General features: G+C 44.9%; 104 protein-coding genes and 2 pseudogenes. 56 read left to right on the top strand and 50 right to left on the bottom strand.

All coding sequences use genetic code 11. The features are described 5' to 3' along the window. Positions 1 to 259 precede the first annotated feature (259 nt). The 3 genes from rcnR to D8S93_RS10300 all read left to right on the top strand — a co-directional run bounded on the left by rcnR (position 260) and on the right by D8S93_RS10300 (position 2,080). Positions 260 to 532, top strand: a complete 273-nt coding sequence (gene rcnR / locus D8S93_RS10290) for a Ni(II)/Co(II)-binding transcriptional repressor RcnR (protein ID WP_041853119.1) — start codon at positions 260 to 262, stop codon at positions 530 to 532. Positions 533 to 728: 196 nt separating this feature from the next. Next, positions 729 to 1,655 (top strand): zinc dependent phospholipase C family protein, encoded by a 927-nt coding sequence (locus D8S93_RS10295; RefSeq protein WP_104970193.1) that lies wholly within the window; start codon positions 729 to 731, stop codon positions 1,653 to 1,655. After that, positions 1,652 to 2,080: a hypothetical protein gene (locus D8S93_RS10300; RefSeq protein WP_152813058.1), complete on the top strand. Its 429-nt coding sequence runs from the start codon at positions 1,652 to 1,654 to the stop codon at positions 2,078 to 2,080. The genes D8S93_RS10295 and D8S93_RS10300 overlap by 4 nt, the downstream gene beginning before the upstream one ends. Positions 2,081 to 2,203: 123 nt before the next feature. Here D8S93_RS10300 and ppiC read toward each other — a convergent pair whose 3' ends face one another. Beyond that, entirely contained in the window at positions 2,204 to 2,545 is a 342-nt protein-coding gene (gene ppiC / locus D8S93_RS10305) for a peptidylprolyl isomerase PpiC (protein ID WP_074189873.1), read from the bottom strand. 214 nt (positions 2,546 to 2,759) lie between these two features. Here ppiC and D8S93_RS10310 point away from each other — a divergent pair, with 214 nt between their 5' ends. Further along, entirely contained in the window at positions 2,760 to 3,674 is a 915-nt protein-coding gene (locus tag D8S93_RS10310; RefSeq protein ID WP_005392519.1) for a chemotaxis protein, read from the top strand. A gap of 100 nt (positions 3,675 to 3,774) precedes the next feature. Here D8S93_RS10310 and D8S93_RS10315 read toward each other — a convergent pair whose 3' ends face one another. The 4 genes from D8S93_RS10315 to hutW all read right to left on the bottom strand — a co-directional run bounded on the left by D8S93_RS10315 (position 3,775) and on the right by hutW (position 6,898). After that, entirely contained in the window at positions 3,775 to 4,311 is a 537-nt protein-coding gene (locus D8S93_RS10315; RefSeq protein ID WP_104972829.1) for an ATP:cob(I)alamin adenosyltransferase, read from the bottom strand. Positions 4,312 to 4,407: 96 nt separating this feature from the next. Beyond that, a complete protein-coding gene (gene hutZ / locus D8S93_RS10320; protein WP_046873758.1) occupies positions 4,408 to 4,938 on the bottom strand; it encodes a heme utilization protein HutZ in 531 nt (176 codons plus the stop codon). A gap of 56 nt (positions 4,939 to 4,994) precedes the next feature. Continuing rightward, the gene (gene hutX, locus D8S93_RS10325) at positions 4,995 to 5,498 is read right to left on the bottom strand and encodes a heme utilization cystosolic carrier protein HutX (RefSeq protein WP_152813060.1); all 504 of its coding nucleotides are present in this window, start codon (positions 5,496 to 5,498) and stop codon (positions 4,995 to 4,997) included. A gap of 29 nt (positions 5,499 to 5,527) precedes the next feature. Continuing rightward, on the bottom strand, positions 5,528 to 6,898 hold the full coding sequence (gene hutW / locus D8S93_RS10330) for a heme anaerobic degradation radical SAM methyltransferase ChuW/HutW (RefSeq protein ID WP_152813062.1): 1,371 nt from the start codon (positions 6,896 to 6,898) through the stop codon (positions 5,528 to 5,530). A 160-nt stretch (positions 6,899 to 7,058) separates the two neighbouring features. Here hutW and D8S93_RS10335 point away from each other — a divergent pair, with 160 nt between their 5' ends. From D8S93_RS10335 to D8S93_RS10360, 6 genes are read left to right on the top strand one after another with little or no spacing between them, the layout of a single operon-like run. Beyond that, positions 7,059 to 7,808 (top strand): energy transducer TonB, encoded by a 750-nt coding sequence (locus D8S93_RS10335; RefSeq protein WP_319802980.1) that lies wholly within the window; start codon positions 7,059 to 7,061, stop codon positions 7,806 to 7,808. Next, positions 7,808 to 8,506: a MotA/TolQ/ExbB proton channel family protein gene (locus D8S93_RS10340; RefSeq protein WP_005392513.1), complete on the top strand. Its 699-nt coding sequence runs from the start codon at positions 7,808 to 7,810 to the stop codon at positions 8,504 to 8,506. Before D8S93_RS10335 ends, D8S93_RS10340 begins: the two co-directional genes overlap by 1 nt. Beyond that, a complete protein-coding gene (locus D8S93_RS10345) occupies positions 8,503 to 8,916 on the top strand; it encodes an ExbD/TolR family protein (RefSeq protein ID WP_152813064.1) in 414 nt (137 codons plus the stop codon). Before D8S93_RS10340 ends, D8S93_RS10345 begins: the two co-directional genes overlap by 4 nt. Before the next feature lie 28 nt (positions 8,917 to 8,944). Then, a complete protein-coding gene (locus D8S93_RS10350) occupies positions 8,945 to 9,814 on the top strand; it encodes a heme/hemin ABC transporter substrate-binding protein (protein ID WP_104972833.1) in 870 nt (289 codons plus the stop codon). A gap of 9 nt (positions 9,815 to 9,823) precedes the next feature. Next, positions 9,824 to 10,861 carry a FecCD family ABC transporter permease gene (locus tag D8S93_RS10355; RefSeq protein ID WP_152813066.1) on the top strand — a complete coding sequence of 346 codons (1,038 nt, stop codon included), beginning with the start codon at positions 9,824 to 9,826 and terminating at the stop codon, positions 10,859 to 10,861. Beyond that, positions 10,861 to 11,643 (top strand): heme ABC transporter ATP-binding protein, encoded by a 783-nt coding sequence (locus tag D8S93_RS10360; RefSeq protein WP_152813068.1) that lies wholly within the window; start codon positions 10,861 to 10,863, stop codon positions 11,641 to 11,643. Before D8S93_RS10355 ends, D8S93_RS10360 begins: the two co-directional genes overlap by 1 nt. A gap of 191 nt (positions 11,644 to 11,834) precedes the next feature. Here the strand turns inward: D8S93_RS10360 and D8S93_RS10365 are convergent, their stop codons facing one another. After that, positions 11,835 to 12,296, bottom strand: a complete 462-nt coding sequence (locus D8S93_RS10365) for a TetR/AcrR family transcriptional regulator (RefSeq protein ID WP_005392508.1) — start codon at positions 12,294 to 12,296, stop codon at positions 11,835 to 11,837. Positions 12,297 to 12,903: 607 nt separating this feature from the next. Between D8S93_RS10365 and D8S93_RS10370 the strand changes: the two genes are divergently transcribed. Continuing rightward, a complete protein-coding gene (locus tag D8S93_RS10370; protein ID WP_074189865.1) occupies positions 12,904 to 13,203 on the top strand; it encodes a YfcZ/YiiS family protein in 300 nt (99 codons plus the stop codon). A 74-nt stretch (positions 13,204 to 13,277) separates the two neighbouring features. Here D8S93_RS10370 and D8S93_RS10375 read toward each other — a convergent pair whose 3' ends face one another. Next, entirely contained in the window at positions 13,278 to 13,550 is a 273-nt protein-coding gene (locus D8S93_RS10375) for a YnjH family protein (protein ID WP_152813070.1), read from the bottom strand. A gap of 316 nt (positions 13,551 to 13,866) precedes the next feature. Here D8S93_RS10375 and D8S93_RS10380 point away from each other — a divergent pair, with 316 nt between their 5' ends. Then, entirely contained in the window at positions 13,867 to 14,466 is a 600-nt protein-coding gene (locus D8S93_RS10380) for a hypothetical protein (RefSeq protein WP_152813072.1), read from the top strand. Between the two features lie 74 nt (positions 14,467 to 14,540). Here D8S93_RS10380 and D8S93_RS10385 read toward each other — a convergent pair whose 3' ends face one another. Next, positions 14,541 to 15,650 (bottom strand): 1-acyl-sn-glycerol-3-phosphate acyltransferase, encoded by a 1,110-nt coding sequence (locus D8S93_RS10385; RefSeq protein ID WP_006742201.1) that lies wholly within the window; start codon positions 15,648 to 15,650, stop codon positions 14,541 to 14,543. A 191-nt stretch (positions 15,651 to 15,841) separates the two neighbouring features. Here D8S93_RS10385 and D8S93_RS10390 point away from each other — a divergent pair, with 191 nt between their 5' ends. After that, a complete protein-coding gene (locus D8S93_RS10390; RefSeq protein WP_047008435.1) occupies positions 15,842 to 16,450 on the top strand; it encodes a hypothetical protein in 609 nt (202 codons plus the stop codon). A 127-nt stretch (positions 16,451 to 16,577) separates the two neighbouring features. Here D8S93_RS10390 and D8S93_RS10395 read toward each other — a convergent pair whose 3' ends face one another. After that, positions 16,578 to 17,060: a hypothetical protein gene (locus D8S93_RS10395; protein ID WP_152813074.1), complete on the bottom strand. Its 483-nt coding sequence runs from the start codon at positions 17,058 to 17,060 to the stop codon at positions 16,578 to 16,580. Between the two features lie 14 nt (positions 17,061 to 17,074). After that, positions 17,075 to 17,608 carry a nicotinate-nicotinamide nucleotide adenylyltransferase gene (locus D8S93_RS10400; protein ID WP_048625315.1) on the bottom strand — a complete coding sequence of 178 codons (534 nt, stop codon included), beginning with the start codon at positions 17,606 to 17,608 and terminating at the stop codon, positions 17,075 to 17,077. Positions 17,609 to 17,785: 177 nt separating this feature from the next. Here D8S93_RS10400 and nadE point away from each other — a divergent pair, with 177 nt between their 5' ends. Continuing rightward, positions 17,786 to 18,616, top strand: a complete 831-nt coding sequence (gene nadE / locus D8S93_RS10405) for an ammonia-dependent NAD(+) synthetase (RefSeq protein ID WP_006742205.1) — start codon at positions 17,786 to 17,788, stop codon at positions 18,614 to 18,616. An 82-nt stretch (positions 18,617 to 18,698) separates the two neighbouring features. Here nadE and D8S93_RS10410 read toward each other — a convergent pair whose 3' ends face one another. After that, positions 18,699 to 20,516, bottom strand: coding sequence for a hybrid-cluster NAD(P)-dependent oxidoreductase (locus D8S93_RS10410; RefSeq protein ID WP_152813076.1), 1,818 nt, complete (start codon positions 20,514 to 20,516; stop codon positions 18,699 to 18,701). A 268-nt stretch (positions 20,517 to 20,784) separates the two neighbouring features. On the opposite strand from D8S93_RS10410, the gene D8S93_RS10415 reads away from it, so the two are divergent. Both D8S93_RS10415 and pyrC read left to right on the top strand, forming a co-directional pair. Next, entirely contained in the window at positions 20,785 to 20,949 is a 165-nt protein-coding gene (locus tag D8S93_RS10415) for a YqaE/Pmp3 family membrane protein (RefSeq protein WP_005375297.1), read from the top strand. 155 nt (positions 20,950 to 21,104) lie between these two features. Next, the gene (gene pyrC, locus D8S93_RS10425) at positions 21,105 to 22,133 is read left to right on the top strand and encodes a dihydroorotase (protein ID WP_005392496.1); all 1,029 of its coding nucleotides are present in this window, start codon (positions 21,105 to 21,107) and stop codon (positions 22,131 to 22,133) included. 98 nt (positions 22,134 to 22,231) lie between these two features. Here pyrC and D8S93_RS10430 read toward each other — a convergent pair whose 3' ends face one another. After that, the gene (locus D8S93_RS10430) at positions 22,232 to 23,137 is read right to left on the bottom strand and encodes a DUF808 domain-containing protein (RefSeq protein WP_046873771.1); all 906 of its coding nucleotides are present in this window, start codon (positions 23,135 to 23,137) and stop codon (positions 22,232 to 22,234) included. 172 nt (positions 23,138 to 23,309) lie between these two features. Here D8S93_RS10430 and D8S93_RS10435 point away from each other — a divergent pair, with 172 nt between their 5' ends. Next, entirely contained in the window at positions 23,310 to 24,227 is a 918-nt protein-coding gene (locus D8S93_RS10435) for a M14 family metallocarboxypeptidase (protein ID WP_104972838.1), read from the top strand. Here D8S93_RS10435 and D8S93_RS10440 read toward each other — a convergent pair. After that, positions 24,222 to 25,010 (bottom strand): AraC family transcriptional regulator, encoded by a 789-nt coding sequence (locus D8S93_RS10440; protein WP_048625321.1) that lies wholly within the window; start codon positions 25,008 to 25,010, stop codon positions 24,222 to 24,224. The genes D8S93_RS10435 and D8S93_RS10440 overlap by 6 nt on opposite strands. Before the next feature lie 98 nt (positions 25,011 to 25,108). Between D8S93_RS10440 and D8S93_RS10445 the strand changes: the two genes are divergently transcribed. From D8S93_RS10445 to D8S93_RS10455, 3 genes are all read left to right on the top strand, one after another. Then, entirely contained in the window at positions 25,109 to 26,014 is a 906-nt protein-coding gene (locus D8S93_RS10445; RefSeq protein WP_074189861.1) for a DMT family transporter, read from the top strand. 145 nt (positions 26,015 to 26,159) lie between these two features. After that, a complete protein-coding gene (locus tag D8S93_RS10450) occupies positions 26,160 to 26,645 on the top strand; it encodes an acyl-CoA thioesterase (RefSeq protein ID WP_005392490.1) in 486 nt (161 codons plus the stop codon). Between the two features lie 171 nt (positions 26,646 to 26,816). Next, entirely contained in the window at positions 26,817 to 27,062 is a 246-nt protein-coding gene (locus D8S93_RS10455) for a hypothetical protein (protein ID WP_005375277.1), read from the top strand. Positions 27,063 to 27,424: 362 nt separating this feature from the next. On the opposite strand, the gene malG is transcribed toward D8S93_RS10455, so the two are convergent. The 3 genes from malG to malE form a co-directional block, all read right to left on the bottom strand. Beyond that, on the bottom strand, positions 27,425 to 28,315 hold the full coding sequence (gene malG / locus D8S93_RS10460; protein WP_005375275.1) for a maltose ABC transporter permease MalG: 891 nt from the start codon (positions 28,313 to 28,315) through the stop codon (positions 27,425 to 27,427). 12 nt (positions 28,316 to 28,327) lie between these two features. Then, positions 28,328 to 29,902 (bottom strand): maltose ABC transporter permease MalF, encoded by a 1,575-nt coding sequence (gene malF / locus D8S93_RS10465; protein ID WP_031780258.1) that lies wholly within the window; start codon positions 29,900 to 29,902, stop codon positions 28,328 to 28,330. Positions 29,903 to 29,981: 79 nt separating this feature from the next. Further along, entirely contained in the window at positions 29,982 to 31,160 is a 1,179-nt protein-coding gene (gene malE, locus D8S93_RS10470; protein ID WP_053809629.1) for a maltose/maltodextrin ABC transporter substrate-binding protein MalE, read from the bottom strand. 672 nt (positions 31,161 to 31,832) lie between these two features. On the opposite strand from malE, the gene malK reads away from it, so the two are divergent. From malK to D8S93_RS10555, 17 genes are all read left to right on the top strand, one after another. Next, complete coding sequence (malK, locus tag D8S93_RS10475; RefSeq protein ID WP_005375271.1) at positions 31,833 to 32,951, top strand: maltose/maltodextrin ABC transporter ATP-binding protein MalK; 1,119 nt, start codon at positions 31,833 to 31,835, stop codon at positions 32,949 to 32,951. 423 nt (positions 32,952 to 33,374) lie between these two features. Beyond that, complete coding sequence (locus tag D8S93_RS10480; RefSeq protein ID WP_005392488.1) at positions 33,375 to 34,775, top strand: undecaprenyl-phosphate glucose phosphotransferase; 1,401 nt, start codon at positions 33,375 to 33,377, stop codon at positions 34,773 to 34,775. A 10-nt stretch (positions 34,776 to 34,785) separates the two neighbouring features. Next, positions 34,786 to 35,991 (top strand): outer membrane beta-barrel protein, encoded by a 1,206-nt coding sequence (locus D8S93_RS10485; protein WP_152813078.1) that lies wholly within the window; start codon positions 34,786 to 34,788, stop codon positions 35,989 to 35,991. Positions 35,992 to 36,003: 12 nt separating this feature from the next. Further along, complete coding sequence (locus tag D8S93_RS10490; protein ID WP_005392485.1) at positions 36,004 to 36,537, top strand: polysaccharide biosynthesis/export family protein; 534 nt, start codon at positions 36,004 to 36,006, stop codon at positions 36,535 to 36,537. Positions 36,538 to 36,552: 15 nt separating this feature from the next. Then, on the top strand, positions 36,553 to 38,733 hold the full coding sequence (locus tag D8S93_RS10495; protein ID WP_152813080.1) for a GumC family protein: 2,181 nt from the start codon (positions 36,553 to 36,555) through the stop codon (positions 38,731 to 38,733). Beyond that, entirely contained in the window at positions 38,711 to 39,520 is an 810-nt protein-coding gene (locus D8S93_RS10500; protein WP_152813083.1) for a putative capsular polysaccharide synthesis family protein, read from the top strand. Before D8S93_RS10495 ends, D8S93_RS10500 begins: the two co-directional genes overlap by 23 nt. Positions 39,521 to 39,522: 2 nt before the next feature. Continuing rightward, complete coding sequence (locus tag D8S93_RS10505) at positions 39,523 to 40,575, top strand: glycosyltransferase (RefSeq protein ID WP_152813085.1); 1,053 nt, start codon at positions 39,523 to 39,525, stop codon at positions 40,573 to 40,575. Further along, on the top strand, positions 40,541 to 41,794 hold the full coding sequence (locus D8S93_RS10510; protein WP_152813087.1) for an O-antigen ligase family protein: 1,254 nt from the start codon (positions 40,541 to 40,543) through the stop codon (positions 41,792 to 41,794). Before D8S93_RS10505 ends, D8S93_RS10510 begins: the two co-directional genes overlap by 35 nt. Positions 41,795 to 41,809: 15 nt before the next feature. Continuing rightward, positions 41,810 to 42,643, top strand: a complete 834-nt coding sequence (locus tag D8S93_RS10515) for a putative capsular polysaccharide synthesis family protein (protein WP_104972863.1) — start codon at positions 41,810 to 41,812, stop codon at positions 42,641 to 42,643. Beyond that, positions 42,640 to 43,671: a glycosyltransferase family 4 protein gene (locus tag D8S93_RS10520; protein WP_152813089.1), complete on the top strand. Its 1,032-nt coding sequence runs from the start codon at positions 42,640 to 42,642 to the stop codon at positions 43,669 to 43,671. The genes D8S93_RS10515 and D8S93_RS10520 overlap by 4 nt, the downstream gene beginning before the upstream one ends. Before the next feature lie 8 nt (positions 43,672 to 43,679). Beyond that, positions 43,680 to 44,987, top strand: coding sequence for an oligosaccharide flippase family protein (locus D8S93_RS10525; protein WP_152813091.1), 1,308 nt, complete (start codon positions 43,680 to 43,682; stop codon positions 44,985 to 44,987). 2 nt (positions 44,988 to 44,989) lie between these two features. Further along, on the top strand, positions 44,990 to 45,388 hold the full coding sequence (locus tag D8S93_RS10530; RefSeq protein WP_074189855.1) for a VanZ family protein: 399 nt from the start codon (positions 44,990 to 44,992) through the stop codon (positions 45,386 to 45,388). 64 nt (positions 45,389 to 45,452) lie between these two features. After that, the gene (gene yqfB / locus D8S93_RS10535) at positions 45,453 to 45,773 is read left to right on the top strand and encodes a N(4)-acetylcytidine aminohydrolase (protein ID WP_005392475.1); all 321 of its coding nucleotides are present in this window, start codon (positions 45,453 to 45,455) and stop codon (positions 45,771 to 45,773) included. A gap of 50 nt (positions 45,774 to 45,823) precedes the next feature. Further along, complete coding sequence (locus tag D8S93_RS10540; protein WP_006742221.1) at positions 45,824 to 46,423, top strand: TetR/AcrR family transcriptional regulator; 600 nt, start codon at positions 45,824 to 45,826, stop codon at positions 46,421 to 46,423. Between the two features lie 149 nt (positions 46,424 to 46,572). Beyond that, entirely contained in the window at positions 46,573 to 47,607 is a 1,035-nt protein-coding gene (locus D8S93_RS10545; RefSeq protein ID WP_006742222.1) for an NADP-dependent oxidoreductase, read from the top strand. Between the two features lie 15 nt (positions 47,608 to 47,622). Beyond that, positions 47,623 to 48,240 carry a glutathione S-transferase family protein gene (locus D8S93_RS10550; RefSeq protein WP_006742223.1) on the top strand — a complete coding sequence of 206 codons (618 nt, stop codon included), beginning with the start codon at positions 47,623 to 47,625 and terminating at the stop codon, positions 48,238 to 48,240. A 289-nt stretch (positions 48,241 to 48,529) separates the two neighbouring features. Continuing rightward, on the top strand, positions 48,530 to 49,969 hold the full coding sequence (locus D8S93_RS10555; protein ID WP_152813093.1) for a catalase: 1,440 nt from the start codon (positions 48,530 to 48,532) through the stop codon (positions 49,967 to 49,969). Between the two features lie 166 nt (positions 49,970 to 50,135). On the opposite strand, the gene D8S93_RS10560 is transcribed toward D8S93_RS10555, so the two are convergent. Beyond that, entirely contained in the window at positions 50,136 to 51,014 is an 879-nt protein-coding gene (locus tag D8S93_RS10560; protein WP_152813095.1) for an NAD(P)-dependent oxidoreductase, read from the bottom strand. Positions 51,015 to 51,194: 180 nt separating this feature from the next. Continuing rightward, positions 51,195 to 53,066, bottom strand: a complete 1,872-nt coding sequence (locus D8S93_RS10565) for a fructose-specific PTS transporter subunit EIIC (RefSeq protein ID WP_152813096.1) — start codon at positions 53,064 to 53,066, stop codon at positions 51,195 to 51,197. 268 nt (positions 53,067 to 53,334) lie between these two features. Here D8S93_RS10565 and D8S93_RS10570 point away from each other — a divergent pair, with 268 nt between their 5' ends. Together D8S93_RS10570 and D8S93_RS10575 are read left to right on the top strand one after the other, a co-directional pair. Then, the gene (locus tag D8S93_RS10570; protein ID WP_104970216.1) at positions 53,335 to 53,637 is read left to right on the top strand and encodes a PTS fructose transporter subunit IIB; all 303 of its coding nucleotides are present in this window, start codon (positions 53,335 to 53,337) and stop codon (positions 53,635 to 53,637) included. Positions 53,638 to 53,645: 8 nt separating this feature from the next. Next, on the top strand, positions 53,646 to 54,422 hold the full coding sequence (locus D8S93_RS10575) for a PTS sugar transporter subunit IIA (protein WP_152813098.1): 777 nt from the start codon (positions 53,646 to 53,648) through the stop codon (positions 54,420 to 54,422). Positions 54,423 to 54,456: 34 nt separating this feature from the next. Here D8S93_RS10575 and D8S93_RS10580 read toward each other — a convergent pair whose 3' ends face one another. Beyond that, complete coding sequence (locus D8S93_RS10580; RefSeq protein ID WP_006742228.1) at positions 54,457 to 55,299, bottom strand: helix-turn-helix transcriptional regulator; 843 nt, start codon at positions 55,297 to 55,299, stop codon at positions 54,457 to 54,459. Between the two features lie 385 nt (positions 55,300 to 55,684). Here D8S93_RS10580 and D8S93_RS10585 point away from each other — a divergent pair, with 385 nt between their 5' ends. Continuing rightward, positions 55,685 to 57,592: a fructose-specific PTS transporter subunit EIIC gene (locus tag D8S93_RS10585; protein WP_152813100.1), complete on the top strand. Its 1,908-nt coding sequence runs from the start codon at positions 55,685 to 55,687 to the stop codon at positions 57,590 to 57,592. Positions 57,593 to 57,670: 78 nt separating this feature from the next. Beyond that, positions 57,671 to 58,903 (top strand): mannose-6-phosphate isomerase, class I, encoded by a 1,233-nt coding sequence (gene manA, locus D8S93_RS10590; RefSeq protein ID WP_152813102.1) that lies wholly within the window; start codon positions 57,671 to 57,673, stop codon positions 58,901 to 58,903. A 129-nt stretch (positions 58,904 to 59,032) separates the two neighbouring features. Here manA and D8S93_RS10595 read toward each other — a convergent pair whose 3' ends face one another. The 3 genes from D8S93_RS10595 to norV are packed head-to-tail and all read right to left on the bottom strand — an operon-like array spanning position 59,033 to position 62,076. Beyond that, positions 59,033 to 59,371 carry a DUF1971 domain-containing protein gene (locus D8S93_RS10595; protein WP_006742231.1) on the bottom strand — a complete coding sequence of 113 codons (339 nt, stop codon included), beginning with the start codon at positions 59,369 to 59,371 and terminating at the stop codon, positions 59,033 to 59,035. 44 nt (positions 59,372 to 59,415) lie between these two features. Continuing rightward, positions 59,416 to 60,564: an NADH:flavorubredoxin reductase NorW gene (gene norW / locus D8S93_RS10600; RefSeq protein ID WP_152813104.1), complete on the bottom strand. Its 1,149-nt coding sequence runs from the start codon at positions 60,562 to 60,564 to the stop codon at positions 59,416 to 59,418. Between the two features lie 9 nt (positions 60,565 to 60,573). After that, entirely contained in the window at positions 60,574 to 62,076 is a 1,503-nt protein-coding gene (gene norV / locus D8S93_RS10605) for an anaerobic nitric oxide reductase flavorubredoxin (protein WP_152813106.1), read from the bottom strand. A gap of 190 nt (positions 62,077 to 62,266) precedes the next feature. Between norV and norR the strand changes: the two genes are divergently transcribed. The 3 genes from norR (at position 62,267) to azu (ending at position 65,352) form a co-directional block, all read left to right on the top strand. After that, positions 62,267 to 63,799, top strand: a complete 1,533-nt coding sequence (gene norR, locus D8S93_RS10610; RefSeq protein ID WP_152813108.1) for a nitric oxide reductase transcriptional regulator NorR — start codon at positions 62,267 to 62,269, stop codon at positions 63,797 to 63,799. A gap of 88 nt (positions 63,800 to 63,887) precedes the next feature. Beyond that, on the top strand, positions 63,888 to 64,538 hold the full coding sequence (locus D8S93_RS10615; protein WP_005392456.1) for an HAD family hydrolase: 651 nt from the start codon (positions 63,888 to 63,890) through the stop codon (positions 64,536 to 64,538). A 361-nt stretch (positions 64,539 to 64,899) separates the two neighbouring features. Continuing rightward, positions 64,900 to 65,352 (top strand): azurin, encoded by a 453-nt coding sequence (gene azu / locus D8S93_RS10620; RefSeq protein WP_005392455.1) that lies wholly within the window; start codon positions 64,900 to 64,902, stop codon positions 65,350 to 65,352. Between the two features lie 67 nt (positions 65,353 to 65,419). Here the strand turns inward: azu and D8S93_RS10625 are convergent, their stop codons facing one another. From D8S93_RS10625 to D8S93_RS10650, 7 genes and pseudogenes are all read right to left on the bottom strand, one after another. Continuing rightward, positions 65,420 to 67,465, bottom strand: a complete 2,046-nt coding sequence (locus tag D8S93_RS10625; RefSeq protein WP_152813110.1) for an EAL domain-containing protein — start codon at positions 67,463 to 67,465, stop codon at positions 65,420 to 65,422. Between the two features lie 402 nt (positions 67,466 to 67,867). Further along, complete coding sequence (locus D8S93_RS10630; protein WP_025768531.1) at positions 67,868 to 68,218, bottom strand: ethanolamine utilization protein EutQ; 351 nt, start codon at positions 68,216 to 68,218, stop codon at positions 67,868 to 67,870. Then, positions 68,215 to 69,531, bottom strand: coding sequence for an NAD(P)/FAD-dependent oxidoreductase (locus tag D8S93_RS10635; protein WP_074189840.1), 1,317 nt, complete (start codon positions 69,529 to 69,531; stop codon positions 68,215 to 68,217). Before D8S93_RS10635 ends, D8S93_RS10630 begins: the two co-directional genes overlap by 4 nt. A gap of 12 nt (positions 69,532 to 69,543) precedes the next feature. Then, positions 69,544 to 70,827, bottom strand: coding sequence for an NAD(P)/FAD-dependent oxidoreductase (locus tag D8S93_RS10640; RefSeq protein WP_227483974.1), 1,284 nt, complete (start codon positions 70,825 to 70,827; stop codon positions 69,544 to 69,546). Further along, positions 70,816 to 70,977 (bottom strand): annotated as a pseudogene (locus D8S93_RS25020) (rubredoxin); the annotation flags it as partial. The gene D8S93_RS10640 and the pseudogene D8S93_RS25020, both read right to left, overlap by 12 nt. A 142-nt stretch (positions 70,978 to 71,119) precedes the next feature. After that, the gene (locus D8S93_RS10645; RefSeq protein WP_046873799.1) at positions 71,120 to 72,556 is read right to left on the bottom strand and encodes an aldehyde dehydrogenase family protein; all 1,437 of its coding nucleotides are present in this window, start codon (positions 72,554 to 72,556) and stop codon (positions 71,120 to 71,122) included. Between the two features lies 1 nt (position 72,557). Then, positions 72,558 to 73,745 carry an aromatic ring-hydroxylating oxygenase subunit alpha gene (locus tag D8S93_RS10650; RefSeq protein ID WP_005392447.1) on the bottom strand — a complete coding sequence of 396 codons (1,188 nt, stop codon included), beginning with the start codon at positions 73,743 to 73,745 and terminating at the stop codon, positions 72,558 to 72,560. Positions 73,746 to 74,064: 319 nt separating this feature from the next. On the opposite strand from D8S93_RS10650, the gene D8S93_RS10655 reads away from it, so the two are divergent. Then, positions 74,065 to 75,801 carry a BCCT family transporter gene (locus D8S93_RS10655; protein WP_152813114.1) on the top strand — a complete coding sequence of 579 codons (1,737 nt, stop codon included), beginning with the start codon at positions 74,065 to 74,067 and terminating at the stop codon, positions 75,799 to 75,801. 92 nt (positions 75,802 to 75,893) lie between these two features. On the opposite strand, the gene gcvA is transcribed toward D8S93_RS10655, so the two are convergent. The 6 genes from gcvA to D8S93_RS10685 all read right to left on the bottom strand — a co-directional run bounded on the left by gcvA (position 75,894) and on the right by D8S93_RS10685 (position 83,059). After that, on the bottom strand, positions 75,894 to 76,820 hold the full coding sequence (gcvA, locus tag D8S93_RS10660; RefSeq protein ID WP_047103923.1) for a transcriptional regulator GcvA: 927 nt from the start codon (positions 76,818 to 76,820) through the stop codon (positions 75,894 to 75,896). 248 nt (positions 76,821 to 77,068) lie between these two features. Beyond that, entirely contained in the window at positions 77,069 to 78,433 is a 1,365-nt protein-coding gene (locus D8S93_RS10665; protein ID WP_152813116.1) for a TrkH family potassium uptake protein, read from the bottom strand. A gap of 1 nt (position 78,434) precedes the next feature. Beyond that, a complete protein-coding gene (locus tag D8S93_RS10670) occupies positions 78,435 to 79,088 on the bottom strand; it encodes a potassium channel family protein (protein WP_152813118.1) in 654 nt (217 codons plus the stop codon). A gap of 151 nt (positions 79,089 to 79,239) precedes the next feature. Further along, complete coding sequence (locus D8S93_RS10675) at positions 79,240 to 79,938, bottom strand: response regulator transcription factor (RefSeq protein WP_065645694.1); 699 nt, start codon at positions 79,936 to 79,938, stop codon at positions 79,240 to 79,242. Beyond that, entirely contained in the window at positions 79,935 to 80,978 is a 1,044-nt protein-coding gene (locus D8S93_RS10680) for a DUF4118 domain-containing protein (protein WP_227483975.1), read from the bottom strand. The genes D8S93_RS10675 and D8S93_RS10680 overlap by 4 nt, the downstream gene beginning before the upstream one ends. A 227-nt stretch (positions 80,979 to 81,205) precedes the next feature. Continuing rightward, a complete protein-coding gene (locus tag D8S93_RS10685) occupies positions 81,206 to 83,059 on the bottom strand; it encodes an ABC transporter ATP-binding protein (RefSeq protein ID WP_145535643.1) in 1,854 nt (617 codons plus the stop codon). 145 nt (positions 83,060 to 83,204) lie between these two features. On the opposite strand from D8S93_RS10685, the gene D8S93_RS10690 reads away from it, so the two are divergent. The 4 genes from D8S93_RS10690 to fhuB are packed head-to-tail and all read left to right on the top strand — an operon-like array spanning position 83,205 to position 89,032. Next, positions 83,205 to 85,310: a TonB-dependent siderophore receptor gene (locus D8S93_RS10690; RefSeq protein WP_152813122.1), complete on the top strand. Its 2,106-nt coding sequence runs from the start codon at positions 83,205 to 83,207 to the stop codon at positions 85,308 to 85,310. 52 nt (positions 85,311 to 85,362) lie between these two features. Beyond that, positions 85,363 to 86,148, top strand: a complete 786-nt coding sequence (locus D8S93_RS10695; RefSeq protein WP_152813124.1) for an ABC transporter ATP-binding protein — start codon at positions 85,363 to 85,365, stop codon at positions 86,146 to 86,148. Then, on the top strand, positions 86,139 to 87,068 hold the full coding sequence (locus D8S93_RS10700) for an iron-siderophore ABC transporter substrate-binding protein (protein ID WP_152813126.1): 930 nt from the start codon (positions 86,139 to 86,141) through the stop codon (positions 87,066 to 87,068). The genes D8S93_RS10695 and D8S93_RS10700 overlap by 10 nt, the downstream gene beginning before the upstream one ends. After that, on the top strand, positions 87,065 to 89,032 hold the full coding sequence (gene fhuB / locus D8S93_RS10705) for a Fe(3+)-hydroxamate ABC transporter permease FhuB (RefSeq protein WP_152813128.1): 1,968 nt from the start codon (positions 87,065 to 87,067) through the stop codon (positions 89,030 to 89,032). Before D8S93_RS10700 ends, fhuB begins: the two co-directional genes overlap by 4 nt. A 99-nt stretch (positions 89,033 to 89,131) precedes the next feature. Here fhuB and D8S93_RS10710 read toward each other — a convergent pair whose 3' ends face one another. From D8S93_RS10710 to D8S93_RS10745, 8 genes and pseudogenes are all read right to left on the bottom strand, one after another. Beyond that, on the bottom strand, positions 89,132 to 89,980 hold the full coding sequence (locus tag D8S93_RS10710) for a mechanosensitive ion channel family protein (protein ID WP_005392418.1): 849 nt from the start codon (positions 89,978 to 89,980) through the stop codon (positions 89,132 to 89,134). Positions 89,981 to 90,076: 96 nt separating this feature from the next. Then, complete coding sequence (locus tag D8S93_RS10715) at positions 90,077 to 91,417, bottom strand: HlyD family type I secretion periplasmic adaptor subunit (RefSeq protein WP_005392416.1); 1,341 nt, start codon at positions 91,415 to 91,417, stop codon at positions 90,077 to 90,079. Continuing rightward, positions 91,392 to 93,110: a type I secretion system permease/ATPase gene (locus D8S93_RS10720; RefSeq protein ID WP_319802981.1), complete on the bottom strand. Its 1,719-nt coding sequence runs from the start codon at positions 93,108 to 93,110 to the stop codon at positions 91,392 to 91,394. Before D8S93_RS10720 ends, D8S93_RS10715 begins: the two co-directional genes overlap by 26 nt. A 152-nt stretch (positions 93,111 to 93,262) precedes the next feature. After that, positions 93,263 to 93,853, bottom strand: a complete 591-nt coding sequence (locus tag D8S93_RS10725; RefSeq protein ID WP_005392412.1) for a calcium-binding protein — start codon at positions 93,851 to 93,853, stop codon at positions 93,263 to 93,265. Between the two features lie 207 nt (positions 93,854 to 94,060). Beyond that, positions 94,061 to 94,679 (bottom strand): annotated as a pseudogene (locus tag D8S93_RS10730) (LuxR C-terminal-related transcriptional regulator). A gap of 228 nt (positions 94,680 to 94,907) precedes the next feature. Further along, the gene (locus D8S93_RS10735; RefSeq protein WP_152813130.1) at positions 94,908 to 95,576 is read right to left on the bottom strand and encodes a LuxR C-terminal-related transcriptional regulator; all 669 of its coding nucleotides are present in this window, start codon (positions 95,574 to 95,576) and stop codon (positions 94,908 to 94,910) included. Positions 95,577 to 95,824: 248 nt separating this feature from the next. After that, positions 95,825 to 96,025, bottom strand: coding sequence for a restriction endonuclease subunit S (locus D8S93_RS10740; RefSeq protein ID WP_005392406.1), 201 nt, complete (start codon positions 96,023 to 96,025; stop codon positions 95,825 to 95,827). Between the two features lie 56 nt (positions 96,026 to 96,081). Next, positions 96,082 to 97,998, bottom strand: coding sequence for a methyl-accepting chemotaxis protein (locus D8S93_RS10745; protein ID WP_005392399.1), 1,917 nt, complete (start codon positions 97,996 to 97,998; stop codon positions 96,082 to 96,084). A gap of 310 nt (positions 97,999 to 98,308) precedes the next feature. Here D8S93_RS10745 and D8S93_RS10755 point away from each other — a divergent pair, with 310 nt between their 5' ends. Genes D8S93_RS10755 through D8S93_RS10780 form a run of 6 tightly spaced genes read left to right on the top strand, consistent with a single transcriptional unit; the run spans position 98,309 to position 105,131 of the window. Then, positions 98,309 to 99,265 carry an AAA family ATPase gene (locus D8S93_RS10755; protein WP_005392397.1) on the top strand — a complete coding sequence of 319 codons (957 nt, stop codon included), beginning with the start codon at positions 98,309 to 98,311 and terminating at the stop codon, positions 99,263 to 99,265. A 14-nt stretch (positions 99,266 to 99,279) separates the two neighbouring features. Beyond that, positions 99,280 to 100,206: a DUF58 domain-containing protein gene (locus D8S93_RS10760; protein WP_152813132.1), complete on the top strand. Its 927-nt coding sequence runs from the start codon at positions 99,280 to 99,282 to the stop codon at positions 100,204 to 100,206. A gap of 38 nt (positions 100,207 to 100,244) precedes the next feature. Beyond that, positions 100,245 to 100,721 (top strand): DUF4381 domain-containing protein, encoded by a 477-nt coding sequence (locus D8S93_RS10765; RefSeq protein WP_047008481.1) that lies wholly within the window; start codon positions 100,245 to 100,247, stop codon positions 100,719 to 100,721. After that, positions 100,714 to 101,718, top strand: coding sequence for a VWA domain-containing protein (locus tag D8S93_RS10770; RefSeq protein ID WP_319802982.1), 1,005 nt, complete (start codon positions 100,714 to 100,716; stop codon positions 101,716 to 101,718). The genes D8S93_RS10765 and D8S93_RS10770 overlap by 8 nt, the downstream gene beginning before the upstream one ends. After that, entirely contained in the window at positions 101,711 to 103,480 is a 1,770-nt protein-coding gene (locus tag D8S93_RS10775) for a VWA domain-containing protein (protein ID WP_152813134.1), read from the top strand. Before D8S93_RS10770 ends, D8S93_RS10775 begins: the two co-directional genes overlap by 8 nt. Before the next feature lie 4 nt (positions 103,481 to 103,484). Beyond that, the gene (locus D8S93_RS10780) at positions 103,485 to 105,131 is read left to right on the top strand and encodes a BatD family protein (protein WP_193621598.1); all 1,647 of its coding nucleotides are present in this window, start codon (positions 103,485 to 103,487) and stop codon (positions 105,129 to 105,131) included. A gap of 116 nt (positions 105,132 to 105,247) precedes the next feature. Here D8S93_RS10780 and D8S93_RS10785 read toward each other — a convergent pair whose 3' ends face one another. The 5 genes from D8S93_RS10785 to D8S93_RS10805 form a co-directional block, all read right to left on the bottom strand. After that, on the bottom strand, positions 105,248 to 107,371 hold the full coding sequence (locus D8S93_RS10785; protein WP_006741920.1) for a GGDEF domain-containing protein: 2,124 nt from the start codon (positions 107,369 to 107,371) through the stop codon (positions 105,248 to 105,250). Positions 107,372 to 107,698: 327 nt separating this feature from the next. Beyond that, positions 107,699 to 108,448 (bottom strand): phosphate ABC transporter ATP-binding protein PstB, encoded by a 750-nt coding sequence (gene pstB / locus D8S93_RS10790; protein ID WP_005397884.1) that lies wholly within the window; start codon positions 108,446 to 108,448, stop codon positions 107,699 to 107,701. 60 nt (positions 108,449 to 108,508) lie between these two features. Beyond that, positions 108,509 to 109,372, bottom strand: a complete 864-nt coding sequence (gene pstA / locus D8S93_RS10795) for a phosphate ABC transporter permease PstA (RefSeq protein ID WP_005397882.1) — start codon at positions 109,370 to 109,372, stop codon at positions 108,509 to 108,511. A gap of 22 nt (positions 109,373 to 109,394) precedes the next feature. After that, positions 109,395 to 110,327 (bottom strand): phosphate ABC transporter permease subunit PstC, encoded by a 933-nt coding sequence (gene pstC / locus D8S93_RS10800; protein ID WP_005397881.1) that lies wholly within the window; start codon positions 110,325 to 110,327, stop codon positions 109,395 to 109,397. 103 nt (positions 110,328 to 110,430) lie between these two features. Then, positions 110,431 to 111,252, bottom strand: a complete 822-nt coding sequence (locus D8S93_RS10805; protein ID WP_005397879.1) for a phosphate ABC transporter substrate-binding protein — start codon at positions 111,250 to 111,252, stop codon at positions 110,431 to 110,433. A gap of 328 nt (positions 111,253 to 111,580) precedes the next feature. Here D8S93_RS10805 and D8S93_RS10810 point away from each other — a divergent pair, with 328 nt between their 5' ends. Then, a complete protein-coding gene (locus D8S93_RS10810; protein ID WP_152813136.1) occupies positions 111,581 to 113,224 on the top strand; it encodes a methyl-accepting chemotaxis protein in 1,644 nt (547 codons plus the stop codon). Positions 113,225 to 113,326: 102 nt separating this feature from the next. On the opposite strand, the gene D8S93_RS10815 is transcribed toward D8S93_RS10810, so the two are convergent. After that, positions 113,327 to 113,899, bottom strand: coding sequence for a DUF1566 domain-containing protein (locus D8S93_RS10815; protein WP_152813138.1), 573 nt, complete (start codon positions 113,897 to 113,899; stop codon positions 113,327 to 113,329). Between the two features lies 1 nt (position 113,900). Continuing rightward, positions 113,901 to 115,334: a DUF1566 domain-containing protein gene (locus D8S93_RS10820; RefSeq protein WP_152813140.1), complete on the bottom strand. Its 1,434-nt coding sequence runs from the start codon at positions 115,332 to 115,334 to the stop codon at positions 113,901 to 113,903. Positions 115,335 to 115,343: the final 9 nt, after the last annotated feature.

The following is a 115,343-nucleotide window of genomic DNA, read 5'->3' on the forward strand; positions in this document are numbered from 1 at the left end:
CCCCCATCAACGTTTCTGAATGGCCGGGCCCTAATCCCTACAACATCCCCAATTAAATGGCGCTCGGTAAAAAAAACCACTCAAGACCCGTTTGTCATAAAGACACAAAATCCCTTGTTATTCCCCATATTCACTTCGAAAGGCGCCTTAAACCCTCCCCCCCCCCCCCCCCCCAGTATTTAATACTACCCCCCAGTATAAGATGAGTGCTACATTATCAGTTAGAATCTCGCAGTCAGTAACTTAAAGAAGATAAGTCATGTCCCATACAACCAGAGATCAAAAGAAGCTCAGTACCCGTGTCAGCAAAATACAGGGTCAGGTGAATGGTCTTAAAAAAATGCTGGAAGAAGAACATGAGTGCCAAGATGTGTTGCAACAAATCGCTGCAATTCGAGGGGCTGTAAATGGCTTAATGAAAGAGGTGATCAAAGGCCATCTCATCGAACACGTCGTATTGGAGGAAGAATTAGAAAAGCGTGAAGCTGATATGGAAGTTGTACTGAAAGTGTTGGACTCCTATATCAAATAACACGATTTCATTAATTTTTTGAAGTGCCATTATCGATTTTCATTAAAATAGATAACGCAAGTCCTAAGGCGATAATTTGCAAATGCCTCGCTCGATATCCAATACATAAACATTTATTTTTATAAGACTCGAGTCGCAACGAACATATTGTCTGCATAGTAAACTCCATGCATTTAAACTGTACATGGAGGTTACTATGCCTGGTGCTTTCGCACATATCACAGCGGTAAATGAAGCTTCTGCTAATAATGCATTGATGAAGTTAAACATACCTCAAGAAGCAAAAAAGGCTTTAGCTCAAAATAAACGGTATTTAGAGCTCGGTTGTGTGAGCCCCGACTATCCTTACCTTGCTCTAATGAATTCTGCGCAAAATAAATGGGCAGATAAAATGCATTACAACCACGTTGGTAAGCTAATTGATGCTCTTATTCAGCAGGTAAAAGCCGCAGATAACGAACACTTTGAAAAAACCTTCTCATGGTTATGTGGCTTTGTAGCACATGTAGCAACCGATATTACTCTTCATCCTGTTGTTGAATTAAAAGTGGGCCCTTACGCAGAAAACGCCCAGCAACACAGAATTTGTGAAATGCACCAAGATGCTTATATTTGGCCGTCCAGGATGCAACTCGGAAGTATTGGCCTTGCAGATAGAGTCAGAGAAAACATCGGCAGTTGTGTGGACCAGAATAACAACAACCTAATAGATCCTGTTATTCGTATTATTTGGTCTAATGCTCTTTCAGCTACTTATCCCGAATATGCTAAAGAATGCAAACCTGACGTAAACGTCTGGCACGAAGGATTTCAATCCGTTGTGGACAATGCTGAGGAGTCGCATCGCTTATTTCCTTGGGCGAGGCATGTGGCTTCTAAACTAGGGTTAACTTACCCGCTTCCAAACGAAGTTGATTCTACTTATATTCAGGATTTAGAAACGCCAGATGGTATTAAGCACTACGATGAAATTTTTGATAAGGCGATTAAGACAATCCAAATATTTTGGGAAAAGCTGGCAGCTACCATTTATGAAAACCAAGATACTGGCTTTTTTGAAAATTGGAATTTAGACACTGGCCGAAATGAAAACGGACAGCTTAGTGCTTGGGGAAATCTATGAAGCTAATCATCGTTATCACCCTTCTTCTCTCATTGACTTCTTGCGTTAACAGCTCTAAATATTCTGAAGAGGTCATGTTTGATATGGCCTCGATTTTAAAAGATGTAGCCCAAGCTGTTGACGGTGAGCTCAAGTTTGGAGACACAGCAGGACAAACAGAGAAAGAAATCTTCGAAAATGCGATATCAGCTAATCCAGCTCAAATCACCAAACTCTCACAGTTAGCTATCGATGGAAACATTTCTAACTATCGAATTCTTTCAGAGTTTCAAGGTAATAATGCAGTTATGTTGATATGTGACGGAGATATAGCATTAATGGAAGATGCAGGTTGCAACTCAGAATTTGATAAGATCTATTGGGACTCCCCAAAACCTTACTCATGCCAAATCAAACTTGATGCGGCAGCTCTTTGTACTGATTAACAGTAGGGAAAATAGAGAAAATTTATGAGTAATACATGGTTTAACTTATGCCTGTCATGTATTACTCACAATATGCAGAAACAGGTAGTATTTAAAAAGCTCAAGCTTACCTGTAAGAAATCACTACGTTCTGTAAAGCACCTTTACAACATGCCAACCGAACTTGGTTTTAACTAAATGTGGCGTCAGAACCTCGCCAGAAAAGCACACTTTGTCGAACTGAGGTACCATTTGACCACGGCGAAACTCACCAAGATCACCACCGCGCTTACCTGACGGGCAAGTGGAATACTTTTTCGCTAGTGTCTGAAACTTTGCGCCTTTTTTCAGTTGCTTGATAATGTCTTCTGCTTGTTCTTTGTGCTTCACAAGAATATGTAATGCGGCTGCTGTATTTGCCATTGATCTATCTCTCACTATTCTGGTCGCGCAAGTGTACCCAATCCCTTTTAACACGCCAAACATTTCTTGTTTATACCTAGGCGGCTTCAAGGCTCAAATACATGGGGCTATCAAACTTTCGGCATGACAAGATTAAAATACAACCAAGTTTTGCTCAGTTAATCACTATTCTTTAAGAGATTGTCTAAAAAGCTCACATTTGTCTCTCCGATGGTTGAAGCCTTCGTCTGATAAGATTAGATTAGACACAATTCGGTGGTATTTATAAGGTTATTTCATGGCAAAAGTCGTTAGTAAAGCGAATCAATCTCAGGGCATGTTGATGTTCAAACTCACCCTGCAACAGAGTTTCGCGATAGGCACGCTAAAAGTCCGTGAAATCGTTCCGTATATGCCAACCACGAAGATCCCTTACTCGCATCATCACGTTATTGGCACCGTCACAATACGTAACTTAACAGTGCCTGTGATCGACATGTCAGCGGCTGTCGGCTTTCGTCCTATCAGTGAAGAAGAATACAAAAATTGCTACTTGATCGTGACAGACTGTTTGCGAACCGTGGTCGCCTTTATGGTTCGTAGTATTGAGAAGATCATTGAATGCGATTGGAAAGCCATTGAAACCCCACCAGCGAGCGCTGGGAAAAATATTTTCGTAACAGGTATTACTCGCTACGAAGACAAAACGGTTCAGATGCTGGATGTAGAACTGCTGCTTTCCAAAATTTATCCGCAATACGAAAACTCAAAGATCCCGATGCTGACAGATGTTGAACGTGAGCGCCTAAAAGCATTAAGCATTCTTTTGGTGGATGACTCTTCCATCGCTCGTAAACAGCTGTGCGATGCTCTTGATAGTATCAATATCGGATACCAAATTTGTAAAAATGGTTTAGACGCATTAGAGCTGATGAAAAGCGAGGCTGAGGCTCATCGACCAATCGATATTTTGGTCAGTGATATTGAGATGCCAGGGCTTGACGGCTACGAGCTAGCATTCGAAGTACAAAATGACTCCGCTCTTAATCACTCGTACCGCATTTTGCATACGTCGTTATCGAGCGAAATCTGTGTAGACAGAGCTCACCAAGTTGGCGCACACGAGGCGCTTGAGAAGTTCAATGCTGGTGAGCTGATTGAAGCCATGCTGCGCGGTGCAAAAGAACTAGAAGCCAAAGCTATGGCTTCTTAACTCTTAACTAAACAGCTAAGAAGCAAATTGTCGAATATGGTGTTTTGCGGCCATTTTTTCGCGCAGAAGCTTTGATGTTCGCAGCTGCTAGTTTCTCAGGTCACTTCTTTGGCATCGAGTAACTACGAGATACAAACTCTGTCTCTTCGACTTGATTGATGTGATTAATATAAGAAGCCAAGCTATAAAGTACATTCGCCAATAAGTTCGCGTAACGAAATAGAATAGGGGCAGGTTGTTTCTTACCTGCATGTTCGATGGCAACTAATGCTCGTACCGTTTTTTTAGCTTGGCAACGGCACAAATGCAATTGACTGGATGCAGGGTGCCCTCCGGGTAGAACGAAACCTTTGAATCCACCATCAATGCGTTGCTTAAGCGAATCATAATCTGCCTTTAGCTCTTCAACTTCCGCTTCTGTAATCGCTAGCTTTCCGCGAACCGAACCATTTAGGTGATAAACATTAGGCTGCATTCTTGTCAGTATGTCGCGGCTAAACTCGTCCAGGTCCATCGCGAGAACTAAACCAATACGACTACAAAGTTCATCTGCCGTAATTTCAAAGTCACAAACCGGACTGTCCTCGTAAATAAAGGGATAGCAAATCTCGCTCAATTCCTTGCTCACAGGCTTCATGCTTTTGTTCCAATATAAAAAAGGAGCCAGTATAACCTAACTCCCCTTATGCGTTCATTATTCCGAATATTCGATATTTACATGGCCGGTTTACAATCAAGCACTTTCGATTTTCTTGTGACCTTCTTGAAGGTGAACAAAGTCCACTAAATCGTCGCCAGAGACTTGATACGCTTGACCAAAGCCTTTAACAAACAGTCCCGACTCTGGCTTTAAGTTAAACAACACGAAATCCTCTAGTTGGCTGAGACCATCAATAATCTCACCAAAACGCTCTTTCATTTGTCCAACAACTTGTTGCCACATCTCTGTGTCTCGCTCAACCACATTTGCTACCGCATCAAAAGTTAAGCGCTTACGAGCAAACAACTGCTTTGAAGATTCTTCATCTTCGATCATCATCAAAGAAACGTTTGGATTTTCTAGAAGGTTACGAGCATGACGAGCGATTTTAGAAATGAGTACGAAGTAGCCTTCCTGATTTTGGACATAAGGCGCGTAGCTTACATTAGGGCGACCTTCTGCATCGACAGTTGCAAGCTGAAGCGTACGACGCTCCTGACGAAACTCTTTGATCTCTGGCCCTAAACGACCTTGCAAACGCTCTTGTTTAACTTGTTGATCCATATTGATACCTGACTTTACTAATTAGTATTCGAGTTGAGCCTCGATTATGTTTGTGATTACTTTTTCAATTCGGCTTGTAGGGCGCGGAATGCGGTGACTTGCTCTTCAAGTAGCTCGCGCTTTTCGTTACGGCCTAAATAAACTTTGAAAATATTGCTTCCGCACTCAGAGAAAAAGCCAAAATAGTGACTCTCTCTACCCATAAACGGTTTGCTGACCAACGCTACATTTTTAACATTATCTAGCTTCAAGTGACCGTGTAGCTCACCTTCTCTGCCCATTAAATTGTAATAGCCACGCGCCACTTTTCCTTTTGGGAATGGTGCTTTGACTTCAAAAATAGAGCCAAAAGAGTGAACAATAGTCGTCACCGGGCCGAAACCAACCAAACCTTCTAGAATGTTTTGTGCTTGCGCTCCTGGAGCGATGGCCACCATTTCCTGCGGCAAAGCCGCAACAACCTCAAATTCAGAAATGCCGAGACGTTCTGCCATCGCTGCTGGCAATAATTGCGGTTCTTGCTCTAGTAATGCTTCAACTTGTTGTTTGATTGATTCCATATGTTTTCCGTCTTTGTTCAACTTTTTCATTAATTATTGGATACTTTCGGTACGGTTTCATTCGTCTCTGACGTAAGTACCTGAATACAACCTTGAGCCAACGAAACGGCCCAGAAACTACCAGCAAGAGTAAGAACTAGGCTGCGTTCATGCAGTTCCACTAAACCTTTTTGCTGCCACACTTTAAATAGAGGCATTAAAAATCCGAACGTGTCCTCCCCCATAAACGATGGCAGTTGGTTTGCCTGAACGATACCGCGATCAAACCCGGATTTGAGTGCAGCAAATAGTGGCTCTAGAGGGCTTTGCTTCATCATCATAGCGATGGTGCTTTGCCCTTCTTTGATGGCTTTAATATAGGTCGCCAATGTGCGATGTTGCATCATTCCGTAACCACCGATATTACCTCCAGCGCCACAGCCAATTGGCAGTACCTCTGCATATGTCTTGGCTAAACTGTTGTATAAACTACGTTCACGGTTATCGATTGCCCAATGGTTCACACTCAGTTGCTTCATATGGTGTTTGGCCATAAAGTTCACACCGAGCTCATACATGCCTGCTTTTTCTGGCGTGGTAGCTGGTGGGGGGATTTTTCCTTTTTCTACAAGGTTAAGCATGGGTGCTGAACCACCGACGACCAACTGATATAAGTCCACCCCGTGTGCGCCAGTCGAGAGAAAATCATTTAAATCTTGCTCTAACACTTCTTTGGTTTGATAAGGCAAGCCGTAGAGTAAATCGATAATGACAGGAATTTTGTCTTCGTTGGCAATCTCGCTAACTCGCTTGAGCACATCTTCTCTATCATCTAATCGTTTCGCGCTGCGACGCACTTGTGTATTAAAACTTTGCACACCAAAAGAGAAACGATTAAATCCACCGTCGAGAGCGCCCTGGTATAGCTCATCAGAAAAACGGTTGATGCGACCTTCTAAGGTGATTTCACAATCCGCAGCCAAAGGAAAGTGCTCATGAATCGCCTGACCTAACACGCGAACCTGTGCTGGAGACAGATCCGTTGGCGTTCCACCACCGATATACACAGCATGGAAAATACCGTTTTGTGTCCAAGGCAATGCAGCTTTCTCCTTGAGCTCCTGCATCAGTGCGTCAAAGTACTCATCAACCAGTGCGCGGCTCGCAGCATTTTGAAAGAAGTTACAAAAGGTGCAACGTACGCGACAAAATGGAACGTGAATATAAAGACAACGTTTATTGGTCGCTTTAACCGAGTTAGCGGTAACGCTTGAAAAAATTGCCTGTTGCTGAGGTGGAGGTACAGGCACGCTCGCTCCGCCAGCGTGTGCCGAATGTTTCTTAACAAAGGCAAATCGCAATGGGTCAGGGCTATTGCTTCCCAACACTGATTCGTCAAATTTATCGATATCGACGCTCATATATACTCGCTTAGCTCCCACCATATAAGGGGTAGAGGCTGGTCTTTAAAAATCTGCAAGAATCATAATTTGAGCGTAATGATAATGCAATTGATAATTGATCTTATTTCGGTTGTGAGTAATAATCTGCTCAAGTTTTCATAGTTTCCCGAGATATTCCGTGAACGTACAAAGATATGTCATTGCAGGAGGTGCTTCCCTTGCCATCCATGCCGCACTTCTTTTTGTTTCTCAAGAAACGAAAGTGTTCGCGATGCCTGCTGGAAATCCAGCAAGTTCGGTAAGTTTAAACCTTGTATCGGCACCACCACCTACCGTCGAAACATCCACGCCAGAAAATGTGGCGCCACCAAAAGAACCGCAGCCTCAGGAGCAGCCTGAGCCAGAAAAGAAGATCGTAAAGAAACAGGTCGTCAAGAAAGACGCTGTTAAGAAAAAGGTAGTGGAGAAAAAAACAGAGCCAGTTAAACAATCTAAGCCTAAGACGGTTAAACCAACCAAAGCCGTAACAAAACAAGAGAATCAGCCCGAAGCCAAACCGAAGAAAAAAACGGAACCGGCGAAGAAAGAGATGGTCGCTCAGCAAACCGCGCCAGCGAGCCAATCCAAAGGGGCAACGTCTCAACCTATTTTGGTCGACAAACCAACGTTTGTGAATCAACCAACTCAGCCTCGCTACCCAAGATCTGCACAAAGACGCGGTATCGAAGGCGTAGCCTTATATGAAATATGGCTCGATGAAAATGGCAATCAAATTAAACAGGTTTTGATTGAGTCTTCCGGCACAGAATCGCTGGACGCCTCAGCGCTTCGTGCCATCAAACAGTGGCAATTTACACCACATATTTCGGGCGGGCTAAAAGTGGCTCACCGAGTACAAGTACCTGTTCGTTTTAAGTTGGATGGATAATGGAACAACTACAAGAATTACAAACTCAACTTGGCCTAATGACATGGCCTTTGATCATTTGCTCAGCCCTCACCGTCATGATCATTACCGAGCGGTTATTCCACGTTTTGATTAGCCTTGGCGTAGGGAAACGAGCCATTCGCCAAAAACTCATTGGGTTAGACCCAACGAATGGAAACGATCTTGAGACGCTTGCAGAAGAATTGTCGCATAAGCGACCGCTCCTTTATCGTGGCGTTGCCATGTTGCTTGCCCATCACTCTTTCTCAAAGTCTCTAAGAGAAGATGCCGCAGGCATTTGGCTGCAAGAAAAACGTCATCAGCTGCATTCTGGCCTGCGCTTACTGACGTTGATTGGCGTAATTAGCCCTTTGATTGGTTTGCTTGGTACAGTACTTGGCTTAATTGAGATGTTCAAAGGCATCGCTGTCTCAACGGGGAATATCACCCCGAATGATTTGGCAGACGGTCTAGGCTTGGCCATGCGCACTACTGCAGCAGGCCTTATTATCGCCCTTCCTGCGATTTCAGGAGCACAAATCATTGGTTTGTGGGCGGATCGTGTGATCGCCAAACTCGAACACACATTAAACTATGTCAACTTATGGCTTGAAGGTATCTCTCTGCAACACGTGTCGCCAGACAATTCAACATTAGCAGTGCGCTCTTCTGCAAAGGTCGAGGCAGAAGCACAATGATTAAAACGCCACAAGACAACACTCGTCACGACTTAACTCCTGATTTAACACCGCTGTTGGACATCATTTTTATCGTAATGGTTTTCCTGATGTTAACTGCAGCGGTCAAGCTCGATTCATTAGATGTCAATTTACCGAGTACAGAATCTCAGGCCGTTGCAGATGTCGATAAGCAATCCATCACGGTAAACATTCTTAAAGACGAGCCTTACTGGGCCATTAACGGCAAGACATACATCGATTGGGACAACTTTACCCTCGCGCTGCTAGAAGAGAGTAAATCAAGCGATAAACCGATTGTGATTGGAGCAGAAAAAACCGCGAACATTCAGTCGCTAGTTCAACTTCTCGGCTTTTTACAAGAAAACGGAATTCAGGCAACTCAGTTACTCACTGAAGAGCCATCATAAAAATAAGTAAGATAGAGATCCTTTCAAAATGAAGAATACACGTGCCACCATTCATGCTGTTGTTACGGCAGTCATTTCCCTACTTGCGAGTAGCCAACTTTTTGCCAATGAAACACCATCATCAGAGCGTGTTGTTAGTGCAGGCAGTGCCGTCACTGAACTGTTGCTTGAACTCGACGCCAAAGATAGCTTGGTTGCTATCGACGTAACCAGTCAGTTACCAAAAGGCATAGAGCTGCCTAAAGTAGGCTACCATCGCCGCCTTTCAGCAGAAGGGTTGCTCGCCTTACGTCCGACAAAAGTCATTGGCTCTGATGAGATGGGACCGAAAACAGCATTGAACCAATTAAAATCGGCGGGGGTAGATGTAGAAATCGTCAATACTGATGCCAACGTTGAGGGCCTTTACCAACGTATCGATCAAATTGCGAACCTTATGAATCGCCAGGCTAAAGCGGAAGATTTAAAGCAAGATGTGAAAGCGCAAGTTCAAGCACTCAATGCAAATCAACCTGCTCAAGCTCAGAAAAAGAAAGTACTGTTTCTACTCATCCATGAAGGTCGACCTGCAAACGTTGCAGGATCAGAAACCACACCCGATGCAATTATCCAGCTAGCAGGCGGACGAAACCCAGCTGCTGACCAGCTGTCTTCTTACAAGCCTTTATCCACAGAAGCCATGGTAGAGATGCAGCCTGACGTTATTCTCGTTAGCGGTCGCAGCTATGAAACGCTGGGCGGTGCCGATGCGATTTTAAAAGCAATGCCACTTCTCGCCGCAACACCTGCGGGAATGAATAAAAATATCATCACGATTGACGGTCACGCACTTGTTGGTGGTTTGGGTCTTAAAAGCCTTGCAGAAGCCGAGCGTTTGAATGCGCTGCTTTACCCATAGAGACATGGCATGTTGTTAAGACGTATCTCCCTTTCAACGACGTTATCCGTACTTAGTGGCTTTTTAGCATTTGTTGCTATCGCCTCTATTACCGTTGGTCCAATGAGCATTAGTTTCACTGACAGTTTGCGTAGCCTAACAGGAAGCAGTTCTGATCTCGCTCCTCACATTCAGTTGGTGATTAATGAGATCCGATTACCTCGCACCATTTTATGTATGTTCATCGGGGCTATTTTGGCGATTTGTGGCGTGGTTATGCAGGGCTTATTCCGCAACCCGTTGGCCGAACCCGGCATCATTGGCGTGTCTGCTGGCGCTGCTCTTGGTGGTGCATTCGCTATTGTTGTATTTGCTGAGTTTAGCCAAAACTATCCGCAGCTAATGAACTTAGCTGCACTGCCTCTTTTTGCTTTCCTAGGTGGTGCGTTGACGACCATTCTCGTTTATAAACTCGGCACAAGTAAATTTGGTACCTCAGTTACGATTATGTTGTTAGCTGGTGTCGCCATCAGCGCGCTTTCAGGAGCGGCGATCGGTTATATGAACTTTATCGCTGATGATCAGATGCTACGAGATCTGACACTTTGGTCCATGGGCTCATTAGCTGGCGCAAATTGGTCGGGGATAGGCCTATCCGCTGTCACGCTGGTCGTCCTATTATTCTGGTTCCAGAAAAAATCGATGGCGCTGAATGCTCTTCTGCTAGGGGAATCAGAAGCAAGACACTTGGGAGTTCCGGTCCAAAAACTCAAACGAAAGCTTATTTTGCTCTCTGCATTGGGGGTTGGTATTACGGTGAGTATTAGTGGTGCAATTGGTTTTATCGGGCTCGTGATTCCTCACTTAGGACGCATACTAGCAGGCCCCGACCATCGAACGCTACTGCCAATCTCTGCACTCATGGGAGCGCTGCTTCTTACCGCTGCTGATATGTTTGCTCGTATTGCCGTGGCACCAGCAGAATTACCCGTCGGTATCGTGACCGCCTTGATCGGTGCACCCTTCTTCATCTACTTATTGTTCCAGCAGAAAGGGAAGATTTTGTAATGAACCAGATCGTTTTATCGGGTAAAAACATTTCGATGAAATTTGGCAAGCGCGTTGTTCTCGATGACATCAATATTGATATCCGAGCTGGTGAAGTGACCGCCCTACTCGGCCCCAACGGTGCGGGCAAAAGTACTTTGCTCAAGCTTCTGTGTGGTGAAATCTCTTCAAATCATGACATCGCCTACTTCGGTAAACCAAAGCATGATTGGGAGCCTGAAAAAAGCGCAAAACACATTGCGATGCTTCCACAGCACAGTACGTTGACCTTCCCATTTCTAGCCAGAGAAGTGGTCGAATTAGGCGCGATTCCGCTATCGCTGTCCAATAAAGAAACCACTAAGTTAGCTTTACATTACATGAAACAAACCGATGTAATGCATTTGGCAGAAAGCCTCTATCCATCTTTATCTGGTGGCGAAAAGCAACGATTACATCTAGCACGCGTGATGACACAGCTACACCAATCTGGCGAGGAACGAATCTTGATGCTTGATGAGCCAACCTCTGCGTTAGATCTCGCCCACCAACACAACACGTTAAAGATTGCTCGTGAGGCCGCGAAAATACAGAACGCCGCAGTCGTTGTCGTGTTGCATGACTTGAATTTAGCCTCCCAGTACGCAGACCGACTTGTACTTTTGCATAAGGGAAAACTGGTTTGTGATGACACACCATGGAATGCACTGACGCCAGAGCGCATTGAGCACGTTTATGGCTACCGCTCCATCGTGACAAAACATCCAACTTTAGACTTTCCTCAAGTTCACGCCGCCGCTTAGCGTGTATCTCTTCTGAGCCGTCTCTTCTGCTTTCCAAACGACAAAGGCCCGCAATAATCATATTGCGGGCCTTTGCTTTGATATTTAATCGAATCTTGGGCTCAAAAGAGCGGCGAGAAAATTACTGTGTTCTGCCTTGGCTTTACAACCAAAGCAGCAAACAAGTGTTCATCTATCGCTCTCAATTGCGATTACTTACTCATTTGGATCAATGAACGACCAATCAACCACTCGAGCTCTTTGTCACCACCTGCGCCAAACTGGCTTTCAACCATTTTGTATAAACGGTCAATTCCGTTAGCAGCAAATTCTTGCGCATTTTCGGCCGTGACAATGTGATGGAATAGCAGTCGTAAAATCGCGAGGAACTCAGCATCTTCCAGTGCTTTAATCCAACTTTGTGAAAATGCACTTAGCCCTTTATCAAACTCTAGGTGTTCAATAAACATTTTAAAGATACGGCCATCCAGTGCGGCGGTGAAGTCCGTTTTCTTAGGGAAGTGATGGCTAATACCGGTACGAGATATACCTGTCTGCTGACTTAGAGTCGTGTACGACATTTTGTCGTAACCTAGTCTTAATAGCTGATCAACAACGGCATCCATGATCTTTTGGATAGTGATTTCGGTATCTTCTTTACTACGCTTTGGCATATTTTAAGCTCTTCTCTTTGTAAATCCATCTAACTCACTATTAAATGAGGCCAGAATGAAATCATTCTTAGCATTATACCCAAGTTGCCCAAGGCACTTCGTTAAGCGAAACCTAAAAATTGAACCGCTAACACCTGCGCATTAAGGCCATTTGGATATATGTACTGCGACTACTTAATATAAAGTTAAGTTCCAAATCATAACGTCTTTACACTGCGTAATGTGCAATTTGCAGTTATGTTTTTGTCAATACATGCTACTCAAAATAAGGCGAAAAGTTAGTCTCATCAAAACCTTGCGCCAATTATTCATCGAAACTATTCAAAGACCAAGAATGATAATTATTAAAAATAATCAATCAAGAAATAGTCTTATAAATTGTCCATTAGTTCAACTGGGCTGAGCGAAATCTCGTCACTATGTTCGTTAATTGATTTTAAATGTTGATATATATCACATTAACGTTCTTGATGATTTAGTAATCCAATCTTTAACCCTTACTTAACAAGCGCCTATTCTGTTCTTTTTTTATTCAAAACTCGTCATTTTTGTAGATACAGATCAAATACCTGATAGAATACCCTTAGTATTTACAAGAGGATTCGTTATGAGTGTCGAATTAGAAAAAAACCAAGTATGTGAAGCTTGCGGCTGCGCAGGCGAGATTGGCTTCATCATCAAAGAAGGTGACGAAGTTGCCGACGTAACGGTTTTCGCACAGACAAAAACAGAGCTAGAGTCTGAACTACAAAAATACATTGAGCTCGCTAAATCAGTATGTGCTGATGTTGAATACAATGTTTCTGAAATAACAGAAGAGTCAAACCAAGCGACGGCTCGATTCAAATTTGAAGTAAGTGCTGAAAAGCTTATCTTTGAATTAAAAACTCGCTCAATCGCGCGTTAATGGAAAAAGCGAGCTCTGTGCTCGCTTTTTTATTTTTCCGTTATCCTAATATTAAACAGACCGTTTTTTGGCGTTTATTTATCTTTTTTGAATACCACCCACTTTAACGAACCATTCGTTTCAAAATCGTTCTCAGCTGTACACATCAGTAATACACCCTCAACATTAATCACGGCTCCGGTGGTGTAGGCTTTATCATCGTAGTAACAGATACGCTGACCTACCTTGCCGTCAGCGACCACCAGCGCTTTGCTTTCTGGCGTACTGTGTGATTTAGCAAAAGCGGCCCCAGATAGTAGTACTGCTACAACACCAGCGGCAAAAATAGACACTCTTTTTAACTTCATGAAAATCTCCCTCAGACGCTCATGATACTAACAAGGACGCTTGTTCAGTTCTTGGCAGAACCTCATATTCTTCATATCTCTACTGATATTTTTCTCACATTTACTTTTAAATAAACTATATAATCAATCACTTAATCATTCCCTAACTTGCACACTGAAGCAACTCGGCATCGTGAGCGCGTGTATGCTTTCAGATAAAGCCCTAATTTGAAGTTCTTGGGCTAAAATCAAAAACTGTTAACAAAGTATGCATAATGAGTCTATTTAAGTATAAGATGAGTACTTAAGATCTTTATGTTTAACTAAGTCTCTGGCTATGCGTTTTGTTTCCCTTTTCCTTACCTTGATGCTGCTCTGCTTCCCATCTTTCGCATATGAGCTAGATTACTACTCTAAGTTTGGTCACACCGATAATTACGGTAATCTTGATCTACGAAACAAACCATACACCCAATTACCTTCTGGGTTAGTGGTCAAAGGCAACTTAAATATCTCGCAAACCCCGATCAAAAAGCTGCCTAAGGGGCTTGATGTTGGAGGCAGTTTGGAAGCAACCAACAGCGCACTCAGAACCATTCGCTCAGGTACAAAGATAAAAGGTTATGCGAATCTACTGGGCAGTAAGATCGAAAGCTGGCCTAGGGGCATCAAACTCGGCGGTTATCTGAACTTGACGGATACACCATTAAAAACGCTCCCAGCTAAACTTCGAGTCAAAGGCGATTTGAGTGTTATTCGGACTCCTATCTCTGCTCTTCCTGAAGGATTGGTGGTTGATGGTAACCTTTATATAGGAGGATCGGCACTACAAGTATTTCCAGACACGATGACGGTGAAAGGGAATATCTTTTTAGGTGGTAACAAGATCACCAAGTGGCCTAGCAATTTAACCCTTGGCGGGGCCGTTGCTCCTTAAAAAGCAAACAAGAAAAAGCCCCGGGAAACCGAGGCTTTAAGGCGTTCATAATCCATCAAGTTCAGCGATGAATACTACTCTTGATTGTTAACTGGGTTGGCATAGCTCGCCACCAAATAAGGTCTTGCCCCTTCAGGTAACTGCTCCAATTTATCCGCAAGATGACGTTTCACCGCCTCTGTGATGATGCTCGAATCTTCACGTCCAGCAGCTAACAAGTTGATTGGGTACAACTTGTAGTTATTGTGAATTTGGCGGTCGATTTCACCGGCAAGAGATTCTGGCGTTTCAAACTCTTGATCAATCACATCACCAAACGCGACATGCACACGGCCTTTATAACCAATGATGCCCTGAATGATGCTTTCGATATCTTCAAATTCACCTTTTTCATAACGGCCATTTTCTGCTTTTTCGTACAGCTCTTTTGCTTTGGCAATGTCACATGGATCATTTTCATAGGCAATCGAGACAGGAACGATTTTCAAAGAACGCGTGTATTCACCAAAGCTGATCTTCTGCTTGCGGCCTTCAACATGGAACATTTTTAAAATCGCAGGATCAGTAAAGTCGTTTCCATCTTTAGCTCGACCTTCCTTTTGGGCAATCCAAATTGAATTACCGGTATCAAGCGAGTGTTTAATGTAGCTCGACAGTTGTCCTAATGCTTTCATCATTTCTCTAGGCGCCTTAGCAGAGCGCTTAACGATGAAGCTTTTATTGAGTCGCATCAATTCGGTCGCACATGGCTTCTTCAGCAGGTTATCACCAATCGCAATACGAACTGTACGGTGCCCACTTTGGTACAAGCCATAGTTTACTAGCGCAGGGTCCATCGCAATATCACGGTGGTTAGAAACGAATAAGTACGACGTGTTTTTATCCAGCTTATCCAAACCAGAAAAAGTGACGCCATCCGTTGTCTTATTCAATGTATCTTTCAGATACTTCTTCACTTCAATCTGAATCGCTTCTACAGAATCAAGCTTGCTCCATTTAGCTTTCAGGTAGATGCGCAGGATCGGGCTCATTAGCGTTTTAAACCACGCTGCTTTATTAGCAAAGCGATGATCGAGAATAGCAGTGATAAATTCATCATCTTGGATTAGACGATCCAGCGCTGCTGGAATTTCTTCGTCATTGTAAGGACGAATTTCAATATAAGGATCGGTATTGGCAGTCATTGTTCATTACATATCAAAAAAAGCTGGCACATTTTACGCATAGTTTTGCTGACAAGCAGCATTTCAACCCATACTTTTAACATGGTCATACCAGTTAGGCTACAATTTCTCATGCTAAAAAATTCTCTCAGCTGGTTGGAATCGTATAGGTTTAACGTTACCCTTAGCGCCAAAAAACACTGGTACTCATAATGAACTACGCAATTGAATTTCACGACGCTAAATACCCCTTTCTTGAAGTAGCTGCGCGCAAAAAAGCACTGAAGCACAGTCTGCTGTCTGTCGTCGAAGGGTTAGCCGTCATTAAATTGGGTAAGCAGGAGTATGCCATTGAACCAGGCCAATATTTTTGGATTCCTCAAGGATGTTTGAGCTCCCTCACCTTTTTACCTAATTCTCGTGTATATCGTTGTGATTTTTCTGTGCGTTTAAATGATGACTTCTCACAACAAGCAGGTTTTGTGAAACCTTCACCGCTGCTAAAAGCCCTCGTCGAGAAACTAGCAACAACAGCCGAGCGCTCAGATCTGCAAACCGATCTGCTGACGGTAGTAAGACATGAAGTATTGACTCTCTCTCCTAAACTAGCGCACTCAACGTTAACAAAAACCATCAATCAGTGGACGCCTGGTTGTGACATGGACATATCTAAAGAGCTGTGCTTGGTACTCACACTCCGTGAAGCAAGAAAAATGAAGCTGTCGGGAAAGAAAGAAGAGCAGATTGTCGATACGCTTTTTGCGGGTAACACAGAAGAATATGAGCAACTTTGCTTTTTGGTCTTTGGAGAAGCGCTATAAGTCGCACTCTAACGAGCCATCTTTTCAGTATTACGCAGAGTGATGAGCGCAGAGAATAGAGACTCAAATAAAAATAAAAAGGGCGTACATGGATGATGTACGCCCTTTTTATGTACGCTCAAGGTGACTAGAAGGGAACTTCAATCTGCATCATCCAGTCAGCGTCGTAATATTCGTGCCAACGATAATCAAATCGCATTCTTGGCTGTCCGTCGGATTTATCACCAAAACCCACGCTGAACATCAGGCCATGACTACGGAGCCACTCTTCTGTGTCCATTTTGCTCTCTTCGTCTCGGAGCTCTTCCGGCATCCAAAAACCAAGCCCAAAATAATTCTTTTCTAGACTTTGGGTTAGGAGTGGTGTGTCTTCCGGCTTAATCGCCCACTCTTCCCAATAGTTTTCTGTTGGCCCTTCGAATTTCGCTTCCGCAGCATACCAAATCAACGCATCCGTACTTAATACGCCAATGGAATCTAAAATTTCTTCACAGATAGGAAGGGTGTTATCTTCAAACACAACAGAACGATCAGAAAAATAATTACACGCAGAATGAGCTTGTGTGACCACAAGCAGCGCACATGCACTAAATACGGCTAATCTGACCATGAAAATCTGACCTCTCAGTTCCCAGATAATGTTTCTTTGTATAAGCCTTCGTTAAGCAACAACTCACAGACTGACGGGGTTGTGTAGGCGTTTATGTCTTCCCCCGTAACCAATGCGTTACGTATATCCGTGCTTCTGACTTTTACTTTTTCAGGGCACGCCATAACAGTCCAACGTTCCATAATCTCTTCTGCTCTACTAAATTTAGCAAATTTGAAGAAATTATCAGGACCTATGACAAAAGTTATATCGGCTGTTGGGTAGATTTCTTGAATTTTTTCTAACAACGCATAGGTTGTCACACTTTGTCCGGGTTGGTACAAAGCTTGCTCTGCATCAGAACGCCGAACATTAGAAAGCCCCATATCTTTGATGAATGCATCAACCATTTTGCACCGAGTTGGGTAATCGAGCATATTCTTGCCCCAAGCGTGTGCAATGCTAGGTTCAAGTAGCACAAGGTCAAAGTGGCTCAATGACTCAATAACACTTTTATGCCCTAAACTAGGTGGGTTAAATGCACTACCAAAAATGGCGATTTTTTTCATATCCGGTGATTACCTGGTTGAAGAGAGTTTTCTAATCTGATGATTTCGGTATGATACTACTAATCTTTACAGCTTTTGACCCTAAAGTCGTGTTTATCAGTCTCAATTGCATGGTTTATCACCATTTGAGCAAGCGGGCTTTGGTGTCTGAAATATTTGCAGGAAAAGGAACCCTAAATGGAACAATCCATCCGTGATGAAATGCGTGTACTCCCTTCAATTGATCCGCATTTTGAAATTGAACGCCGTATTGCTTTTATTAAGCGTAAGCTACAAGAAGCAGGTTGTAAGTCACTCGTGCTTGGCATTAGTGGCGGTGTTGACTCAACCACGTTAGGTCGCCTTGCCCAGCTTGCAGTAGAACAATTGAATGCGGAATCTGGTACTGACAAATATCAGTTTATCGCAGTACGTCTGCCTTACGGTGAGCAAAAAGATGAAGATGAAGCGCAACTGGCACTCTCTTTCATCAAGCCAACACACTCTGTGTCTGTGAACATTAAAGATGGTGTTGACGGTTTGCATGCGGCGACTGATACCGCGTTGCAAGGGACGGGCCTGCTTCCGACTGAAGCCGACAAAATTGATTTCGTAAAAGGTAACGTAAAAGCGCGAGCTCGTATGATTGCACAATATGAAATCGCTGGTTACGTTGGCGGCTTAGTATTGGGAACAGACCACTCAGCAGAGAACATCACTGGTTTTTACACTAAGTTTGGTGACGGCGCGTGCGACCTTGCCCCTCTATTTGGTTTAAGCAAGCGTCAAGTCCGCGAGTTGGCTGCAACATTAGGCGCACCAGAGCTACTTGTTAAGAAAGTACCAACGGCAGATCTAGAAGAACTAGAGCCGCAAAAAGCAGATGAAGATGCTCTGAACTTAACTTATGAACAGATCGATGACTTCTTAGAAGGCAAACCCGTTCCACAGCAAGTGAGTGATCGTCTGGTAGCGATTTACAAAGCAACGCAGCACAAACGTCAGCCAATCCCAACGATTTACGACTAAGCGATATTTTCCGTTCACTTTTAAACTCAAAACGCTGCTAAAGTTAGCAGCGTTTTTATTGAGAACCGGGGAGCCTTCTCGCTTAGTTTGTTACCGTCACGTCCGTCTCTGGAACAGCACAACACGCCAATACGGTTCCCATCGCACGTTCCTCATCTGTCAACGCAGGCACGTCCGGATGATGTACTTGACCCGACGTAAGCTGAACCTTACACGCGCCGCATAAGCCAGCACGACAGCTATTGCTAACAACCTTCCCTGCGTCTTCAAGCTGACCTAACAACGTTTTCTGATTATTCCCTACAACTTTCGTCCCATTAAAATCGATCGCTATGCTCTTCTCTGGTCTTGAAGTGACTGAAGATACGCCAAACGCTTCTTGATGGTAGTTTTCTTCTGGCAGCCCTTTTCTTAGTAGGAGATTTTTCGCTTTCTCCATAAAACCATCAGGACCACACACAAACACTTGGCGCTGTTCAACATCTTTGATTTGCTTAATGTGTGACAAACTTAAACGCCCTTTCAAACCAAACCAATCAACAGCAGGTTGCGTTAAACAGACTTTTACTTCTAGCCCTGGGTGCTCACGCTTTAACTGCTCCAACTCTGAGCGACAAGGAATATCATTCTCGGTGCGACATTGATGGTAGAAAACTACGTTATCCAACTGATTGTGATCCGCTAAGTAACGCACCATTGATAACATTGGTGTTACTCCGCTACCCGCAGAGAGTAACAGCAGAGGCTGCGCTTCATGCGTTTTAAGGTGGAACTGACCGTCAGGTTGTTCTGCCTCTAAAACATCACCAACTTGTAAGTTGTCTAAGAGTGAATTAGAGACTCTTCCGCCCGCGATACGCTTTACAGAAATAGCATAACGACCCGGACGAGACGGACTGGATGATAGCGTATAGCGTCGCCCAACTTTCTTACCGTCAATATTCACCTCTATTGGCAGGTGTTGTCCTGGCAAGTAATTAGGCAAAGAACCTTTGTTTGGTTCTAACCATAAGGTCACGAAGTCTTGGGCGATTTCTTCACGCTCAACACATGTTAACGTCATGCGCACTGGCGAGTTATCCGCGTAAAACTCCGGCTTTTTGTATTCCAGCACCTCAACTTTATCGCCTTGACGAATAATGCCTTCATTCCGCGCGACAAGATTTTGCCCGAAGAACACACCACCGACATCGTTTGCACGGAACTGTTGTAAGGTTTTGAGCGGCTCTTTGCTCTCTCGGAACGTGCCTCTTTGGGTATTAACCGTAGTGAGGATACAGCGCTCGCAAGGTTTGAGAGACTCAAACTCTACCTCACCGATTCGTATGCGCTTCCATGAATCTTCTTCAAACGGCTTGGTATCTGAGACCACTAAGTTAGTACGGAACTGATCCATAGAGTGTTGCTCAGAGCTTCTTCGGTTCAGTTCATCAAGGGAAGCCTGGCTAATCACTAACACCGGATAACCATCGGCAAAGCTAACGTTTTGTCCTAGCTTTTCGCGAACACGATTCGATTGCTCACCACTAAACAACAACTCAACACGTTGACCCAATACACGACTAAACCAATCATCTGCATCATCTGTGGTGGTATATGCAGTAAAGGTGTCTTTCCAAACTGTTGCTGGCGTTTCCTGCATTTTAAAGTCTTGATAACGGATTTTAAGCGGCTCCATCCCCAAACTGCTAAACACAACCCCATCGGATAATAAGGCGGACTTAATGGTTACCATTTGCGGATACTTTCTCGCGGTAATCATAGCGCCATCAGCTTTCGCAATCATAAAACGACGATCGAAGCTCAATCCTTGCTTCTCAACCCATACTGACGACAGCGATAATCCGCCAACTGACTTAACCGGAAAAACATTAATTTGGGACAAAATGGGTTGCGACATAGCCTTCTTCCTACAGGGTGTTTTTTATTTGTTGCAGTATTGTATACCCAAATCACATTAAGGTGCAGAGTCTATTGCCGCTTCATCCAACTCAATTTTTTCTGAATGCTATTCTTATAAATTTGGTTTGAGCGACAAGTATTTACTACACTCAACATTCGCGTTTTTTAACATCGTTCTGACCAAATACCGTTTGATAAAGTGTGATACGACACACATAATTCATCTGAGTTATCACTGCCCCCATTTATTGATTTGGAGCTTAATTATGGATACAAGAAAACTGGTTCTGATTTTGTTATGTATCTTTCTTCCGCCTGTCGCGGTGTTTATGGAGAAAGGTCTAAATAAAGACTTTTTGATTAACCTAATATTGACGTGTTTCTTCTTTCTGCCGGGTACGATCCACGCGCTTTGGTTAACAATGAAGTAATCACTTACACTCTCACTCTGTAGAAAAGTGAAAAATGGGATGAAATGTGAGGGCAATTCCTCTATCATCCTGTCGCCTAAGCGCAAGCGTTTGCTCAAAAGCAAATACGGCGCTTGGGCTCCAATCAGACAACTTTTCAATGGTGGGAGCAATTAATGACAACACTGACAATCACTCGTCCTGACGACTGGCACGTTCACTTACGCGATGGGGAAGTTCTTAAAGACACCGTTCGCGACATCAGCCGCTACAATGGCCGTGCGCTGATCATGCCAAATACCGTCCCACCAGTTACTACAACTGAGCTCGCCCTAGCCTACCGTGACCGAATTCTAAAAGAGCAACATGGCGAACAGTTTGAACCTTTGATGGCGCTTTACCTCACAGACAACACCACACCAGATGAAATACGTAAGGCTAAAGCCACCGGAAACATTGTTGCTGCCAAGCTTTATCCTGCTGGAGCTACCACAAACTCAGATTCCGGTGTGACCAATGCGAAGAACATTTACCACGTTCTCGAAGCGATGGAAGAAGTCGGAATGTTACTTTTGGTTCATGGCGAAGTAACACATCACGATGTTGATATCTTCGACCGAGAGAAAGAATTCCTTGATACTGTCCTCGCTCCTATCGTCAATGACTTCCCTAATCTTAAAATCGTTCTAGAACACATCACTACCGCCGACGCAGCAAACTTCGTTAATAACGCCTCAGATAACGTAGCTGCTACCATCACTGCTCACCATCTTCTTTTCAACCGTAACCATATGCTTGTGGGTGGTATTAAGCCTCATTTCTACTGTTTGCCAATTCTTAAGCGCAGCACCCACCAGCAAGCGCTGATCGAAGCTGCAACCAGTGGTAGCAAGAAGTTCTTCCTAGGTACCGACTCTGCGCCACATGCGAAAGGGGCAAAAGAGTCCGCTTGCGGTTGTGCTGGTTCTTACACTGCACACGCAGCGCTAGAGCTTTATGCAGAAGTATTCGAGAATGAAGGCAAGCTGGAAAACTTGGAAGCGTTTTCAAGCTTCAATGGTCCTGATTTTTACGGCATTGCGCGCAACACAGATACGGTAACGTTAGAAAAATCCGCTTGGGATGTGCCGGAAACGATGCCATTTGGCAATGATATCGTTGTGCCTATTCGAGCAAATGAACAAATTGAGTGGAAAGTGAAGTAACCACTTTACTGATGTTCCATCCATAAAAGAGGGTCATGCCTTTCTGTGAAAAGAAGTCATGACCCTTGTTGTTCTTGTCTTGCTTTGGGCTGTGATTACTAGTGGCCGCGAATTTTTTCTACAGCAGTCCACACAGCAACCACAATCAACCCCGCCACAAAGCCGATAATGCCGTTAAGCAAAATAGGCAGAATCGCTGTGGCAACCGAATGACCACTAAAGTTCATAATAATCGGCTCTACAAAGTGATGAATGGCAGGCACGTTGTGCACTACAATCCCCCCACCGACTAAAAACATCGCGGCAGTTCCCACAATCGTTAACAACTTCATCAGCTTTGGTGCAAAAGCAACTAAAGCACTGCCGACTTTCGCCATCCAGCCCTTACCTTTTGAGCGAATTTCAAGGTAGAAGCCCAAGTCATCCAATTTCACGATGCCTGCTACTAAGCCATAAACACCAATGGTCATGATGACTGCAATTAAGCTCACCACTAAGATTTGCGTCACAAGGCTCGCCCCAGTCACGGTACCCAACGCAATCACAATGATTTCCGCTGAAAGAATAAAGTCCGTTCGAATCGCACCAGCAACTTTGCGTTTTTCATACTCTTCTATCGACTCGCCAGTATTAACTAACTCTTCTTTTTCTTCGTGCGGATGGGAGTGAGGGAATACTTTCTCAAGCACCTTTTCTGCCCCTTCAAAGCAGAGAAACAAGCCGCCAATTAGCAATAGTGGCATGATAAGCCATGGAATAATCGCGCTAATTAGCAATGCTGAAGGAACTAAAATCAATTTGTTTTTGAACGAGCCTTTCGCAACCGCCCAAACCACTGGAATTTCTCGCTCAGATGCAACACCAGACACTTGTTGAGCGTTTAACGCTAGGTCATCACCCAACACACCTGCGGTTTTCTTTGCCGCCATTTTCGACATTAAGGCGACATCGTCGAGTACCGTGGCAATATCATCCAACAGTGTGAGTAAACTTGCTCCAGCCATTTTTTTTCTCTTATATGAAATTGAGTAAGTAACAAAATGTAACACCAATAAATCACTCATCAAAGTGATGATTTTGCAAAGAATACTATGCCAAATGGTGTTTTATATTGCCGTTAAGATAAGACAGGTCTAGTCTTGTGGTACCTTTCAGCAGTCAAAAGAAAAAGTATAGATGAAAAGTGGATACATTTACCCAATCGGAACCCCTGGCCAACCTTGGAGCGAAGAAGAACGTAAAGCTTGGTTAGCAACGCAAGAAGTAAAACGTAGCTACCAAGATGAAGTCGTCAGTAAAATCGATGCCCTACGCGAGCGTTTTGATGTTGAACAATACGGTGCGCTCTCATACAACGAGGCACGTTTCCCTCTGTTTTGTATCAAAACTCGCAACTGGGATTCAACGAAGCCTGTTGTTTTGGTCACAGGCGGCGTGCACGGTTATGAAACCAGCGGTGTACATGGCGCTTTAAAGTTTGTAGAAACAGAAGCAGAGCGCTACGCAGAGCATTTCAATATTGTCGTTGCACCTTGCGTGAGCCCTTGGGGTTACGAGGTGATCAACCGCTGGAATCCAAACGCGATTGATCCAAACCGCTCTTTCTATAAGGATAGCCCTGCCGAAGAATCTGCCAACCTCATGAAGCTCGTTGCGACATTAGGCGATGTATTAATGCACATTGATTTGCACGAGACGACAGACTCCGATGAAACAGAGTTCCGTCCTGCGCTTGCCGCTCGTGATGGCATTGAGTACATCGAGGGCATGATCCCAGACGGTTTTTACACAGTTGGAGATAGTGAAAACCCTCAACCCGAGTTTCAAAAAGCGGTGATTGAATCGGTTGCGAAAGTGACTCACATTGCACCTGCAGATGAAAATGGCGAAATCATTGGTTCACCAGTCGTACAGTTTGGCGTTATCAACTACCCAATGGTGAAGCTGGGTCTGTGTGGCGGCGTAACAAATTGCGTTTACGGCACGACAACGGAAGTGTACCCAGACAGCCCAACGGTGACCGACGAAGAGTGCAACGATGCGCAAGTTGCAGCCGTGGTCGGTGGTCTGAATTACGTTCTGGCTCAGTTATAATAAGCGGTTCTTATATTGCTCCGGTGTCATGCCGGAGTATTTCTTGAACATCGCGATAAAAGGGCTGGCTTGGTTATAACCTAACGTTAGCGCGACTTCTTTCACGGTCTGCCCTTTACGCAGCAACTCCATAGAATGCAAATAGCGTACACGTAAACGCCACTCAGTAAAGCTCATGCCCAACTCACTCTGGCAGTGTCTCGCTAACGTGCGTTCAGTGGTATGCACTTTTTCTGCCCATTCTGCCAAACTGATCTCATCCGTCGGCGATTCTTCTACTGCTTTTAAAATCGGTTCAAGATACTTGTTATCGGTCGTTGGTAAAAAGTGGTGTTCCACTTCTTGCTTTGCGAGCTGGTCCAATAACACCTGTACCAAGCGCTTGTCTTCATCACTTTGCGCCACGTTAATATCTCGTTGACGAAAGTCCTCAATAATGGACGACACGATTGGAGTCACTTTGATCAGACTCGTTTTGGTAGGAAAGTGCGCCGTCAATTCAGGGGCAATGTTCAAAGAACAATATTCGATAGGTTTACGGTTGTAACTAGTATGACGGATACCAGCAGGAACCCAAATTGCAAGATGCGGAGGCGCTAGAAATCTTGTATCTTCTGCATCCATCTCTAGGATCCCACCGCTGATCAGCTGCACTTGCCCCCAAGGATGGCTATGAATTCGCGTTTCTGTATTAGAGAGAAAGGCTTCAAAATTCATAAATACATCCGATGGTGCGCGGTCGATTGATAATGAGGGATGAAGATTTCTGGCGCTCTTTTTCAAAATTGTCTTCCTATCGCTTACGATGTCTTTTAAGAGATACTTTTTATTATAAAGACCTGCCAGACTAGCGCCATCAATAATTGTGCTATAGGGTTCTCATGATTTATTTACTTCCGTTTTTCACCGTTATGATTTGGGGTGGTAACTCAATTGTGAATAAGATGGCAGCAAGCGCCATTGAACCAAGTGCGATGAGTTTCTATCGTTGGTTTGTCGCAATGGTACTTCTAACTCCATTTTGTCTGCCTGCGATCATCAAACAACGACACATTATTCGACCTTACTTAACTAAGCTGGCATTTCTTGCGTTACTTGGCATGGTGCTCAACCAATCACTTGGCTACTACGCTGGTTTAACGACAACGGCTTCCAACATGGCACTGATTACCTCTTTGGTTCCTTTGATCAGTGTGTTTTTAAGTGTTCCTCTGTTAGGCAAGTCTGTATCAATGTTAAGTATCGTCGGTGGTGTGATTTCGCTCGGCGGCTTGGCGTTTATGCTTGGTCATGGTGATATCACCTACTTTTTACATCAAGACATGACCCAAGGTGATAGCCTTATGCTGATTGCAGCCATGGTATACGCGGCTTATTGCGTGCTGCTAAAACGCTGGAAGATGCCTTTCAGTAGTTTGACTCTGGTTTACATGCAAGGCTTCTTCTCGGTTGTGATGCTTACACCACTTTGGCTCTCTAGTGAGCAACTGTTACCAAGCCAAGACGCGCTACCATTAATCGCCTATGCTGGCATTGCGGCTTCCATTTTTGCGCCGTTAATGTGGGTGAAAGCGATTGATTCAATTGGCGCTGATTCAAGTGCCATGTTCATGAACTTAATGCCTGTGGTTTCTGTCGTACTTGCTTCAACGTTGATTGGTGAGAAAATTTACGCTTACCACATTATTGGTGGGCTGTTAGTCATCTCTGGCGTTATCCTGTCGCAAATAAAAATACGACACAGAAAGCCACTGCCCAATTCTGAGATTGCCTCCACCGCCAATTAATCCCAGCTCCCCAAGCCACAGAACTACGCTGTGGCTTTTTGTTTTCATCGTTCGAATAAAAGTTAATATTTTGTTTCATTCGCTATTCCCGAAAATTCATCTTGCTGCTAAATTGGGAAAACAATAACCCATCAAGGAAAGACAGATGAGCAGTGGTCAAAGAGACATTACCCTTCGCTTTTTAGCAGAACCCAGTGACGTCAATTTCGGCGGAAAAGTGCACGGCGGCGCCGTAATGAAATGGATTGACTTAGCAGCCTACGCCTGCTCTGCAGCGTGGAGTGGCAAATATTGCATTACTGCATACGCAGGTGGTATTCGTTTTGTTGCGCCGATTCATGTCGGCAACTTAGTCGAAGTTAGCGCGAAAGTCATTTATACCGGACGAAGCTCAATGCACATCGCGATTGACGTGCAAGCCAGTGACCCAAAGCAAATGAAAAACAGACTCACCACCCACTGTATCGTTATTATGGTTGCTGTAGATGAGAACGGGAAACCAACCGACGTGCCGAAATGGGTTCCAGAATCTGATGAAGATAAAGCCTTGGAACAATCCGCTATCCGCCTTATGAACATGCGCAAAGAAATCGGGGAAGAGATGGAAGCGCACGTAAAGTATCTCAAGTAACCTACATCCGTTAAGAACGCTATTGACTACCTCAACGTTACTTATATCCAGAGTGTGGAGCAACATCATGGTTTTGCCATTTGCTTCACACTCGGCCTCCTCTGTCATAAATCCTTCACCTAGCTTTGCTTAAATCCATCCACTATTTTGGAGTTGGATAGAGTTTGGATCTTGAGACTAAAAGAAACGACCTTAAGTGAAGAGACGTTGACCAATTTAAAAGCGGTCGAGTACCAGTGGGTAAGAACCATGTACGTCGAGGGGTATAACGAAACAGAAATTAACCATTACATTCAAACCTGCTTTGGCGGTGATGTCACCTTTGCAAATTTATTTCGTCGCGTCGCACTACAGCAAGAAAGCTTATACACGCTGCTTCAATACGTTGGATGTGCACCCTCCAGTCGAGAGTTTTAATCCTTACCTACCTCAATTTTACTGATACCTGAACTCAGGTTATTTATGTGAAGTGCTACGCAGGGCATTCTCCTAGCCCTGTGTAATCCATTGCAAAGCCGCTAATCTTTACCTGCTTATTGAACAACTGTATTTAACAGGTATAAAAAAACCTGAGTCAAAACTCAGGTTATGGTTACAAAAACTGTTAGTGATTGAATCGTAAGGAACTAAGCTAACAGCCAGCTATGCGTAACGCCAATAAAAGCCAAGATATTACTGATCGGCGGCCAAACCAAAATTGTAATATCCGTGCTACGTATAAGGGCGACCATGTGGTCGCCCTTTTCTAGTTATTCTTATCAATCTCAGACCACAAGAGATTATCCTTTCACACCACCAGCGGTTAGACCACCAACCAACCAGCGTTGAGCAAGTAAGAATACGGCAGTGATTGGCACTGCTGAAAGTACAGCAGCTGCAGCAAAGTCACCCCACAAGTAGTTTTGTGGATATAGGTATTGCTGCATACCCACTGCAAGTGTGTACGAGTCTACATCAGAAAGTAGTAGTGATGCTACAGGAACTTCACCAATTACCATGATGAACGACAAGATGAATACTACCGCTAGGATTGGCACAGACAATGGAAGCAATACCAAACGGAATGCTTGCCATGGTGTCGCACCATCCAGTGCCGCCGCTTCTTCTAACGAAGAGTCAATACTTTCGAAGTAGCCTTTAATCGTCCAAACGTGCAGGGCGATACCACCTAAATAAGCGAAGATCAGGCCGCCGTGCGTGTTCAAACCAAGGAAAGGAATGTACTGACCCAATTTGTCGAACAACGCGTATAGAGCAACCAATGCCAATACCGCAGGGAACATTTGGAAGATCATCATCGCTTTTAGGATAGTGTTCTTACCTTTGAACTTCATACGAGCAAACGCATAAGCTGATGTGGTTGATAGCGCCACGATTAGGATTGCAGAAATACCACCCACTTTTACTGAGTTCCACAGCCATGTCATGACTGGGAATGGTGGCGGTGTAACTGTACCGTCTGGGTTAGTCACCGAGAAACCTAATGCCAATTTCCAGTGATCAAGCGTTGGGTTGTCTGGGATCAGACTACCCGTTGCAAAGTTACCTTCACGGAATGAAATCGCGATGATCATCAGTAAAGGGAAAATAATCAGTGCCAAGAATGCCCACATCGCAATATGAGTAGCCCAAACACGATACTTTAATGACTTACCTTGTACCATTGCCATTGTAATCTCTCCTTAGTCCTGAGCTACTTTAGTTACGCGTAGGTTGATAAGTGCCAATGCGCCAACCAATAGGAAGATAAGTGTTGCTACTGCACTTGCTAGACCGAAGTCTTGACCGCCCGCACCTTCGAATGCGATTCGGTAGGTGTAACTTACCAATAGGTCTGTGTAACCCGCAGGTTCTGACGTACCAATCATGTTTGGACCACCGCCAGTCAACAACTGGATAAGCACGAAGTTGTTGAAGTTGAAGGCAAAGCTCGCAATCAACAGTGGTGTTAACGGCTTCAACATCATTGGTAGCGTGATACGAGTAAAGTTAGTAATAAAGTTCGCACCATCAATTGCTGACGCTTCATATAAATCATCAGGAATCGCTTTGAGTAGACCCATACATAGAATCATCATGTAAGGGAAACCAAGCCACGTGTTCACAATCAGAATCATGGTTTTCGCCATGAATGGGTCTGAGAACCAAGCTGGGCTAATACCGAACAAACCTTCCAGAAGCATGTTGATCTCACCAAAGCTTTGGTTAAACAAACCTTTAAAGATCAAGATAGAAATAAACGCCGGTACCGCATAAGGCAGAATCAGTAAGAGTCGGTAAACCGAACGGCCTTTTAATGCTTCCCACTGAACAACACTTGCTAGAACAAGACCAATTACAAGCGTAAATAGTACGGTGAGTGCCGAGAACACAATCGTCCAGATAAAGATACTGATAAACGGCTCTTTGATGCCATCATCTTTCCACACACGCTCAAAGTTGTGGGTGCCAATGTTCACCACAAAGCCAGGAGACACTGTGCTACCAACAAACTGACCGTTTTCATCGACAGGTTGGTAGTAACCTACTTCCATATTTGGACGTAACGTCTCTTCAGTACGATTGTTGTAAAGCGTTTCGCCGTCTTCTTGCAGCGTGTACAAAGGCACAACTGCCGCAAACTTACGTAACCCGCTCATGCGGATGTCTTCACCGCTCGGCAGATGCAAATCAACACTGCTCAACGTATTACGGCTCTTAACAATCGTCTTGATTGATTCTTTCTCGCCCGTAGCTTCTTCAATTGGCGACAGGTCAAGATCCGATGCTGAAAGGCTATCTAGTTGAAAAGTGGGCGTAGCAAGTAGCTCACCATCTTTTTCAACCACAAGCTGATGTCCTTGATCCGTTTTATATAAAGTGAACGGGTAGCTATCACCACTTTGATAAGTTCTGTCCAAAAGTACGCTCTGCGCACGATCAAAAGAGAGTTGGTTTTTCGCGCTGTAGTTGGTAAACGCCAAACCTATGGTGTACGCCAGAGGGAAAAGAATGAAAAGGATCATCCCTGCGATACCAGGGTAGATGTAACGGTGTGCGTACGTCTTTTTACTACCAAAGATGAACAACGCTAAAGCGGTAAGAATGATCGTAAGTAGTGCAAACGCAATCTCACCGCGTGAATACATAAGGATTGTTGCGTAGCCATTGATAATGCCGACTGTGCCTAAAAGTGACCATTTCATGAACACTTTTTTGCTGCTCGGAAGGCTGGCTTCTGGTGCTGTCATAGCATTTGTACCTTGAACTGACTGCATAGGGAACCTGCTAGCGAATATAGAATAAATATAGAAAAGTAAGGAGGAGTTGCCCCCTCCTTAAAAAGGTCTTACTTAATTATTTAGTCATTTGTTTTTCTGCGTCTGCCAATGCTGCATCGACAGTTTGACGACCATCAACTACGTTGATGATTGCGTTCTTAGCCGCGCCCCAGAATGCGTTCATTTGAGGAATGTTTGGCATAATTTCGCCGTTCATCGCGTTATCCATAGTCGCAGCGATACGAGTATCTGAATCTAGTTCACGTTGGAACGAGTTAAGCGCTACCGCACCTAGAGGCTTATCGTTGTTAACCATACGTAGGCCGTCGTTTGTTAGTAGGTAGTTCTCAATGAACTCAACCGCTAGGTCTTTGTTTGGAGACGCAGTGCTGATACCAGCCGTTAGAACACCAACGAATGGCTTAGAAGATTGACCTTGGAACTTAGGTAGCGTAGTCACGCCGTAGTTAACGCCAGACTTCTCGATGTTGCCCCAAGACCATGGACCGTTGATCGTCATCGCTGTCTTACCTTGGTTGAATGCAGACTCAGATACTGAGTAGTCCATATCTGCAGAGATCACGCCTTTGTCTACCAAGCCTTTTACGAAGCTCATTGCGTCTTTAACGCCTTCTTTCGCGATACCAGCGTCTTTAATATCGTAACCTTCAGAAGTGTATTTGAACGCGTAGCCGCCATCAGCAGCCATTAGTGGCCAAGTGAAGTACGGTTCTTTTAGGTTCCACATGATTGCAGACTTGCCGTCTTTTTTAAGTTTTGCATCTAGCGCTGCAACTTCTTCCCAAGACTTCGGTGGGTTTGGAACTAGGTCTTTGTTGTAGATTAGAGATAGAGACTCAACCGCAACTGGGTAGCCGATCAATTTGCCGTCGTAACGTACAGCATCCCAAGCGAAATCAACAATACCTTCTTGAATGTTCTTAGAAGGTTTAATTTCTGCTAGCAGGCCAGCTTCTGCGTAACCACCGAAACGGTCGTGAGCCCAGAATACGATGTCAGGACCGTCACCAGTCGCTGCAGTTTGAGGGAATTTGTCTTGAAGGCCATCTGGGTGAGCCACTGTCACTTTAATGCCAGTGTCTTCTTCGAATTTTTTACCAACTTCAGCAAGGCCATTGTAGCCTTTGTCGCCGTTGATCCAGATAGTAAGTTGTCCTTCTTCGATGGCAGCATTAGCACCAAAAGAACCCAAAGCAACAAGAGTACCTAGTGCTACAGCGCTTAACTTTTTCATGTTCGTATCCTTTTTATATTTTTGATGTAGGGCTAGTCCATTGAGGTTCAGCCGTATTTCGACATATATCATCTGAAATAATCCAATATGTCTCATCCTCCTAATCCCTACGCCCTTACAATTATGACGTATTTTCGTGATCTAAATCGCCAAGGGTAAGAGACTCAAATCACAAAACGGATACTTCCTGTGATCGGTTTCAACTTTAGGTGGTGCAATAATGTGATTTCCGACCAACTGCTTTATTCCTCCTCCTTTTTTACTCCTCCCTACCTACTCCCCCTACAATTATTTCTATTAGGAGGATGTCGCACCTCGCACAATCTTACAAACTTCAGTCATCCAAGAGTGGATGGTAAGAACCCTTTCCCAGCAGTGCCTACGTATTAGGAAAAAGATTTGCTGGTTTTGCATTGCCAGACGAGTGGAATGTCATTATTGGTGTTGTTTGTGGTAATTATTTCACGGGGGAGACAACACGAATAATGTGGGGGAGAGAAACTCGTACTTGGCTATGATGGGTAGCACTTCTATTCAGGACATTTTATTGAAGTGCTACCCTACTTTTCTTACCAACCGCAATAACTTACCGATTCCTACTGTTACTGCTCGCTAGATAATTCATATAATGATGAGCGGTGAATAATAAAAAATTGATCGAGGACGAGCTACATGGCGAGTGTCACGTTAAAAAATGTTTGTAAAGCGTATGGCGACGTACTGATTTCTAAGAACGTAGACCTAACAATCAACGAAGGTGAATTTGTTGTTTTCGTAGGTCCATCAGGTTGTGGTAAATCTACCCTTTTACGTTGTATTGCCGGTCTTGAAGACATTACTTCAGGTGATTTGTATATTGGTGACCAGCGCATGAATGACGTCGAACCATCCAAACGTGGTGTTGGTATGGTATTCCAGTCTTACGCTCTTTACCCACACCTTAACTTATATGACAACATGTCATTTGGCTTAAAATTAGCAAAAGCAGACAAAGCAGAAATCGACAAACGTGTTGAACAGGCTGCAGAAATTCTACAACTGGGTCACTTACTTGAACGCCAACCAAAAGCGCTTTCAGGTGGTCAGCGTCAACGTGTGGCTATCGGTCGAACACTGGTATCGCAACCTAATGTATTCCTTCTGGATGAACCACTATCAAACTTGGATGCCGCACTGCGTGTAAACATGCGTGCGCAAATCACTAAGCTACAACGTCAACTTGGTTGTACCATGATCTACGTAACGCACGATCAGGTAGAAGCAATGACAATGGCAGATAAAATCGTTGTACTAGACGGCGGTTATGTATCGCAAGTTGGTAAGCCGCTTGAGCTTTACCATTACCCACAAAACCGCTTTGTAGCAGGCTTTATCGGTTCTCCGAAAATGAACTTCATGAGCGTATTCATTGATGAAGTAGAAGCAGAGCGCGTCAAAGTTCAACTATCTAATGGCGTATCTTTCTGGATTCCAGTGGATGGCACGACGGTTAACCGTGGCGACCGCATGTCTTTAGGCATTCGCCCTGAGCACCTATTATCCGCTTCTGAAGCTGATGCAAGCATTCACGGTGAAGTGATGATTGTTGAGAAGCTAGGTAACGAAACTCAAGTATACCTAAACCTAGAAGGTGCGGACGCGGACGTTATTTTCCGTCAGCCTGACACGCTCGCAGTCGATACCGGCGATAAAATCGAGATTGGTATTCCAGCACACCGTTGTCACCTGTTCCACAGTGATGGTCGTGCATGCCGCCGCCTATACAAAGAAAACGGCGTAGAAGTCGAATAATTCATTCGTCCTGATTCACAATAAATCCCTCTCACTTGAGAGGGATTTTTTTATCCTAATAAATATAAGTAATTCGATACTAAATCATTAATCGTTAACGAATAAGATCACCCGTTTCTTCTACCTTTACATAAACCATTGTCTTTGTACTGATACTTCATTTTTAATACTTTTCCTCATCCCTCATGAGTAAGTACCAGCTTTTTCCTAACCCGCCAAACTTAGCCAAAGGTCTAAATTTCATTCTTATTTCCACTTACCTCAACAACGCAAATTTTTACACTTATCAACGAAATTACACGTGACAAAAAACTCAGAAGCATTCAACAGAATGCTCTGTTCACCAACTACTAATAACGCTCACGACACGGCAATTGGGGGAGACACCCAAGGGCGGTAGCGTGTAAGAAGGGAAACTGAGTCATGAAACAAAAAGGACTTATCCGCTCTCACGAGATGGAGTTCGCTTTTTTATATCGCATCTCAGATCTTGCTGTCATCGTCTCTTTTATGCTGCTTTTAGTGTTCAAAGACATGAATACTGCGATGGGGAAAGATTACGTCATACTGGCTTTTGTTGGAGGCATCTCCTTTCTATTTATGGCAGAAAGCGGCAACCTGTACCGCTCTTGGCGAACCAGTTCGTTTAAAGAGCAGATGATTATTGTCTGTGTGGCCTGGGCAGTAACTTCCGCGCTTATCTTTATTGTTCTGTATTTTTCGGAAGTCTATGACTTATTTGATAACACTATTCTGGCATTGTGGTTTGCGATTACGCCCGCTCTACTTTTGGCATGGCGAGTGACATTCCGTACCGGATTAGCCTATTTAAGAAAAAAAGGATTCAACACTCGTACTGCGATCATCATCGGCCAAACTCCTCACGGCATTACCCTTGCTAACGAAATTCAAAACCACACTGAACACGGTGTACTTTTTGATGGCTTTTACGATGAGCGTTCTTCCGACAGATTGCCAAATTCTGCTTACCCTATTAAAGGGGCAGTTGACCACGCTCTTGAGCGAGCCAAGAAAGGGGAAGTGGATTACGTCTATATCGCAATGCCAATGCACGCAAAAGAACGTATTGCATCGCTTCTTAACCAATTCTCAGACACCACCGCAAATACGTATCTGATTCCCGACTTCTTTACCTATAACCTTTTGCATTCTCGTTGGGCGCAAATCGGCCAAGTTCAAACGCTCAGCGTATTTGATACGCCATTTGCTGGAATTTCTTCCTGGGTAAAACGGTTTGAAGACATCTTGTTTTCGAGCATTATTTTAGCCTTGATCTCTCCAGTCCTGCTCACCATTGCGATTGGCATTAAGCTGACCTCTAAAGGTCCGGTCATTTTTAAACAGCATCGTTACGGCCTCGATGGACGCAAGATTGAAGTCTGGAAATTCCGTTCAATGACAACCATGGATCAAGGCCCTCACGTGAAACAGGCGACAAAGAACGACCCACGCATTACGCCTTTTGGTGGTTTTCTGCGTCGCACCTCTTTGGACGAACTGCCTCAATTTATCAATGTACTGCAAGGGACCATGTCTATTGTTGGTCCACGCCCTCACGCCGTGGCGCACAATGAAGAGTATCGCCAGATTGTTGACCGCTACATGCTACGTCACAAAGTAAAACCGGGCATTACTGGCTGGGCGCAAATTAATGGCTATCGCGGCGAAACAGACACCTTAGAAAAAATGGAAAAGAGAGTCGAGTTTGATTTGGATTACATCCACCACTGGTCGGTTTGGATGGACATCAAAATCATCTTCATGACCGTTTTCAAAGGGTTCACTGGTGCTAACGCTTACTAAGGTTGAGATTATGAAGAAACTGACAATGGCAATAGCATTGAGTCTGTTTTCAACTGGCTTACTCGCAGAACCGATGGCTTACCAAACCGAGTCTGGCATTGAGTTTATTCCCCTCGTAAGAACTTTCTACGAGGGCGATGACAACATCAACAAAGCGGAGGAATCCGGCAATGTAGAATCGGTCAATATTTGGGGTATAGAGCCAAGCTTATTAGCACGTATAGAAAGGAATCGCTATCGCGCAGATATTTTGTACAAGTTGAAAGCAGGTTTTTCATCCGATGACCGCAACGACTTCGACGATCATACCTTTCAGTTTTCCAACTTTTTTGAGTTCAATCATCGTCATCGTTTAGTGGTTGATTATCGTTTTCGCGCCCAGCATGAAATTAGAGGGGAAGACATTACCGAAGGTAATGGTAGCGCAATAGACTCACCAATTGAGTTCAACCGTAACGATATCAAAACCAATTATGTCTTTGGCTCTAACGGTGCAAAAGGCAGACTCGAATTCGGTTTAGGCTACAGTGATAAAACCTATCAAAACTACCGTGACGGATTACCTGGGCGCCCAAACGCTAAAACTAAATACAACGATTTTCGAGCTCCCAATGCACACTTGGAATTCTATTTAAGGGCGACGCCAAGAACCTATTGGTTGGTTGGTACAAAACAAATAGTAACCGACTATCAGCACCAAAATTCTGCGCAGCCTTCCAAAGATAATAACACCAGTTTCTATTACACCGGTGCCGAATGGGAAGTAACAGGAAAAACCAAAGGCATCGCTCGACTCGGTTATCAAATCAAAGATTTTGACAGCGCTCAACGAGATACATTTAAAGGCTTCAGTTGGGATATCGGCTTTGAATGGCTGCCTCAAGAACAAACTCTAGTCAGCGTGAAAACCACTCAAGCGGCAGTTAACCCAGATCAAGATGGCGATTACAACCTACAAACTCGTTATCGACTGAACCTCAAGCACGATTGGAATAGTTACCTTGCAACTCGCTTAGGTGCTATTTATCAACAAGATGACTATACGGGGATCACCAGAAACGACGATCGCTACACCCTATCTTTTGGTATCGATTATCAAATTAAACGCTGGGTACAGCTGCAAGCCGACTGGCAATACCAAGATAAAACCTCTAACCGACCAGGTTATAGCTTCGAACAGAACATTTGGACTTTAAGCGCACAGTTTTCTCTGTAAAAAGGATTATTAATGAAGGCATTCATCACATTCATGAGTGTAGCGTTGTTGCTATTTAGCACTTTGGTCAACGCTGACTCAAACGAGGAAGATTACTTACTCGACACGGGCGATACCATTTCCGTGCAGGTCTACGGTGAAGAAGATCTTACGATTAAAAATATTCTAATAACGTCAGATGGCTATTTTGATTACCCCTACCTTGGCCGAATCAAAGCAATCAAAAAAACACCGAAACAACTCAAGTACGAAATAGAAACGGGTTTAAAAGGCGATTATCTCATCAACCCAAAAGTGATGGTCACTATCAATAACTTTCGTCTGTTTTATGTCAATGGCGAAGTCAGGAAACCAGGTGGATTTGAATATCGACCAGGATTAACTATCGAAAAGGCCATCGCTTTAGCTGGTGGCTTGACCGACCGAGCCTCACGCAAAGGCATTAACCTCACCAAACATAAAACGGGTCAAACGATAGAGGGTGTCAGTATGCACCGCAACGTTGAGCCTGGTGACATTGTATTTATCGACCAGAGCTTCTTTTAAGTGACAGGGAATCAAATGAACGGGACTCATCCAAATAATCTCCAGATGAACAAAGTAGAACTGATTCGTTTTGGTCATCACTTTAAAGCGATTAAAAAGAATTGGCTAAGCATCGCAGCTTTCACGCTTCTGTTTTCATTAACTTGTACTTGGTATATCTACTCCAAAGCCTCGATATACCAAGCTACAGCAACGCTACTCATCCAAGAAGAGCAAAAAAGCGCCCTTTCAATCGAGGAAGTATATGGCGTCGACACGACAAAAAAAGAGTACTTTCAAACGCAAATCGCTATTTTAAAATCGAATCATATCGCAGATAAGGTCATTAGAGAGCTGAACCTAACTCAACTACCGGAGTTCACACGCTCAGGTGGATTAAATCAAAAGATCGACCAAATAAAGTCGATCCCTTTTGTTCAAGACCTACTGAATGTGGCACCAAGCCCAAAAGAAACTGCCCAGTTTTCAGAGTCCTATTATCAAGCGCTTCAAGCTTTCAGAAGTAAACTCGATATTGAGCCAGTACGTAACACCCAATTAGTCAGAATTCGCTTTCGTTCTACCGATCCTAAGCTTGCAACGACAATCGCTAACGCGGTCGGCCAAGCCTACATTGACGCAAATTTTGAAGCCAAATTGGTCGTTACACAAAATGCGGCCACTTGGTTGACAAATAACTCACAAAAATTGGAGGAGCGATTACGTAACTCTGAGCAAGCGCTGCAAGAGTTCTTGTTAAAAGAAGGGTTGATCGATATAAACGGTATTGATGAAATTTACGCCAATGAGCTAGAAGAACTCACTCGCAAGCTAAATATCGCTGTTAATAAGCGCATTGAAGCGCAGACGTTAATCCAACTGTTAAGACGTAAATCTTCACAAAGTTTAGACAGCTTGCTGTCAATTGATGAATTCGCTAATCAAGCGCAGATCCGCGACCTCAAATTATCGGAAGCCCAGGCAGCCAAAAATCTCTCTGAGCTGGCACAGCGCTACGGCCCCAAGCATGACCGAATGATTCAGGCGAAAGCGCAGCTTGTTGAAATTCAATCTAGAACCCAGCAACTCATTCGTGACATTTCCTTCAGTAAGCAACAAGACCTTCTTGCTGCAAAGGCGCAAGAGGACATGCTTCGAGCAGAACTCGATAACAAAAAGGCCGATTTCCAATCGTTAGGGTCACAAAAAGCGCGTTACGAACAGTTAAAACGCGAGGTTGAATCCAATAAGGCACTCTATGAAGCGTTCTTAAATCGTGAGAAAGAGACCAACGCCACCAGCGACTACAAAAATGTCACTGCACGTTTTACTGACAAAGCCATCATCCCTCTATTTCCGGTAGCACCGCAACGAATCAAACTGGTACTGATTGCCACATTTTTTGGCTTTGCCATTGCTTGTGCGCTGGTCATCATCTTAGAAACTCTGCGAGAAGTTATCCGAAGCACAGCCGATGTGCAGGAAAAACTTGGTGTTACGTGTTTAGGCGTGATTCCGATGGTCAAAAAACGCAATTTGCGTAAAAACGGCGTCAGTTATACCGCGTATTTAGATGATGAAGAAAAGCTATTTAGTGAAGCTTGTCGCTCCGTCAGAACCTCGCTTCTGCTCAGACTAACCAACACTAAGCAAAAGATATTGCCCTTTACTTCTGCCATTCCAGAAGAAGGAAAAACATCGACCAGTATCAATATGGCGGTGTCGTTTTCAAAAATGGAAAAGGTATTGATCATCGACTGCGATTTGCGCCGACCTTCCATCGCAAAACGGTTTGGCATTGCTGAATCAAGCCCAGGCTTAACGCATATCCTGACTATGGATACGCCAATCAAAGATTGTGTTACACATATAAAAGAAGCCAACTTAGATGTATTACCGGCAGGCCTAATTCCGCCAAACCCACAGGAACTGCTAGCTTCTGATCGCTTTAAAAAGTTGCTCGAACATTTTCAAAATAAGTATGACCGGATCATTATCGATACACCGCCCCTACTGTCAGTGAGTGATGCACTGATTCTTGGTCAGTATGCCAATGGTCTGATTACCGTCATTCGCTCAGAGTCGACAAAATCATCACTGGTTAACCTTGCGTTATCTAAACAAATACAACACTCAGTTCCATCTCTTGGCGTCTTAATCACACAAGCCAAGACTAAGGAAGGAGAAACGCTTTATGTCCAGAAATACGCCTACTAACTCAAACGCATCTTGGTACCAAACGTTGAAAAGTCAAGAACAACCAGTATTGATCTATCAAATGGGCAAAGTAGGTTCGAGTGCATTAGAACATTCCATTCCTAACTCGATTCACTTGCACGATCTTATGACTGTCGATGCACAAAAACAGATATCCCCTGTAAGAGCGCAATTGCATAAACCTCAGATCAATGCGTTAAAGCGACGACTCAAGCGCATAGCGATGAGCCGTATGTTAAAGCGCAAGAAAAAAGTTCGAATTATCTCGCTGATACGTGAACCGATCGGACGAAATGTCTCAATGTTCTTTCAAGCACTTCCGTTTTGGATGGCGGACAAATATCTAAAAGATGACAGCGCAATACGTACCGAACGACCGCAATTACTCCAAGAGGCATTTGATAAGCACATGAATCATCAATATGCGCTGCAGTGGTTTGACAACGAAATCAAACAACTAACAGGGATTGATGTGTTTAACGAACCTTTTAATCACGAAGTAGGCTATCAGACATACCATAACAATAACTTTTCACTGTTGGTCATTCGAAGCGACAAGCTAAAGCAGGCTAACTCCGCAGTTGAAGGCTTTTTAGGTTACCCCGTGGATGTCGTTTATGAAAATCAGTCAGACAACAAATGGTACTCGCCACTAATGAAAGAATTCAAAACGCAATTTCAACCTACACCCGAGTACGTTGAAGAAATGCTGAATTCTAAATTGACGAAGCACTTTTTCTCAAATGCAGAAATCACCGACCTTAAACAGCAATATCTGACCAATTAATCATGAAAACCAAGATTCTACATATTATTAATGATCTTTCTCAGAACGGCGGTGCTCAGAAGTTCTTAGTCGACCTTGTTATAGAACATAAGCCTGAATACGAAATCAAAATTTTGGTCTTGTGTGATGAAAATGATTACTTACCAACGCTATCCGCCCAAGGGATAGAGTGTTTTAACTGGCGCACTTTGTCATTGAGTGAGAAATACTGTTTGCTGCGTTGGCCGCATGTCGTTCACGGGCACCTCTACCCTTCCATTTATCTAGCGCTATTGGCGGTAGGTAAAAAACGAATCCAGACTGAGCACTGCTCTTACAACCGTCGACGTGACTATCCGCTGTTTAAGTTCATGGAGTACGTCTTATATTGGGGCCACGACTTGACGGTCAGTATTAGTGAAAAAGTACAAGATGAACTGGTGAAGTTCATGCCTCGCTACCAACATAAATATCACGTGGTGCACAATGGCGTTGATTTAAAAAGGTTTTCTATGACGCCAAGATGCGCCAGCCACCTAATCGACAAACCAGTTATCAAGATTGGAATGGTGGGCCGACTTCATCAACATAAAGATCATGAAACGCTTATCCAAGCACTTGTCCATTTACCGAGACGATACGAGCTCCATCTTGCTGGAGATGGCGAAAAAAAATCGTCACTGCAAGCATTAGCAACAAAAATCAACGTCGCGCAACGCGTTCACTTTCATGGCGTAGTTTCTGACATTCCAGCCTTTTTAAACGACATGGACATTTACGTGCAATCGTCACACGTCGAAGGCTTTGGCTTGGCGGCGGTTGAGGCCATGGCAGCAGGCTTACCCGTATTATCATCGGACGTACCCGGCTTGGATGACATCACCGGACGTGCCGAATATTTATTTCAGGTTGGTAACTCAAATGAGCTGAGCCAGAAAGTGCTCCAGCTGTGTGAAAGTGTTGAGCGGTATGACGCTGCAAGTCAATACTCAGTCAATAGGGCCTCTCTCTACACCATCGATAAATTTCGTGAAGGTTACTATGGAATCTACCAGCAGCTTTGCGCCAACAAATAGTTCCGCGCCATCGAGCCACCGAGCCTCATGGTTTGCGGCATGCCTACTGGCATTATTCTTTATTCCCATGAAGTTTCGTGCTGGAGGAGTTGCACTAGCACCTTCAGACATCCTAAGTCTTTTGTCCATTGGTTTTACTGTATTAGTGGTATTGGAAGGAAAAGCTGAAAAACTCATGCATCCCTGCATGGGGTTCCTTGTACTGTTCACTGGGTATGTGTTCTTAAATGGCCTGCTAAATCGCGTCCCCTTAATGCCGCTAGTTATAGAAACCGTGCAATGGCTGGCGATTCTCTGCTTGCTTAGCCTAATGTACGCCTATGGCGTGTTTGATGATGAATGGGTAATGGTTTATTTCACTTATCTGCTGTTTTTCATCTGTACGCTCGTTGCCTTATGGCACTTTGCTCAAGGCTATCAAAGCGGGTTTAAGTTACTCGGGGTAAGTAAATACGGGTTCGGTGTACTTTGCTCACTACTGTACCTTTATCGGGATAAAATTCGCGCTTTCCACCTTTTGATGCTCGTCGCTTTGGTATTACTGGTGTTGTCGCAAGAAAGAAAAGCACTACTTGGTTTTTGTCTGCTTTTCTTCTTTGACCAGCTGCTCGTAAAAAACCTGATGAGAAAATCGCTTAATGAAACGTATACGTGGACCATTTTATTGGCCTTAAGCTTTATGGTGTTCACTGCCGTCGCAACTACACTCTATGTTGGGTTTGAAACGTTAGCAGACACATTGGAAATAACCCAAGAAGACGTCTTATTTGCCAACCAAAGTGAAGCTCGCTGGGTGTCGAACCTTCATAGAAAACTCTTACTTGCCAATGGGTTAGATATTTTACTTCAACACCCTATTTTAGGTGTCGGCGCGAAGATGCTGCCCAACTTTATGATCAGTTACTTTAACTATGATGAGCTGGCGATCTACACCCACAACTTTGTGTTAGATACCGCAATTGAATACGGGTTGCTCGGTATCGCCCTATTATTTGGTGGTTATTTTCTTTTTATTCGCTTTTGCTTCCGTAGTCTCAATGACAACAGGAAAAGCCTCTTACTCGCGATATACGCCCTCATCATGGTGTTCTTCGTTGCGGTAAATACCACCATCATTTTAATACTCTTATTACCCGTCATAATAAGCATGAGCCGCGAGTCAACGGTCAACACCATTGCTCATACTTTTCCGGTAAACCATCACCACGAATTTGAATAATCAAGGATAGGATAGATGAAGTATTCAATCTCTCGACAATTTGAAAAGAACCGAGAACTCCAAGCTGACAATTTTGTTTTAGTTTACCAAATGGGCAAAGTTGGCTCATCGTCAATTGAGCACACGCTGGGAGAAAGAAATATCCCGAGCTATCACATCCACACCTTTGATGATCACGAAGAATTTCACATGTATCACAATAAAAAAGACGTGAGTAAATTTTTCGATTTCAAAAACCGTGCGCTCTACCGCTTAGTGCTCAAGCAACGAAAACGTATCTTACAAAAACGCGAACAGATCAAAATCGTCACACTGGTCCGTGATCCAATCGCAACAGTCTTTTCTCGTTTCTTTCAAGACCTCCATTTGCAATTTATCGAAGGCAAAAAGAATGATGCAATTCACCGAGATATGGCAGTCACGTATCAGCACCTCGAACATTGTTTCGATAACTATATCAATCTCAACTATTTTGCGGACTGGTTCGACAACGAGTTAAAACGTAACTTCAATATCGATGTGATGCGTCAAGAATTGGACAACACTCAACCTTTCTTCACATTCAAGAACGAGCAAGCCAACGTCATGCTAATCAAATGCGAAAAGCTCAGCTCTCTCGATAAAGAAATTGGCGAGTTTCTCGGGCTGCAAGACTTCGTGCTGAAAAACAGCAATGAAGCGAAAAACAAGTGGTACTCCAATATCCACCAGCACTTTAAGCATCACTACGACTTTTCAAAGCTGTTCTATATGTACGATCTTCCCTTATATCGCCACGTTTATTCAGAACAAGAGCGTGATGCTTTCAAACATAAATGGATGCAGACACCAGGAACAAAATCATCATGAAAAAAGTGCTCCATATTACAGAAGCCTTCGGAGGTGGCGTTCAAACAGCCCTCTATAGTTATGCTCACTCCTCTCGAGACGAACCCTATCAACATTTTTTGCTAGCCAGAGCTCGAGAAAACGACTTAACCAATGAGAACAACCATCATATTTTCACACAGACCAAATGGGTGGAAGGCGGCTTACTTCAATTTGTTCGTGATGCAAACCACATGATTGCATCACTTGGTCCCGACGTCGTGCATTTGCACTCGAGTAAAGCAGGCTTTCTCGGGCGATTTCTAAAGCTTGGTAAGGCACGCTTGGTTTACACACCGCACTGTTATGCCTTCGAACGTGAAGATATCTCCGAACTCGCGCGCCAGCTCTATAAAGCGCTAGAGAAAGTAAAACTAAGCAAAATTGATGTGGTGGCAGGCTGTAGCCAGCGAGAATGTGACCTGGCGATTAGCATTGGCGCGAAACGTGCTGAACTGCTCAACAACTACGTGTCTTATCAAAGTGAAGAGCGTTTAGTGCGAAACAGACAAGAAGCGCTGCGACTTGTTGTGCTTGGTCGTGTTGCGCCCCAAAAGGATCCACAATTTCTCATCGACACATTGCAACACCTTAGTCGATATGCGCTTAACCGCCCATTAGATATCACTTGGATAGGTGGCGGTGACCACACACTTGAACAAAAATTGCGTACAGAAAATGTGGATGTGACTGGCATGTTGCCTCGTGATGAGGTGGTTAAAAAGCTCAAGGGTTCAGACCTTTACTTACATACTGCAGCATGGGAAGGGATGCCGTTAACTATTCTAGAAGCAGCCAAATTACATCTTCCTATGGTGATTCGAACTATCGGCGCGACCCAAGATCTCAACTACCCATTTTTAGCGCTAACACCTGAAGAAATGGCCAAGCAGATCGCGCACTGTGTCAATCATTATGATGAAATTGATTTTTGCCAATATACAACAGCGTTAAACGACGCCTTCAGTGAAGAAAAACAGCGCCTCGCACTCAATAATATTTACGGTTAAATACCTCTATGTTTCACACTATTCAACAAAAATTACTGTTGATGCCCAGCGGTAAAAAAAGCTTGCTATCTACTGGATTGAAAACCGCAATCACGCGTGTGTTGAGTGCGCTATTTGCTTTTTTACTGACACTGATTGTATCGAAGGCCAGTGACGCTTCGACTTCCGGTCAATTTTTCTTTTTATTCAACCTAGTCTCACTACTCGCGATCGTTTCTCAGCTAGGTTTTGATGTCTCATTAGTTCGCTACAATGCGATCGCCTTTAACAACAAAGAGACACTTCAACAAAGCCACAACTATAAAACGGCACTTTATCGAAGTATGGCGTTTTGCTTGCTAGCCATTGCCGTTTTGTTGGTAGGATTTAATCTGTTTCCTGAACAGCTAAACCAGACCCAATCGCCAATGTATGCGATTACTTTAGGCTTGTTCTGCATACCATTTTTGGTGCTTGCACAGACCAACAGTCGTGTGCTTCAAGCATGTAGAAAGGTCGTGTCATCACTGTTTGCTTTACAGCTTGGCGTGAGTATGTGGATGGTCTTTTTTGTCTTTGGCTTGGACTATATCGGTCAGCAAAATATCAACAATCTGATGACCGCACTGCTTCTGGCGAGTATGAGCGTCGCGGTAATTTCCAGTGTTAATTGGCTAGGTTCAGGTCAGTATCAGACATCGGCTTTCGTACCAAACAAAAAAATGGTCGCTTCTGCCAAGCAAGTCTGGATTGGCAGTATCTTCACGAACGTTCTTCAATGGGGAAGCCTTGTCATTGCGGGCTTTTTTATCTCAACAGCGGAACTCGGTCTATTAGCTGCAGCTCAACGTACATCACTACTGATTGGCTTTGTGCTGATTACCATTAACTTTGTGGTCGCCCCTATGTTTGCATCTCTCTACAAAGAGCGCCAAATGATCAAACTGCAAAGCCTGAGCCGTTTAGCTTGCCGAGCCAACGTTGGTTTGGCCATTGTGCCCGTGATTATTTGCACTCTATTCCCAGAGTTTGTGATGCGGTTTTTTGGTGAAGAGTTTCTTGCTGCTGCGCCACTGTTAGTCGTCCTGTCTTTAGGGCAGTTAGTCAATGTTGCGACTGGCTCTGTAGGGTTTTTATTACTCATGAGCGGTCACGAAAGAACCATGAAATACATTACAATTTCCTCCGGCACAATCTCTATCTGCTTGCTCATTGCGCTTTGCCAAACGTTCGGTGTTATTGGTGCAGCATGGGCGATGGCAATTGGCATGGCAATTCAGAATCTAGCAGCGTTGTACTTTGTAAAACGTTACTTAGGCTTCTTTCCAATAGGTTAATTATGGTTTCAATACTGACACGGATGAGTTTTGTTTTCGTTCTGGTGCTTACGGCTTCACTCTCTTTATGGAAAAGCTCTGACTTACACCATGCCACTTACCTGCAAATGGAAACCTACTTAGGTGGATCGAGTACGCTTCACTTTACCTTCAGTTTATTGATCGGCTTTTTATCGGTCTTCACCTTCCCCTCTTTGGTAAGCTCAAGTAAAGCCGACGTCTTTGGCATCCGCCTTTTGCTACTGCTGTTGGCTATCGTTTCAATGGAAGAAATAAGCCAACTTTTTATTCCAAGTCGCTCATTTAGTTTTGATGATCTCAGTACCAACTGGATAGGCATTATCTCGGGTTACTTTAGTGCCAAGTTGATTCGCGTCCTGCGCACTCGCTCGTTCTCTTGAAATAAGCACCTCAAGGTTATTTGGGTATATAATTACGCCAAACAATCAGACTAACGAGTACATCATGTCATCCCACCCAACCAAGATTACCTTTTTTGAATTCTTAACCCCGTTGATCACATCAGGCAAAAAAACGATTACGATTCGAGATGAATCAGAAAGTCACTACGTTCCAAATACAGAGGTCGAAGTTTTTACGCTAGAGACGGATCGTAAAGTCTGCAACATCAAAATACGCTCTGTAGAGCCACTCAACTTTGAAGATATCAATGAGTTTCATGCTGAACAAGAAGCCATCGAACTACCAAAACTCAAGCAGTTAATTCGAGAAATCTACCCAAACACCGATACGCTATTTGTGATTGAGTACGAGCTAATCAAATAACCTACAACAAACACTAGACGACTGGTCTAATTCATTCTATAGTACGCTTCATGAACGCAAAGACGAACGACACACGCCAACATATTCTCGACGTCGGATACGAGTTAATCGTAAACCGAGGGTTTACGAGTGTTGGCCTTTCAGAGCTTTTAAAAAAGGCCGCGGTGCCGAAAGGCTCGTTTTATCATTACTTCAAATCCAAAGAACAATTTGGTGAAGCGATGATTCAAGACTACTTTACTAAGTATTTTGAGCGTTTAAACGCACGCTTTACCAATACCGATCTGAATGGCTACCAACGCCTAATGAGCTACTTTGAAGAAATGGTCAAAGTAGAAGACGACGTATGTAATGCGAACAAATGTTTGTTGGTCAAGTTAAGTGCGGAAGTCTCCGATCTCTCAGAGTCCATGCGTCTAGCGTTACGCCAAGGTGCAGACAAAACCATTCAAGCAATGGCGGATTGCATTGACGTAGGCATTCAAGATGGCTCTATCCCAAATGGTGACAGTGCTTTATTGGCAAGGCAGATATACTACCTTTGGAACGGCGCAAGCTTGCTGAACAAACTGTATCAAGATCAGGCAGCATTAACGCAAAGTCTGACCTATACTCAACATCTACTGCAAAACACGCGAACTTGCCCATAGTAGGTAGCGTAAAAGTAAGATGAACACCCTACATGTGTTTCACAGTTGGTAATAACTCCTGTGATTGCACAATACACCTTCCCGCTCTATGAGCGGGATATTTTGAAATCAAAACTAGACGACCGGTCTAATCAATAAGTGAGATAAATATGACTAACGCAACAAATCGCAGAATCGTACTCGCGTCACGTCCCCACGGTGCACCAACAAAAGAAAACTTTCGTCTAGAAGAAGTGGCGAAACCGACTCCTCAAGATGGTGAGATGCTACTGAGAACCGTTTACTTATCTCTCGACCCATACATGCGCGGTCGCATGAGCGATGCCGAGTCATACGCCGATCCTGTTGCGGTTGATGACGTAATGATCGCTGGCACAGTTTGTCAGGTAGAAGCATCGAACCACCCAGATTATGAAGCGGGTGAATGGGTTCTTGCATACACTGTTGGCTGGCAAGACTACGCCATCTCAACTGGTGAGATGGTGATTAAACTTGGCAAAGAACCACAAAACCCATCATACGCTCTAGGTGTTGCTGGCATGCCAGGCTTTACCGCGTATATGGGCTTGCTCGATATCGGTCAGCCAAAACCAGGTGAAACCATTGTGGTAGCAGCCGCGACGGGCCCTGTGGGCGCGACCGTTGGTCAAATTGGCAAAATCAAAGGTTGCCGTGTTGTTGGTATTGCAGGCGGAGAAGAAAAGTGCCGTTACGCCAAAGAAGTCCTTGGCTTCGATGAATGTATCGATCACAAAGCTGACGACTTTGCAGAACAGTTGAAAAACGCCTGTGATCAAGGTATCGATGTTTACTTCGAAAACGTAGGTGGCAAAGTATTCGAAGCTGTAATGCCACTTCTGAATACCAGCGCACGTATCCCACTTTGTGGTTTGATATCTCAATACAACGCAACAGAACTGCCTGAAGGTACCGACCATCTTCCATTATTAATGGGTAAGCTGCTGACTAAACGGATCAAGGTGCAAGGCTTCATCATTTTTGATGACTACGGACATCGTTACGGTGAATTTGCGCAAGATATTAATCAATGGTTGGCTGAAGGAAAGATCCAATACCGTGAACATCTAGTACAAGGACTGGAGAATGCACCAGAAGCATTTATCGGTCTGTTGGAAGGTAAGAACTTCGGCAAGCTTGTAGTACAGATTAACGACCCATTATAAGGAAGGGATAAATAAATGATTAAACTTCACCATCTCAATCAGTCTCGCTCAAAGCGCATCATTTGGTTACTTGAAGAGCTAAATGTGGATTACGAAATCGTGCCTTATGTTCGTGACAAAGTGACCTTCATGGCACCGCCTGAGCTAAAGAGCGTTCATCCGCTCGGTAAATCGCCCCTGCTTGAAGATGATGGCGAGTTCATCATTGAATCAGGCGCGATGACCGAATATTTGATTGAGAAGTACAGTGATGGTGCGTTGGCTCCTGAGCGTGGGACGAAGGCGCACACTGAGTACCTGCAATGGATGCACTTTGCTGAAAGTTCAGCAATCTTACCAATGTTGTTAAAAATCTTTATTAGCAAAGAGCCAAACGAAACTCAATTTCTATCAGGCTATGCTGACAAAGAAGCGATGAACGTTCTGGGTTATTTCGAGCAATCGCTAGAAGGCAAAACTTACCTAGTAGAAGAACGTTTAACTGGCGCAGACATCATGATGTCATTTATTGTCGAGCTCGTGCATAAGTTCGGTTTGGCTGGTCACTTCCCGAATATTGAACGTTATGGAAAACAACTTGCAACGCATCCAGCGTTTGAAAAAGCTGAGCAAATTGAAGTGAAGTACTCCTAATCACTCCGCCCCTTTGATGATCAATAAAGCGATATCAAAGGGGCGATTTCCGACATTAACCTTGTCAACAAAGCGCAATTCATGCAAATGCCTGCGTGCTCTTTTTACCCTCTTCGCCAATACGTTAATAAACCAATCATAAAAATCAGCTAAAAATCTGATTCTAAGTTACTTTTCATCATCGTTCCCACCTATTGAATTGATAAGCAGTATCAGTTTTTGCTTCCAGCTTTTCCGTAATAATCTTCTCTTCAGTTGCTAAGGTATTGATCCCTGGAGGGGAAGAAAAATGACAAATAAGAAATTAACCACCGCCGCAGGCTGTCCTGTCGCCCATAATCAAAATGTGATGACTGCAGGTCCTCGTGGCCCCCAACTACTGCAAGACGTTTGGTTCCTTGAAAAACTGGCACACTTTGACCGCGAAGTGATTCCTGAGCGCCGTATGCACGCCAAAGGCTCAGGCGCTTACGGCACCTTTACTGTGACTCATGACATCACAAAATACACTCGCGCGAAGATCTTCTCGGAGATTGGTAAAAAGACCGAGCTATTTGCTCGCTTTACCACCGTTGCGGGGGAGCGCGGTGCCGCAGATGCAGAGCGCGACATCCGTGGTTTTGCGCTAAAGTTTTACACCGAAGAAGGCAACTGGGACTTGGTTGGTAACAACACGCCAGTGTTCTTCCTCCGTGATCCACTAAAATTTCCAGATCTAAACCACGCGGTGAAACGCGATCCACGCACCAACATGCGCAGCTCGACAAACAACTGGGATTTTTGGACATCACTACCAGAAGCATTCCACCAAGTTACGATCGTTATGAGTGATCGTGGTATTCCAGCGTCTTACCGTCATATGCACGGCTTCGGTAGCCACACATTCAGCTTTATCAACGCAGAAAACGAACGTTACTGGGTGAAATTCCACTTTAAAACTCAGCAAGGCATCAAAAACCTGACTGACCAAGAAGCAGAAGCGATCGTAGGTAAAGACCGCGAAAGCCATCACCGTGACCTTTACGAAGCGATTGAGCGTCAAGACTTCCCTAAATGGAAGATGTACGTACAGATCATGCCTGAGCTAGAAGCGGATGAAGTGAACTTTAACCCGTTCGATCTAACAAAAGTATGGTCACAAAAAGATTATCCATTGATCCCAGTAGGCGAGTTTGAACTGAACCGTAACCCAGAAAATTTCTATGCGGAAGTTGAGCAATCCGCGTTTAACCCGGCAGCTATCGTTCCTGGAATTGGCTTCTCACCAGACAAAATGCTGCAAGGCCGTCTGTTTGCATACGGAGACGCGCAGCGTTACCGCCTAGGTGTAAACCATCACCAAATTCCAGTTAACACGCCTCGTTGTCCGGTACACAGCTACCACCGCGATGGCGCAATGCGCGTTGATGGCAACTTTGGTTCCACACTAGGTTACGAGCCAAACTACAAACAAGAATGGGCAGAGCAACCAGATTACTCTGAGCCACCTCTACGCATCAACGGCAATGCTGATCATTACGATCACCGTGTAGACGAAGACTACTTCAGCCAAGCGGGTGACCTATTCCGTCTTATGAGCGAAGAACAGCGTCAAACTCTATTCGACAACACCGCTCGTGCAATGGATGGTGTGCCAGACTTCATCAAAGAACGTCACGTTAACCACGCCTACCAAGCGGACGAAGCTTACGGCAAAGGCCTTGAGATTGCGCTAGGCTTAAACAAGTAAACGGACACTGCGCCAGCAAATGCTGTGATAAGAAGACATAAAAAAGGAGGTGCCCCAAAGCACCTCCTCATTCAAGTTCGTTAATCACACACTAATGTTCAAGGGGAACGATCATGATCAACTTAAATTTCTTCAAGCTCTTTGATACCAAAGAACTGTTTATCTACTACTGATTCTTAGCAACGGCTTTAATCAGAACAGACGTATCCATGCGGCCTAAACCATCACGCTGAAGGTCAGCGTATTGCTCATCCACTTTCTTAGTCAGTGGGAGCTCTAGACCCACTCGCTCTGCTTCTTGCAGACAGAAGCCTAAGTCTTTGCGCATCCAATCAATCGCGAAGCCAAAATCAAACTTATCTTGCGCCATCGTCTTGGCGCGGTTTTCCATTTGCCATGACCCTGCAGCACCGTGCTTGAGTGTTTCAACTACTTGTTCAATATCCAAACCGGATTTCTGCGCGAGTAACAACGCTTCGCTCAAGCCTTGAAGCACACCACCAATACAGATTTGGTTTACCATTTTACAACGTTGACCTTGGCCATTTTCACCCAGAAGCGTCATTTGCTTTGCATATACGTCCATCGCTGGAGACACACGATCAAAAATGTCCTGCTCGCCACCACACATGATGGTTAGTACACCGTTTTCTGCGCCTGCTTGACCACCAGATACCGGAGCATCAATGAAGTGATTGCCATATTTGGTACAAGCATCGGCCAATTCAACGGCTAAATCAGCGGAAGTCGTGGTGTGATCAACCAGTACCGCGCCTGCTTTTAGACCGACTAGAATGCCTTCTTCACCGTATACAACGCTGCGCACGTCATCGTCATTACCGACACAAGTAAATACGATATCGCAACCTTCTGCCGCTTCTCGCGGTGTCTCACACGCAATGCCGTTGTATTCTGCAGCCCATTTATCAGCTTTGGCTTTGGTGCGGTTGTATACTTTGGTTTCATATCCCGCTTTGCTCAAATAGCCCGCCATTGGGTAACCCATAACACCCAAACCAATAAATGCTACTCGTTGTTTTTCCATTGCACGCTTCCCTTAGTTCACCTGACTGAAATGTTTTGTAACATGCTACTAAAGAATTGAAAACATTACTCGTAATTTATCCTTCACTCGCGGCACAAATAAAAGCGAACCGCGATGTTGGAGTAAATACCAAAAGCATTCATCAGGGTCATCGAGGCGACATTTCTCAGAAGTTAAATGTTAAGACACTCTACGAGCTTGCAACAAAGCCGTGGCGTTCAACATGGCATCCTTGGTACTGACATCCAAGACTTGGATTTTTCGAAAGCGTTCCGGTTCTTTAATCGCCACATCGTGAGCAAAAATCACAAACTTCGCTTTCTCGATGTCTTTCTCGGTAATTCGGTTGATGACGCCATTCGCCCCTTGAGTTTCGACTTTAATCTTAATGCCGAGTGCACAAGCCGCTTTTTCCAATGACTTCGCCGCTAAGAACGTATGTGCCACACCTGATGGACAAGATGTAACCGCCAAAACATCCGCCTCACCTTCGCCTTGAACGGAGCCATATACTTGAGAATGACCTGTGTAACTCTCATCTTCGGTGACGGCTTTCTTTAGTGCAATCACGATCAACGCTGTGGTAACAGAGCCCGCAATCGTGCCGATGATGTAACCAATTTTTCCATCCACAACCGGGAGAACAATCCAACCGCCCCACGGTGCATGGTTCATTACGTGGAACATAAAGCCGATCACGTTACCGACGATGCCACCCGCCACAATAGCAGGTAACACTCGAGCAGGGTCGCCAGCGGCAAAAGGAATCGCACCTTCGCTAATACCGATCATCCCCATAATACCTGCGGCTTTCCCCGCTTCGCGTTCATCTCGCTTGAATTTACTCGGCGCCAAAAACGTGGCTAGTGCCATACCCAATGGCGGCGTACAAATCGCAATACCGACCCCGCCCATCAACCATGGTTGCGTGTTCACTTGAGTTTGAGCAAACAACGTCGCCACTTTGTTAATTGGGCCGCCCATATCAAACGCGGTCATTGCCCCAAGCACGGTACCGAGCATCACCTTGCCCGAGCCCGCCATGCCCGTCAGCACCTCGTTCATGCTGGTCATTGCGCTGGCAATAGGAGCACCTATCACCCACATCACCGCGCCGCAAGTAACAAACGTCCCCACTAGCGGATAAATAAAAATCGAGCCGAGTGAACTCATGCTGTCTGGTAGCTGAATTTTCTTTAATAGCCAAACGACAAAGCCAGCAAAAAAGCCGACCACAATCGCACCTAAAAAACCCGTATTGTAATGACTGACAGCAATCCAAGATCCAATCATACCCGGCGCAAGGCCCGGCTTGTCGGCAATGGAATAAGCAATGTAACCGCCAAGCACGGCAGTAAACAATGTCAGGCCAGCAATCCCCATTTGGGCAATGTCGGCCAGAATGCCCTCTTGTGGCACACCACCGTGACCAGAGAGCATCACCGACAACGACAACAACACACCGCCCGCAACGATAAACGGGATCATGTGGGATGTGCCAAACAGCAGGTGCTCTTTAATGCGGCCAAGTTTTTGCGCCCAAGGGCTCAGGGGTTCTGATGCAAATTCTAAAGAAGTTGGGAGAAATTCATTGGATTGGGTTTGAATATCAGTCAACATCTCAAGCGCTTCTTCTCGCGATTGAGCCTGTTTGAGCTTTTCAACAAAGCCGTCTTCGATAATTTTGGTGGAAATTTGTGCCAATACTTCAATGTGATGATGATCATCACCATCTGGGGACGCCAGCATGAAAAACACATCGGACAGCTCGCCATCTTCGGCGCCATAATCAATCCCATTACGGCTGATCCCGACCGCAACAGCCGGTTTTGCTACAGCATCACTTTTGGCATGAGGGATCGCAATACCATCATCAAATCCTGTGTTACCGATCTCTTCTCGTTTCCAGATATCTGCCAAAAACTGGCTTTGACTATTGAGCTTGCCGGCGGCCTCTAGCATCTCGACCAGCTCTTTGAGCGCTTCATCTTTGGTTTGAGCTTTTAGATCTAAACATATCGTTTCCAGCTCAATTAGGTTTGTGATGTCCATTGTTTTACCTTCCAATATTCACGCTCGAATATATACCCAAGTGAGTTTGAGATACAGGATCCCCTGGCTCGTATGTGTTCCTACTCATTTTATTTGGGCATAGATTAACCAGTGCCTACCCTTTGATATATAGGACTAAAAGTGCATTAACTGGATTAATGTAACATGAGATTAAAACTGTGATAGAGCTCTTGCGTTAATCCAGCTCAAATCAATTCAATCTGCGGTGGCTGTGCTAATATCCACAAAAAAATAAAATGGATAGAACATGAAAATCGTAGCGGTGACAGCATGCCCTACAGGCATCGCTCATACTTATATGGCAGCAGATGCACTAATGAAAGCTGCGCCAAAACATAACGTGCAAATTAAAGTAGAAACGCAAGGTGCGATGGGGATAGAAAATCAGCTCACTCCTCACGATATCGCTCAAGCGGATCGGGTTTTGATCGTGTCGGATATTGAGATAGAACAACTAGGCCGATTCGAAGGGACGCGCAAAATTCAAATCCCCATTGAAGAGGTTTTGCTGAACGTCGACAAAGTATTCCTCGTCCACTGCCGCGACTAAATTTGCAGATGAACGAATACCAAATCACCTTTTTCGTCGATAATGCAAATGCCAGTGCGCACCTTGCTCAGCCACTCAATCGAGTGGCAAAGAAGTTCAAAAGTACCTTACATATCATTAATGTAACGCAAAATCGTGTTGCGGAACTCACCAAGTCCGTGGCGATTTTGCAAGCAGGTCTACAACAAGGTGATTTGTGTCAAATCACAGCGATTGGCATTGACGCAGAGCTGGCCTGCTTCGTCATAAAAGACATGATTGCTGAACACTTTACGGTGGTGGGATCTCATATCAACTATGAGTTTTCTAGCCAACTGGCCGAGCGTTTACCGCAAATTTGCCCACCTTGTGAAATCAAATGGCAGTACGCCAAAGCGCATACCGAGCTCACCAAGTTTGAATGCCTTAAAGGACTAGCTCAGCTCATCCACCCCATTCATCCCGACGAACTGATTCTTGCTTTTATTAAACGCGAAGAACGTTCATCAACTTGCGTGACTCCGGGGATCGCTCTACCGCATGTGATGTTTTCAGGTGTTGACCATATTTCCATTGCCGTTATTGCAAATGAAAAGTCGATGGATTGGGCTTCAAAGATGGGTGATGTTCATCTGGCTATAGCACTGGTGATGCCAGAAAATCCGACCCGAGAACAGATCATTGCGGCCACTAACCTCACACGAAATCTGCTTACCGATCAAATGGCGGAACGCCTACTACTAACAAAAAGCAGCGTCGACTTACAAGCGCTGCTGATGTACGCCATGTCGAGGCTGCTCGCCTAAACTTCTCTATGATTTACGCACTCTTACTGAAGGTTTAAATCGAACCACGATATTCCGTCGGCGTTCTGCCTGTACGATTCTTAAATACTCGGCAGAAATAGTTCACGTCTTTAAATCCGCAGCGCACTGACACGTCATTGAGTTTGAAGTTGTATTTCTTGAGCATAAACTTCGCACGATCCACGCGTACCCAAGTAATGTAGTCTGCCAAGGTCATGTGCCCCTGCTGACGGAACAAGCGCGACAAATGGTTCGAGGAAATACTGAATCTCGACGCAATGCTGTCACGCGTGATTGGGCGATGGAAGTTCTCTTGAATGTAGATGCAGATCCCTTGATAGAGATCTTGCACACGGCTATGTGACTGCTGCTCGACTGGTGCATCCAACATCGTCTTCGCGTATTGCAATAATGCTTGTAGTAAAAGCTCATCCATTGGTTTTTTAGTATTCTCACGAGCCAGTGAGCTCAACGCTTCTAAGATGTTATCTATCGCAAATCCTGAGCGCGTTTGAATGCTATGCTTTTGAATATCGTAAAAGTTTGCCTCACCTTTGCGTTTGCTCACCAAACTCAACCCAAGTTGTCGACGCCCAAACAAAATACTTAACACTGAACAATCGGTATCCCAGTCTGGTTTATTCCAACAGTTAGGTGGAATAAATATCGCATCGCCTTTTTTAGCAACGATGTGCGTTACTTTTCGATCATGACTTTCCATTTCATTAATATATTCCCCATCCAGAACTAACTCTAGGCGAGGGAAATTAACTTGATAGCTAAATTCAGGCGGCGTATGAAAATCTCCTGCAAACCAAATATTATGAAATGGCTCTCTTTCATTTAATACCGCTGAAATTAAATCATGAAAAATCATTGTCTCACACTCTATATATGCATCAATGATGCTATTTACTATAGATATACACCGGACTGGACTTTTGTGCTATTGAGCAAAATCACACTTCCATTTTGATGTTACAAAAATCTAGTTAACGCATCAAATTTCCAGTAACAAAAACTCTATCAACAACACTCAATCCCTTTTCAAATGGGAGCAAATCCACATTTCACTTATCGTTTAGCTTCTTATCCATCATGTCACATATATGCAGCTAGATTTGTCCAGTGAACGATCTAAATCACACTATAGTGAGTCGGTTACAATCCTCCAGTAAATGCATTTTTTCTTCACTACAGTCTTTTTATCAGTAATTTAAAAATACCCCTGAAATAAAAATTATATTTATAGGGGTTCTACAATGATCACCAAACTAATAAATGAAGACTTAATTAAGCTTGATCTTAAAGCGTCTTCAAAAGAAGACGTATTTAAAGAACTGGTTGCAGTTCTACACGCCCAAGGTCGTATTTCTGACCAAACACAATTTCTTTCAGATATAAAAGCACGTGAAGAATTAGGAAATACCGGATTTGAAGATGGCGTGGCAATTCCACACGCGAAAAGCGCCGCTGTGATTGAACCGGCGGTTGTGATCGGCGTAAGCAAATCAGGTATCGATTACGGCGCGGAAGACGGTTTACCTTCAAAGCTGTTCTTCATGATAGCTTCTCCAGACGGTGGCGATAACCACCATATCGAAGTACTTGCAGAACTGTCTTCAAAACTGATTGAAGATGGTTTCATCGATGCGTTCTTAGGCGCAACAAACAGCCACGACGCACTGGCACTCCTTCTTGCTAAAGAAGAACCGCAACCAGTGACAGATGCTCCAGCAAACCAAGGTTTCATCATTGGTGTTACTGGTTGTCCTGCTGGCGTTGCGCACACTTACCTAGCAGCAGAAGCGCTAGAGAAAGGTGCAGCGGCGATGGGCTACGAAATCAAGGTTGAAACGAACGGTTCAATCGGTGTGAAAAACAGCCCAACCGCAGAAGAAATCGAGCGTGCAGATGCCATCATCGTCGCATGTGACAAGCAAGTCGACATGAACCGCTTCGCGGGCAAACGCGTGGTTAAAACCAACGTAAAAGCCCCAATCCGCGATGCTCAAGGACTGATTAATGAAGCGTTAAACGCACCGACGTACCAAGCTGAGTCCAATGGCAATACGCAAGCGTCAGTTGCAAACAAAGCTTCTCAAGCCCGTTCTGACTTATATCGCTACTTGATGAACGGCGTATCACACATGATCCCCTTCGTCGTAACGGGGGGTCTGTTGATTGCCCTTGCTCTTGCAGTCGGTGGTCAGCCAAGTGAAGCGGGCATGGCAATTCCTGAAGGCAGCATGTGGAACCAAATCCTCAACGTTGGTGTGGTTGCCTTTACGCTGATGATCCCAATCCTAGCCGGTTACATTGCTTACGCGATTGCTGACCGTCCTGCTCTGGCTCCTGGCTTGATCGGTGGTTGGATTGCAAACAACGGTTCTTTCTACGGCGCAGACGCAGGTACAGGCTTTATCGGTGCCATCATCGCTGGTCTGCTTGTGGGTTACTTCGTGAAGTGGATTACGTCGATTAACTACCACAAATTCATTCAACCTTTGGTGCCAATCATGATTGCGCCAATCACAGGTTCGTTGTTCATCGCAGGTCTATTCATCTTCGTTATCGGCGCGCCAATCGCAAGCCTAATGGACGGTCTGACTGCGCTACTAACGAGCATGAGTACAGGTAACGTCGTTCTACTAGGTATCGTACTTGGAGGTATGGCTGGCTTCGATATGGGTGGTCCATTCAACAAGGTCGCATTCCTATTCTCTGTGGGCATGATTGCGAGCGGTCAAACTCAATTTATGGGTGCGATGGCGTGTGCAATCCCTGTTGCACCTTTAGGCATGGCACTGGCAACGGCGCTTGGTCGTAAGTTCGACCTGTTCGAAGAATCAGAAACCGAAGCGGGTAAAGCCGCAGGCGCAATGGGTCTGGTGGGTATCTCTGAAGGTGCGATTCCGTTCGCAGCGCAAGATCCAATGTCAGTGATTCCTGCAAACGTACTTGGATCAATGGTGGCGGCAGTAATGGCGTTCTCATTCGGCATCACCAACAGCGTTGCTCACGGTGGTCCCGTGGTCGCTCTGCTTGGCGCGATGAACCACCCAGTCCTTGCTCTAATTTGTATGGCAACTGGCGCAACGGTTACCGCAGTAACGTGTGTAACGTTGAAGAAAGTGCGTAAAGCAAAAATGATGCAAGCAGCCGCTTAATCATCCCCTTCCCCCAAATGGCTCCTATGGCTTGGGCAATGTCGCCTAAGCCATGATTTTCTCGCATGGTGACACTCTATGTCTGATTTAACGATGTCCGATACACAAACGATTCAAACTCAAGCTAAGCATCCGATGTTTTTCCTGATGAACAACGTGATTCAAAACTACGCTTGGGGCAGTACTACTTCTGTTAACCAACTGTTTGGCATTGAAAACCCAACGGGCGAACCACAAGCCGAAGTATGGATGGGCGCGCATCCAAACGGTTGCTCAGTGGTGATGGTAAACGGCGAGGAGACCAAACTCTCTTCACTGATTGCTCAAGACATGAACGCCTTTCTGAGTGAAGAAGTCGCAAACCGTTTTGGTGAACTTCCATACCTGTTTAAAGTACTTGCCGCTGAGAAAGCGCTGTCGATTCAGGTTCACCCAAACAAACAACAAGCAGAGCTAGGCTTTGCACTGGAAGAAAAACAAGGCATTCCCCTAACCGCTGCAAACCGTAACTACAAAGATCCAAACCACAAACCAGAATTGGTTTACGCGCTAACCGAATACCAAGCGATGAATGGCTTCCGCCCAACAAGTGAAATCATCAGCTTCTTCTCTGAGCTGGCGATTCCTGAGCTGCAAAGCTTGGTGGATGACCTTATCGACAATCAAACTTCCAAAGGCTTGACGAGCTTCTTCTCCGGTCTATTGTCATTGGAAGGCGAACAGAAAGAGATGGCGTTGACGGTGCTATTGGCACAAGCTCGCATCACCGACTTACCTATATTCAACCTGATCTTGGAGTTAGAAGCGCAATACCCGGGCGACATTGGTTTGTTTGCGCCCTTGCTACTCAACGTCATCACGCTGAAACCAGGCGAAGCGATGTTCTTGGATGCAGAAACGCCACACGCGTACTTGAAAGGGACGGGGCTTGAGATCATGGCGAACTCAGACAACGTGCTACGTGCCGGTTTAACGCCGAAGTATATGGATGTAAAAGAACTCGTTGCATGCACACGCTTCGAAGAAAAGCCATTCGACAACCTACTGCTTGCGCCAATCGAAAACGACGACATGTTGGAATACCCAGTTCCCGTCGACGATTTCAAATTCGCGATTGTAAAGCAGGCCAACCAACGAACACTTTATGTAAGAACCGCAGAAATCCTTTTGCCGCTAGATTCCCCGCTCGTGATTACACACGCAAATGGTGAAACATGTGTAGTAGATAAAGGCCAATCTGTTTTCATTCCGGCTTACGCAAAACAATACACCTTGAATTGCGAAGGTCGCGTTGCACGGGCTTACAGTTAATATCGCTGATTAAGTTCACATGTCGTTACTGCCAATAAGCAAAAAAGAGCAGAGAAACGTCTCTGCTCTTTTACTTAATATGCGCTTTTCCCGATAAATTCACTCAATAATCAAATTGTCTAGAAAGGTTTACTGCTTAGCGTGGAACATCGCTTGTCCACTTTTATCTTTATTCGACCAAAAGTTAATATTGAACTGTGCATCATCGCTCATTTCAATACGATGCCAATACTGTGGCGGGCTTGTCGCGAACTGACCTGCGTTGATCACGACGACCATTTCAGGCTCTGTCGCGAATTCATCTGCAAAACCATAGTAGGTGACTTGCCCCTCCATTACGCATAACTGCCCAAACACGCCTTCGGCTGTGTTGTGATGAGTTAGAAGAGCTGGAGGCACACTGCCTTTGGTAAAAAATGGCGTCGAACGTTGAACCGTCCAGTCTTTCGGAATACGAAGATGTGACATGGTTATACCCTCTTTGAATATAAAATTGTGCTGCTTGAAGCGAGTTACGATTGCGCGACTTGAGACAGTTCACGCAGTAACGGAAAAGCCTGAGCCACTTGCTCGCCCGTCACAACAAACCCAGTCAATATGCTTTGTTCATTTTCAGCTTTTGCCACGATGCCAGATTGAGAAATCTGCACATTCCAATTCGCGACAGCACTGAAGTCCCCGGCAAGCTGAATTGGGTAACTCGGCGTTTTGACTTTTACCATCATTGGCGGCAACTTCAATTGCGCTTCCTGCCCAAGCAACTGCTTACCTAAAACATTAGCGCTCAACACGATTGGCTGAAGGTATGGAAGCATGCGCCCTTGTATCTCGGCGCAATCGCCCAGAGCGAATACATTGTTCGCAGAAGTCTGCAGCTTAGCGTCGACAGCAATGCCTTTCCCAACCTCTAGTCCACAAGCATTCGCTAATTGAGTGTTTGAACGCAAGCCAGCGGCAGAAATCACTACATCAATCTCGCTCACTTCACCGCTGTTCAAAGTCGCTACCAACGAATCGGCGGTACGATTCACCTCAACAACCCCATTTCCCAACGCCAGTTGAATGCCTTGCTGCTTAAGTTGGCTTTCCAGAGGCAACGCCACAAACTCAGGAATAAGATTGGCAAGCAAGCGTTGGTTTGATTCAACCACCGTAACGGCTTTACCGCTGCTCGCAATATCCATTGCAATCTCAACGCCAATCAAACCACCACCGATAACCATTACGCGCTTTGCTTGACTGATTCGCTCTTCTGCGAGCTGATACTCTTGTAACGAATTGAGCGTTAGGACATCGCCAGAAGCATCACCTCGCATTGGAGGAACAAAGGCTTTCGCGCCCGTTGCAAAAATCAGTTTGGAGTACGCATAAACTTGTCCATCTGCTACCACTTGTTGGGCTTGCGTATCCACACTATCAATTTTAGTGTGGGTTAATAATTCGATATGATGCTCTTGAGCAAACGCTTCTCCCGTTTTTACCACCAGATCCCCCGCGGTCTGTTTTCTACTGAACACATGGCTCAAATCGGGCTTGTTATACTCCGCACCGTCATCAGCGGTGAATACTTGAATTGACACCTGTGCATCCATTCGACGCACAGTTTTAACCAGTTGATAGGCAGCAAAGCCACTGCCTATGATTACAATTGGTGCTTGCATCACAGCTCCTTACCCCTTGAACTCAACAAATACATCTTTACCCAAGTGACATTCAGGGCAGAGGAAGTAGTCCGGAACGTCTGACCACGTGGTACCCGCTTCAATTCCTTGATTAGGCTCACCCTGAGCAGGGTCATACACCCAGTTACAAACGGTGCAAATCATGCACTGGCAATCTGATGGATGTACTTCTGAGCTTGGATTAATAAGCTCCCTTTCGACCACGGCTTGCGTTTCTACTTGTACAACGGGCTGTGATTGAACTTGCGGTGCAGACGCAGCCATCATCGGAGACGCAACAGGGCTTGTTAGTGAATGTTTCGCCCACAATTTCGCGATGCTCTTGCCATGTTCACGACACTCACGCATCGCTTTACCATCTGGTCGCCATTTAGTTTTCAGGCTGACTGCCGTTTCAAAACCCGCGTCGGTCAACCGTGCGTGGATACGGTCTACCGCACCACCATTCCAGCCATAACTACCAAAGGCAGCGGCTTTCTTGGCTTTAAAACGAAGACCTGTGATCTCCTCCAGCATGCCAGCAATCTTCGGCATCATGACGTTATTCATGGTAGACGAACCAACCAAGATGCCTTTTGAGCGGAACACATTGGCGAGAATTTCATTCTTATCGTGCTTAGACACATTGAAGACTTTAACCGCGACACCCGGGTCGACATCGTGAATGCCCTGTGCAATCGCGTCCGCCATCATTCGGGTATTGTTCGACATAGAATCGTAGAAGATGGTAATACGATCTTCTTGGTAGTTATTCGCCCATTCCAAATATTGCTCGATGATTTGAACTGGGTTATCGCGCCATACAATACCGTGTGAAGTTGCAATCATGTCGACAGGTAAGTTGAAGCTCAGTACTTCTTTGATTTTGGCTGTTACCAAGCTGCTGAACGGCGTTAAGATGTTGGAGTAGTAACGCAGACACTGTTCCATCAACTCATTTTGATCCACTTCATCATTGAATAAGCGTTCATCGCAGTAGTGCTGACCAAATGCGTCGTTACTGAATAACGCTGCATCGCCAGTTAGGTATGTCATCATGCTGTCTGGCCAATGCAGCATCGGCGCTTCTACAAATACCAGTTGTTTACCGTTACCAATATCGATGCTGTCGCCCGTTTTTACCGTTTTAAAGTTCCATTCGGGATGATGGTGATGGCCAACAATCGAATCAATCGCCGCTTCCGTACAGTAAATTGGCGTGTTCGGAATCTTCTCCATCAATGCAGACAATGCGCCTGAGTGATCTTCTTCTGCATGGTTCACGACGATAAAATCGATCGTCTTAAGATCGATTTCCATTTCTAGGTTCTGGATAAATTGCTGGCTGAATCGATGATCGACCGTATCGATCAGCACCGTTTTTTCTTCACGAATTAGATAACTGTTGTAGCTGGTACCTTTTGTCATTTTGTATTCTGTACCGTGGAAGTCTTGAACTTCCCAATCGCGTTGACCTACCCAGTGGATGTTGTTTTTTACGTGAATTGTCATGATTACTACCTTGAATGACGGGATAAACAAAAATAATTTCTTCTTGTAATGCACTGGGCATGCCAACTTTTAATTGCTATATAGTTCAATAATTTAATTAAAATACAACTTCAACAACTGTCATTTAGACACAGTTGAAAATTGTCATTAAGACACTACAATAGTCATATTGACACAATTGGTATTGGCTATGACTTCTTTAATCGCGCAATGGCTACACATCACGCAAGACCTAAATTCAGCGCTCACTCGGCAAGCTCGATTTGATACCTTATTAACAACGATTCGCGAGATATTAAAATGTGATGCTTCTGCTCTTCTTTTGTATGAAGATCAGCACTTTAAGCCGCTGGCTATAAATGGTTTAGCAAAGGAAGTATTGGGACGCCGTTTTTCTATAAACCAACACCCTAGATTGGAAGCCATTGCACGTGCTGGCGATATCGTACGGTTTCCATCGAATAGCGACTTACCCGATCCCTATGACGGGTTAATTCCGAACCACGACGACAATCTGCACGTCCATTCATGTATTGGTCTCCCTTTGTTGATCGACGATCAATTGATTGGCGCGATCACTATTGATGCCTTCGACCCGAATCAGTTCGATGGTTTACTCAATCAAGAACTACGCTTTGTAAGTGCGTTAGCCGCGGGGGGCTTGCACACTGCTCTACTACTGGAGCAGTTAGAAACACAAGCAAGCTTGCCACGTGAGTCTTACACTGAGAAACGCACCTTGAGCAACGAAATCATTGGCAAATCAGCTGGGATGAAAGCACTTCAAGAGCAAATCGATGCGGTGGCAGATACCGAACTATCTGTGTTGATAATGGGTGAAACAGGGGTTGGTAAAGAGCTCGTCGCAAACGCAATTCATCATCGCTCTCACCGAGCCAATAATACCTTGGTGTACTTAAACTGTGCCGCGTTACCGGAGTCTGTCGCAGAGAGTGAGCTTTTTGGTCATATCAAAGGCGCTTTTACTGGTGCTATCAGTAATCGCAAGGGTAAGTTCGAGCAAGCCGACGGCGGCACACTGTTTTTGGATGAAGTCGGCGAACTGTCGTTAGAACTGCAAGCTAAGTTACTTCGAGCTCTCCAATACGGCGACATCCAACGTGTGGGTGATGACCGCCATATTCGAGTCAACACACGCATTGTGGCGGCAACGAACCGTGTTCTGCATGAAGAAGTAAAAGCTGGCCGTTTCAGAGCAGATTTGTACCACCGTTTGAGTGTATTCCCTCTTCATGTCCCTCCACTTCGTGAACGTGAAGACGATGTCGTGCTACTGGCTGGTTTCTTTGCAGAGCAACTACGCAGCAAGTTGGGGCTGAACAGTGTTCGACTCTCTCCCACTCTAGTTCAAGCACTTAAAGATTACTCTTGGCCGGGCAACGTGCGTGAACTGGAACACGTCATCAAACGAGCGGGCGTGCTTGCCAAAGCTAGAACTCAATCGCTGGATATCAAATTGGTGGAACAAGATTTCGATATCAAAGCGTCGAACAATCAGCCCACCACTGAAGAGTCAGGTATACCTAGCTCTTCATTTGAACTGTCAGACGCTGGTTTAAAGCAAGCCACTGACACCTTCCAAAAAGCCATGATTGTAAAAGCACTAGAGCAGAATCAAGGAAACTGGGCTGCAACAGCACGTCAGTTAGAACTCGATAATGGTAATTTACATCGCTTAGCCAAACGGCTAGGTATAAAGTAAAAAAGGATACGGACGGTTTGAATTCCGCAAGAAAATCTATCTCGCTTATGTCAAAATGCACCATCACAATCGAAAAGGCTGTAATGTAATGAACTACCAAGCTGCTATTTTTGATATGGATGGTTTGCTCCTTGATACTGAGCGCGTCTGTATGCGTATTTTCCAAGAAGCATGTGAAGTCCAAAACCTTCCGTTTTATGAAGATGTTTACCTGTCGATCATTGGTCGTAATGCGGCAGGTATTGAAGCAATTTTCCGCAAAGCCTACGGTGAGAACCTAGACCGCCTGCATCATGAATGGCGTACTCGTTACAATGCTGTCGTCAAACACCAAGCCATCCCAGTGAAAAATGGTGTTGTTGAGCTGCTAGAATGGCTGAAAGCACAAGGCTTACCAATCGCAGTAGCGACTTCTACGGCAAAAGAGGTGGCGAAAATCAAACTGGAATTAGCGGGTTTGAGTAAGTACTTCGACAACCTCACCACAGGCTGCGAGGTAAACCACGGTAAACCCGATCCAGAAATCTATTTGTTGGCAGCGAATCGTCTGGATGTAGAACCAAGCCAATGTTTGGCCTTTGAAGATTCCAATAACGGTGTTCGCGCAGCGGTGGCAGCGAATATGGTTACTTATCAGATTCCGGATTTAGTTGAACCTTGCGAAGAGGTAAAACAATTTGGTCATTCCATCGTGCCGTCATTACATGAAGCGTTAGATGCGTTGAAGCAAAATCGCTAAACGTCAACTGCCGCTCTAACTGTTAAAGCTCAGCAATTTGGCTGAGCTTTTTTATGCTTGAGCCTCTCCTCTCACCTTCTCTAATCTACTTCTAATAAATGCCAAGATACTGCTCCAAAGGCTTAATAGATAGACCTTATCTCTGTACGGGGCGTGTTCCTTTCTTTTTTGATTTACCTCACGCCATCGCATGAAATAGGGCCTATGAGTGATCAAATAGTGGAACTAACCAGTACAACTTTGCAACAAAACGTCAATATACCGCTTGAAGCACGTTTTTCGAGTGAAAATTGGCTGATAATGAGAACTATTGGATGAGATTAATCCAAGTCAGCCCAAAATATAAAATGGAGAGTGTTATATGTCTTTACGTTTATTAGCAGCAACCTTCGCATTAGTAGGAATGAGCTTTGGTGCCCAAGCCAGTGCCGAGTGTGAAGTGTCCCTAGATGCTAACGATATGATGCAGTTTTCTACTAAAACACTGAGCGTTCCAGCCACTTGTAAAGAAGTAAAACTGACGCTAAACCACACAGGTAAAATGCCTGCACAATCAATGGGTCACAACGTCGTTATCGCAGATACCGCTAATCTACAAGCAGTAGGTACGGACGGCATGGCAGCAGGTGCAGAAAACAATTACGTGAAGCCAAATGACGACCGTGTATACGCTCACACAAAAGTGATTGGCGGCGGTGAAAGCACCAGCATTACTTTCAGCACTGAAAAAATGAAAGCTGGCGGCGACTACTCATTCTTCTGCTCGTTCCCTGGTCACTGGGCGATCATGCAGGGTAAATTTGAGTTCAAATAAGAGCTAACTAAGTCAAAACAAGACTCACTATAGGGAAGCCATCGCTTCCCTTTTTATTGCACCTTAGTTAGGCACGTCGATGGATAATCTCATCCAAAGGTACAGGTCTTGCTAAGTAAAACCCTTGAACTTTATCAACCCCACTTGACCGCACAAAGTCATAGTCAGACTGCGTTTCCACCCCTTCCGCTACGACCTCGCAATTTGCAATATGTCCTAACTTAGCAACCAATCGATACAGTTGACGTCCACGATGATCGTTAGCGTCCAATAGCAGCGATCTGTCTAGCTTAATCTTGTTAAATGGATACTTGAACAAATGAGGAAACGATGCGTAGCCCGTACCAAAATCATCCATTGTGATACGAACTCCCATACTCTGTAGAGCTTTCATGGTGTTAGTTAAAGAAACTTCATTGTCTAATACGGCTTCTTCAGTAATTTCAATTTCAAGCCATTCAGCCGGGATTCCAAAATAGACCAACCTGCCTTGTAAATGCTGAACAAAATCCACTTGTTGAATGGTAGCAACAGAAACATTAATGGCCACTCTTCGCTGCTCAGATAATCCCATTTCCTTCATATCCGACAACACCTTTTCGAGTACTAGTTTATCGAGCAGTGGCATGGCATCTAACCGATGAAAATCTTCAATAAACGTTGGTGAAAGTAAGTTTCCATCTTCATCTTTATATCGAATAAGCGCTTCGTAAGAATACTGTTCCGCATCCTTTGTTGAGTGCTGCTTTTGATAAAACATCACCAACTCGCCTTCACGAAGAATGGAAGTTAAACGTTTCTGCGCGGATGACTTGCTGATACTCGATGTGTTCGCATCTTTCACACTACTGAGTAGTGATTTAAATAGGGATTGTTCTAAACCATTGTAAGTATTACTTACACCAAGCTGCCCCACATATTTGCCTGCATAGGCTAGATAAAAAGGTCGATAAATTAGTACACCAATCGCAATCACCACCAGTTGAAGTATCGCCCCCTGTACCTGATGCCCCATTGCAACATAACCACTCAACAGAGGCGGTGTCATCCAGTTCACAATATTTTCAACAGGCGCAATTAAGCCGGAAGCAATTGCGCAGTAGGTGATGATAAAACTTACCAGCGGCACTAATACAAATGGGACGACCAGAATAGGATTAAAGATGATAGGCAACCCAAATAGCAGCACTTCATTGATGTTGAACATCACCAATGGTGCTGCCGCTAACGCCAGTAAAATATGATTGCGCTCTTTAGCGAACAATAACAGACACAGGAGTAAACTGATGCTATTCCCTGACCCGCCCATGGATAAAAATGCGTCGTAAAAACCTTGGCTAATAACGTTAAGCGACGCTTCGCCTGTTTGCCAAGCAGCCATGTTGGCTTCGGTCGCAGCGTATATTTGCTGCTTGATGGCAAACAACATGTTGTGACCATTAATGCCCGCCGCTCCTAATAAGCTCAAGATGGATTGATAAAATAATCCTCCTGTGAACGTCAGCGGATCAAAGTTAAGTCCAGCCACTGTTGTAGTAAAAGCATCCATCACCGCTGCGGTGACATGAGATAAGCTAACCGCAAATAAAACGAATACGAAAAAATGTAAGACATCTTTAAAAAGACGAGAAGAGAAGTCCATTGCTTGAGGATCAAGCAGCTCAATTCGGAAACTTTTACAATAAACGTATGACACCGTTGCACTAAAGAGTGCTAATAACGGGTTATTCGGCAACATGTAATTACTAGAAAGGCTGTCATTCTCTATTGAAATTAAATAGAACATGACCAACGAATAAATGATGATAATCGCGCTCGACACGTTCACTTTATGCGATAAATAGTAACCAGCCACAATGCAAAACGCTGTGGGATACAAGTTGATTAAAATATCAGAAAGATGGAACAATAACTGAGAAACCTCTGACACCCCTAGGATTCTAGAAGCGTGACCAAGAAAGATGGCAAGTGCGTTAGATAGCGTCAGCGGTAACAGCAATAAGGCAATAGAAGCGAGATCAGTAAGATAAGATTTAGATCCAAGTCGCCATTTATCTGTAAATACCGTTAGACGATGAAAGGGATCAAGTACGCGTTCACGACGAGTGTGCATGGTGAGTTCTTATATTAAGTAATAATCATCGGCTGCGAAATAGGCAGCCGTAAATGCAACGGCCAGACTCAGTAACGTATTATTTGGTGGATAATTTTTAGTGTTTCTATTGGCTAAAACAATAGTTTGAATTGCCAGTCACAGCGCAAAGATGTCGCAAGTGCAATTTAACGATTATATACCCCTTGATCCAATGAGATTATTATCCTTAACGATAAAAGCCATACCAAGCATCTCGATATGGCTATCGTTAAAACTGATGTATATACCCTAATGACTTCAAGAAGGAGGCTTCGGTGACATGCCCTTGACGGGCGAGTTGATTTGGCTCACATACACTGTGAACGATTTTTGATTTAACACGAGTAGAACTTCAAGTCGTTGTCTCGTCTGTAAAACAAATCATTCAATCCCGTGTAGCTCTTTCCAGTTTCCTGGATGAACCACGTAGCCGAATAGAGCATGCCCACCATAAACTAGCTCGGTTCCTTCCGGGATCCACAGCATTTGACCTGGGTGCACAAAATGTGTCTCACCGTTTGCGGTCAACTCGAAACAGCCTTCAATCACAAAAATAACCTCATCATAAAGCACCGTCCAAGCCACTTGAGCGCCTTCCCATTTAGCAAAGCCTACGCCAATGTTTGGTGAGATTTCTGGGCTTAACGCTCGGGCTACGTACGCCATTCCCGGCGTATCACCACGAACATTAAAATCTAGGTTTTTACTATCAACGAGTTTGACTTGCTTCATAACTCACTCCGGCTTTGCCATTTTGCTAATTGGATACGCGTTTTTACTCCCATGCCTAAAAAAGGCTCTGGCGGATTCAAACAAGGCATTCCTGTCACTTGCTGTATGTCATCCAATGATTTAGATGTCGCACCAACGACATAGTCAGCTAACAGCGTTCCAGAAATGGTTCCCCACGCAGCACCAACACCATTGTCACAAGCGCTGGCATAAACACCTTCATCTAATTGACCAAAAAAGTTAGTAAAGTTACGAGAGATGGCATATACCCCACCCCATGTGTGAGTAAATGGTACGTCGGCCAGCTCGGGGTAACGCGCCAAAAAGACTTGACGATGATCGTCTCGGATTTGCTCTCTGACTTTATCGTTCATGCTTGAGCCATATTTCGGCACGTGTTTGTAAGTATTTCGGATCAAAATACGTCGATCGGCGGTCATACGTAACGTCGTTCCCGCATGATCTGCTGGAGTTAAACCCCAATTCAGCTCACCTCCGTATCGTTGCATTTCTGCGTCGGTCAATGGACGCGTCCAGCTTGCAAACGTCATCACTGGCAGTAATCTGTTTTTAAGGTAACCAAACTCACGAGTAAAAATGCTGGTGCCAAGTAACAGTTCAGTGGTTTCAACAGAACCACTATCTCCATGTAATACCCAGTAACCGTTTTCTTTACTGAGTTTGCGGATTGGCGAGTTTTCTAACACCTCGACATTCTCTGGAAGGCTTTCCCCTAGCCCACGCACCAGAGCAGCAGGTTGCATTAAATAACCACCTGGCGTGTAAATTGCGCGGCTGTAGTAATTTGTCCCTAAGACTTTCGCCAGCTCACTGCCATTAACATGGAAGTATGGTTCGCCAAGGTCTTTCATTAGGTGCTCAAAGTGATCGAGATACGCTTCACCGCGCGCCCCTACGGCTCCTTGATATTTGCCCTTTGCTGACCACTGACAAGAAATACTGTGCTTCGACACTAAAGTGTCTAGCTGAGCAATCGCAGAACGGTTGAGCGATAATAACTTTTGTTTGTGCTCAGGATCGGGATGCTCAAGTGAAAACTTATGAGGCAAATCGATCACAAAGCCCGAATTTCTCCCTGACGCCCCTTGGCCGATACGTTGCGCATCAATCAGTATAATTCGTGCGTTAGGCTGAAGCTCAGCTAAACGTCTTGCCATAGCTAGTCCAGCGAAACCGGCACCTAGCACGGCATAGTCAGCAGTTTGTTTACCTTTTAACGCTGGTTTTTCTGCAATACTTGGCAACGCATGGTACCAACCACATGTTGCATCATCATTGGGTAAATGAATCATCTTCTTTCTCCGTTACGCTGCTGAAAGTTTCAATGACAATTGATCTAGCCAAGGACTACGTAATGACTGTACTTTTCTTCCTAGCAACGCAAAGCCAAGCATCGTTCCCTCAGGAGAATAAAACGCAGCGGTCAATTCATCTGCCTGACTCTCGATGTACCATTGTCCCAGTTCGTTCGGGGCAACCGGGAAAATAGTGAGTGGAAGAATCGGCGTTTTTACAATCACAGGAGTTGGCGTTAACGAGATTGACGCGACATCGCCTAGCAAGCTTTTCGCTACGGAAGGAATCATTTGATTAATCGGCGCAATATACGGCTGCCAACCTTGCTCCGTTTCAACACAGTCGCCTAGCGAGTAAATATTCTCATCACTCGTCTGGCCGAATTGATTCACTTTAATGCCGCGGCCCACTTCGAGGCCTGCTTGCTCAGCCAGCGATACATTGGGCTTGAGCCCAACCGCGCTTAGCACTAGGTCTGCTTCAATCTGCTTGCCACTGTTTAGATGCAAAACCGCGCTTGATTCGGACCTTGGCTCGATTCTGGCGATACTGTCTTGTAGAGCCCATTGCACGCCTCGATCTGCAAGTGCACTTTGTAATGATTCACCCAACTGTTGCGGGATCAAACGCTCCATTGGCCATTGACCTAACCCGATAACTGTTACTTCATAACCGCTTTCGATCAGGTCATTCGCGAACTCACAGCCAATTAAGCCATCACCTAGGATTGCGATGCGCTTTTTGTCTTGCAGCTCCGCTCTGAAACGCCGGTAATCAACTAAGTCGTTCACACTCATAACACAAGAGCGATCGCCCTCAATTGGGATTTCAATCGGTGATGCACCTGTTGCCAGTACCAAGCGACTGTAGGCGTATTTACCGATGGAGGTATGTAGCGTTGAATTGGCACGATCGATATGTTCAACGCGGGTATGCGGGTAAACGCGGATATTGAGACGGCTTTCCCACTCCAACGCGCTTTCACTTTGTAGCGCGTCGCCGTCTTTATTCATGACCAGTGCATTAGACAAGGCAGGCTTGCTGTACAGTGCGCCATCATCAGCGGTAAAGACGGTGATAGCAACCGTTTCAGATTGCGCTCTAAGTGCCGCTGCCAACTGGTAACCACTGTGGCCACTACCGATGATAACGATAGGGTCAGCTGAAAATATAGGCTGAGTGACTTCAGATGGAAGTGGCTGAGCCGCATTTGGCTGAACAGACGATCCTACCGACACCGAAGACACTGCCGCGACCTCTTCTACTGGCGCATCATCGGTAATTTCGATCATTTCAAAATCGGCCTTACCCACTAAACAGTCAGGACATAACCAATCATCCGGCACATCTTCCCATGCTGTTCCTGGTGCAATGCCATCGGATGGCCAACCTTGTGCTTCATCATAGATTAAGCCGCAAATAATACAGAGCCACTTTCTCATCACTTTTACTCCAACTACCTTGTTCAGAATTTCCGTGTTTACAAACCGCTGTCAGATTTGTAGCGATTCCATCAACCTCGCCCTAGCTTGTGGTCTGAAATCCAAGCCGGTGCGAGGTGATGAAAATCAAGTTACACGGTAGCTATACGTTGCTGTCTTGCTGCAAACGAATGGCAATATTGCGTGTCTGGACATAGCTATAAATCGCTTCTTGTCCTTTTTCTCGCCCAAAACCGGACAAGCCCACGCCACCAAATGGTGTTTCGATACCACCAGCAAACCATTCATTGATGAACACTTGCCCACCACGCAGTTGCTGCGCCACACGCAATGTTTGGTTTAGGCTTTCACCAAAGACACCAGCAACCAGGCCAAAATCGGTGCCATTCGCGATCTCGATTGCTTCTTGCTCAGTTTCAAACGGTGTAATCACCAATACAGGACCAAACACTTCTTCTTGTGCAATGCGCATATCTGGCGTGGCTTCAATCACTGTTGGTGCCACAAAGTAACCCGATAGATCAGGTGCGTAGCCACCCGTCAGGATGTTTGCGCCGTCGGCTTTTGCTTGTTCTATCATTTCAAGCACGCGTGCTTGTTGATCAGCAGATACCAACGGTGTGATGTCCGGCTGGCTTTCGCCTTGGCCAATGGTTAGGCTTTTTGCCATTTCCACTACTGCCGCTTTTACTTCTTCATAACGCTCTTTTTGAATCAGCAAACGAGACATTGCCGAACACACTTGACCAGCGTTAAAGAAAATACCGACCTGAACGCTTTTCAAAAGTGTTTCGAGGTTCGCATCTTTCAGCGCGATAGCAGCCGATTTACCACCCAGCTCCATCACCGATGGAGTAGCGCGTTGCGCTGAATCTTGCAGGATGCGTTGGCCGGTTGGAACGGAACCCGTAAAGACAATTTGATCGACCTCTTGGTGCTGCACCAAATGACTGCCAACGACTGAGCCTTTACCGCATAGAAGGTTAATCGTACCTTTCGGGAAGCCCGCTTTTTCAATCGCTTGAATCAACAGCGTCATGGCAAGTGGGGAAATCTCTGGCGATTTGATCACTACTGCGTTACCTGCGGCTAATGCAGGTGCCAATGAGCGTGCACAAATAGAGACAGGGAAATTCCACGGCACAATCTGCACCGACACGCCAAACGGCACATATTGAGTGAAGTCGACATAGTCTTTACCCAACGGAATTGACGTGCCTTCCAGCTTGTCGGCCATGCCTGCGTAGTATTCAAAGTAACGTGCCGACTCTAAAAACTCATCTTTGGCATCTTGCAAAGATTTCCCATTTTCACGACAGGCAACTAACCCACCTTCATCAACCATTTCACGAATAGCTGCGGCGGCTTTTAACATCCACTCGGTTCTGACGGCTGGACGAACGTCCGAAAGAAGGCCTTGATTGACCACTCGGCGTGCCGCTGCCATTGCGCGATCGGCATCGGTGATAGTGGCTTCTGCAATCGTCGCATACGCTTCGGCTGTGCCAGGATTCATGACGGTCAGCGCTTGCTCTGAATCGCACCATTCACCATCAATATAATTAAGGTAATGCATCATCTTACTGCTCCAGTGCCGCTTTCACTTGCTTTGCCAACCAGGTTTGGAAGAAATGCGTCGGAACATCCATTTCTGGTGAGAACACGCCACCACTAAAGCCAGGTGAGTAACGACCTTCCTGCATACCTTCGACCGCTCCAATATCTTCGCCGAACACGACTCGCCACGACTCAACGGTAGCGGTACGACACGCAGCAAACTCATCTTTCGTTGCTTCATCACCCACATAGAAAACACGTAGGTGCTCAACACTCTTATTCGCAGTGATTGGTTCAATCATCATTGCAAAGGCATGATCGGCTTGAATACCAAGCAACACGTTTGGAAAGAGTGCAACGTATTCTGCATGACGCAGCTTATCTTCTGGCCAGCTTGGAAATTTAGGTAAGTGTGTTCCTGCTGTATCTGAAAGGTTGTACGCGAGACTACCTTGACCAGCAAAGCGCTCTGCAAACATGATGTTGTAGTGATCCTCTAGGCGAGAATAACTGTTCAAACTCGGATGCACCCAAGGTAAGTGGTAAGCCTCGCAGTAGTTTTCTACGGCAAGCTTCCAGTTACTTTTCACTTCGATCTCTAAGTTGCCACCCATGTTCACGCGGCGAAGAAGCCCTAACCCATCTTCACCTAAGAATTGCTGCCAACGTTGCTCTAGTGGCGCGATATGATCTTCAAAGCTTTCTGCATTGCCCGATAAGTTAACGAATACCATGTCCATCCAAACGGCTGAACGAAGTGGCTTAAGGCCGTGTTTTTCACACTTAAATCGATCATCTTTGTGTTTTGCGATACCACCGATGTGTGGTGTGCCTTTTAGATTGCCGTCAAGATCGTACGTCCATGAATGGTAAGGACAGCGAATCATGCCTTGAACTTCGCCTGCCTCATGCACCAGCTTCATACCACGATGACTACATACGTTGTGGAAGACTTGGACTTCACCTTGACGATTTCTCATCATGAGTAGTGGAAGATTCATGAAATCAAGTGGCATCACATAGCCATTTTTAAGCAGGTCTGATGCAAAACCAATGCATACCCAAGTGTTACCAAACACCTGATCACGCTCAAAAGTAAAATACTCTTCGCTGGTGTAGGCCTGATTCGGCATTCCTGTTGCTTCACTGATTGGGTTCAGTACATTATCAACAAGTTCAACAGGAATAATGGTTTGGTTGACATTGCTCATATTCTTATCTCCGAGAGTCGAGTTGCATCCAGTGCGTACAACATCGTGTTGTGTTAGTGGAGATGATTTTGATTAACAAGCCAGCAACAAACAAACGACTTTTTCGCCGGGTTTGGATGAGTTTTTGTCATTCGTGCATTGATCTCAAACAACAAAATGACCTTTTAATTAACAAGGCTCTTCTTGTCATGATTAATACTCATTAACCGATGAGTATTAATCAGTTGAAACACAAAAGCCCTCTCTCTACTCTCTTTCAAAAATTAACAATAACGCAACAAACAATAACGCTAAAACAAACGCACTGTGAGGGATGCCTATGAGAGCAACATCTGGGATATTGAAAGGACTCAATCCGACTGTGACTATCGCATCAAAGATCGTCGTTATCGGTTTTGTACTTTTCTGCGCCATTCTCGCCAACCAAGCGGGTCAATACTTCGAAACGATTTCCGGCATTTTGCTGCAGAATATGAAGTGGTTTTACATCGGACTTGTTTCACTCGTTGTCGGTTTTCTTCTTTATCTTATGGTTAGTCGATATGGACATATTCGTTTGAGTAAAGATGACGAAAAACCAGAGTTTAGTTATTTGTCTTGGGTATCCATGCTTTTTTCCGGAGGCATGGGGATAGGCTTAATTTTCTGGTCGGTCGCCGAACCGATGTGGCATTACGCTGACAACCCATTTACTCAAGGCCTGACCAATGAAGCCGCAACAACATCAATGAAACTGACATTCTTTCACTGGGGTCTACATCCTTGGTCTGTCTTTATCATTGTTGCACTCGCATTAGCTTACTTTTCCTACCGTAAAGATCTGCCTTTTACCCTACGCTCTATCTTGTACCCTTTGATTGGCGATCGTATTTATGGGCCTATCGGGCACACGGTTGATATCCTAACAGTCGCGGTGACTGCTTTCGGTATCTCTCAAACCTTGGGGATGGGAGTTATCCAAATAAACTCTGGTTTGAATCAAGCCTTTGGTCTAGACATTAGTTTGGGGATTCAACTCTTTATTATCGTTTCCCTTTGTACTTGTGCGGTTGCGTCGGTGCTATCTGGTGTAGGGAAAGGTATTCGCCGTTTATCAGAATGGAACATGCTGCTTTCACTCGCACTCGTGCTGGTCGTACTTTATATTGGCCCAACTCGCTATATCTTAAATACGCTACTTGAAAGCACGGGGCTTTATGCACAAAACATTGTCGGTATGAGCTTATGGAGCGATGCACAGAATGACTCTGGCTGGCAAAACTGGTGGACGGCTTATTACTGGCCTTGGTGGATGACTTGGGCACCTTTCGTTGGCATGTTTGTAGCTCGTATCTCTAAAGGACGCACAATACGTGAACTTATCGGTGGCGCATTAATCGTACCTACTCTGATCACGTTTTTATGGATTTCAGTATTTGGTGGTGCAGCGTTGAAGGTAGAGCAAGACGCTCGTGTTGCTCATCAAGAGCAAGTCACTGCGGCACAAGAAGCCAAACAAACACCACCTGCGGATTTTTCTGGCGGCCCAATTCTTGAAGCGACTAAAGCTGATACGACACGCGCTTTGTTTACGCTATTCGACAACCTAGATACAGGTATGTTTGGTAAACTCCTTAGCGTGCTTGCGTGTTTATTACTCGGTACTTATTTCATTACCTCCGCTGACTCAGGTACCTTAGTTCTATGTACCCTCGATGCCGCTGGACACAGTGAGCCTCCTACGTCTATACGCGTATTGTGGGGAATCATGATCGCTGCCATTGCGGGAGTGCTTCTATATGCAGGAGGGTTAAAAGCAATGCAAACGGCCTCAATTATTGCCGGTTTCCCTATCGCGATTTTTATCGCGGTGATGAGCTTAACGCTGTTCCATAGTATTCGACGCGAACCTAAGCCATGGGCAATGCTTCCTGAGCATGTTCACCCAGAGCAAGAGAAACTTGATGGTCCTGTTGAACCGCTTGTTGAAAGCAAAACTGTGGCTTCCGAGCCTATCGCTTCAACATCCTCGCTGAAAGATGATCCCACACTTAATCAGGGACCAGTACTAAGTTAGTGCGTCGTTTCATCAATCAATTAAAAAAGCGGGAACTGGTACTCCCGCTTTTTTAACATGACCAAACTCTGTTATTTTCTCTGCTTATTGATTTAGGCTAAACCTCGATCACCCACCTCATCTGGCAACTGTTGCAAAAGCCACTCTCTAAAACGCTTGACGCTTGCTGGGATTAAACCTCTATTTTTAGGTTCAAGCATAGAGAAATTGGAAGGTGTTGAAAGCACGTGTTCGACTGGTCTAACCAAAGCACCGCTTTGTAAATAGTCGTCCACTAATGACCCCCAGGCTAACGCGATGCCCTGACCATTAATTGCCGCTTGTAACAGCATTGGATAGTTATTGATGTTCATGCGATTACGAGGCGAAATATTTGGCAACCCCACACTCGCAAACCACTGCTCCCAATTCACCCAATCTCTTTGAGACTCTTCCAGATAGAGTAACGTTTTATTGAAGATTTCTTCTGGCTCACTAGGCTGGCCGATTTTCTCTAAATAAAGCGGGCTACACACAGGGAATACTTCTTCTGAAAATAGCGTTGTCACATCCATTTCCGCAGGTGGAGTGCGACAATAAAACAAGGCGATATCGCAATCTAATCGGCGTAAGTCCAACACATTATCTGAGGCCAAAATCCTTATATCGATGTCATCATGTTCATTTTGAAATTGAGCGACCTTAGGCAACAACCACAAAGCGGCCATTGCGTTTGTCGTCGCAACCGTGATCTTTTGTTCGCCCTGCCACTTCTTCACTTCACCCGTGATTTGAGCAATATCGAGCAAAGATTGGCTGACGGCTTGATAATATTGAAGACCTGTAGGCGTTAAGTTAATGCTTCGATTGGCTCTCGTGAACATAGCCTTGCCTAAGTATTCTTCTAATTGTCTAATTTGGCGACTGATAGCACCTTGGGTCACGTTTAGCTCGTCAGCGGCTAACGTAAAACTCAAGTGCCGCGCCGACGCTTCAAACGCAACGAGGCTATTTAAAGGTGGGAGGGGTTTGATTTTCATGTATCTTCCAGTAAGGCAGTATTGTAATTATTTTTATTCCCGGCAATCTTATGTTGCACGTGGATAATGCCATTCTGGACAACACCTCAAAAACGACAATTTATAAATGATAAAAAATAGAGATGAATCATAAATTGTTGTGAGAGCGGCAACCGTATACAGTTTCGTGGCTACAAAGAGCACAAAAAAGAGGAGCAGTTACTCCTCTTATGCCTAGCCTTTTGGTCATTTTCTCCGAGTTAGCCCATTTACCCTATTGCCAATTTAGTGCTCGCGTAACGCGCTTTTTTCTTTCTTGGACTGGCTAAGAAGTACGCCAAAGTAAGAGGCCCTAATCGTCCCATAAACATCATGAAGATGATCACCAACTCACCTGGTTCGGACAAACTGCCCGTTAAGCCTCGCGATAACCCAACCGTACCCAGCGCCGAGACCGCTTCGAACATAATGTCTAACATAGACGCTTTCTCTGTCAGTAACAGCGTGAATATGGCAAACCAAGTCACGCCCACCGAGATCAGAGTCAGCGCCAATGCCTTGCTGATGGTCTCTTTGGGAATCTCACGTTGAAATGCATAGGCTGCTTCATCGCGACGCAAATAACTGTAAGTTGCCAAGACTAACACCATAAATGTCACAACTTTAATGCCACTTGCCGTGCTCAATGATCCACCGCCGATAAACATCAACACCAGAATGATCGCCGTTGTGGCATCTTCCAACTGATCGATAGCCAAAGTATTGAACCCCGCCGTTCTTGGCGTCACCGCTTGAAACCACGATGCCCACCATTTCCCTGCTTCGCTCAAAGGGGCAAGCGTGTTGGGGTTGTCATATTCAATCAGGTAAATCGCAATAAGTGCCACCACGTTAATGATCACCGTGCCTAAGATCATCATTCGACTGTAAACGGTGAATCGGTGCCAACGGCGATTGCGTTTTAAGTCAATCCAAACCGAGAAGCCTAAACCACCAATAATGAACAAACTGGTAATGGTGAAGTTAACGACCGGGTCGTCCACGTAAGGCATTAAGCTATCTGCACTTAACGCAAAACCTGCATTGTTAAACGCACTGATGGTGTAGAAGAAACCATGGAACAAACTGGTTTTCCAGCCCAGCTCTTCACTCCAATAAACGCTCAAAATAGTGAAACCAATAAGTTCAACAAGCAGAGCGAACATCAATACAGATTTAGCGGTGGCAATGAATGTCGACGAGTCAGTTTGGTTAAATGCCTCTCTCGCGACGGCTCGCTCCAAAAAGCCAATTTTTCCGCCCAGAGCCAGCAAGGTCACGATGGCAAACGTCATCAAACCTAGGCCACCACATTGAATCAGGAAAGCAATAACCACTTGCCCAAAAGGCGTAAACGCCGTGCCCGTGTCTACCACAACTAATCCCGTCACCGTAATGGCCGATGTCGCAGTAAACAGGCTTTGAATCCAAGTGATGGGCTCTGTGGTGGCAATCGGCAGTTTGAGTAAGACCGTGCCAAGAATGATCAAGCACGCAAAGCTGAGGCTAAGTATCAATGGCGGTGCGCCCAACAATTTTTTGCCCGCTTTGGGTTTTCGCTCGATTGGGATAATAGAGGGATGCCACAAAACCATGTTACACCAACCTTGGAGCGACGTATTTCAGCTCCGCGCGACTACCACAAAGCAACAGCGTGTCGAACTCATTAAGCACAAACTCATCATTGATATTGGTGTAGAGGGCTTCTTCGCGCTTCACCAATATCGGCTGAATGTTGTAACTGCCTCGGCTGATCAACTTAGAAAGCGGCGTATCGTGCAGATTGGATTTAACGTGGATTTCCACCACATACAAACCATGCCCTATTTCCAAATAGTTGTTCACCATCGGATAGTTGAGTGCCTGCGCGACTCTTACGCCCATCTCCTCTTCCGGATGAATAATGCGTTGTACACCAAGCTTAGACACGATGGTGTGGTGCGCTTTGGTGCTCGCTTTGACCCAAATGGATTTCACACCCAGATTTTTCAGCGCCAGAGTACACAACAAACTGGCTTGCATGTCTTCGCCAATCGCCACCAACACCACATCACTGTTCGCTAGCGCTAATTCTCTGAGTGCACCTTCGTCTGTCGCGTCACATATGACCGCTTGCGTTAACTCTTCGACGTATTTTTCGACGATTTTCGGGTCGCTATCCATCCCCGTTACCGTGTGTCCAAGATGAATAAGTTCTAAGCTGGCGGCAACACCAAATCGCCCTAAACCAATTACTGTAAAGTGAGCCATATCAATCCCTAACTGTGTTTTATGTATAGAAAATGCTAATGCGTTAAGGGCTAGACTGATTTTCCGTCACGAAAAATAGGCAACACGAATCCTGTTCGAGTGCCGACAACCAGCACTAAACCTTGACATTAACGTTGATTAAATTTGGAATTTAGTGGTGCTTGGACGTCTCAAGCACTAAACGATAACCCAGCCCCGGCTCGGTTTTTAAAAGTCGCTGTTCGTCAGCACTATCGTTCAGTTTTTTGCGTAGTTGACTCACTAACACGCGTAAGTAGTGAGTATCTTCGATATGACTTTTTCCCCAAATTACCGATAGCAAATGAGTTTGCTCAATGAGTTTTCCCGGCTTGAGAATCAACTGTTCAATGAAGGAAAACTCTTTCTTGGTGAGTGGAATTTCCCTCTGATCCAACCAAAATTGGTGAGTACTTTTGATGATTTTGACTCGGCCAGCCACCAGCTCATCAGCGACGGCTTGCTCATCCACCAAATCTCGAACCAGCACTTTGATGCGCGCGATGAGCTCTTTTACGCCAAAAGGCTTGCTCAAGTAATCATTCGCGCCCGCTTCTAAAAGGCGGATTTTTTCCTCTTCTTGATCACGAGCTGTCAGCACTAACACTGGCGTTTTATACGTCTGACGAAGCGTAGTGAGGAACTCCGTCCCATCGCCGTCGGGCAAGCCTAAATCTAGCAGAATGACGTGCGGCGAATGCGCTTCGAAACACGCTTTGGCTTCTGCAATGGTACTCGCGCCAATGTAATCAAACCCTTCAGCAGACAGCGAAATTCGAATAAAGGTATGAATGCGAGGCTCATCGTCCACGACTAAAACTTTGTAACTCACGCCTGCTCTGCTCCTTGATTGAGTGGAAGTCGAATGCGGATCAGCGTCCCTTCTGATACTGGCATAGATTGAATCTCTCCTTGGTGTGCGGTGATGATGCCTTTGGCAACCGCGAGTCCCATTCCGGTTCCTGAATCGGCCGATTTGTTGTTCACGCCGGAATAGAAAAGGTTGAATATTTTTTCCGCATCTTCAGCTTTGATGCCAATCCCCATGTCCCGAACATCAATCACGCACGACGAACCCTGCTTAGAAAGTGAAACCTCAACAGATTCATTCTCTGGTGAAAATCGCATGGCATTATCCAACACATTAAAAATCGCTTGTTCGATGAGCGAACGACTTACTGACAAATGACCAACGGAATCATCTATATTCATGGACACTTTCTCGGTGTAATTCGGCAAACGAGAAACCGCATCCCGAACAATATCTGCAATCGACTCGTCTTTTTTGGTAATTTTTAATGTACCGTGCTGGAGCTTAGTCGCCTGTAAGAGGTTCTCGATATATTGATGCAAGCGGTGGCTTTCTGAAGTCGCACTGTCGAGCAATTCTTTACGCTCTAAGTCATTGAGCTTGGGCATGTACTCGTTGAGTGTGGTCAATGTTCCAATAATGGTTGCCAGCGGCGTGCGTAGGTCATGGGACACCGATAGCAGGATGCTGTTTTGCAGCTTGGTTTGTCTTAACTCGCCCTGCTGGCGACGATAAAGATCTGCAAAAGTGCTGGTGATAAATGCCACCACCATAAACACGACTAGATTAAAAATGTCTTCCGGACGAAGCATCTGCAAAGAGTAACGAGGCGTCGTGAAAAAGAAGTTGAAGCTCAACGCTTCGATCACCGCCGCCGCATAAGCGAATCGCGAGTTGCATTGAAACGCCACCACCACAACTGCTAACTGCAAAATCAGCAGGACCGCAGCTGTAGAGCCAAACAATTGGTCCAACAGCCATGAGGCCACAACCGCGCCAACAATCACGATGGCAGAAAAGAGAAATGTGTTATCTCGCCAATGAGCAAACATAAAGTACATCAACCAAAATTCGATGCAGAAACTTTAGCAAAAGCCCATTCGGAGTTCGCGTAAAAAAAGCGTAAAAAATTCAATAACGACAGGCAGTTATAAACATAACCATCATTAAGTTGGCCTAAATCAATGAATAATCACAAGTTAACGTTGCCCATTGACGCCTACTCACTCGGTATAAACGGCAGACACAAAAAAGAGGAGCATTTGCTCCTCTTTCGTGTCGCGTCATATTAGATGACTTGCCGTTGAGCATCACCTTGCTCAGACAAAAAGCCGCCGGTTTGATGCTTCCACAACTGAGCGTAAACGCCACCCAGTTGCAGCAGCTCGTAATGCGAGCCTTGCTCAATGATTTTGCCGTCATCCATTACAATCAAACGATCCATCGCGGCAATCGTTGATAAACGGTGAGCAATCGCAATCACTGTTTTTCCTTCCATCAGAACTTCAAGGTTTTCTTGAATTGCCGATTCTACTTCTGAATCAAGTGCAGACGTTGCTTCATCCATGATCAAAATTGGCGCGTTTTTCAGCAGCACGCGAGCAATCGCCACACGTTGACGTTGACCACCAGACAGCTTCACGCCGCGCTCCCCCACTTCAACGTCATAGCCAACGTTACCTTGCTCGTCTCGTAGAGATTGAATGAAATCATGAGCATGTGCTTTCTCAGCAGCTGCGATAACGGCATCCATTGAAGCATCTGGATCACCGTAAAGAATGTTCTCTTTAATTGAACGATGCAGCAAAGAGGTGTCTTGCGTGATCATACCGATATGTTGGCGCAGCGACTCTTGTTCGACTTGAGAAATGTCCTGTCCATCAATACAAATCTTACCCGTATTTACGTCGTAAAAACGCAGCAACAAGTTAACCAACGTAGATTTACCCGCCCCTGAACGACCGACAATGCCGACTTTTTCGCCCGGTTTGATGGTCAGATTCAAGTTCTCAAATACCGCCTTTTCATCACTGTAGTTAAAACCTACGTGATCAAAGCAGATCTCACCTTGAGAGATTTGCAGAGGCTTGGCATTTGGTATGTCTTTTACTTCAACGTCGTTTGAAATCGTATTAATACCGTCCACTACCGTACCGATGTTTTCAAACAGTGCACTAACTTCCCACATGATCCACTTCGACATTCCTTGTACGCGCAACGCAATACTAATGGCAATCGCAATAGCACCAATAGTTACAGCGTGATCTAGCCATAGATAAACCGAAATGGCACTGATAGACATCAGCAGTAAATAGTTGATGGCATCGACACTAAACAGCAAACAAGTCACCATGCGCATTTGGCGGTAAACCGTCACCAAAAATTGCTTCATGCTGCTTTCTGCGTATTCCAACTCTCGCTGTGAATGAGCGAATAGTTTTACGGTAGAAATGTTGGTGTAAGAATCGACAATGCGCCCAGTCATTACAGAGCGAGCATCCGCTTGCTCTGTCGCTACTTGTTTCATTTTAGGGATAAAGTAGAACTGGATAACCGCGTACATTCCTATCCAAATCACAATAGGCAACATTAGCAAACCATCGGCTTCGCCCATCATCCAAAGCATCGAAAGAAAATAAACGCTGATATAAACCAGTACATCCACCAGCTTCATGACCGTTTCTCGTACCGCTAACGCACTTTGCATCACTTTGGTCGCAACTCGGCCTGCAAAGTCACGTTGGAAAAATCCAACCGCTTGTTTTAGCAAGTAACGGTGAATCAACCAACGGATAGACATCGGGTAGTTACCCAATAACGTTTGGTGCATCACCATTGAGTGGACAAAACCCAGAGCTGGCATCACAACCGCAACTAAGAACAGCATCATTAGCATGCGATCACCCTGATCTTGCCAGAATGTTGCGCGATCTTGATTAGAGAGAATATCGACGAGCTCACCCATATAACGCAACAGCGTCACCTCAGTAATGGCAATAAGCGCACTGAACACAGCCATGACAAGTAAAGGGGCTTCAAAGCCACGAGTGTAAAAGCGACAGAAGCCAAAAAGTGTCTTCGGTGGCTTTTCGGTTTCCATCTGGGGAAAGGGTTGGGTCAGTTTTTCAAACCAATTGAACATAACAACGACTTTAAGTACCGCGAATGAATTTGCGAACGTTTTACTATCTTTTGATACAAAAGTCAGTAAAATACCGAAACAAAAGTTCAAATGATAATAATTACAATTAAGCTTAGCGTTAATCATAATTGTCGGGAATATATTTATGACAAAGAATAACTTACTGACCATCGCGATCCGTAACGCATTGGTCTGTGCTTTGGCACCAACAGCAGCAGTGGTTGCATTCACAGCACAAGCTCAAGAAGACGTTGTACAAGATGACATTATTGCAATGGAGACCATTACGGTCACCGCACAAGCACTTAAAGTAGAAACCCCTGCGGCAGAAACGCCGCGCAGCGTATCTATCATTTCTGAAGATGAACTTCGTGTTCGTGCACCGCAAAAATTGGACGAAGCATTACGCTACACGTCTGGTGTAACCGCTCAGCCTTATGGTGCCGACAACGACACCGATTGGTTCAAAGTTCGTGGATTTGATGCAGCGACTTACCTAAACGGCAACCGCCTCTTCCGCGATGGTTACTACACATGGTTGGTCGAACCTTACGGCCTAGAAAGTGTGGAAGTGGTTAAAGGCCCATCAGCTATTCTGTTTGGTGAATCGGCACCAGGCGGTATCGTGAATGCGGTGCAGAAAAAGCCAACGTTTACGCCTCAAGGCGAAGTAAAAGTCGAAGTGGGCAACAACCAACACCAGTCTGTGGGTTTTGACATTGCTGATGAAGCAAACGACGATGGCACAATCCGCTACCGTTTGGTTGGCCTGATGACAAGCCAAGATGGCGAACTGGACGGCACCAATAACGAGCGTTTTTATCTAGCGCCAAGCGTCGAGTTCGACATTTCTGACCGCACAATGCTGACCGTTTTGGCCACTTACCTTCGTGATGACGGTGTGCCAACCAACCCATTTTTCCCAGCGGCAGGCACTCTGATTGGTTCTAACTTTGGCAAAATCGATCCTTCGACTAACCTTGGTCAGCCAAACTACGATAAATACGAACGCACGCAGTTCTCTCTAGGTTATTTGCTAGAGCACGACATCAATGACACGTGGTCATTCTCTCAAAACCTCAACTACGGCTCCAATGAGTTGTACTTGCGCAGCTCTTACGCATTCTCAAACAACGATCCTGCGAAAGAAGAATTAGCGCAAGGCATCGTATTCCGTGACGGCAAAAACCAGAGCATCACATTCGACAATAACGCTGTCGGCAACTGGATGACTGACAACGCAGAGCACACGGTGCTTATCGGTATGGATCTGCAATTCCACAAAACCGATGGCGACGAGCAGGACAACTACGCGTTTGGCACCATCAACCCGTGGAACCCAGTTTACGGCAACTTCACCCCTCTTGATCCTGCCAACAACGTGAAACGTGAGATTGAGAAATCTCAAGCAAGTGTCTACTCACAATACCAATTGAAACTGCATGAACAGTGGATTGGTAACATCGGTGCTCGTTACGACTGGGTGAAAACAGAAAACTCTGGCAAAGGCGCTACCGTTGACCAAAGTGAATCTCGTGATGATGGTCAGCTCTCTCTAAGCGCGGGTGTGATGTACCTTGCAAGTAATGGATTGTCACCTTACGCAAACTACTCTCAGTCGTTTGAAGTGATCAGCACCATTGATGCGGCAACCAATGAGCTTTACAAACCGCTGGAAGGCGAGCAAGTCGAAGTGGGTGTGAAGTATGAGCCAAGCTTTATGGATGGCTTTATCAACCTAGCATGGTTCGACATTACGCAAAAGAACGCGTTGGTGACCAACCCATCAACATGGATCGCGACACAAACGGGTGAAGTGACTTCTCAAGGTATTGAGCTTGAAAGCACAACACAGCTAACCGACGATCTAAAACTGATGGCAAGCTACACCTATACCAAAGCGAAAACAGATGAGAGCTTTGGCCAAGGTAAAAAACAAGCCGCACTTATTCCTGAGCACCAAGCTTCTGCATGGGTAGACTACAGCGCCTACAGCCTGATTCCAGGCCTCAATATCGGTACTGGTGTGCGCTACGTAGGTAAGTCAAAAGATAACCCTAAGAGCTCGAACCTAACTGTTCCTTCAGTCACTCTTTGGGATGCGTCAGTCACTTACGACATCACTTCACAGTGGCAAGCACAGCTAAACGTGAACAACATTCTGGATAAAGAGTTTGTTTCAGGTTGCGATTACTGGTGTTACTACGGCCAGTCTCGCTCTGTCATGCTAAACGCAAACTACCGCTGGTAATTGAACTTCCTACTCCCCTCTCTTGAGGGGAGTTTTCTCCTGAGAGCCATCCATGTTTCAACTGTCTAATATTGAGATCGTTCGAGGTGGACGTCAGATCCTCGGCATCGACCAACTAAACATCCCAACGAATGAACTAACTGTCGTTTTGGGCCATAACGGTTCAGGCAAATCGACACTGGTGAACCTGCTTTCTGGTCAAATGTCACCAGATAAAGGCACGGTAACACTAAACGATACTTCCCTTTCATCACTCAAAACCAAAGAGTTGGCAAAGCAGATCGCCTATTTGCCACAAAAGCTGCCCTCTTCGGCTGGTTTAACAGTAGAAGAGCTAGTGCGCTTAGGCCGCTTTCCGTGGCGTGGGGCACTTGGTCGTTGGAAAGCTGAAGACAAACAGGTCATCACGCAGGCTATGGAACGAACAGGAGTTACACCTTTTGCTCAAGCTTTGGCGGATGACTTATCGGGCGGCGAGCGTCAACGCGCTTGGGTGTCTATGCTGTTGGCTCAACAATCACCGATTTTAATCCTAGACGAACCGACCTCCGCGCTCGATGTTCACCATCAATTTCAACTGATGGCGCTACTGGCAGAGCTGAATAGAACCGAGAACGTAGGCATTATCGTGATCCTGCACGATTTGAACTTAGCACTGCGCTATGCAACCCACATTGTTGCGCTCAAGAAAGGTCAAATTGCGTTCGAAGGCAACGCCGACATGTTGCTAGATGAGGAGCGCCTTTCTGAGTTGTATGAGTCACCGATTAAGCTCATTGAACATCCAACTCCAGCCAACACATTGGCGAGCCAAAAGGTGGCTGTTGTATGCGCATAATAGCTCGTTTACTTACTGTGGTTACACAATCTGCTTTTCTGTTGGCATTTTTTATGACTAATGCAAATGCAGTCATCACCGTTACCGATGAATATGGTGAGCATAGTTTTGAGCAAGCGCCACAACGCGTTGTTGCCTTAAACTGGGACATCTTAGAACAAGTTTTGGCGCTAAACGTAGAACCAATCGCAGCCCCAAATTTACCAGGCTACCGCCAATGGGTCGTCAATCCAACTGCACCAGAGTCAATTGAAGATATTGGAACCCGAGCAGAGCCCAACTTAGAAAAAATCGCCAGCTTGAAGCCAGATGTCATCCTTGCTGCGTCTCCACAGCAAGACTTGATTCCGTTACTCAAACAAATTGCTCCGGTTATATATTTACCTAATTTTTCTGAAAATGAGGCTGCGGCCGAGACTGCTATTCGTCACTTTCGTACGCTCGGCAAGCTATTCAATAAAGAGGCTCTTGCTGAACAGAAACTGGCAGAATTAGATGCTTCATTTGCGCAGATGCGCCAGCGAATTCGCCACTATTACTCTGAACCACTCAGTGTTCTTGTGATGCGATTTTCAACCCCGAATACTGTATTACTTGCAACCGAAAACTCCACCACTGACTACGTGGTCAGAAAACTGGGATTACAGGCTCCAATTAAAGAGGCCCCACGTGCGTGGGGGGTAAAGCAAGATCGGATTAATCGACTTCAAAACCTTCACAACAGCTATGTTCTCTACGTACAACCTTTCCCAGAAGAACGCAAACTGAAAGATTCGCCACTTTGGCAAGCGATGCCGTTTGTAAAGAAGCTGCGGGTAAATTCAGTCAGAGCAGTGTGGGCGTATGGCGGTGCTATGTCTTTGCAATACACCGCTGAAGCGATTACCGACAGTCTAATAGAGTTGGCACCAAAGCAATGAGAACGAAACATTATATTGGTTATCTGGCGCTGATTACGTTACTTAGCGTCTTTAGTCTACAAATTGACACTAATTTATCACTCTTCGAACAATGGCAATTATTAACAAAACCAGAGGTAGCGAGCGAATTTCGTGACGTATTTTTTACGCAAGCTCAGCTTCCTAGGTTAAGTATGACCCTGCTTGTTGGTGCCATGCTTGGTCTCACCGGCAGCTTAATGCAGCAATTAACGCAGAATAACCTCACCTCGCCGTTAACTCTTGGCACCTCTTCTGGTGCTTGGCTTGCATTAGTCGTGGTAAACATTTGGTTCGTCGATTGGGTAGCCGATTACTCTGCATTAGCCGCAATGGCGGGGGCTTTAGTGGCGTTTGGCCTGATCGTATCAATTGCTGGTGTGCGTAATATGACAGGTTTGTCGCTGGTCGTTTCGGGGATGGTGATTAATATCCTGCTCGGTTCTATCGCCACAGCCATCATTATTTTAAATGCTCAGTTTGCGCAAAATATTTTTATGTGGGGAGCAGGCGACCTCTCACAATACAGCTGGGATTGGTTTGAATGGTTGCTGCCACGCTGCGCTATCGCAATCGTAATTTTGATCGTCGCACCACGTATTCTGACTCTAATGAAACTAGGGCAAGAAGGCGCAGCAGCCCGAGGCTTAGCGGTATTACCTGCTTTTGGCACGTTAATGGTGATGGGTATTTGGCTGGTATCTGCCTCAATCACCGCAGTTGGCATTATCAGCTTCATCGGATTACTGACACCCAATATTGCCAGAGCGATGGGGGCAAGAACACCGCGCGACGAATTGATCAGCAGCATGCTTTTGGGCGCAATGCTGTTAATCATCACAGACTCTGCCGCCATCTCATTAAGCTTATGGTTAGAGGAAACCATTCCTAGCGGCGTAGCGGCTGCAGCTATTGGCGCTCCCGCTTTAATTTGGTTTACTCGTAAAAAGCTGACGGCAACCGATCAACTTAACCTTTCAATGAGCCAAGGAAAAACGGCGCTTTCTAAGCGCGCAGTTTGTAGCATAGTGATAATGAGCATCGTCGGGGTTCTGGTTTACTCATTCGTTACCCATGGTATAAACGGGATCCAATGGTCCGTGCCAGGGGAGTTCCAATGGCAATTACGCTGGCCGCGAATGCTAACCGCACTTTCTGTCGGTATTGCGCTATCCGTTGCCGGAATCATTTTGCAACGCATTGTTTACAACCCTCTGGCCAGCCCAGATATTCTCGGTGTGTCTTCCGGAGCCACGTTTGCCATTATTACGACAGGAGTCATCGCTGGGTCACTTCTCTCCGCATTTAACTGGGGTATCGCTTTTTTCGGAAGTATGTCCGTATTGATGTTATTGCTGATTATCGGTAAACGAAGCCATTTTAATCCATCTAACTTCGTGTTGTCCGGCATAGCACTAACGGCACTATTAGAAGCCCTTGTTCAATTATCGCTAGCTCAAGGTTCTGGTGACAGTTACAAAATTTTATTGTGGCTAACTGGTTCAATTTATCGAGTCACAGCCGACACCGCACTGATGCTATGTTTGGCAATAATGGTTCTGCTTACAGCTGTATTCGCGATTTCTCGCTGGCTAACATTAATTTCCATCGGACGACAATTCTCAAATGCACGAGGACTTAACCCCACCGTAGCCAATACGCTAATGCTCACCATCGTTGCTTTATTATGCGCCTTTTCTACCGCTACAGTTGGTCCGATATCTTTTGTTGGCTTGGTCGCTCCCCATATGGCGATGATGTTAGGAGCAAGAAAAGTGAAAGAGCAACTAAGTGTCGGAGCCTTAATTGGTGCAACCCTAATGTTGTGGGCAGATTGGCTGGGACAAATCGCTATTTATCCAAGTCAGGTGGCAGCTGGCACATTGGTCGCTATTTTAGGCAGTACTTACTTTCTGTTTTTAATGCTGAAAAGTAAATTCAGCTAAGTATTCAGGGAATATAGTTAGAGCTGGAAATACCGTTAGAAAAACAAACCCCGCTATGTTTGATAGCGGGGTTTGTTTTAACTGGCGTACGACACTTCTCTATTTTTCACTCACCACAGGAAAGCGCTGCTCATAAAGTTCCATAAAGTCTTTACGAATCAAATGCTCCAAGTGGTTAGCTTTATCGGTCGGGCAGAAAATCATAACATGCAAAATCTGCTCACCATTGATATTACTAGAAATATGCATATGTGGCTCTGCACCGGGAAGATCGACCCCCGCGTGTTTTTCAATCATCGCATTGTAGCGATGCGCAACATCACTGAAGTAGCTACAATGCTCTTCAATCTTGTCGGTCAAGATTGGTAACAGAGGATACAAATTAACGAAGTCTTTCACCACGATAGAAAAATTGTGGTAGACGTAGCGCTTCATAAAATTGAGGTTCTTTACTGGGTAAGTAAAAAACATACTATTGGGTAAGGTCGCGGTTTTTCCGGTGTAGTGATATTGCCCATGGTGCAGGTCGATCTCTTGAATCACCGTCGCCATCATATTGTGCTCGATCACTTCGCCGCACAGTTTACCGACCTCAATCCAGTCACCGACACGAAAAGAACGTGAGCTTGCTCTTTGAATCGAGCCTGTAAAACACAAAATTATCTCTTTGGATGCCACAACAATGGCAACCGCTATCGCCGTGACACTTAGAGCAAACTCGTTTATTTCTGATTGCCATAAAATAAATAAAATCAGTAATGTAACGGCAAAGGTGCCGTTCTTAGTTCTGGACATCCAGCTGCGCTGATCTTCAGAAAGAAAGGCATGGTCACCACGAATCATCGATAAAATGGTACGACGAATTAACCACATAATCACAAAGATCAGTGCGGTAAAAATCAGTTTATGAGTGAGAAGAAAATCGACGACTAACTGCACTTTCTCCATTCCACGGCTCCCTTAGAATTAAAATACGGCCTAGTAACGGGTAACCATAACAAATTATTTTGTCAGTTGTCCGTGTTCACTCAAGTACTTTTGAGATTACTCCTCTCTAAAGGCGCGATTCATGCTTTCAGTGATTGGCTTTATTAAATAACTTAAAGGCGTTCGCGGTTCAGATAAAATAAGCACTTCCGCGTTCATTCCTGAAGTTAAGCGGTGTTTGGCTACATCTTCTTGCGAAATTGCAATTCTAGCGAGGTAAAAATCCTCTTGGTTTTCTTGTGAAAGCTTATCCGCAGAAATCGTTAACACCGTACCGTCTAATGGTGCCAACGTTCTAGCATTCAGAGCGGTCAGACGAACATGCGCCTGCTGACCCGGGTTAACTAAATCGATATCCTGAGGATTCACGCGAGCCTCGACTAACAACTTATCGTCTTGAGGAACCAACTCTAATAGCGTTTCACCCGAACCAATCACACCTTTTTCGGTAAACACCTGCATGTTGACCACACGGCCTGCAATAGGTGCATTGATGGTTGTTCTCGCTACAATATCTTGGGCTGAGCGATACTCTTCACGGATAGCGACGATTTCCTTTTTGGTGTTTCGTAGCTCCTCGACAATCTCATTTAGTCTTTCAAGCTTCAACTCTTCAATCTGCGCTTGGTTTTCATCCAACCTTTTGCTTACTGTGAGTGATTGTCTATCTAACTGACTTAAGGTACTCCGCACTTCCGCCGCAAGACGTTTGAGTTGAAGTAAGGTGGATTTACCCGAAAAGCCTTTTTGAACTAGAGCTTGGTTACTGTCTATTTCTTCGGCGATAAAATTGAGTCTTTCTCTCTCAATTACTTTGGTTTGCTGGAGGTTTTCCAGCTCCAAATTTGCCCCAGAAATACTCTGCTCAATGATGCTCAGCTTACTATCAAAGAATCGCTTTCTCGCTTCAAAGATCTTGTTTTGAACCAGTTGAGCTTCTTGGACGATATCGACGCGAGGAATACTTTCAAGATCATCAGACCATACGATCGTTGGCAATTCATCTAGCTCAGCACTTAGACGGTTTTCCTTCGCTAGAGTATGAATAAACTGACCACTTAATGAATCCAACTTCGCCATAGCTTGTCGCTTAGAGAGTTGAATTAATAATTGACCTTTTTCAACCAAGTCTCCCTCCTGCACGTACAGCTTTTCAATAATGCCGCCTTCTAGATGTTGAATTTCTTGTCGCTTAGTGAGAACAGACAAATCGCCATAAGCAATTGCAGCACTCTCTAATTTCGCTGTCGCAGCCCAGTAGCCTAGACCACCAAGAAAAATACTTAGCGTCACCACACCAAGTAAAATTGGCTTTCGAAAGCTTAGTTTCGCTTGCGGACTAAAACGATAAACGGTTTCAGACGGATGCTGATTAACGGCTGGCAGTTGATTGCTCATTTCTTACCCTTGGAATATCTGTTCTTTCTTCGCCCATCAAGCGTTTTAATACTTCATCTTTATCACCGTATAATTTGACTCGACCTTCAGCCAAATACAGCAACCTATCCATTTGTCGTAATGTACTCGGATTATGGGCAATGACGATAATCGTTGAGCCTTGCGCCTTTAAATGGGCAATCAAACGTTGATATGCAGCCTCTCCTTCACCATCAAGGTTGGCATTAGCTTCATCGAAAATCACAATAGGTGGATCGCCATAAACGGCTCTTGCAAGTGCGATTCTCTGCCTTTCTCCTCCAGATAAACCACGGCCATTTTCGCCAATAACGAAATCATAGCCTTTGTTTTTCTTGAGTATTAATTCATGACATCCTGCTAGTTGCGCCGCCTTGATGACTTTAGCGGGGTCTTCTTCTTTGAAGCGCGCGATGTTCTCTCGAATTGTGCCAGGAAACAACTCTACTTCTTGAGCGAGATAACCAAAATGGGCGCCGCGATCTTCCGATGCCCAAGTAGACACTTCCATACCATCAAGCGTAACCTTACCTGCTAATGGCTTGATCGTACCTAATAACAACCGAGCAAACGTCGATTTACCAGTACCAGAAGGGCCAATAACTCCGACAGCGACTCCGGGAGGAATAGATAAGTTGATCGATGAGAGTACAGGCTCTGCTGTGCCAGGATGGCGATAAGCAAGTCCAGTAAGTTCATAGTGTCCTTTTGGCTTTGGCAGTGGCATATTCGATTCATCTTGGCGCACGATTGCGTCGATTTCTTTTAGTCGTTTATACGCGCCTTTAGCAGACATAGCACTTCGCCATGTTCCAATCGCCTGCTCCATCGGCGAGAGTGCCCGACTCATTAAAATGGAACTCGCGATCATCGCTCCCGCAGTAATCTCATGTTGGATCACTAACCATGCTCCGCCTCCCAGCAAAAAGATCTGTAGTGAACCACGTACAAACTTAGAAAAGTTAGCCATGTAAATGGACTTACCCGCCACTCGCTCTTCGAGCATATTGACTTCATTCACGCGCGACTGCCATTTCTCTAAAAACGCGTTCATCATCCCCATCGCAAGAATTGAGTTGGCATTTTGCGTGGCTAACTCGGCGTTATTGATATGAGAGATCGCCCTAACTTCACTTTCTTGCATGGTTTTACGCGTCATTAGCTCATTGAGTAGCCCGAGACTAAACAATACGATAGACCCGAGTAACGCGATGTGACCCAATACTGGGTGCAATAAATATACGAACAAAATAAACAGCGGTGTCCAAGGCGCATCCAATAGTGGATAGGGTGCTTGGCTGCTCAAAAAGCTTTTGATGTTCTGAATGTCTCGCAGCGTTTGCGAGGTGTAACTCTTCCCTGTGTGCGATTGGTATTGAATGCTGCGCTTAAGCATAAAAGTGGACAGTTTGGTGTCCATCCAATAACCAAATGATTTACTCATTTGCGCGCGAGCGATATCAATAATCGACATGGTTAGTAACGCGACAATCACGATAATAGTGAGCAAAAGTAGAGTATCGGTTGAATAGGAGGATATCACTCGGTTGTACACTTGAAGCATGTACAAGGGAATCGAGAGGACTAGTATGTTGATAAAAAGGCTAAAAGCGATTAGCAAGCCCGCAAGCGTGCATAGTTTTTGTCTCACTTCTTTGAAAACCGTTTTTTGCACGACTATTTCCGTTTAAATTGAAAATGTAGGCGCTAGCAAAAGCTAGCACCTAACTTAAGACAGCCTCAAATACACTCTAGAATAACCGAGTTAGTTCACCTCAGCGTGACAGAGCCACACAAACTAATCCCATTCTGAGTGATTTAAGTCATTTAGATTGCAAATAAGTCCGCACCGTAAGTATTGATGTCAGTTTCGGTAACGCCAATGAGTTTCACGGTTAGATCAGCACCATCGGTAAACACGGCATTACCTACAGCATCATAGCTAAAGCTTAAATCACCGAAGTCTGTGACCGAGTCGCTAATAATGTGCAAAGAATCTTCACCAATGGTGAAATCCACAACTTTTGCTTCGCCATGGCCACCAAACTTATCCGTGAACACAAATTTATCGCCATTGCTGCCGCCAACTAGAACATTATCACCAGAACCAGCTACAAGAATATCTTCACCGACGCCGCCATTTAGTTTGTTGTCACCCAACAAACCCAAAAGCAAATCATTACCTGTACCACCGCCGAGGTAATCGTTTCCTGTACCAGCCCTTAGGATGTCATCACCAGCACCACCAGTTAGGCGATCATCACCGTCGCCGCCGATCACATAATCGTTACCGCCACCGCCAACAAACGAATCATTACCACCAAAACCAATAAACAAGTCATCGCCGCCATCGAAATCAGCAAATTGGTTATTTACACCTGCATCGCCTAGATACGTGTCATTGTCACTTGTGCTCATTTTTATTCCCTCTTGTCTTAATAATTGAATAGACCTTTTATTCTATGTCTGAGTAGATTTGTAACAGACATGAGAAGTCTAATAGTCAACCGAATAGGAATAAGTTTGAATATGGGATGATATTTCAGACTGACATTTTAATAATAAATATAAAACTTAGTACTTTATAGAGTATTTTCTTTTTATTACAGTAAGTTAATACTAGTACTACAGATTTCGCCTAGCCCAACTTGTTGCTTGCGTACGGTTCTTTACTTCTAACTTTCTAAAAATATTGTATAGATGTGATTTAATAGTATGCTCACTGATAAATAAAGAATCAGCAATTTCCATATTTGAGCCTCCTTCTTTCAACATTTTTAAAACTTGAATTTCACGCCGAGTAAGCTTTTCCTCGATAATAATTAACCAGCTGATCCAGTAATCTTCGAGACAGCCAATTATCTCCTTTTATTATTGCTTTTAACCCCTGACACACCTTGTCCATGGAGTCTCCCGGACCGAATATACCCTTTACATGCGGCCATGAGGCGAGTTCTTCTGTGTCTAAGTCATAACCTAAATTAAGCATTATGGTTCCTAGCACTTTATTACTATCTTTTAAATAAACTAAAGTTTCGGATGGAATCTCAACTGAAAAATCAACAAGCAAAAAGTAGCGTTCCGGAATGAGTTCGTGATAACTAGGGTTTTTAGTATCTATGATCGTTATTTTAGTTTCTATATTTTTAGAAAGCATTTCCTTAAAGTTTTCACTCTGTAAACTTTGTTGAGTGAGCATTAGGACTTCAGGCTTTTCCATATACTGTTCCATAATGTTTCTCATACTTTCAGTGACTTAACATTCTTAAATTAGTCGTTAATCGTCCGCACTTAGTGTGATATGTAAGTGCTAGTCCACAGAGTAAAGTTATTTGCTACTTTTTTAAATTCCAAAGTTATTAAAAAGAGAATCAAAAAAAGTGTTTCTCATAAAAGAAACACTTTTAACACATTTAGGTCACAGTAATGATTAAGAATTCACTAAATTAAATAACGTAATATTTCAAGGAGATTACACTGTTAACGAGTTATCCGAAATATTTTCTTTCGCCCAAATAAGTGCTTGGACTCTATTTTTTACTTCAATCTTCTTGAAAATATTGTGTAAATGAGTCTTTACCGTATTCTCGCTCACAAATAGTTGTTCGGCAATTTGTTGATTGGAAGCCCCCATAGAGAGAAAGGTAATTATTTGTTGCTCTCGTTTGGTCAAAATAGCGGGAACATTCTTATTTATCGGTTTGCAGTGGCGACGAAGGTGAGTAATGTATTGCTGAGAAAACTTACGGCTGAACCACATATCCCCCTGAAGTACCTTACCAATCCCAACTTGCAGCGTTTTTATATCATCAGAGGTATAGAAAATACCTGCTAGAGTACGCCAAGCAAAAAGATCTTCAGTCGAAATGGATTGATCACAATTAATTAAGATTTCGAGCGTATCTTTCTGTTGCGACTCTTTAAATTCCGAATAACGCCGAAAGATGTCATCAGTGATCACGCTGCAATCAACAATAATGGCTGACGCTAAAGGCGAATCTAACGCTCCGTGAATAAGAGAGTCTGGTGTGATTAGAGCAACACTAATACCGAGTTTGGTCTCCAATACATCTTTCAGCAGAGATGACTGCAGACTGCCCTCCGTGATTAAAATGACATTTCTTGTTTTTTGTTGCTCCATCCTGATCGCATTCCCTTGGTCGCTTTTATTGAAATACGCAATAGATTTAGATAGAGCAGTAGTATTGTCAAGTATGAAAATAACTAGTACTAATTAATAACTCATTGAAGTGTCAATAATTTTTAAGTGGCAAGTTTGTAAGAGGTATTAGCATTTTTCAGGCATTAAAAAAGGGAGCATACACTCCCTTTTTTGTATTTGAGTTGGTGATTTTGTCGCGCCCGTTAGAGCCGAAACCTCACCCTAGCTTAGTGAACTGGAACAGAGTTTTTTTGGTTAAATTTACCAAAGTGTTGCTCTAACACTTCTGGCGTCAACTTACCTTCTGCTTCCAGCTTTTTTAGCTCAGCGACGATCGCTTTTTGCTCTTCTAGCGACGGCAGTTTTACTTCTGGCTCCTGAGCGGCTTCCTGAGAAATCTGCTCTAGTTCTTTTTCGAAGTCATTCATAGTACTTACCTAAATTTAGTTAGTGAACTTTTAAACTTCGGCTATTCTATCCAACTCTATAGCTTGAAGCTACCAACCATCTTGTCCAGACGTGAAGAGAGCGCTTGAAGATCACGACTTGCATCCGCCAGCTCTTCTGCCGTTGCCGTTGTCATTTCATTGATCGCGTTGATTTCTTCAATGTTTTGGTTAATGGTATGCACCACAGTGGATTGCTCTTCCGTCGCCGTTGCAACTTGTGTATTACGATCAGAGATGTCTGTAATTCGCTCAGAAATATTGACTAACACTTCCACTGCTTCATCGGTTGAAGCGACCCCTTCAATAGTGACCGCTTTACCCGCTTCCATCGCACTTACTGCATCTTGTGCGTCACTTTGAAGTTGGTTGATCATCCGTTGGATCTCTTCTGTTGAGTCAGCTGTGCGTGACGCTAGGTTTCTTACCTCGTCAGCAACCACCGCAAAACCACGACCTTGCTCTCCAGCACGTGCAGCCTCAATCGCGGCGTTCAACGCAAGCAAGTTGGTTTGTTCTGATATGTCACGAATTACGCCCAGAATCGAGCCAATATCTTTAGTTGTCGATGCCAGCTGCGTGACGACAATATTGGTCGTTTCTACGTCATCAGCTAGGCGGCTAATCACCTCTTTGGCTTTCATAACCACTTCACGACCCGTTTGAGTATTATCAGAAGCCTGATTTGCCGTATCGGCAGCAGTAGCCGCGTTCGATGCAATTTCGCTGATGGTCGCACCCATCTGGTTAATCGCCGCAACAACTTGAATGGTTTGATCACGTTGCTCTTGGCTGTTGTCATGTGTGGATGTTGCTTTCGTCGACACACTTTCTGCCGCTTGACTTAATGAGCCGCTAGTTAAAGCAACTTCTTTCATTGTGGCGTGGATCTTCTCAATAAATCCGTTGAAGCCTTTTGAAAGCTGAGCAATTTCATCATTACCCTGAATTTCAATGCGCTGCGCCAAGTCGCCTTCACCTTGCCCAAGGTCAGTAAAACGATCGGCAATCAGTCGAATTGGTTTAGTAATACTATTTGCCAACCATACGCCCATCAGAATGAATACAACGGCGACAATGATGGTCGTAAACAGCATTTTTTGCGCAGTAGCATTTAGGTCCGCGAAGACTTCATCGACAGGAACTACACCAATGACAAACCAATTCATTGAAGGAACATACAAACTGGAAACAAACGTGTCCTGCCCTTCAAAGTCCACATTAATCAAATTGAAGCTGTTTTTATTCAGCAGTGCACTCGCATCACTACCAAATAGCTTGGTGATAGAAGTTTGGTTTTTACCTTGTTGACGATGTATTTGAATCTCACCCTGTTCGTTAGTGAGGAACACATAACCCGTATCTTCAATTTTAAACCCATTGAGCAGCGCAACCATGTCGTCCATCGACTTTGAAAGGCCTGACATTGATGTACCATTTAAGTCTTGGTAGTTGGCAAACATTTTTACTTCGCCGTTTGCCTCTTGGAAAACGCTCACTGACGTTTCTTGACCAGAAGACGTAAAGCCAAAGAACCAAGCATCTTGAGTTCGATTAAGCTGACGCAAGAACCCGTTTTGATTCCAGTAATATGCCGTTTGACGATTGGCTACCGACGCATCATTAAGCCCGTACTGGGATTTAACGTTATTGAGCTGCTGAACTAACTGAACTTCTACCGACGGGTCGCGGTCTGTATTAGATAGGGCTTCGACAATAAACTCGTTTGTTGCGAGCTGTTTTGCGGCTTGTTGCATTTCTACAACTTCGCGGTCAATTTCTGTATTGATTTGCTGCAGCATCGCAGGTAGTTCGATATCAATAAGACGGTGGCTCAACACATCTCTTGCATGACGCTGAGCCATAACACCAACGATAATTGTTGATGCTAAAACAGCAAACGTAATACCAAGTACAACCTTCTGTTTGATGCTCAAGGAATGAAGTTTCAACATATTCGGACCTTTTAAAAGAATCACTTGTTATTGGCCCCATAAGGGGAATCTGGTGCATATCTCATGACACGCACATCACAGAAACTTTATCGGCTCACATATACAAAACTAGAGGCATTTCTCACTATATTATGAAAAATAAATGTAACGCCCTGTCAGATAAGAACTTTCAGTGATAGCAAGTACTTGCAATTCTCTGCAGAGTCCCAATATTGAAAAGATAAATTGCGAAAGCGCATTGGAACTTTTTCCATCTGGAAAATGACCAATACTCAACACAAAAATCAAATGGATATCGAGAGTCCAAAGCATGCATAAATCTAACTTCGAAACTCTTCAGCAATACCTAGAGTCGCAGATCATTGGTCAGCAAGATCTAGTCAAACAACTGCTTGTTGCCCTTTTGGCAGATGGACATATTTTGGTTGAGGGTCCTCCTGGGCTAGCAAAAACCCGTGCAGTAAAATCACTCTCAGATTGTGTTGAAGGAGACTTCCACCGAATTCAGTTTACCCCTGACTTGCTGCCAGCCGATTTAACCGGCACCGATATCTTCCGCCCCGAAACCGGAGAGTTCACTTTCCAATCTGGTCCTATCTTCAATTCTCTTATTCTTGCGGATGAGATAAACCGTGCACCGGCCAAAGTACAAGCGGCGATGCTTGAAGCAATGGCAGAAAAACAAGTCACAGCAGGTCGCCATACTTACCCGTTGCCAGAGTTGTTTTTGGTCATGGCGACTCAAAACCCGATTGAACAAGAAGGGACTTATCCACTACCTGAAGCACAGCTAGATCGCTTTTTATTACATTTAGAAGTGGAATACCCAGATGCGGAACATGAGCTATCTATCTTGCGTATTAACCGCGGTGAAGCAAAAGGCGAAACTACCGTCGAGCGCCCAATGTTAAGCCAACAAGATATATTCACTGCGCGTAAAGAAGTGTTGGATATTCATATGGCCGAAACGATAGAGCAGTACATCGTCCGTTTAGTTATGGCAACACGTCGAGCCAGCGAATATGACACTGAGCTGGATAAGTGGTTGTCAATGGGCGTTAGTCCACGTGCCACCATCGCTCTAGATCGTTGTGCCCGTGCGCACGCTTGGCTTGCAGGTCGTGATTTTGTGTCCCCAGAAGATGTTCAAACCATGGCTTATCCGGTTTTGCGCCACCGTTTATTACTGAGTTACCACGCTCAAGCGGAAGGCATTACGGCAAACCAAGTCATTGATAAGCTGCTAAACCTCGTTGGCAGTGCATAAGACGAGGGAGTGATATGTCCACAACGCATCCATTGCCACCTCATGCGAATGGGGTGACATTAACCCTTGAAGAGCTGCTGCAATACCGCACTCAATCTGTACGTTGGTTGCCACCAGCACAAAGTATCTGGTCGCAAATGAGCGGTAACCATACCAGCCGCCAAAAAGGGCGAGGCATGGATTTTATGGAAGTACGCCAATACCAACCTGGCGATGATATCCGCAGTATTGATTGGCGGGTAACTGCTCGTACAGGGAAAGCGCACACAAAGTTATTTGCAGAAGACAAAGAGCAAGCTGTGATTCTTTACCTTGATCTGAGTTCTAGCCTGCATTTTGGGTCTAAGTATATGCTTAAGTCGGTTCAATTGGCTCACTTTGCCAGCGTGTTGATTTGGCTCACTTTGGCTAAAAAGGATCGCATCGGTGCGGTGATTGACGATGGACATCAATGTTTTGAGTTTCGCCCTTCCTCTCTACAAAAACAGGGGCTGCGGATTCTCAATGCTATCGTCGATACACATAACGCGCAGGTGGCTCGTACTGCCAACAACGAGGCTCGTACACTGCCGTATACTCAGGTGTTAGAAACACTTCATACACTGACACCTAAGGGCAGCGAACTGATTATGCTCAGCGACTTTGCCCACATAAGCGCAGCAGAGTTGACGCAGTTACGTCGACTAAAACAGCACAACAGTGTGAGGGCTATTCAGTTTTATGATCCTTTAGAAAGAGGTGAAACAAACTTTAGAGGTCAAGTAAAAGCCTCGGATGGACAACGTAGTCAATGGTTCAACTTTAGCTCCAAGGGCCAAAGAAAGGAACTCGAAACACACTTTACTCAACACCAAGAAACCATTAAACAGCAATGCCATTCGATGGCGATTCCATTTAACACGCTATCAAGTGGTTGGCCCTTGATTTCACAATTAAGCTAACAAACTGTACAAGCAGCATTTATTAAGCAGTAATAATAATGACAACAAACAACCAAAGCCTAGACCTTGAACCTCTGATTTTACCAAACGCTCCGGATTGGTTTCCGCTCGCTTGGGGATGGTGGGCAGTGCTTGCGGCCACCGTACTTTTCGTTTTCAGCATTTATCTTTATACGAAGTGGCGTAAAAAACGCCTACGCGCGCAAAAGGCAGCCTTAAAACTTTTAACTCAATCTGTCACACCTCATACCCCTTCCTCTGCTCTAGAAATATTGCGTCAGGCGGCATTGAGTTACTTTCCGCGTGAAGAAATCGCGCCATTAACTGGAATCGCTTGGTATGAATTTCTCGATAGCCATACCAAAGAAACTCGATTCGTAGACAAACAACATCAGTGGCAAGAAGCGCTGTATCAGAAATCCTCTCAAGAAAATCATCAAAGCTTGGTCGATGATTGTGTCTTTTGGATAACTCACGCTTTGCCACCAAAGAAAAAGGCAAATAACCGTGACTGAGCAAACACTCATAACCGATCTTGCCCAATGGCTAAACATTGAATTTGTCTGGTGGTGGGCACTATTTTTGCTGCCTGTCCCCTGGCTGGTATACAAGCTCCTGCCACAAGAATCTCAACAAGCCGAGATCAAATTGGCGTACTTACCAACTAATGAGAATGGCAGCAAGCCTAGGCAAGCCCTGCAAAAATCACTATCAATGGCGATCTGGGTTCTTCTTATCATTGCTTGTGCGCGTCCAGTTTGGTTTGGTGATCCAGTTGAGTTCCAACCCAAATATCGGGGCTTGATGTTAGTCGTCGACCTATCTGGCTCGATGCAGCAAGAAGACATGGAGCTCAACGGCGAATACATCGACCGCCTCACCGCTGTCAAAAAAGTTCTGTCTGATTTCGTGGCAAAGCGAAAAGGCGACCGTCTCGGGGTTGTTTTGTTTGGCGATCACGCGTATTTGCAAACGCCACTCACTGCAGACCGTAAAACCGTCATGCAGCAGATTAATCAAACCGTCATCGGCCTGGTTGGTCAACGAACCGCCATTGGTGATGGCATTGGTCTAGGCACGAAAACCTTTGTAGACAGTGATGCTCCGCAACGAGTCATGATTTTGCTTAGTGACGGCAGCAACACTGCCGGTGTGCTCGAACCGCTCGAAGCAGCGGAAATCGCAAAAAAATACAAAGCGACCATTTACACCGTAGGCGTAGGTGCTGGTGAAATGATGGTGAAAGAGTTTTTCATGACTCGTAAAGTTAACACCGCAGCCGACTTGGATGAGCAAACACTAACTAAAGTGGCAGAGATGACTGGTGGACAATATTTTCGGGCGCGAGATACTGATCAGCTCGAAAAGATCTACGACACGATCAACCAGCTCGAGCCCGTGTCAAGCGACACGCAAACTTGGCGTCCGCAGTCAGAATGGTTCCCATACCCATTAAGCGCTGCATTCGTACTGTCGGTATTGTTATTCCTACTGAGGAGAAAACATGGCTGAGTTTATTTTCCTTAACCCTTATTGGCTTTTGGGGCTTATCGCAATCCCTATTGCGCTCTTGCTCAATCACAAATTTAGAGCAAAAAAATCGACACTGATTGCCCCTCACCTAGCTAAAGTGCTCGGACAAAACACGCAGTCCAAACACTATTTTGTTCTCTGGGGCGTAGCTTGGGCCATTGCCTGTATTGCGCTAGCGGGACCAAGCTGGCAATCCAACGCTCGCCCAAGCTTTGAGTTAAACCAAAACCGCATTTTGGTGCTTGATATGTCTCGCTCGATGTTCGCTACGGACATCAAGCCTAATCGACTCGCGCAAACACGTTATAAGGCGCTGGACTTACTACCTAAATGGAAAGAAGGGGCTACGGGTCTTATTACTTACGCTGGCGATGCCTATAACTTAAGTCCACTGACGACTGATTCCAGTACGCTTGCCGGCATTATCGAGAATTTGTCACCAGAGCTAATGCCTTTTCAAGGGGCAAACCTGCCTTCCGCAATTGAATTAGCGCTCAACCAGTTCTCTCAAGCAGGTGTGCAACAAGGCGACATCATCGTGTTAGCTGATGACCTTGATGAGTCAGAACTGTCTCGCGCGTTGAATTTGGTCGAAGGTAAAAACATTCGGATCTCTGTTCTTGCAGTAGGAACCGCTAATGGTGCTCCCATCGCCCTACCCGATGGTTCTCTTTTAAAGACTGCACAAGGCACAACTGTCGTAGCGAAAACAAATCTGAAGAATTTACAAATACTAGCAAAGAAAACAGGTGGAATTTTTGTTCCTATTCAGCACACCAATCGCGATGTTGAGAACATTTCGGCCTTTACGAGCAACGTTGGCAGTCAACTTTCGGCCAAGAAGAGTGAAGAAGTGAGCACTGACTCTCGCTTAAACGGTGGCTTTTGGTTGCTGCCGCTGTTACTTCTGCCTGCAGCTTTACTGTTCCGACGCGGCCTGATTTGGATGTTTGTGGCAACAATAATACCGATGACTTGGACACAACACGCCGAAGCAAATCCGTTCTTAAATGCCGACCAACGAGGAGCGGAACTCTACAAGCAAGGTGAGTATGAACAGGCGCAAAACCTATTTACAAACCCAAGCTGGAAAGGAGCCGCCAGTTACCAAAAAGGTGACTACGAAGCCGCTATTGAAGCATTTTCTCATGACTCCTCTCCTAACGGCCGCTATAACCTTGCCAACTCTCTGGCGCAAAATGGTCAATTAGAAGAAGCAGCAGAGCTTTATAAAAAACTGCTTGAAGAAAAGCCCAACTTTGAAGCTGCAAAGAAAAACTTGTCGGTTGTGGAACAAAAGCTGAAACAGCAACAGCAACAGCAACAGCAACAGCAACAGCAACAGCAACAGCAACAGCAACAGCAACAGCAACAGCAACAGCAACAGCAACAGCAACAGCAACAGCAACAGCAACAGCAACAGCAACAGCAACAAAAGTCTCAAAACGGTGAGAAGGAAGAGCAAGGACAACAGTCACAAAATCAGCAAGAATCTGAAAATAAAACAGAAAAGCAAAAAACAGAGCAACATCGACCGAAACGAGGTGAAAAGCAGGCTCAGGAACAAGGTGAACCAATGCAGGCTCAAGTGCAGCCAAAAAACACGCATCGGGATGATCCTGAATTCCGTCGTCTAGAAGCAGTCGAAAGCGCTCGCGATCCAAGCTTTTTGATTCGTGCACAAATGCAGCTTCAAGCTCAACAAAAACAACCTCCACAACAATCTCAAAAGGAGTGGTAAGCCCATGATGAACAAAGGCGTACAACTGATCTTTATTCTTGTGGCCAGCCTATTATCCAGCTTCTCGGTGATGGCACAGACGCTTCAAGCAAGCGTCAATAAAACACAAGTTGCTAAGAATGAAGTGATCAACCTCAGAATCATGGCAGATACTGAGCTCAGCTCAGATGCAATTGACTTTAATGTACTTGAGAACGACTTTTTCTTGGGTCAACCTCGTTATGGGCGCTCCAGCAATAACATTAACGGAAGAAAATCTGTACGTACTGAGTGGAGTATCTCGATTGCGCCGATGAAAGAAGGTGTTCTGACTATTCCGAGCTTTTCCGCAGATGGCATGAGAACGGAGCCAATAAAGCTTCGTGTCACCGCAAGCCAAGCTGAACCCAATCTCGATAACCTATTTAGCTTTAATATCAGTGTCGACAACAGCACGCTGTACCCTCAGCAATCTGCGACATTACGTATGCAGCTTTTGATCAAAGCGGATACCCGCCGTCTTGATAACCCACAAATTGTGCCTCCACAGATTGAAGGCATGAAGCTTGAAGCGATTGGTGGCTTACAGCAGGGACAAAAGATCTTAAATGGATTAGAAGTAGCGGTCATTGAACAGTCGTTTCGCTTAACGGCGAATCAGCCGGGTACTTACACCTTGATAGGTCCTAGACTGACAGGCTCTTACATTTATGGCGACAGCTTGACGGGCTCTACCAAGATCATGCCAATCAACACCAAAGCTGAGCAAATGCCTATCGAGGTAAAACCAATTCCAAGTGAATTTGAAGGGGAATGGCTTCCAGCTTCAGCGTTAGAAATGACGCAGAGCTGGCAAGACGATCAAGGTAATCCACTGTCGGTTAATGCGCTCAACACTGTCAAACAGGGCTCTTCACTCACTCGAAGCATTCAAATTAAAGCTCGCGGAACACAAGCCGAATACCTTCCACGAGTAAGTATTGATTATCCAAGTTCACTACGGGTCTACCCAGAACAGCCTCAATTCGACAGCGCGAGAGATGGCACCGTTATCATGACAGTGAAGCAAGTCATTATCCCCACTGAGGCTGGGTCATATACCTTGCCGGGATACCATTTGAACTGGTGGGACAGTCAAAATGATGAAGCAAAAAAAGCGACGTTACCAGAGCTACAATTAAAAATAGAGCAAAGTGACACCGGGCTTATCACGTTGCCGGAATCGCCTCTGCCAACACCACCTGAGTCAGCCATCAGTCCCGAACCAAACGGTGGAGTGAGCAGTCTCTGGCAAACCCTGACCTTTGTTTTCGCTGGACTTTGGGTGGCGACGTTAGGAATCGCGATTTGGGCATGGAAGAAGCGTCCTATGACGGCGAGTAAAACGGTTTCGAATACCGAGCAACCTCTTTGCGTTGATGCGTTGAAAAAAGTCATCAATGAAGGGGACGCTGCTAAAATTGAACGCTCAGTAAACGAGTATCTAAACACTCACCGAGACAGGTTAAGCCCTGGTGATGCGCAAGCCGTAAAACAAGAACTTGACGCCATGAACCAAGCGCGTTTTAGTGCCAATCAACAACCTTGGCATCCAGACTCGCTACTGGCAAAAATTCAAAACCTTGGCAAAGCAAACGTAACGAAAACCGACCACCAGCTAGAAAAACTATAAAGCAAAATGGCAGCTCACGAGAGCTGCCATTTTTCTTGTGCGACCAAACACACTTTAACAGTTTTATCTAAAAATCAACCAAACTGTCTCAGTAACTTTGATGTTATGAGCATCACTTATTCAACAAAAGCTTGATGCTCGTACTCATATCGCCTTACGCAATTTCGACCATGGCTCTTCGCTTGATAGAGAGCCTTATCCGACAACTGGTAAAGATGGTCGAAATTAAAGTCTTTGCCTTTCGTTTTGTAGCAAGAATAACCGACTGACACAGTGAGCAACTCCCCTTCTGGGTTGTGTTGGTGTTTGATGCCTTCATCTTCAATGCATTGACGAATACGTTCCGCTCTCTGCTTTACCGCCTCTTGATCAGAGCCGATCATTAGTAACACAAACTCTTCTCCACCAATGCGACAGAAAACCTCGTCTTCACCTTTGGTATGATGATCCAAGATATGACCCACGCGCATTAGTGCGATATCCCCTTCGAGATGGCCATAGTGATTGTTAAACAAGCCAAAGTGATCAATATCAATCAGGATAAGACCAAAGGACATCGCTTCCTCACACTCTAGCGCGCAATATTTCTGCATCACATGTTCTAACATACGGCGATTGCCAAGACGTGTCAGAGGGTCAAGTTTAGAAAGTACCTCAAGCTGTCGGTTGGCTTCTTCCAGCTCTTTGGTTCGGTTTTGTACTTCTAACTCCAGGTTTTCGTTTAATCCGCGAATCGCCTCTTGCGCTTGAGTGCGCTGCAAAACCTCCGCTAGACTGGAAGCGAACATACGAATCACTTCACGTAGCTGAGAAGTCAGCGGCGCGCGCGTCAATAAGTTATCAACAGCAATAAAGGCGATGGGCCCGCTGCTGTTCGAAGTCAAAACCGTCATCGCAGCCCAGCCAAAGCCGACAATATTACAGTCATGATAAATAGGAACGGATTCCTCAAATGCCACTTCACTAGGTACGGCGCGAGCTAAATTGATCAACGAAAAGTCTTGTGTCTCACCAAAGAAATAAGACTCATCCACCACATTGCCTTGAATGTCAGTCCCCCAAGTGCCTTGCATGTATGAGCAATTTTCATCGGTCAAAAACACCGCCATCCGATCAATACCAAGATTTTTGATAGCAAAAGTGACGGCCGATTTACATACATCACTGACGGTTGTACAGCGTGATAGCTCAACCATGCTTGAATGCAACATACGCACGTTCTGCTCCTGGCGCTTTCGAATGTAAATTTGTGAGAAAAGGGAGCCAAACGAGTCCAACATCTGTTTTTGATACGCTGTTATCGGCTTGCGATGAATAAAGTTATCAAGCGCGAACCAACCAAATGGCTCATTGCCATCACGTAGGATCAACATCGCGTTCCACCCCTGCCCAACCACTTTACCAGCTGTGTATATCGGCGCATCTTCCACGATCACTAGGTTGCTCTCAAGGCTTGACAGCGCAGCGATGTATTCTTCGCTCAGTTGGTGTAAATCGTATTGCGTGTGGAACTCATCAATGGTGATGCCTGATTCATCCGTGCCGTATGTTCCACTGAAACTGCGCTTTTTCATATCTAGAAGCATCAGTGTGGAGCGATCAAACCCCAACCGTTGACGTAGCGCTTCGACGGCTTTGTAATACAAATCTTTTAAGGAATCAGGGTTGGAGATCTCGAGAGCAACTTGCTGAACTAACTTCATGTTCTCGATAAAGCGCTCGCGTTGGTTAATTTCATCGACATATTGCGCTTCACGAATATCTCTGTGTCTCATCTCTTGCGACGCATTTTTCTCGGCGCGAATGCACTGCCAACGCGCCGCTGCAAGCTGCATTGCATCATAGCTTTCTTCATAGATATTGTGTGCCGTGCGAGCATGAACAGATTGAATCAGTAGGTAGGTGCGTTTGATAGGCGTGTTATCGAGCATCATTATGTAACTATCTCCACCTAAATCTTGGGTGTGATTCCAGTTACAAGTATTGATCGCCAGAGGAATGATGCTTTCAGAAGTGTCAAACTGACTTGCCCACTCCCAGAAGCTGTCAGGATAGCTTTGGATTGGGTAAAGCTCCCCGCGAGAGAAACTCACAGAATAACGGGGATTGATTGAAGGATCTTCAAAAATGGCTAAGGCTTGAGGGGAGAACAAACTCTCTAAATGATCAAATATCGCCTCCGCTAATAAGCGATGATCCCTCGTTGAAGACACTTTTCTTGTAAAACTTCTTAAACTCACCCTACCAACCTAATCTACTTTTTTATTCTCGATAAAAAACTACTTAGGCCATCATATGCAATCAATACAATCAAATTTGAGCTGTTAAGTCATTCGCAAAATTATCAGACTTAGTTTCACATTCGAGAGCTCTTCAGCACTTTTATAACCGTATTTCACATAAGTTACATGTTCTATAAAAAGGGGGGTATTTGTGCTTCCTTGCAAGAATTATTGGTATAGGTTGGTGTTATAAATCTGCAGCTTGAAAAGAAAAAGGCCCCTCAAAAAGAGGGGCAAAGTTACCATCGCTTATAGTTATTTAGTTATGCTTGTAAATATGGCGAATTAACCGAAATCACCATTTACGTAGCCTTGAGTACGGTCATCTTGAGGGTTACTGAAGATCACTTGAGTATCGTTATGCTCAACCAGTTCACCCATTAGGAAGAACGCAGTACGGTCAGAGATACGACGCGCCTGTTGCATTGAGTGGGTCACGATAACGATGGTGTAGTTCTTCTTCAGCTCTTCCATCAACTCTTCGATTTTATGTGTCGCAATTGGGTCAAGTGCCGACGTTGGTTCATCCATCAGGATTACGTCCGGCTCCATCGCGATAGTACGCGCGATACACAGACGCTGTTGCTGACCACCCGATAGACCAAATGCGTGTGACTTCAGACGATCTTTCACTTCGTCCCAAAGTGCTGCACCGCGTAGTGAACGCTCTACCACTTCGTCAATGTGTTTCTTGTCTTTGATACCTTGAGCACGTAGGCCGTAAGCCACGTTTTCGTAGATGCTCATCGGGAATGGGTTTGGCTTCTGGAACACCATGCCAACCTTGATGCGAAGATCCGCGACATCAATGTTGCCGTAAATGTCTTCGCCGTCCATCGCCAATTTACCCGTGATTTTCACGCCTTCGATTAGGTCGTTCATGCGGTTCAAACAACGTAGAAGCGTTGATTTACCACAACCTGACGGGCCGATAAGTGCCGTTACTTGGCGAACTGGAATTGGTAGGTTGATCGATTTCAGTGCTTGGTTTTCACCGTAGAATAAGTCTAGGTTTTCAATATCAAATTTGTTCATTTTCTTAATCTCTTAAATCTTGAATTCGTGTCTTTTAACGTGCGTTCTTAATTAGTGTTGTTAGTAAGTTGCGGTGTTAAAACGTCTAGCAATCAGTTTCGTTACCATGTTGATCAGAAGAACAACCACGATAAGCACTGTTGCGGTACCGTAAGCCTGATTCCATTCTTCAACGGTAAACAGTTCGGTAGTCAGTTTGTATAGGTGAACGGTTAATGTACGACCGGAGTCCAACAGAGAATCTGGAATACGAGCAACCATGCCTGCTGTCAGAAATACAGGAGCAGACTCACCAATGACACGACCAATACTAAGAATGACCGAGGTTAAGATCCCTGGCATTGCACTCGGAAGAATCAAACGCCAGATAGTGTAAATTTTTGAAGCGCCAAGGCCGTAAGAGCCTTCACGATACGTTTGAGGCACTGCCATTAGTGCTTCTTCCGTAGTACGGATGATCACTGGCAGAATAAGAATACTTAGAGTCAGTGCACCCGACAGAATCGAGAAGCCCAGACCAAGAATTGCCACGAAGAACGTCATACCGAATAGACCGAAGATGATCGACGGGATACCCGCCAACGACTCAGTACAGAATCGGATAATTTTTACCAATCGGCTACCGACTTTCGCGTATTCGGTTAAGTAGATTGCCGTCATGATACCCAGTGGCGCCGCTACCGCGATGGATGCGATAACCATGTAGATGGTCGAGACGATCATCGGGAAGATACCGTGCTCTTCACCAGTACGTGTGTAGTTATCAGTAATGAAGTTCCAATCTACGTGTTGTAGACCATTTGATAGGATGTACCAGATAATCCAGAACAAAAAACCTACCGTTAGTGCTGCCGAAATCCAAACCAAAGCGTTAAAGACGTTATCTTTGAACTGGCGAGCTTGTTTTAGTTTTGCGCGATCCATAATAGTCACCTTTAACGAGCGATTACTTCGCTTTTTCTCGGTTTAGGTAAAGAAGTACAGCGTTCAACGACATGATGAAGACCAGAAGTACAACACCAGTGGCGTAAAGAGCGTTGGCGTGAATACCACTTGCGTAAGACATTTCAATCGCGATGTTTGCGGTTAGCGTACGTGCCGAATCCAAGATGCCTTCTGGCATAGCAGGTGCATTACCCATCACCATGATGATCGCCATTGTCTCACCTAGAGCACGGCCAATACCCAAAATCACACCCGTCATGATGCCTGAACGAGCCGCTGGAACGAGCAATTTGAAGATTGTGTATATTTTCGAAGCGCCAAGTGCCAAAGAACCTTCTTTGTATGCGCGAGGCACAGCTCGAATAGACGTTTCAGATACTGTGATTACGGTCGGTAGAATCATCACACCAAGCACGATGATACCTGCCAAAATCGTGTTACCCGCAGGGACATTAAAGATGTTTTGAATCAGCGGTACGATGATGACCAAACCAAAGAAACCATAAACCACAGACGGGATACCAGCCAAAAGCTCAACTGCAGGACGAATAATATCCGCAAGACGCTTTGGTGCGATTTCGGCAATAAAGATAGCCGTCAGCACACCAATTGGTACACCAACGATTACCGCACCTGCCGTCGATACAATAGATGCAACAATCATTGTCGCAACACCGTAAAGTGCAGGCGGCAGCCAGTTTTGTCCAAGAACGATGCCCGATATACCAGCTTCTTGGAATGCCGGGATACTCTCTCGAACAATGAAGTATGCAATAACGGCTAATGAGACGATGCCGATAACGGCACTGGTTAGGAACAAGCCGTGGAAGATACGCTCTTTCCAGTCTACGCGACGTTTCTCTCGCAGGCCGGGCTTGCTGATAGCTTTAGCGTCAGTATTCATAAGCTTTTCACTATTTGTTGCGATGGTCATTTAAAAAATCTCACGGTTCTGGGCGTTTTGCCGGTGAACACTATGGATAGAAAAGGCTCAGCCCTAAATGGTGGGCTGAGCAAACTTAAGAGTCCCGATAAAATTAGTGAACTGAGATGTAACCGTTTTGGTCAACTAGCTTTTGCGCATCTTCAGTTAGCATCCAGTCTAGGAATTTTTGCGTTTCAGCTGATGGCTTGCCTTCTTTGTAAAGAACAAGGAATGGACGAGCTACTTTGTAAGAACCGTTTTTCACGTTAGCCACTGTTGCATCAACACCGTCGATTGCTAGAGCATTAACAGTGTTGTCTACAGTACCAAGAGAAATGTAGCCAATTGCGTATGGGTTAGATGCAACCATTGTTTTTAGTGCGCCGTTACCGTTTGCAACTTGAGCACGTTGAGAGATAGCTGATACCTTCTTACCAGAAATCTTCATTTTAAGAGACATGATGTCTTCAAATGCGCCACGAGTACCTGAAGCCGTGTCACGAGTAATTGCTACGATTGGCTTGTCTGCACCACCGACTTCTTTCCAGTTTGATACTTCGCCTTTGTAGATTGCAGTCACTTGCTCTGCTGTTAGGCCAGGCAGTTTGTTTTGTGGGTTAACAACCACTGCGATACCATCACGAGCAACCACTTCTTCTATTAGTGTTGATTCTTTTTCAGAGTCTTTTAGATTACGAGAAGACATACCAAGGTCTGCTGAACCATTTTTTGCTGCTTTAACACCAGCTGAAGAACCAGGGCCTTGAACTTCGATAAATACGTTAGGGTTCTTCTTCATGTACGTTTCAGAGAAAACTTCCATCAGTGGAGTTACGCTGCTAGAACCCACTGCAGAGATAGTTTCTTTAGCAGAAACAGGAGTCACTGCCATTGCGCCTAGAAGTGCGATTGCACCGATTACTGTCTTTTTCATCACAATTTCCTTAAGTGGCTTTATTGCCGTTGTGTTTCACTTGAACGGTGCTCACTTTAGAATTTGAATATGACAGTTGTGTTTCACTTAGTTGAACCCTCTATGACACGTTGTCATTTCTGTATATTAATTCCGCGACTGACCCCTCTACCGTTTTTAGCCTAGCGCTTTTATAAATTGCCGCGCGTTCAAAATGATAACTCCATCGATTTTGGTACATTTCATAACAATTGGATATGAGTAAGTCATTGATTTGACGAATGTGGCAATTAAAATCGAGATGCTTATTTATAAAAAAGATAATAATAAAACCGATAGAGGGTCAATCATGCGTCAATTTCTTAGTACGCTTTCTATTAAACTTCAGGTCTTTTTGCCTGTTCTATTCACCGTTGTATTACTCGTCATTGGATTGAGCGTCGGAATCGGCAAGCTCGACCAAGCATTCAATAAGGTTTCCACTTCCACCAACAAGCTGATCATTCATAAAGAGGAACTCAGCGCCATCGTAGACAACACCTACGCCATGCGCATCAAAGCCATTTACAGTCTATTTAGAGCCGAAGATGTCCAATCTCTCAACCAAGAACTGTCTGAACGACAAAACAAAAACCGCGATTTTCTGAATTCCATCGATAGCCTCCCAGGCGTTCAAACCGAAGTGAATACTATGCGCAAAGCCATGGATCACTATGTTGATTTCACGCGCGTCACCATGACACCTCTGCTCACCACCAAACACTCTTCTGGCTACACCACATCCGATTTCAATCAAAAGTACGAATCTGCGATGGCAGAATACCGATTGGCTGGCGAAGCGATGATCAACGCCATCGACAACCTGTCTAAGCAATTGAATCAAATCGTCACCGATGAAGTCGAAACGAATGGCGAACAGCATTCAACCACGCTCACTTACAGCGCGGTCACGCTTGCAGTTATCTTGAGTGCCGCTTCGCTTATTAGTTGGATACTAGCCAGCTATATCGTTGCACCGATTCGTAACCTTCAAGGAACCATGCAAGAAGTCGCGAAAGGAAATCTATTGGTTAAAGCCGAAGCCATCGGAAAAAACGAAGTGTCGCAACTGGCTCAGGATGTAAACCAAACCATCGACAAACTGCGTGAAACCGTGAGTGCATTAGTTCGAATTAGTGAAGATGTGGCATCAGCATCGACCGAGTTAGCGACTGTTATGACTCAAAGCAGCGTTAACTCAGATCAAGAAAAGCAAGAAGTTGAGCAAGTGGCTTCGGCAATCAACCAACTAGAATCGACTGCAGCTGAAGTGTCGACCAATGCACAAGAAGCCGATAGCGCATCAAATCAAGCACGCATGCTTACCTCACAAAGTCTGAGCATGTTTGAGGAAAGCACTCGCGCAAGCGAAAAAATGGCAGAACAACTCAACGAAGCCGCAGCCGTCGTGACATCGCTGAAAGATCAATCAGAACACATTGGTCGCGTGATCGAAGTGATTGAAGGCATTTCTGAGCAAACCAATTTGCTTGCACTGAATGCAGCGATCGAGGCTGCACGTGCGGGCGAAAGTGGCCGAGGCTTCGCGGTAGTGGCCGATGAAGTCCGTATGCTAGCGGCGCGAACTCAGGAATCGACAAAAGAGATCCAGACCATCATTGAAGAGCTTCAACAGCAATCTGGTCACGCGAATGAAAGCATGCACTCTAGCTTAGCCATGCTGTCAGACAACCAAGCTCTGGCACAAGAAGTTAGCCAATCACTTGCTAATATCAGTAACGCTATCGCCGATCTGAACTCAATCAACACTCAAGTGGCGACCGCATCAGAAGAGCAGAAACAGGTCACGGCTGATATCAATAACAACTTAACAAACATCTATGAGCTGGTGAGCCAGAACGTGACTGGCATTACGCAGTCCGCCTCTGCCGCTCAAGAGCTTTCAGACTTAGCGGAAAACCAAAAGCATCAGCTTAAGCAGTTCCAAGTTTAAAGGTTCTGCTCAACACGATAAGTTTCAAAGGTTAGAAAAGAAAAAAGCTCCGCACTGGCGGAGCTTTTTAATATCTGGATTAGAGAAAATCCAACTGTGTGATTATTCTTCGTCGGTGACCAGCAGAACAGAGAAAGTGTTCGTTGGCTCTAGTGGGCTCCAGTTGTAAACCTCACCATTAAATGAATCAAACACCATGACGTTTGAGCCATCACCGTTCGGAGTGTTACTCCAGATGTAACCTGCGTAGTCACCCACCTCTAGCGTGTAGCCACTTGCGAATGCAGTACCGTTCATCGCAGGGCTGTGGCAAGCACGTTCTGTCAACGCGACCAACTCCTTAATGTTTGGTAAGCGCCAATTCTTTTTGCCAGCGAAGTCATGTAAAGCATGGTTACCTGATTCATTGCGGATTTGCTCAGCGGTTGATAGCGCTAACTGCCATGACATCTTAGTTGCAGCACCATCACAGGCTTCATTTGCCGCATTCCACGTTGAGCCAACAGGGCAACGCATCCAAGTTAGGCCCGTTTTTAAATCCGTAACCGTCCCAGCATCGGAGTAGGTGTAACGAGAGTTTGGTGCTGTTTTTCCAAAATCAGTAGAACACTCTTGTGCCGCCATGGCTACTTGAGAAGCCAAAACAAGAGATAGCGCGGTGATTAGTTTCTTCATCTTATTGGCCCTTAACTGCTACTAGACGGATTGGGAATTGGTATGACGTGCCTGTGTCACGCTCCACTTTGTCTGAATAAATTTCAACAAAGCTAACGTAACCACGGTCAGCACCTTTCGTTGCAACTACTGCAAATTGAAGCGCACCTTCGTAGTTATAAGTAGAGTAATTGTTAAATGTGAAATCACTTAGCCAAATAGCACCTGATTCAACATCTGGGCTGCCCTTGCCCTGTTGAGGGAAGTAAGCTGTCGTCATACCATAGACATTGCCGTCAGCATCTTTCTCTGTCTCGCCTAAGTCGAGAACATCGTAGAACTCTTGGTATGTTGGTAGGCGCCAATCAGTAATGCCACATAGTGATTGCTTGTTTATATGTTCAACATATTGGCTTGTTGAACAGATGCCATCAGCAGCATCCACACAACCAACGACTTCAAGATCTTCGTAATACGGTTTGAATGTTGCTGACTCATACACGAATGTACGATCTTTAAATTGAATAGAGCTCGCATCCGCACTCTTGTTTTCCCAAACAAGACCAGTACGCTCGTCCATAGTACAAGCCCACTCCGTGGCATCTGCAGCTAAAGCAGCACCTTGTGAATCTAGCTTAACGAACTTAAAGCCAGCGCCTGTCGACGTTTGCTTGTCCTCTTTGTCGAAACCGTATTCCGCATCTTGACCAGGGTAAGAAGCTTGAACCTCAGCAACGTCTGTGGCGCCATCAGCAAAATGAAGAACGGCGCCCGTATCGTTGCTGCCAACCGTTTGTTCAGCAACCGCTGCAATTTCTTCAGCAAATGCACTCACTTGAGCTTCAGACAGAAGATCAGAAACCAACGATTTACCTTGGAAGCTAAGGCTTTGAGCAAGCAACGCTACACCTTTGGTCATTTGTTGTGGTTGCATCGCAGCTAATAGCGCAACCGTGTTTTGCTCTAGCTTGTCTAGCTCGCTGGCTTGTGCGTTAGACATTACCGTACCAGACAGAGAAACGCCGGCATCGGTGAGTTGCGCTTTTACGATCTCTTCAGCTTGAGCAACGGTTTTACCGTCAATTACAAGACCTGCGAGCAACGTTGTTAAACCATTGACCGTGTTACCCGTTGCTAAGTTTTGGCCCGGAGCCGCAAGACGCAACGTTTGGTTTGAACCTTGATCAACTTGAGCAAGAATGGTGCTGGTTAGTACGTTCTTGTTGCTTGAAGTCAGGCTAAATGTACCAGCATTATCCGTTTTAGCACTCGGTTCAGTGGTATCACAAACGTAGTTTTGGTTTAAATCGATGCACACTGGCGTATCAAGAAGTGTACCTGCAGAAACGATGGTGCCAGCTACATCATAGGTCGGTGCCGACGTGTCACCACCAGAACCACCGCCACAGCCAGCTAGGGCTAGTGACATAGCAACGAAAGAATATTGAAACTTCATAGATTTTAT

The organism is Vibrio sp. VGrn 2 (genome assembly GCF_009361695.1).
In the GTDB taxonomy this organism is placed as follows: Bacteria; Pseudomonadota; Gammaproteobacteria; order Enterobacterales; family Vibrionaceae; genus Vibrio; species Vibrio diabolicus.

Excerpts from the sequence above, each read along its gene's own strand:
- D8S93_RS10715 (WP_005392416.1), bottom strand. The coding sequence starts at position 91,417 with ATGAGCAATCAACTGCCAGCCGTTAATCAGCATCCGTCTGAAACCGTT.
- D8S93_RS10435 (WP_104972838.1), top strand. The coding sequence starts at position 23,310 with ATGAAAAGTGGATACATTTACCCAATCGGAACCCCTGGCCAACCTTGG.
- D8S93_RS10810 (WP_152813136.1), top strand. The coding sequence starts at position 111,581 with ATGCGTCAATTTCTTAGTACGCTTTCTATTAAACTTCAGGTCTTTTTG.
- D8S93_RS10540 (WP_006742221.1), top strand. The coding sequence starts at position 45,824 with ATGAACGCAAAGACGAACGACACACGCCAACATATTCTCGACGTCGGA.
- D8S93_RS10585 (WP_152813100.1), top strand. The coding sequence starts at position 55,685 with ATGATCACCAAACTAATAAATGAAGACTTAATTAAGCTTGATCTTAAA.
- D8S93_RS10295 (WP_104970193.1), top strand. The coding sequence starts at position 729 with ATGCCTGGTGCTTTCGCACATATCACAGCGGTAAATGAAGCTTCTGCT.
- D8S93_RS10670 (WP_152813118.1), bottom strand. The coding sequence starts at position 79,088 with ATGGCTCACTTTACAGTAATTGGTTTAGGGCGATTTGGTGTTGCCGCC.
- D8S93_RS10505 (WP_152813085.1), top strand. The coding sequence starts at position 39,523 with ATGAAAACCAAGATTCTACATATTATTAATGATCTTTCTCAGAACGGC.
- D8S93_RS10775 (WP_152813134.1), top strand. The coding sequence starts at position 101,711 with ATGGCTGAGTTTATTTTCCTTAACCCTTATTGGCTTTTGGGGCTTATC.
- D8S93_RS10500 (WP_152813083.1), top strand. The coding sequence starts at position 38,711 with ATGTCCAGAAATACGCCTACTAACTCAAACGCATCTTGGTACCAAACG.
- D8S93_RS10595 (WP_006742231.1), bottom strand. The coding sequence starts at position 59,371 with ATGTCACATCTTCGTATTCCGAAAGACTGGACGGTTCAACGTTCGACG.
- pstA (WP_005397882.1), bottom strand. The coding sequence starts at position 109,372 with ATGGATCGCGCAAAACTAAAACAAGCTCGCCAGTTCAAAGATAACGTC.
- D8S93_RS10390 (WP_047008435.1), top strand. The coding sequence starts at position 15,842 with ATGAACTACGCAATTGAATTTCACGACGCTAAATACCCCTTTCTTGAA.
- D8S93_RS10520 (WP_152813089.1), top strand. The coding sequence starts at position 42,640 with ATGAAAAAAGTGCTCCATATTACAGAAGCCTTCGGAGGTGGCGTTCAA.
- D8S93_RS10430 (WP_046873771.1), bottom strand. The coding sequence starts at position 23,137 with ATGGCTGGAGCAAGTTTACTCACACTGTTGGATGATATTGCCACGGTA.
- gcvA (WP_047103923.1), bottom strand. The coding sequence starts at position 76,820 with ATGAAAATCAAACCCCTCCCACCTTTAAATAGCCTCGTTGCGTTTGAA.
- pstC (WP_005397881.1), bottom strand. The coding sequence starts at position 110,327 with ATGACCATCGCAACAAATAGTGAAAAGCTTATGAATACTGACGCTAAA.
- D8S93_RS10760 (WP_152813132.1), top strand. The coding sequence starts at position 99,280 with ATGTCCACAACGCATCCATTGCCACCTCATGCGAATGGGGTGACATTA.
- D8S93_RS10690 (WP_152813122.1), top strand. The coding sequence starts at position 83,205 with ATGACAAAGAATAACTTACTGACCATCGCGATCCGTAACGCATTGGTC.
- D8S93_RS10550 (WP_006742223.1), top strand. The coding sequence starts at position 47,623 with ATGATTAAACTTCACCATCTCAATCAGTCTCGCTCAAAGCGCATCATT.
- D8S93_RS10450 (WP_005392490.1), top strand. The coding sequence starts at position 26,160 with ATGAGCAGTGGTCAAAGAGACATTACCCTTCGCTTTTTAGCAGAACCC.
- D8S93_RS10640 (WP_227483974.1), bottom strand. The coding sequence starts at position 70,827 with ATGATCGAAATTACCGATGATGCGCCAGTAGAAGAGGTCGCGGCAGTG.
- rcnR (WP_041853119.1), top strand. The coding sequence starts at position 260 with ATGTCCCATACAACCAGAGATCAAAAGAAGCTCAGTACCCGTGTCAGC.
- malG (WP_005375275.1), bottom strand. The coding sequence starts at position 28,315 with ATGGCAATGGTACAAGGTAAGTCATTAAAGTATCGTGTTTGGGCTACT.
- D8S93_RS10445 (WP_074189861.1), top strand. The coding sequence starts at position 25,109 with ATGATTTATTTACTTCCGTTTTTCACCGTTATGATTTGGGGTGGTAAC.
- yqfB (WP_005392475.1), top strand. The coding sequence starts at position 45,453 with ATGTCATCCCACCCAACCAAGATTACCTTTTTTGAATTCTTAACCCCG.
- D8S93_RS10815 (WP_152813138.1), bottom strand. The coding sequence starts at position 113,899 with ATGAAGAAACTAATCACCGCGCTATCTCTTGTTTTGGCTTCTCAAGTA.
- D8S93_RS10530 (WP_074189855.1), top strand. The coding sequence starts at position 44,990 with ATGGTTTCAATACTGACACGGATGAGTTTTGTTTTCGTTCTGGTGCTT.
- nadE (WP_006742205.1), top strand. The coding sequence starts at position 17,786 with ATGGAACAATCCATCCGTGATGAAATGCGTGTACTCCCTTCAATTGAT.
- D8S93_RS10355 (WP_152813066.1), top strand. The coding sequence starts at position 9,824 with ATGTTGTTAAGACGTATCTCCCTTTCAACGACGTTATCCGTACTTAGT.
- D8S93_RS10565 (WP_152813096.1), bottom strand. The coding sequence starts at position 53,066 with ATGGACATCACAAACCTAATTGAGCTGGAAACGATATGTTTAGATCTA.
- D8S93_RS10755 (WP_005392397.1), top strand. The coding sequence starts at position 98,309 with ATGCATAAATCTAACTTCGAAACTCTTCAGCAATACCTAGAGTCGCAG.
- fhuB (WP_152813128.1), top strand. The coding sequence starts at position 87,065 with ATGAGAACGAAACATTATATTGGTTATCTGGCGCTGATTACGTTACTT.
- azu (WP_005392455.1), top strand. The coding sequence starts at position 64,900 with ATGTCTTTACGTTTATTAGCAGCAACCTTCGCATTAGTAGGAATGAGC.
- D8S93_RS10400 (WP_048625315.1), bottom strand. The coding sequence starts at position 17,608 with ATGAAAAAAATCGCCATTTTTGGTAGTGCATTTAACCCACCTAGTTTA.
- D8S93_RS10350 (WP_104972833.1), top strand. The coding sequence starts at position 8,945 with ATGAAGAATACACGTGCCACCATTCATGCTGTTGTTACGGCAGTCATT.
- D8S93_RS10380 (WP_152813072.1), top strand. The coding sequence starts at position 13,867 with ATGCGTTTTGTTTCCCTTTTCCTTACCTTGATGCTGCTCTGCTTCCCA.
- D8S93_RS10780 (WP_193621598.1), top strand. The coding sequence starts at position 103,485 with ATGATGAACAAAGGCGTACAACTGATCTTTATTCTTGTGGCCAGCCTA.
- D8S93_RS10545 (WP_006742222.1), top strand. The coding sequence starts at position 46,573 with ATGACTAACGCAACAAATCGCAGAATCGTACTCGCGTCACGTCCCCAC.
- malF (WP_031780258.1), bottom strand. The coding sequence starts at position 29,902 with ATGCAGTCAGTTCAAGGTACAAATGCTATGACAGCACCAGAAGCCAGC.
- D8S93_RS10310 (WP_005392519.1), top strand. The coding sequence starts at position 2,760 with ATGGCAAAAGTCGTTAGTAAAGCGAATCAATCTCAGGGCATGTTGATG.
- norW (WP_152813104.1), bottom strand. The coding sequence starts at position 60,564 with ATGCAAGCACCAATTGTAATCATAGGCAGTGGCTTTGCTGCCTATCAA.
- D8S93_RS10740 (WP_005392406.1), bottom strand. The coding sequence starts at position 96,025 with ATGAATGACTTCGAAAAAGAACTAGAGCAGATTTCTCAGGAAGCCGCT.
- D8S93_RS10485 (WP_152813078.1), top strand. The coding sequence starts at position 34,786 with ATGAAGAAACTGACAATGGCAATAGCATTGAGTCTGTTTTCAACTGGC.
- pstB (WP_005397884.1), bottom strand. The coding sequence starts at position 108,448 with ATGAACAAATTTGATATTGAAAACCTAGACTTATTCTACGGTGAAAAC.
- D8S93_RS10650 (WP_005392447.1), bottom strand. The coding sequence starts at position 73,745 with ATGAGCAATGTCAACCAAACCATTATTCCTGTTGAACTTGTTGATAAT.
- D8S93_RS10635 (WP_074189840.1), bottom strand. The coding sequence starts at position 69,531 with ATGATTCATTTACCCAATGATGATGCAACATGTGGTTGGTACCATGCG.
- D8S93_RS10480 (WP_005392488.1), top strand. The coding sequence starts at position 33,375 with ATGAAACAAAAAGGACTTATCCGCTCTCACGAGATGGAGTTCGCTTTT.
- D8S93_RS10515 (WP_104972863.1), top strand. The coding sequence starts at position 41,810 with ATGAAGTATTCAATCTCTCGACAATTTGAAAAGAACCGAGAACTCCAA.
- D8S93_RS10575 (WP_152813098.1), top strand. The coding sequence starts at position 53,646 with ATGAACGAATACCAAATCACCTTTTTCGTCGATAATGCAAATGCCAGT.
- D8S93_RS10490 (WP_005392485.1), top strand. The coding sequence starts at position 36,004 with ATGAAGGCATTCATCACATTCATGAGTGTAGCGTTGTTGCTATTTAGC.
- D8S93_RS10570 (WP_104970216.1), top strand. The coding sequence starts at position 53,335 with ATGAAAATCGTAGCGGTGACAGCATGCCCTACAGGCATCGCTCATACT.
- D8S93_RS10805 (WP_005397879.1), bottom strand. The coding sequence starts at position 111,252 with ATGAAAAAGACAGTAATCGGTGCAATCGCACTTCTAGGCGCAATGGCA.
- D8S93_RS10360 (WP_152813068.1), top strand. The coding sequence starts at position 10,861 with ATGAACCAGATCGTTTTATCGGGTAAAAACATTTCGATGAAATTTGGC.
- D8S93_RS10345 (WP_152813064.1), top strand. The coding sequence starts at position 8,503 with ATGATTAAAACGCCACAAGACAACACTCGTCACGACTTAACTCCTGAT.
- D8S93_RS10555 (WP_152813093.1), top strand. The coding sequence starts at position 48,530 with ATGACAAATAAGAAATTAACCACCGCCGCAGGCTGTCCTGTCGCCCAT.
- D8S93_RS10645 (WP_046873799.1), bottom strand. The coding sequence starts at position 72,556 with ATGATGCATTACCTTAATTATATTGATGGTGAATGGTGCGATTCAGAG.
- D8S93_RS10630 (WP_025768531.1), bottom strand. The coding sequence starts at position 68,218 with ATGAAGCAAGTCAAACTCGTTGATAGTAAAAACCTAGATTTTAATGTT.
- D8S93_RS10510 (WP_152813087.1), top strand. The coding sequence starts at position 40,541 with ATGGAATCTACCAGCAGCTTTGCGCCAACAAATAGTTCCGCGCCATCG.
- D8S93_RS10300 (WP_152813058.1), top strand. The coding sequence starts at position 1,652 with ATGAAGCTAATCATCGTTATCACCCTTCTTCTCTCATTGACTTCTTGC.
- hutW (WP_152813062.1), bottom strand. The coding sequence starts at position 6,898 with ATGAGCGTCGATATCGATAAATTTGACGAATCAGTGTTGGGAAGCAAT.
- D8S93_RS10560 (WP_152813095.1), bottom strand. The coding sequence starts at position 51,014 with ATGGAAAAACAACGAGTAGCATTTATTGGTTTGGGTGTTATGGGTTAC.
- D8S93_RS10710 (WP_005392418.1), bottom strand. The coding sequence starts at position 89,980 with ATGGAGAAAGTGCAGTTAGTCGTCGATTTTCTTCTCACTCATAAACTG.
- D8S93_RS10375 (WP_152813070.1), bottom strand. The coding sequence starts at position 13,550 with ATGAAGTTAAAAAGAGTGTCTATTTTTGCCGCTGGTGTTGTAGCAGTA.
- malE (WP_053809629.1), bottom strand. The coding sequence starts at position 31,160 with ATGAAAAAGTTAAGCGCTGTAGCACTAGGTACTCTTGTTGCTTTGGGT.
- D8S93_RS10580 (WP_006742228.1), bottom strand. The coding sequence starts at position 55,299 with ATGATTTTTCATGATTTAATTTCAGCGGTATTAAATGAAAGAGAGCCA.
- D8S93_RS10395 (WP_152813074.1), bottom strand. The coding sequence starts at position 17,060 with ATGGTCAGATTAGCCGTATTTAGTGCATGTGCGCTGCTTGTGGTCACA.
- D8S93_RS10415 (WP_005375297.1), top strand. The coding sequence starts at position 20,785 with ATGGATACAAGAAAACTGGTTCTGATTTTGTTATGTATCTTTCTTCCG.
- D8S93_RS10765 (WP_047008481.1), top strand. The coding sequence starts at position 100,245 with ATGACAACAAACAACCAAAGCCTAGACCTTGAACCTCTGATTTTACCA.
- D8S93_RS10655 (WP_152813114.1), top strand. The coding sequence starts at position 74,065 with ATGAGAGCAACATCTGGGATATTGAAAGGACTCAATCCGACTGTGACT.
- D8S93_RS10340 (WP_005392513.1), top strand. The coding sequence starts at position 7,808 with ATGGAACAACTACAAGAATTACAAACTCAACTTGGCCTAATGACATGG.
- norV (WP_152813106.1), bottom strand. The coding sequence starts at position 62,076 with ATGACAATTCACGTAAAAAACAACATCCACTGGGTAGGTCAACGCGAT.
- D8S93_RS10615 (WP_005392456.1), top strand. The coding sequence starts at position 63,888 with ATGAACTACCAAGCTGCTATTTTTGATATGGATGGTTTGCTCCTTGAT.
- D8S93_RS10745 (WP_005392399.1), bottom strand. The coding sequence starts at position 97,998 with ATGTTGAAACTTCATTCCTTGAGCATCAAACAGAAGGTTGTACTTGGT.
- norR (WP_152813108.1), top strand. The coding sequence starts at position 62,267 with ATGACTTCTTTAATCGCGCAATGGCTACACATCACGCAAGACCTAAAT.
- D8S93_RS10680 (WP_227483975.1), bottom strand. The coding sequence starts at position 80,978 with ATGTACTTTATGTTTGCTCATTGGCGAGATAACACATTTCTCTTTTCT.
- D8S93_RS10410 (WP_152813076.1), bottom strand. The coding sequence starts at position 20,516 with ATGTCGCAACCCATTTTGTCCCAAATTAATGTTTTTCCGGTTAAGTCA.
- malK (WP_005375271.1), top strand. The coding sequence starts at position 31,833 with ATGGCGAGTGTCACGTTAAAAAATGTTTGTAAAGCGTATGGCGACGTA.
- ppiC (WP_074189873.1), bottom strand. The coding sequence starts at position 2,545 with ATGTTTGGCGTGTTAAAAGGGATTGGGTACACTTGCGCGACCAGAATA.
- D8S93_RS10315 (WP_104972829.1), bottom strand. The coding sequence starts at position 4,311 with ATGAAGCCTGTGAGCAAGGAATTGAGCGAGATTTGCTATCCCTTTATT.
- D8S93_RS10365 (WP_005392508.1), bottom strand. The coding sequence starts at position 12,296 with ATGCCAAAGCGTAGTAAAGAAGATACCGAAATCACTATCCAAAAGATC.
- D8S93_RS10385 (WP_006742201.1), bottom strand. The coding sequence starts at position 15,650 with ATGACTGCCAATACCGATCCTTATATTGAAATTCGTCCTTACAATGAC.
- hutZ (WP_046873758.1), bottom strand. The coding sequence starts at position 4,938 with ATGGATCAACAAGTTAAACAAGAGCGTTTGCAAGGTCGTTTAGGGCCA.
- D8S93_RS10495 (WP_152813080.1), top strand. The coding sequence starts at position 36,553 with ATGAACGGGACTCATCCAAATAATCTCCAGATGAACAAAGTAGAACTG.
- D8S93_RS10700 (WP_152813126.1), top strand. The coding sequence starts at position 86,139 with ATGCGCATAATAGCTCGTTTACTTACTGTGGTTACACAATCTGCTTTT.
- D8S93_RS10625 (WP_152813110.1), bottom strand. The coding sequence starts at position 67,465 with ATGCACACTCGTCGTGAACGCGTACTTGATCCCTTTCATCGTCTAACG.
- D8S93_RS10725 (WP_005392412.1), bottom strand. The coding sequence starts at position 93,853 with ATGAGCACAAGTGACAATGACACGTATCTAGGCGATGCAGGTGTAAAT.
- D8S93_RS10735 (WP_152813130.1), bottom strand. The coding sequence starts at position 95,576 with ATGGAGCAACAAAAAACAAGAAATGTCATTTTAATCACGGAGGGCAGT.
- D8S93_RS10370 (WP_074189865.1), top strand. The coding sequence starts at position 12,904 with ATGAGTGTCGAATTAGAAAAAAACCAAGTATGTGAAGCTTGCGGCTGC.
- D8S93_RS10820 (WP_152813140.1), bottom strand. The coding sequence starts at position 115,334 with ATGAAGTTTCAATATTCTTTCGTTGCTATGTCACTAGCCCTAGCTGGC.
- manA (WP_152813102.1), top strand. The coding sequence starts at position 57,671 with ATGTCTGATTTAACGATGTCCGATACACAAACGATTCAAACTCAAGCT.
- D8S93_RS10525 (WP_152813091.1), top strand. The coding sequence starts at position 43,680 with ATGTTTCACACTATTCAACAAAAATTACTGTTGATGCCCAGCGGTAAA.
- hutX (WP_152813060.1), bottom strand. The coding sequence starts at position 5,498 with ATGGAATCAATCAAACAACAAGTTGAAGCATTACTAGAGCAAGAACCG.
- D8S93_RS10665 (WP_152813116.1), bottom strand. The coding sequence starts at position 78,433 with ATGGTTTTGTGGCATCCCTCTATTATCCCAATCGAGCGAAAACCCAAA.
- D8S93_RS10695 (WP_152813124.1), top strand. The coding sequence starts at position 85,363 with ATGTTTCAACTGTCTAATATTGAGATCGTTCGAGGTGGACGTCAGATC.
- D8S93_RS10685 (WP_145535643.1), bottom strand. The coding sequence starts at position 83,059 with ATGTTCAATTGGTTTGAAAAACTGACCCAACCCTTTCCCCAGATGGAA.
- pyrC (WP_005392496.1), top strand. The coding sequence starts at position 21,105 with ATGACAACACTGACAATCACTCGTCCTGACGACTGGCACGTTCACTTA.